At 59.2% G+C, this 112,623-nt stretch carries 112 protein-coding genes, 4 tRNA genes and 3 pseudogenes (2 of these 119 running past the window's edge); 35 read left to right on the top strand and 84 right to left on the bottom strand.

Annotation, left to right across the window (positions count from 1 at the left end):
* The 42 genes from rplN to ACWFUC_RS05515 all read right to left on the bottom strand — a co-directional run.
* Window positions 1-140, bottom strand: partial view of a 50S ribosomal protein L14 gene (gene rplN, locus ACWFUC_RS05720; protein WP_006464924.1) — the 5' end (the start) only. Its footprint begins 229 nt before the window's first position; only the first 140 of its 369 coding nucleotides appear in the window; its start codon is at window positions 138-140; the stop codon falls past the left edge of the window.
* Window positions 141-336: 196 nt separating this feature from the next.
* On the bottom strand, window positions 337-609 hold the full coding sequence (rpsQ, locus tag ACWFUC_RS05715) for a 30S ribosomal protein S17 (protein ID WP_034333526.1): 273 nt from the start codon (window positions 607-609) through the stop codon (window positions 337-339).
* Window positions 606-800 (bottom strand): 50S ribosomal protein L29, encoded by a 195-nt coding sequence (rpmC, locus tag ACWFUC_RS05710; RefSeq protein ID WP_006464926.1) that lies wholly within the window; start codon window positions 798-800, stop codon window positions 606-608. The genes rpsQ and rpmC overlap by 4 nt, the downstream gene beginning before the upstream one ends.
* Window positions 801-813: 13 nt before the next feature.
* Window positions 814-1,233 (bottom strand): 50S ribosomal protein L16, encoded by a 420-nt coding sequence (rplP, locus tag ACWFUC_RS05705; RefSeq protein ID WP_008334136.1) that lies wholly within the window; start codon window positions 1,231-1,233, stop codon window positions 814-816.
* A 2-nt stretch (window positions 1,234-1,235) separates the two neighbouring features.
* Entirely contained in the window at window positions 1,236-2,054 is an 819-nt protein-coding gene (rpsC, locus tag ACWFUC_RS05700; protein WP_008334135.1) for a 30S ribosomal protein S3, read from the bottom strand.
* A 9-nt stretch (window positions 2,055-2,063) separates the two neighbouring features.
* Window positions 2,064-2,396: a 50S ribosomal protein L22 gene (gene rplV, locus ACWFUC_RS05695; protein WP_008334132.1), complete on the bottom strand. Its 333-nt coding sequence runs from the start codon at window positions 2,394-2,396 to the stop codon at window positions 2,064-2,066.
* A 6-nt stretch (window positions 2,397-2,402) separates the two neighbouring features.
* A complete protein-coding gene (gene rpsS / locus ACWFUC_RS05690; protein WP_006464930.1) occupies window positions 2,403-2,678 on the bottom strand; it encodes a 30S ribosomal protein S19 in 276 nt (91 codons plus the stop codon).
* A gap of 10 nt (window positions 2,679-2,688) precedes the next feature.
* Complete coding sequence (gene rplB, locus ACWFUC_RS05685) at window positions 2,689-3,516, bottom strand: 50S ribosomal protein L2 (protein ID WP_006464931.1); 828 nt, start codon at window positions 3,514-3,516, stop codon at window positions 2,689-2,691.
* Window positions 3,516-3,833: a 50S ribosomal protein L23 gene (gene rplW, locus ACWFUC_RS05680; RefSeq protein WP_006464932.1), complete on the bottom strand. Its 318-nt coding sequence runs from the start codon at window positions 3,831-3,833 to the stop codon at window positions 3,516-3,518. Before rplW ends, rplB begins: the two co-directional genes overlap by 1 nt.
* The gene (gene rplD / locus ACWFUC_RS05675; protein WP_006464933.1) at window positions 3,830-4,450 is read right to left on the bottom strand and encodes a 50S ribosomal protein L4; all 621 of its coding nucleotides are present in this window, start codon (window positions 4,448-4,450) and stop codon (window positions 3,830-3,832) included. The genes rplW and rplD overlap by 4 nt, the downstream gene beginning before the upstream one ends.
* 2 nt (window positions 4,451-4,452) lie before the next feature.
* Window positions 4,453-5,121, bottom strand: coding sequence for a 50S ribosomal protein L3 (gene rplC / locus ACWFUC_RS05670; protein ID WP_013232185.1), 669 nt, complete (start codon window positions 5,119-5,121; stop codon window positions 4,453-4,455).
* Between the two features lie 151 nt (window positions 5,122-5,272).
* On the bottom strand, window positions 5,273-5,590 hold the full coding sequence (gene rpsJ / locus ACWFUC_RS05665) for a 30S ribosomal protein S10 (RefSeq protein ID WP_006464935.1): 318 nt from the start codon (window positions 5,588-5,590) through the stop codon (window positions 5,273-5,275).
* Window positions 5,591-5,689: 99 nt separating this feature from the next.
* Window positions 5,690-6,880: an elongation factor Tu gene (gene tuf, locus ACWFUC_RS05660; protein WP_008334097.1), complete on the bottom strand. Its 1,191-nt coding sequence runs from the start codon at window positions 6,878-6,880 to the stop codon at window positions 5,690-5,692.
* A 109-nt stretch (window positions 6,881-6,989) separates the two neighbouring features.
* A complete protein-coding gene (gene fusA, locus ACWFUC_RS05655) occupies window positions 6,990-9,095 on the bottom strand; it encodes an elongation factor G (protein WP_013232184.1) in 2,106 nt (701 codons plus the stop codon).
* Between the two features lie 126 nt (window positions 9,096-9,221).
* Window positions 9,222-9,692 (bottom strand): 30S ribosomal protein S7, encoded by a 471-nt coding sequence (rpsG, locus tag ACWFUC_RS05650; RefSeq protein WP_006465489.1) that lies wholly within the window; start codon window positions 9,690-9,692, stop codon window positions 9,222-9,224.
* A gap of 158 nt (window positions 9,693-9,850) precedes the next feature.
* Window positions 9,851-10,234 carry a 30S ribosomal protein S12 gene (gene rpsL / locus ACWFUC_RS05645; protein WP_006465490.1) on the bottom strand — a complete coding sequence of 128 codons (384 nt, stop codon included), beginning with the start codon at window positions 10,232-10,234 and terminating at the stop codon, window positions 9,851-9,853.
* 353 nt (window positions 10,235-10,587) lie between these two features.
* Window positions 10,588-11,745: a hemin-degrading factor gene (locus ACWFUC_RS05640; protein WP_489624355.1), complete on the bottom strand. Its 1,158-nt coding sequence runs from the start codon at window positions 11,743-11,745 to the stop codon at window positions 10,588-10,590.
* A gap of 43 nt (window positions 11,746-11,788) precedes the next feature.
* Window positions 11,789-14,086 (bottom strand): TonB-dependent hemoglobin/transferrin/lactoferrin family receptor, encoded by a 2,298-nt coding sequence (locus ACWFUC_RS05635; protein WP_489624354.1) that lies wholly within the window; start codon window positions 14,084-14,086, stop codon window positions 11,789-11,791.
* A gap of 365 nt (window positions 14,087-14,451) precedes the next feature.
* Window positions 14,452-18,693 carry a DNA-directed RNA polymerase subunit beta' gene (gene rpoC, locus ACWFUC_RS05630; protein WP_039790487.1) on the bottom strand — a complete coding sequence of 1,414 codons (4,242 nt, stop codon included), beginning with the start codon at window positions 18,691-18,693 and terminating at the stop codon, window positions 14,452-14,454.
* 284 nt (window positions 18,694-18,977) lie between these two features.
* A complete protein-coding gene (gene rpoB / locus ACWFUC_RS05625) occupies window positions 18,978-23,084 on the bottom strand; it encodes a DNA-directed RNA polymerase subunit beta (protein ID WP_034333534.1) in 4,107 nt (1,368 codons plus the stop codon).
* A gap of 279 nt (window positions 23,085-23,363) precedes the next feature.
* Window positions 23,364-23,741, bottom strand: coding sequence for a 50S ribosomal protein L7/L12 (gene rplL, locus ACWFUC_RS05620; protein ID WP_034333536.1), 378 nt, complete (start codon window positions 23,739-23,741; stop codon window positions 23,364-23,366).
* A gap of 96 nt (window positions 23,742-23,837) precedes the next feature.
* Window positions 23,838-24,335 (bottom strand): 50S ribosomal protein L10, encoded by a 498-nt coding sequence (rplJ, locus tag ACWFUC_RS05615; RefSeq protein WP_006465496.1) that lies wholly within the window; start codon window positions 24,333-24,335, stop codon window positions 23,838-23,840.
* Between the two features lie 335 nt (window positions 24,336-24,670).
* Complete coding sequence (gene rplA, locus ACWFUC_RS05610) at window positions 24,671-25,366, bottom strand: 50S ribosomal protein L1 (protein WP_008334113.1); 696 nt, start codon at window positions 25,364-25,366, stop codon at window positions 24,671-24,673.
* Window positions 25,366-25,797 (bottom strand): 50S ribosomal protein L11, encoded by a 432-nt coding sequence (gene rplK / locus ACWFUC_RS05605; RefSeq protein WP_007875265.1) that lies wholly within the window; start codon window positions 25,795-25,797, stop codon window positions 25,366-25,368. The genes rplA and rplK overlap by 1 nt, the downstream gene beginning before the upstream one ends.
* 160 nt (window positions 25,798-25,957) lie before the next feature.
* Window positions 25,958-26,548: a transcription termination/antitermination protein NusG gene (gene nusG, locus ACWFUC_RS05600; protein ID WP_034333546.1), complete on the bottom strand. Its 591-nt coding sequence runs from the start codon at window positions 26,546-26,548 to the stop codon at window positions 25,958-25,960.
* 1 nt (window position 26,549) lies between these two features.
* Window positions 26,550-26,930, bottom strand: coding sequence for a preprotein translocase subunit SecE (gene secE, locus ACWFUC_RS05595; protein WP_489637499.1), 381 nt, complete (start codon window positions 26,928-26,930; stop codon window positions 26,550-26,552).
* Between the two features lie 31 nt (window positions 26,931-26,961).
* Window positions 26,962-27,037 (bottom strand) — tRNA-Trp (locus ACWFUC_RS05590).
* A 73-nt stretch (window positions 27,038-27,110) separates the two neighbouring features.
* Complete coding sequence (gene tuf / locus ACWFUC_RS05585) at window positions 27,111-28,301, bottom strand: elongation factor Tu (RefSeq protein WP_008334097.1); 1,191 nt, start codon at window positions 28,299-28,301, stop codon at window positions 27,111-27,113.
* Between the two features lie 80 nt (window positions 28,302-28,381).
* A tRNA-Thr gene (locus tag ACWFUC_RS05580) sits at window positions 28,382-28,456 on the bottom strand.
* Between the two features lie 46 nt (window positions 28,457-28,502).
* Window positions 28,503-28,576 (bottom strand) — tRNA-Gly (locus ACWFUC_RS05575).
* A gap of 79 nt (window positions 28,577-28,655) precedes the next feature.
* Window positions 28,656-28,741 (bottom strand) — tRNA-Tyr (locus tag ACWFUC_RS05570).
* A 128-nt stretch (window positions 28,742-28,869) separates the two neighbouring features.
* Complete coding sequence (locus ACWFUC_RS05565; RefSeq protein WP_039790490.1) at window positions 28,870-30,132, bottom strand: AmpG family muropeptide MFS transporter; 1,263 nt, start codon at window positions 30,130-30,132, stop codon at window positions 28,870-28,872.
* Window positions 30,133-30,261: 129 nt separating this feature from the next.
* Window positions 30,262-30,864, bottom strand: coding sequence for a methionine biosynthesis protein MetW (metW, locus tag ACWFUC_RS05560; protein WP_034337480.1), 603 nt, complete (start codon window positions 30,862-30,864; stop codon window positions 30,262-30,264).
* Entirely contained in the window at window positions 30,861-32,000 is a 1,140-nt protein-coding gene (gene metX, locus ACWFUC_RS05555; protein WP_034337477.1) for a homoserine O-succinyltransferase MetX, read from the bottom strand. Before metX ends, metW begins: the two co-directional genes overlap by 4 nt.
* Window positions 32,001-32,318: 318 nt before the next feature.
* Window positions 32,319-34,109: a phosphoenolpyruvate--protein phosphotransferase gene (ptsP, locus tag ACWFUC_RS05550; RefSeq protein ID WP_489624353.1), complete on the bottom strand. Its 1,791-nt coding sequence runs from the start codon at window positions 34,107-34,109 to the stop codon at window positions 32,319-32,321.
* Window positions 34,110-34,358: 249 nt separating this feature from the next.
* Window positions 34,359-34,628 carry an HPr family phosphocarrier protein gene (locus ACWFUC_RS05545; protein WP_489624352.1) on the bottom strand — a complete coding sequence of 90 codons (270 nt, stop codon included), beginning with the start codon at window positions 34,626-34,628 and terminating at the stop codon, window positions 34,359-34,361.
* A gap of 57 nt (window positions 34,629-34,685) precedes the next feature.
* On the bottom strand, window positions 34,686-35,096 hold the full coding sequence (locus ACWFUC_RS05540) for a PTS sugar transporter subunit IIA (protein WP_489637498.1): 411 nt from the start codon (window positions 35,094-35,096) through the stop codon (window positions 34,686-34,688).
* A 65-nt stretch (window positions 35,097-35,161) separates the two neighbouring features.
* On the bottom strand, window positions 35,162-36,130 hold the full coding sequence (gene gshB / locus ACWFUC_RS05535; RefSeq protein WP_489624351.1) for a glutathione synthase: 969 nt from the start codon (window positions 36,128-36,130) through the stop codon (window positions 35,162-35,164).
* Window positions 36,131-36,168: 38 nt separating this feature from the next.
* Window positions 36,169-37,467: a glutamate--cysteine ligase gene (gene gshA, locus ACWFUC_RS05530; RefSeq protein ID WP_034335012.1), complete on the bottom strand. Its 1,299-nt coding sequence runs from the start codon at window positions 37,465-37,467 to the stop codon at window positions 36,169-36,171.
* Window positions 37,468-37,872: 405 nt separating this feature from the next.
* On the bottom strand, window positions 37,873-39,408 hold the full coding sequence (locus tag ACWFUC_RS05525; protein ID WP_134134532.1) for an ammonium transporter: 1,536 nt from the start codon (window positions 39,406-39,408) through the stop codon (window positions 37,873-37,875).
* 15 nt (window positions 39,409-39,423) lie between these two features.
* Window positions 39,424-39,762, bottom strand: coding sequence for a P-II family nitrogen regulator (locus ACWFUC_RS05520; RefSeq protein WP_006713297.1), 339 nt, complete (start codon window positions 39,760-39,762; stop codon window positions 39,424-39,426).
* Between the two features lie 12 nt (window positions 39,763-39,774).
* Entirely contained in the window at window positions 39,775-40,557 is a 783-nt protein-coding gene (locus ACWFUC_RS05515) for a TorF family putative porin (protein ID WP_034334997.1), read from the bottom strand.
* A gap of 165 nt (window positions 40,558-40,722) precedes the next feature.
* Here ACWFUC_RS05515 and ACWFUC_RS05510 point away from each other — a divergent pair, with 165 nt between their 5' ends.
* From ACWFUC_RS05510 to ACWFUC_RS05500, 3 genes are all read left to right on the top strand, one after another.
* Window positions 40,723-40,953 carry a hypothetical protein gene (locus ACWFUC_RS05510; protein ID WP_134134533.1) on the top strand — a complete coding sequence of 77 codons (231 nt, stop codon included), beginning with the start codon at window positions 40,723-40,725 and terminating at the stop codon, window positions 40,951-40,953.
* Window positions 40,954-41,011: 58 nt separating this feature from the next.
* On the top strand, window positions 41,012-41,257 hold the full coding sequence (locus tag ACWFUC_RS05505; RefSeq protein WP_121037228.1) for an accessory factor UbiK family protein: 246 nt from the start codon (window positions 41,012-41,014) through the stop codon (window positions 41,255-41,257).
* Between the two features lie 73 nt (window positions 41,258-41,330).
* The gene (locus ACWFUC_RS05500) at window positions 41,331-41,558 is read left to right on the top strand and encodes a magnesium chelatase domain-containing protein (RefSeq protein WP_489637497.1); all 228 of its coding nucleotides are present in this window, start codon (window positions 41,331-41,333) and stop codon (window positions 41,556-41,558) included.
* Window positions 41,559-41,748: 190 nt separating this feature from the next.
* Here ACWFUC_RS05500 and ACWFUC_RS05495 read toward each other — a convergent pair whose 3' ends face one another.
* Complete coding sequence (locus tag ACWFUC_RS05495; protein ID WP_134221041.1) at window positions 41,749-42,129, bottom strand: helix-turn-helix domain-containing protein; 381 nt, start codon at window positions 42,127-42,129, stop codon at window positions 41,749-41,751.
* Window positions 42,130-42,750: 621 nt separating this feature from the next.
* On the opposite strand from ACWFUC_RS05495, the gene ACWFUC_RS05490 reads away from it, so the two are divergent.
* Window positions 42,751-42,933: a hypothetical protein gene (locus ACWFUC_RS05490; protein WP_486728601.1), complete on the top strand. Its 183-nt coding sequence runs from the start codon at window positions 42,751-42,753 to the stop codon at window positions 42,931-42,933.
* 314 nt (window positions 42,934-43,247) lie between these two features.
* Here the strand turns inward: ACWFUC_RS05490 and ACWFUC_RS05485 are convergent.
* The 4 genes and pseudogenes from ACWFUC_RS05485 to ACWFUC_RS05470 all read right to left on the bottom strand — a co-directional run.
* Window positions 43,248-43,385 (bottom strand): annotated as a pseudogene (locus ACWFUC_RS05485) (integrase core domain-containing protein); the annotation flags it as partial.
* 48 nt (window positions 43,386-43,433) lie between these two features.
* Window positions 43,434-44,029: pseudogene (locus ACWFUC_RS05480) on the bottom strand (DDE-type integrase/transposase/recombinase); the annotation flags it as partial.
* A 513-nt stretch (window positions 44,030-44,542) separates the two neighbouring features.
* Window positions 44,543-44,731 (bottom strand): 2-oxoadipate dioxygenase/decarboxylase family protein, encoded by a 189-nt coding sequence (locus ACWFUC_RS05475; protein WP_489637496.1) that lies wholly within the window; start codon window positions 44,729-44,731, stop codon window positions 44,543-44,545.
* Complete coding sequence (locus ACWFUC_RS05470; protein WP_486728599.1) at window positions 44,700-44,819, bottom strand: SDR family NAD(P)-dependent oxidoreductase; 120 nt, start codon at window positions 44,817-44,819, stop codon at window positions 44,700-44,702. Before ACWFUC_RS05470 ends, ACWFUC_RS05475 begins: the two co-directional genes overlap by 32 nt.
* A gap of 303 nt (window positions 44,820-45,122) precedes the next feature.
* Between ACWFUC_RS05470 and ACWFUC_RS05465 the strand changes: the two genes are divergently transcribed.
* The 4 genes from ACWFUC_RS05465 to ACWFUC_RS05450 all read left to right on the top strand — a co-directional run bounded on the left by ACWFUC_RS05465 (window position 45,123) and on the right by ACWFUC_RS05450 (window position 51,214).
* Entirely contained in the window at window positions 45,123-46,397 is a 1,275-nt protein-coding gene (locus tag ACWFUC_RS05465) for an abortive infection family protein (RefSeq protein WP_486728598.1), read from the top strand.
* A gap of 73 nt (window positions 46,398-46,470) precedes the next feature.
* Window positions 46,471-47,307: a Hachiman antiphage defense system protein HamA gene (locus ACWFUC_RS05460; protein WP_486728597.1), complete on the top strand. Its 837-nt coding sequence runs from the start codon at window positions 46,471-46,473 to the stop codon at window positions 47,305-47,307.
* 16 nt (window positions 47,308-47,323) lie between these two features.
* A complete protein-coding gene (locus ACWFUC_RS05455) occupies window positions 47,324-50,320 on the top strand; it encodes a DEAD/DEAH box helicase (RefSeq protein ID WP_489637495.1) in 2,997 nt (998 codons plus the stop codon).
* 60 nt (window positions 50,321-50,380) lie between these two features.
* On the top strand, window positions 50,381-51,214 hold the full coding sequence (locus ACWFUC_RS05450; protein ID WP_489637494.1) for a DUF5677 domain-containing protein: 834 nt from the start codon (window positions 50,381-50,383) through the stop codon (window positions 51,212-51,214).
* Window positions 51,215-52,131: 917 nt separating this feature from the next.
* On the opposite strand, the pseudogene ACWFUC_RS05445 reads toward ACWFUC_RS05450, so the two are convergent.
* The 17 genes and pseudogenes from ACWFUC_RS05445 to ACWFUC_RS05365 form a co-directional block, all read right to left on the bottom strand.
* Window positions 52,132-52,748: pseudogene (locus tag ACWFUC_RS05445) on the bottom strand (tyrosine-type recombinase/integrase).
* Window positions 52,749-52,840: 92 nt separating this feature from the next.
* On the bottom strand, window positions 52,841-53,221 hold the full coding sequence (locus tag ACWFUC_RS05440; RefSeq protein ID WP_489637493.1) for a hypothetical protein: 381 nt from the start codon (window positions 53,219-53,221) through the stop codon (window positions 52,841-52,843).
* A 93-nt stretch (window positions 53,222-53,314) separates the two neighbouring features.
* Window positions 53,315-53,749 carry a hypothetical protein gene (locus tag ACWFUC_RS05435; protein WP_489637492.1) on the bottom strand — a complete coding sequence of 145 codons (435 nt, stop codon included), beginning with the start codon at window positions 53,747-53,749 and terminating at the stop codon, window positions 53,315-53,317.
* A gap of 112 nt (window positions 53,750-53,861) precedes the next feature.
* On the bottom strand, window positions 53,862-54,230 hold the full coding sequence (locus tag ACWFUC_RS05430; protein WP_489637491.1) for a hypothetical protein: 369 nt from the start codon (window positions 54,228-54,230) through the stop codon (window positions 53,862-53,864).
* A 95-nt stretch (window positions 54,231-54,325) separates the two neighbouring features.
* Window positions 54,326-54,937: a hypothetical protein gene (locus ACWFUC_RS05425; RefSeq protein ID WP_489637490.1), complete on the bottom strand. Its 612-nt coding sequence runs from the start codon at window positions 54,935-54,937 to the stop codon at window positions 54,326-54,328.
* A gap of 185 nt (window positions 54,938-55,122) precedes the next feature.
* Window positions 55,123-55,743 carry a hypothetical protein gene (locus ACWFUC_RS05420; protein WP_489637489.1) on the bottom strand — a complete coding sequence of 207 codons (621 nt, stop codon included), beginning with the start codon at window positions 55,741-55,743 and terminating at the stop codon, window positions 55,123-55,125.
* Between the two features lie 104 nt (window positions 55,744-55,847).
* Window positions 55,848-56,348: a hypothetical protein gene (locus ACWFUC_RS05415; RefSeq protein ID WP_489637488.1), complete on the bottom strand. Its 501-nt coding sequence runs from the start codon at window positions 56,346-56,348 to the stop codon at window positions 55,848-55,850.
* A gap of 95 nt (window positions 56,349-56,443) precedes the next feature.
* Window positions 56,444-56,872 carry a hypothetical protein gene (locus ACWFUC_RS05410; protein WP_489637487.1) on the bottom strand — a complete coding sequence of 143 codons (429 nt, stop codon included), beginning with the start codon at window positions 56,870-56,872 and terminating at the stop codon, window positions 56,444-56,446.
* Window positions 56,873-56,969: 97 nt separating this feature from the next.
* Window positions 56,970-57,833, bottom strand: coding sequence for a hypothetical protein (locus ACWFUC_RS05405; RefSeq protein ID WP_489637486.1), 864 nt, complete (start codon window positions 57,831-57,833; stop codon window positions 56,970-56,972).
* Between the two features lie 473 nt (window positions 57,834-58,306).
* Window positions 58,307-59,182 (bottom strand): lysozyme inhibitor LprI family protein, encoded by an 876-nt coding sequence (locus ACWFUC_RS05400; protein ID WP_489637485.1) that lies wholly within the window; start codon window positions 59,180-59,182, stop codon window positions 58,307-58,309.
* Between the two features lie 102 nt (window positions 59,183-59,284).
* The gene (locus ACWFUC_RS05395) at window positions 59,285-59,893 is read right to left on the bottom strand and encodes a histidine phosphatase family protein (RefSeq protein ID WP_489637484.1); all 609 of its coding nucleotides are present in this window, start codon (window positions 59,891-59,893) and stop codon (window positions 59,285-59,287) included.
* 129 nt (window positions 59,894-60,022) lie between these two features.
* Entirely contained in the window at window positions 60,023-60,511 is a 489-nt protein-coding gene (locus tag ACWFUC_RS05390) for a P-loop NTPase family protein (protein ID WP_489637483.1), read from the bottom strand.
* A 265-nt stretch (window positions 60,512-60,776) separates the two neighbouring features.
* A complete protein-coding gene (locus tag ACWFUC_RS05385; protein WP_489637482.1) occupies window positions 60,777-61,277 on the bottom strand; it encodes a GNAT family N-acetyltransferase in 501 nt (166 codons plus the stop codon).
* Window positions 61,278-61,683: 406 nt separating this feature from the next.
* On the bottom strand, window positions 61,684-62,934 hold the full coding sequence (locus tag ACWFUC_RS05380) for a site-specific integrase (RefSeq protein WP_489637481.1): 1,251 nt from the start codon (window positions 62,932-62,934) through the stop codon (window positions 61,684-61,686).
* A 12-nt stretch (window positions 62,935-62,946) separates the two neighbouring features.
* Entirely contained in the window at window positions 62,947-63,597 is a 651-nt protein-coding gene (locus ACWFUC_RS05375) for a hypothetical protein (protein ID WP_489637480.1), read from the bottom strand.
* Window positions 63,594-65,183, bottom strand: a complete 1,590-nt coding sequence (locus ACWFUC_RS05370) for a hypothetical protein (protein ID WP_489637479.1) — start codon at window positions 65,181-65,183, stop codon at window positions 63,594-63,596. Before ACWFUC_RS05370 ends, ACWFUC_RS05375 begins: the two co-directional genes overlap by 4 nt.
* A gap of 644 nt (window positions 65,184-65,827) precedes the next feature.
* Window positions 65,828-67,747, bottom strand: a complete 1,920-nt coding sequence (locus ACWFUC_RS05365) for a hypothetical protein (protein ID WP_489637478.1) — start codon at window positions 67,745-67,747, stop codon at window positions 65,828-65,830.
* A gap of 84 nt (window positions 67,748-67,831) precedes the next feature.
* On the opposite strand from ACWFUC_RS05365, the gene ACWFUC_RS05360 reads away from it, so the two are divergent.
* From ACWFUC_RS05360 to ACWFUC_RS05330, 7 genes are all read left to right on the top strand, one after another.
* Window positions 67,832-69,190 (top strand): YifB family Mg chelatase-like AAA ATPase, encoded by a 1,359-nt coding sequence (locus ACWFUC_RS05360; RefSeq protein ID WP_489637477.1) that lies wholly within the window; start codon window positions 67,832-67,834, stop codon window positions 69,188-69,190.
* A gap of 158 nt (window positions 69,191-69,348) precedes the next feature.
* The gene (locus ACWFUC_RS05355) at window positions 69,349-69,978 is read left to right on the top strand and encodes a LysE family translocator (protein ID WP_489624300.1); all 630 of its coding nucleotides are present in this window, start codon (window positions 69,349-69,351) and stop codon (window positions 69,976-69,978) included.
* Window positions 69,979-70,295: 317 nt separating this feature from the next.
* Window positions 70,296-70,910, top strand: a complete 615-nt coding sequence (locus ACWFUC_RS05350) for a CDP-alcohol phosphatidyltransferase family protein (RefSeq protein WP_489624299.1) — start codon at window positions 70,296-70,298, stop codon at window positions 70,908-70,910.
* Window positions 70,907-72,658, top strand: a complete 1,752-nt coding sequence (locus ACWFUC_RS05345; protein ID WP_489624298.1) for a bifunctional alpha/beta hydrolase/class I SAM-dependent methyltransferase — start codon at window positions 70,907-70,909, stop codon at window positions 72,656-72,658. Before ACWFUC_RS05350 ends, ACWFUC_RS05345 begins: the two co-directional genes overlap by 4 nt.
* Window positions 72,655-74,532, top strand: a complete 1,878-nt coding sequence (locus ACWFUC_RS05340) for a phosphatase PAP2/dual specificity phosphatase family protein (RefSeq protein ID WP_489624297.1) — start codon at window positions 72,655-72,657, stop codon at window positions 74,530-74,532. The genes ACWFUC_RS05345 and ACWFUC_RS05340 overlap by 4 nt, the downstream gene beginning before the upstream one ends.
* Window positions 74,533-74,552: 20 nt before the next feature.
* A complete protein-coding gene (locus ACWFUC_RS05335) occupies window positions 74,553-75,173 on the top strand; it encodes a lysophospholipid acyltransferase family protein (protein WP_084320412.1) in 621 nt (206 codons plus the stop codon).
* A gap of 16 nt (window positions 75,174-75,189) precedes the next feature.
* Complete coding sequence (locus ACWFUC_RS05330; RefSeq protein ID WP_489637476.1) at window positions 75,190-76,131, top strand: phosphatidate cytidylyltransferase; 942 nt, start codon at window positions 75,190-75,192, stop codon at window positions 76,129-76,131.
* Window positions 76,132-76,161: 30 nt separating this feature from the next.
* On the opposite strand, the gene ACWFUC_RS05325 is transcribed toward ACWFUC_RS05330, so the two are convergent.
* The gene (locus ACWFUC_RS05325) at window positions 76,162-78,168 is read right to left on the bottom strand and encodes an OPT family oligopeptide transporter (RefSeq protein ID WP_034334977.1); all 2,007 of its coding nucleotides are present in this window, start codon (window positions 78,166-78,168) and stop codon (window positions 76,162-76,164) included.
* Between the two features lie 140 nt (window positions 78,169-78,308).
* On the opposite strand from ACWFUC_RS05325, the gene ACWFUC_RS05320 reads away from it, so the two are divergent.
* From ACWFUC_RS05320 to ACWFUC_RS05295, 6 genes are all read left to right on the top strand, one after another.
* On the top strand, window positions 78,309-78,836 hold the full coding sequence (locus ACWFUC_RS05320; RefSeq protein WP_034334974.1) for a hypothetical protein: 528 nt from the start codon (window positions 78,309-78,311) through the stop codon (window positions 78,834-78,836).
* 172 nt (window positions 78,837-79,008) lie between these two features.
* Window positions 79,009-79,353: a DUF1840 domain-containing protein gene (locus ACWFUC_RS05315; protein ID WP_039790503.1), complete on the top strand. Its 345-nt coding sequence runs from the start codon at window positions 79,009-79,011 to the stop codon at window positions 79,351-79,353.
* A 292-nt stretch (window positions 79,354-79,645) separates the two neighbouring features.
* Complete coding sequence (rsmB, locus tag ACWFUC_RS05310) at window positions 79,646-80,965, top strand: 16S rRNA (cytosine(967)-C(5))-methyltransferase RsmB (RefSeq protein WP_489624296.1); 1,320 nt, start codon at window positions 79,646-79,648, stop codon at window positions 80,963-80,965.
* Window positions 80,962-81,591, top strand: coding sequence for a DUF4390 domain-containing protein (locus tag ACWFUC_RS05305; RefSeq protein ID WP_489624295.1), 630 nt, complete (start codon window positions 80,962-80,964; stop codon window positions 81,589-81,591). Before rsmB ends, ACWFUC_RS05305 begins: the two co-directional genes overlap by 4 nt.
* Window positions 81,588-83,864, top strand: coding sequence for a sensor histidine kinase (locus tag ACWFUC_RS05300; protein ID WP_134221006.1), 2,277 nt, complete (start codon window positions 81,588-81,590; stop codon window positions 83,862-83,864). Before ACWFUC_RS05305 ends, ACWFUC_RS05300 begins: the two co-directional genes overlap by 4 nt.
* 167 nt (window positions 83,865-84,031) lie before the next feature.
* On the top strand, window positions 84,032-84,781 hold the full coding sequence (locus ACWFUC_RS05295) for a response regulator (RefSeq protein WP_489624294.1): 750 nt from the start codon (window positions 84,032-84,034) through the stop codon (window positions 84,779-84,781).
* On the opposite strand, the gene ACWFUC_RS05290 is transcribed toward ACWFUC_RS05295, so the two are convergent.
* Complete coding sequence (locus tag ACWFUC_RS05290) at window positions 84,775-85,032, bottom strand: hypothetical protein (RefSeq protein ID WP_489624293.1); 258 nt, start codon at window positions 85,030-85,032, stop codon at window positions 84,775-84,777. The two genes, ACWFUC_RS05295 and ACWFUC_RS05290, sit on opposite strands and share 7 nt — an antisense overlap.
* A gap of 233 nt (window positions 85,033-85,265) precedes the next feature.
* Here ACWFUC_RS05290 and ACWFUC_RS05285 point away from each other — a divergent pair, with 233 nt between their 5' ends.
* The 3 genes from ACWFUC_RS05285 (at window position 85,266) to ACWFUC_RS05275 (ending at window position 87,196) form a co-directional block, all read left to right on the top strand.
* Window positions 85,266-85,523: a BTH_I0359 family protein gene (locus ACWFUC_RS05285; protein WP_034332163.1), complete on the top strand. Its 258-nt coding sequence runs from the start codon at window positions 85,266-85,268 to the stop codon at window positions 85,521-85,523.
* Window positions 85,524-85,658: 135 nt separating this feature from the next.
* Window positions 85,659-86,354: a tRNA (guanine(46)-N(7))-methyltransferase TrmB gene (gene trmB, locus ACWFUC_RS05280; RefSeq protein ID WP_489624292.1), complete on the top strand. Its 696-nt coding sequence runs from the start codon at window positions 85,659-85,661 to the stop codon at window positions 86,352-86,354.
* Window positions 86,351-87,196, top strand: coding sequence for a DMT family transporter (locus tag ACWFUC_RS05275; RefSeq protein WP_343725829.1), 846 nt, complete (start codon window positions 86,351-86,353; stop codon window positions 87,194-87,196). Before trmB ends, ACWFUC_RS05275 begins: the two co-directional genes overlap by 4 nt.
* A 64-nt stretch (window positions 87,197-87,260) precedes the next feature.
* Here ACWFUC_RS05275 and ACWFUC_RS05270 read toward each other — a convergent pair whose 3' ends face one another.
* From ACWFUC_RS05270 to ocd, 5 genes are all read right to left on the bottom strand, one after another.
* A complete protein-coding gene (locus tag ACWFUC_RS05270; protein ID WP_034332173.1) occupies window positions 87,261-87,983 on the bottom strand; it encodes an amino acid ABC transporter ATP-binding protein in 723 nt (240 codons plus the stop codon).
* Window positions 87,984-87,988: 5 nt separating this feature from the next.
* Window positions 87,989-88,741, bottom strand: coding sequence for an amino acid ABC transporter permease (locus ACWFUC_RS05265; RefSeq protein ID WP_034332175.1), 753 nt, complete (start codon window positions 88,739-88,741; stop codon window positions 87,989-87,991).
* Between the two features lie 164 nt (window positions 88,742-88,905).
* Window positions 88,906-89,685, bottom strand: coding sequence for a basic amino acid ABC transporter substrate-binding protein (locus ACWFUC_RS05260; RefSeq protein WP_121037266.1), 780 nt, complete (start codon window positions 89,683-89,685; stop codon window positions 88,906-88,908).
* A gap of 212 nt (window positions 89,686-89,897) precedes the next feature.
* Window positions 89,898-90,806 (bottom strand): arginase, encoded by a 909-nt coding sequence (gene rocF, locus ACWFUC_RS05255; protein ID WP_489624291.1) that lies wholly within the window; start codon window positions 90,804-90,806, stop codon window positions 89,898-89,900.
* A complete protein-coding gene (gene ocd / locus ACWFUC_RS05250) occupies window positions 90,803-91,846 on the bottom strand; it encodes an ornithine cyclodeaminase (protein WP_489624290.1) in 1,044 nt (347 codons plus the stop codon). The genes rocF and ocd overlap by 4 nt, the downstream gene beginning before the upstream one ends.
* A gap of 139 nt (window positions 91,847-91,985) precedes the next feature.
* Between ocd and ACWFUC_RS05245 the strand changes: the two genes are divergently transcribed.
* Window positions 91,986-92,453: an Lrp/AsnC family transcriptional regulator gene (locus ACWFUC_RS05245; protein ID WP_083859554.1), complete on the top strand. Its 468-nt coding sequence runs from the start codon at window positions 91,986-91,988 to the stop codon at window positions 92,451-92,453.
* A 79-nt stretch (window positions 92,454-92,532) separates the two neighbouring features.
* Here ACWFUC_RS05245 and ACWFUC_RS05240 read toward each other — a convergent pair whose 3' ends face one another.
* Entirely contained in the window at window positions 92,533-94,434 is a 1,902-nt protein-coding gene (locus tag ACWFUC_RS05240; protein WP_134221000.1) for a potassium transporter Kup, read from the bottom strand.
* 460 nt (window positions 94,435-94,894) lie between these two features.
* Here ACWFUC_RS05240 and ACWFUC_RS05235 point away from each other — a divergent pair, with 460 nt between their 5' ends.
* From ACWFUC_RS05235 to ACWFUC_RS05225, 3 genes are read left to right on the top strand one after another with little or no spacing between them, the layout of a single operon-like run.
* On the top strand, window positions 94,895-95,920 hold the full coding sequence (locus ACWFUC_RS05235; protein WP_402707507.1) for an ABC transporter substrate-binding protein: 1,026 nt from the start codon (window positions 94,895-94,897) through the stop codon (window positions 95,918-95,920).
* Window positions 95,901-96,773, top strand: a complete 873-nt coding sequence (locus ACWFUC_RS05230) for an ABC transporter ATP-binding protein (RefSeq protein WP_489624289.1) — start codon at window positions 95,901-95,903, stop codon at window positions 96,771-96,773. The genes ACWFUC_RS05235 and ACWFUC_RS05230 overlap by 20 nt, the downstream gene beginning before the upstream one ends.
* Window positions 96,774-96,788: 15 nt before the next feature.
* Entirely contained in the window at window positions 96,789-97,655 is an 867-nt protein-coding gene (locus ACWFUC_RS05225) for an ABC transporter permease (RefSeq protein WP_489624288.1), read from the top strand.
* Window positions 97,656-97,709: 54 nt separating this feature from the next.
* On the opposite strand, the gene ACWFUC_RS05220 is transcribed toward ACWFUC_RS05225, so the two are convergent.
* Together ACWFUC_RS05220 and ACWFUC_RS05215 are read right to left on the bottom strand one after the other, a co-directional pair.
* Window positions 97,710-98,282 carry a methylated-DNA--[protein]-cysteine S-methyltransferase gene (locus ACWFUC_RS05220; protein WP_489624287.1) on the bottom strand — a complete coding sequence of 191 codons (573 nt, stop codon included), beginning with the start codon at window positions 98,280-98,282 and terminating at the stop codon, window positions 97,710-97,712.
* A 126-nt stretch (window positions 98,283-98,408) separates the two neighbouring features.
* Entirely contained in the window at window positions 98,409-98,765 is a 357-nt protein-coding gene (locus ACWFUC_RS05215) for a hypothetical protein (RefSeq protein ID WP_489624286.1), read from the bottom strand.
* 360 nt (window positions 98,766-99,125) lie between these two features.
* Between ACWFUC_RS05215 and ACWFUC_RS05210 the strand changes: the two genes are divergently transcribed.
* Window positions 99,126-100,331, top strand: coding sequence for a threonine ammonia-lyase (locus ACWFUC_RS05210; RefSeq protein ID WP_489624285.1), 1,206 nt, complete (start codon window positions 99,126-99,128; stop codon window positions 100,329-100,331).
* A 33-nt stretch (window positions 100,332-100,364) separates the two neighbouring features.
* On the opposite strand, the gene ACWFUC_RS05205 is transcribed toward ACWFUC_RS05210, so the two are convergent.
* Genes ACWFUC_RS05205 through ACWFUC_RS05190 form a run of 4 tightly spaced genes read right to left on the bottom strand, consistent with a single transcriptional unit; the run spans window position 100,365 to window position 102,950 of the window.
* Window positions 100,365-100,652 carry a DUF6587 family protein gene (locus tag ACWFUC_RS05205; protein WP_121037291.1) on the bottom strand — a complete coding sequence of 96 codons (288 nt, stop codon included), beginning with the start codon at window positions 100,650-100,652 and terminating at the stop codon, window positions 100,365-100,367.
* Window positions 100,649-102,475 (bottom strand): ferrous iron transporter B, encoded by a 1,827-nt coding sequence (gene feoB, locus ACWFUC_RS05200; protein WP_489637475.1) that lies wholly within the window; start codon window positions 102,473-102,475, stop codon window positions 100,649-100,651. Before feoB ends, ACWFUC_RS05205 begins: the two co-directional genes overlap by 4 nt.
* Window positions 102,472-102,717 (bottom strand): FeoA family protein, encoded by a 246-nt coding sequence (locus ACWFUC_RS05195; protein WP_034332290.1) that lies wholly within the window; start codon window positions 102,715-102,717, stop codon window positions 102,472-102,474. The genes feoB and ACWFUC_RS05195 overlap by 4 nt, the downstream gene beginning before the upstream one ends.
* A 47-nt stretch (window positions 102,718-102,764) precedes the next feature.
* On the bottom strand, window positions 102,765-102,950 hold the full coding sequence (locus ACWFUC_RS05190; RefSeq protein ID WP_134220994.1) for a hypothetical protein: 186 nt from the start codon (window positions 102,948-102,950) through the stop codon (window positions 102,765-102,767).
* Between the two features lie 248 nt (window positions 102,951-103,198).
* Here ACWFUC_RS05190 and ACWFUC_RS05185 point away from each other — a divergent pair, with 248 nt between their 5' ends.
* A complete protein-coding gene (locus tag ACWFUC_RS05185) occupies window positions 103,199-103,675 on the top strand; it encodes a hypothetical protein (protein ID WP_252697518.1) in 477 nt (158 codons plus the stop codon).
* Window positions 103,676-103,689: 14 nt separating this feature from the next.
* Here ACWFUC_RS05185 and ACWFUC_RS05180 read toward each other — a convergent pair whose 3' ends face one another.
* On the bottom strand, window positions 103,690-104,589 hold the full coding sequence (locus ACWFUC_RS05180) for a LysR family transcriptional regulator (RefSeq protein WP_209534901.1): 900 nt from the start codon (window positions 104,587-104,589) through the stop codon (window positions 103,690-103,692).
* Window positions 104,590-104,738: 149 nt separating this feature from the next.
* Here ACWFUC_RS05180 and ACWFUC_RS05175 point away from each other — a divergent pair, with 149 nt between their 5' ends.
* Window positions 104,739-106,007, top strand: a complete 1,269-nt coding sequence (locus ACWFUC_RS05175) for an MFS transporter (protein WP_489625518.1) — start codon at window positions 104,739-104,741, stop codon at window positions 106,005-106,007.
* An 84-nt stretch (window positions 106,008-106,091) separates the two neighbouring features.
* On the opposite strand, the gene ACWFUC_RS05170 is transcribed toward ACWFUC_RS05175, so the two are convergent.
* Both ACWFUC_RS05170 and ACWFUC_RS05165 read right to left on the bottom strand, forming a co-directional pair.
* Window positions 106,092-106,448 carry a flagellar biosynthesis protein FlhF gene (locus tag ACWFUC_RS05170; protein ID WP_034332285.1) on the bottom strand — a complete coding sequence of 119 codons (357 nt, stop codon included), beginning with the start codon at window positions 106,446-106,448 and terminating at the stop codon, window positions 106,092-106,094.
* Between the two features lie 344 nt (window positions 106,449-106,792).
* On the bottom strand, window positions 106,793-107,812 hold the full coding sequence (locus ACWFUC_RS05165; protein ID WP_489624283.1) for a zinc-dependent alcohol dehydrogenase family protein: 1,020 nt from the start codon (window positions 107,810-107,812) through the stop codon (window positions 106,793-106,795).
* Between the two features lie 150 nt (window positions 107,813-107,962).
* Between ACWFUC_RS05165 and ACWFUC_RS05160 the strand changes: the two genes are divergently transcribed.
* On the top strand, window positions 107,963-108,889 hold the full coding sequence (locus ACWFUC_RS05160; protein WP_489624282.1) for a LysR family transcriptional regulator: 927 nt from the start codon (window positions 107,963-107,965) through the stop codon (window positions 108,887-108,889).
* Between the two features lie 4 nt (window positions 108,890-108,893).
* On the opposite strand, the gene ACWFUC_RS05155 is transcribed toward ACWFUC_RS05160, so the two are convergent.
* Window positions 108,894-109,637: a glutamine amidotransferase gene (locus ACWFUC_RS05155; RefSeq protein ID WP_134137633.1), complete on the bottom strand. Its 744-nt coding sequence runs from the start codon at window positions 109,635-109,637 to the stop codon at window positions 108,894-108,896.
* Between the two features lie 481 nt (window positions 109,638-110,118).
* On the opposite strand from ACWFUC_RS05155, the gene ACWFUC_RS05150 reads away from it, so the two are divergent.
* Complete coding sequence (locus ACWFUC_RS05150; protein WP_489624281.1) at window positions 110,119-110,523, top strand: DUF4148 domain-containing protein; 405 nt, start codon at window positions 110,119-110,121, stop codon at window positions 110,521-110,523.
* A gap of 563 nt (window positions 110,524-111,086) precedes the next feature.
* Window positions 111,087-111,377 (top strand): DUF4148 domain-containing protein, encoded by a 291-nt coding sequence (locus tag ACWFUC_RS05145; protein ID WP_034332278.1) that lies wholly within the window; start codon window positions 111,087-111,089, stop codon window positions 111,375-111,377.
* Window positions 111,378-111,406: 29 nt separating this feature from the next.
* Here the strand turns inward: ACWFUC_RS05145 and ACWFUC_RS05140 are convergent, their stop codons facing one another.
* A complete protein-coding gene (locus ACWFUC_RS05140) occupies window positions 111,407-111,655 on the bottom strand; it encodes a hypothetical protein (RefSeq protein ID WP_489624280.1) in 249 nt (82 codons plus the stop codon).
* A gap of 218 nt (window positions 111,656-111,873) precedes the next feature.
* On the opposite strand from ACWFUC_RS05140, the gene ACWFUC_RS05135 reads away from it, so the two are divergent.
* A complete protein-coding gene (locus ACWFUC_RS05135; protein WP_489624279.1) occupies window positions 111,874-112,164 on the top strand; it encodes a DUF4148 domain-containing protein in 291 nt (96 codons plus the stop codon).
* Between the two features lie 92 nt (window positions 112,165-112,256).
* Here the strand turns inward: ACWFUC_RS05135 and ACWFUC_RS05130 are convergent, their stop codons facing one another.
* Window positions 112,257-112,623: the 3' end of a mechanosensitive ion channel family protein gene (locus ACWFUC_RS05130; RefSeq protein ID WP_121037321.1), read on the bottom strand. It continues 761 nt past the right edge of the window; the window shows 367 of its 1,128 coding nt (coding positions 762-1,128); its start codon lies beyond the right edge, outside the window; the stop codon is at window positions 112,257-112,259.

Here is a 112,623-nt window from a genome sequence, read left to right as displayed (position 1 = left end):
GCTGCGCTCTTGACAGTAACCTTGATCACATCGCCAATGCCCGCATAGCGGCGCTTGGAACCACCCAAGACCTTGATGCACAGAACTTCGCGCGCACCAGTGTTGTCGGCCACTTCGAGCCGGCTTTCAGTTTGAATCATGATATTTTCTTTCCCAACTTAATCCGCTTCGCAGGATGCGCTGGCGGTCAGTCTTGGTCCTGTTAGCAAGCGAACTCGCTAGTTAGGGGACGAATAGAGCTACTCTTGAGCCTCTCTTTGCAAACTTTACTTTGCAAAGAAAGAGCTCGATATTATGGCACCATAATATCGAGCACGCAAGTACTACCTTTGCTACTTAAACGATTTGTGCTTCCTGTACCACACGGGTCACAGTCCACGCCTTCGTCTTGGAGATCGGACGGCTTTCGGTGATTTCCACCACATCGCCGGCCTTCGCCGTGTTTTGCTCATCATGCGCGTGGTACTTCTTGGTGCGCTTGATGATCTTGCCGTACAGCGGGTGCTTCATTTGACGCTCGATTTCGACAGTGACGGTCTTATCCATCTTGTCCGACACAACTTTGCCAATCAGCGTGCGCTTGAGCGCTTGTTTCACTTGATCGTTCATTGTTGGCCATCCTTCGAGTTGATCACAGTTTTCACACGTGCGATGTCGCGACGTACCTTCTTCAGCTGTGCGGTATTGTTCAGTTGCTGGGTCGCAATTTGCATGCGCAGGCTGAACTGAGCTTTCAACAGCTCGCCCAGTTCCTTTTCCAGTCCTGCCTTGTCCTTACCGCGGAGTTCAGATGCTTTCATGTTCCGCTCCTAATTATTGACCGACTTGGCGAACAACGAAAGTCGTCGACAGCGGCAATTTGGCAGCAGCCAAACGGAACGCCTCGCGCGCCAGGGCTTCGTCCACACCGTCCATCTCGTACAGTACCTTACCCGGCTGGATTTCAGCCACGTAGTACTCCGGATTACCCTTGCCGTTACCCATACGCACTTCTGCGGGCTTCTGGGAAATTGGCTTGTCCGGGAAAACGCGGATCCAGATACGACCACCGCGCTTGATGTGACGGGTCATCGCACGACGAGCAGCTTCGATCTGACGGGCAGTGATACGGCCGCGGCCGGTTGCCTTCAGACCAAAATCGCCGAACGAGACGGCGGTTCCGCGGGTGTGCGAAATGCCGGTGTTACGACCTTTTTGTTCTTTACGATATTTTCTACGTGCTGGTTGCAGCATGATTATTCTCCTGCTTTCTCAGCCGATACACCGGCATCGGCAGCTTGAGGACGACCACCGCCACGCTTTGCACCGGCGCCAGGAGCACCAGTCTTGGAGCGGGGACGTGCACCCGGCTTGCCGTCGTCACGACGGGGACCACGACGCTTCTTGTCGTCTTCCAGTTCGCCGACCAGCACCGGCGATTCGCCGTTTGCCAGGCGATCGCCCTTGTAGACCCACACCTTCACACCGATGATGCCGTAGGTGGTTTCAGCTTCGCCGAAGCCATAGTCGATATCGGCACGCAGGGTGTGCAGAGGCACACGGCCTTCGCGGTACCATTCGGTACGTGCGATTTCGATGCCGTTCAGACGGCCCGACGACATGATCTTGATGCCTTGGGCGCCCAGACGCATGGCGTTCTGCATCGCACGCTTCATGGCGCGACGGAACATGATGCGCTTTTCCAGCTGCTGGCAGATCGAGTCAGCGATCAGCTGAGCATCGGCTTCCGGCTTGCGGATTTCTTCGATATTGACGTGCACGGGCACGCCCATCAGCTTGGCCAGTGCCGACTTCAGCACTTCGATGTCTTCGCCCTTCTTGCCAATCACAACGCCCGGACGGGAGCTGTAAATGGTGATGCGGGCGTTCTTGGCCGGACGCTCGATGACCACGCGGCCAACCGAAGCGTTCTTCAGCTTCTTCTTCAGGTAAGCGCGGACCTTCAGGTCCTCGTTGAGCATGTCGGCAAAGTTGTTGTTGCCTGCATACCAACGCGAGCCCCAGTTACGCGTAACCGCCAGACGGAAACCGGTTGGATGAATCTTCTGTCCCATCGTGACTCCTTAGTTTCCGACGGTCACGTAAATGTGACACGACTGCTTGGAAATACGATCACCACGGCCCTTAGCACGCGCCGTGAAGCGCTTGAGGACCGCACCCTTTTCCACATAAATGGTCTTGACTTTCAGCTCGTCAATGTCGGCACCATCGTTGTGTTCGGCGTTCGCGATAGCGGACTCCAGAACCTTCTTGATGATGACCGCGCCCTTCTTGGGGCTGAAGGCCAAGATATTCAGTGCCTGATCAACTTTTTTACCGCGGATCAGGTCTGCAACCAGGCGGCCTTTCTGGGCCGACAGGTGCACACCGCGCAGAGTAGCTTTAGTTTCCATCATAGGACCTTATTTCTTAGCCTTCTTATCGGCAGCGTGACCCTTGAAAGTACGGGTCAGCGCGAATTCGCCGAGCTTGTGACCAACCATGTTTTCCGACACATAGACCGGCACGTGTGCCTTGCCATTGTGCACGGCAATCGTCAGGCCGATGAAGTCCGGCATGATGGTCGAACGACGCGACCAGGTCTTGATCGGCTTCTTGTCCTTGGTAGCCTGGGCAGCCTCAACCTTTTTCACCAGGTGGGCGTCGCAGAAAGGACCTTTTTTCAATGAACGTGTCATGTTTTATCCTTTATTTCTTGCCGCGACGCGAGACAATCATCGAAGTCGTACGCTTGTTGCTACGAGTCTTCTTGCCCTTGGTCTGCTGGCCCCACGGGGAAACCGGGTGACGGCCAGCGGCGGTCTTGCCTTCACCACCACCGTGCGGGTGATCCACCGGGTTCATGACAACGCCACGAACGGTCGGACGCACACCGCGCCAACGGGTTGCACCGGCCTTACCGATCTTGCGCAGGTTGTGCTCGCCGTTACCGACTTCACCGATGGTGGCGCGGCATTCGATGTGAACGCGACGCACTTCACCGGAACGCAGACGAACCTGAGCGTAGGTGCCTTCGCGTGCCATCAGCACGACAGCGGCGCCAGCGGTACGGGCGATTTGCGCGCCCTTGCCCGGCAGCATTTCCACGCAGTGGATGGTGGTACCGACGGGGATGTTGCGGATCGGCAGAGTGTTGCCCGACTTGATCGGAGCTTCAGAACCGCTGATCAGCTGATCGCCAACCGACACGCCCTTGGGAGCGATGATGTACTTGCGCTCGCCGTCCGCGTAGCACAGCAGTGCGATGTGCGCGGTACGGTTCGGGTCGTATTCGATACGCTCAACCTTGGCAGGAATACCATCCTTGTTGCGACGGAAGTCGACAACACGGTAGTGCTGCTTGTGACCACCGCCGATGTGGCGGGTGGTGATGTGGCCGTTGTTGTTACGGCCGGCGGTCTTGGACTTCTTTTCGACCAGCGATGCCAGCGGACGGCCCTTGTACAGGTCGGGATTGACGACCTTGACCATGCCGCGCCGACCGGGCGAGGTCGGCTTCACTTTTACGAGTGCCATTATTTAGCCTCCTCGGTGAAGTTGATTTCTTGACCCGGCTTCAGGCTGACGAAAGCACGGCGGGTGTGGTTGCGGCGGCCCATACCGTTGCGCGAGCGCTTCTGCTTGCCCTGACGGTTGGCGACTTGCACCGATTCCACTTCCACCTTGAACAGCAGTTCGACGGCGGCCTTGACTTCCAGCTTGGTAGCGTCCTTGGCGACCAGGAAGACGACTTGCTCGTTCTTCTCGGCGACAAAGGTTGCCTTTTCGGAGATCACCGGTGCCAGCAGCACCTTCATCAGGCGCTCTTCGCTATGTTTCACGATTGCGTTCATGCCAGCAACTCCTCAATCTTTGCCAGAGCCGGCTTGGTGATCAAGACATTCTTGAAGTACACCAGCGACACGGGATCAGCTTGACGCGGCTCGACCACCAGCACGCCCGGCAGGTTGCGCGAGGCCAGCAGCAGCTTTTCGTCCAGGCTGTCGGTAATAACCAGCACCGATTCCATGCCCATGCCCTTCAACTTCTGGGCCAGCAGCTTGGTCTTCGGGGCTTCGACGGCGAACTCTTCGACGACCGACAGGCGGCCTTCACGAGCCAACTGGGACAGGATCGAGCAGACACCTGCGCGATACATCTTCTTGTTGACCTTGTGGGTGAAGTTTTCGTCAGGCGAGTTCGGGAAGATACGGCCACCACCGCGCCACAGAGGCGACGAGGACATACCGGCACGTGCACGGCCAGTACCCTTTTGACGCCAGGGCTTCTTGGTGGTGTGGCTGACTTCTTCACGATCCTTTTGCTTGCGATTGCCGCTACGCGCGTTGGCTTGGTAGGCAACCACGACCTGGTGGATCAGGGCTTCGTTGTAGTCACGACCGAAAATGGTATCCGGTGCGGCGACGTTCGAAGCAGCTTGACCTTGGTCATTCAGGAGCTTCAGTTCCATTATTAAGCCCCCTTCTTCGCTTTGACTTTGACTGCCGGCGAAACGATCACTTGACCGTTCTTGGCGCCAGGAACGGCACCCTTCACCAGCAGCAACTGACGCTCTGCGTCCACACGGGCGATTTCCAGGTTCTGGACGGTGGTCTTGACATCACCCAGATGACCGGTCATGCGCTTGCCGGGGAACACGCGGCCCGGATCCTGCGCCATACCGATGGAGCCAGGAACGTTGTGCGAGCGGGAGTTACCGTGGGTCGCGCGACCCGACGAGAAGTTGTAACGCTTGATGGTACCGGCGTAGCCCTTACCGATCGACACGCCTTGCACGTCGACTTTCTGGCCAGCTTCAAACATGCCGATGCCAACGACGTCGCCAGCCTTCAGTTCGGCAGCCTTGGAAGCGTCAACACGGAATTCTTTGAGGACAGTACCTGCCTCGACGCCAGCTTTGGCGAAGTGGCCGGCGGCGGCTTTCACCACGCGCGAAGCGCGGCGTTGACCGAAGGTCACCTGAACAGCGGAATAACCATCCACTTCAGGCGTTTTGATTTGAGTCACGCGGTTGTTGGACACGTCCAGCACGGTCACAGGGATCGAATCCCCATCTTCCGTGAAGATGCGCATCATACCAACCTTGCGACCAACAAGGCCCAGGCTCATTGTTTTCTCCATTCCCGCCTGCGATTGGGCGGGGCTGATGTTCGTACTACCATAAATTATGGGCTTTGCAAACGCAAAATCCACATCGAAGCCGAGCATTATAGCCCGTAAAACAAAAGCGCACAACCGAGGTTGTGCGCTTTTCCAACACTATGCCAGCTGATTACTGCAGCTTGATTTCAACATCAACGCCAGCGGGCAGGTCCAGCTTCATCAATGCGTCAACCGTCTTGTCGGTCGGATCGACGATATCCATCAGGCGCTGATGGGTACGGATTTCGAACTGATCGCGGGAGGTCTTGTTGACGTGCGGCGAACGCAGAACGTCGAAGCGCTGGATGCGGGTCGGCAGGGGAACCGGGCCCTTGACGACAGCGCCGGTACGCTTGGCGGTGTCAACGATTTCCAGTGCGGACTGGTCGATCAGACGATAGTCGAAAGCTTTCAGACGGATACGGATTTTTTGGCTAGGAACCGACATGATTTTCCTTTAAAGAACGAACCGGGGATGGGGATCATCCCCGGCGATGTTAAAAATGCGACTAGTGTTACTGGGGTACTGCTACTGCTGATCCGACGATCAGTCGAAGATCTTGGCAACCACGCCGGCGCCGACGGTACGGCCGCCTTCACGGATAGCGAAGCGCAGACCTTCTTCCATGGCGATCGGGTTGATCAGTTGCACGGTGATCGACACGTTGTCGCCCGGCATGACCATTTCCTTGTCCTTCGGCAGTTCGATCGCACCGGTCACGTCAGTGGTACGGAAGTAGAACTGCGGACGGTAGTTGTTGAAGAACGGGGTGTGACGGCCGCCTTCATCCTTCGACAGAACATAGATCTCGCCGGTGAAGTGCTTGTGCGGCTTGATCGAACCCGGCTTGGCCAGAACCTGGCCACGCTGCACGTCTTCACGCTTGGTGCCGCGCAGCAGCACGCCAACGTTGTCGCCAGCTTGACCCTGGTCCAGCAGCTTGCGGAACATTTCCACGCCGGTGCAGGTGGTCTTCTGGGTGTCAGCGATACCGACGATTTCGATTTCTTCGCCGACCTTGATGATGCCGCGCTCAACGCGACCGGTCACCACGGTGCCACGGCCGGAGATCGAGAACACGTCTTCCACCGGCATCAGGAAGGTACCGTCAACGGCACGTTCCGGGGTCGGGATGTAGGTGTCCAGGGCTTCGGCCAGGGCCATGATGGCTTGCTCGCCCAGGGGACCGGTGTCGCCTTCCAGCGCCAGCTTGGCCGAACCCTTCACGATGGGCAGGTCGTCGCCAGGGAACTCGTACTTCGACAGCAGTTCGCGGACTTCCATTTCCACCAGTTCCAGCAGTTCAGCGTCGTCCACCATGTCAGCCTTGTTCAGGAAGACGATGATGTAAGGCACGCCAACCTGACGCGACAGCAGGATGTGTTCGCGTGTCTGGGGCATCGGGCCGTCAGCGGCCGAGCACACCAGGATCGCGCCGTCCATCTGGGCTGCGCCGGTGATCATGTTCTTCACATAGTCGGCGTGGCCTGGGCAGTCAACGTGCGCGTAGTGGCGGTTTGCGGTTTCGTATTCGACGTGCGCGGTGTTGATGGTGATGCCGCGTGCCTTTTCTTCCGGCGCTGCGTCGATCTGGTCGTAGGCCTTCGCTTCGCCGCCGAACTTCTTCGACAGAACGGTTGCGATTGCAGCGGTCAGGGTGGTCTTGCCGTGGTCAACGTGACCGATGGTGCCGACGTTCACGTGCGGCTTGGTCCGTTCAAACTTGCCTTTTGCCATTTTAAATTTCCTTCAAAAGAACGATATGTTCGATGTTCAATATTCAATGTAAGGCTGGTGATCCAGCCAGCGATCCCCTCCACTCGGAAGGGATCGCCATTCCTGCAACTTACTTGGCCTTGGAAGTGACGATTGCGTCGATCACGTTCTTGGGCGCTTCGGAGTAGTGCTTGAATTCCATCGAGTAGGTTGCACGGCCTTGGGTAGCCGAACGCAGCGTGGTCGAGTAACCAAACATTTCCGACAGGGGCACTTCCGCCTTGATGATCTTGCCACCACCGCCGGCGATTTCATCCATGCCCTGGACCATGCCACGGCGGGAGGACAGGTCGCCCATCACGGTACCGGCGTAATCTTCCGGGGTTTCCACTTCGACAGCCATCATCGGTTCCAGGATGACGGGGCTGGCGCGGCGGCAACCTTCCTTGAAGGCCATCGAACCGGCCATGCGGAAGGCGTTTTCGTTCGAGTCCACATCGTGGTACGAACCGAAGAACAGGGTGACCTTGACGTCAACGACAGGGTAACCCGCCAGCACGCCGGTGTTCAGGGTTTCACGCACGCCCTTTTCAACGGCCGGGATGAATTCGCGAGGAACGGTACCGCCCTTGATCGCGTCGACGAACTCGAAGCCCTTGCCGGCTTCTTGCGGCTCGATCTTCAGGACGACGTGACCGTACTGACCACGGCCACCCGACTGCTTGACGAACTTGCCTTCGGATTCTTCGCAGGTCTTGCGGATGGTTTCGCGGTAAGCCACTTGCGGCTTGCCAACGGTGGCTTCCACGTTGAATTCACGCTTCATGCGGTCAACGATGATGTCCAGGTGCAGCTCGCCCATACCGGCGATGATGGTCTGGCCCGATTCTTCGTCGGTACGCACGCGGAACGACGGATCTTCAGCAGCCAGGCGGTTCAGGGCCAGGCCCATCTTTTCCTGGTCGGCCTTGGTCTTGGGTTCCACAGCCTGCGAGATCACCGGCTCGGGGAAGACCATGCGCTCCAGCACGACCATTGCCTTGTCGTCACACAGGGTGTCACCGGTGGTGGTGTCCTTCAGGCCCACGACGGCGGCGATGTCACCGGCCATCATTTCCTTGATTTCTTCACGCTGGTTGGCGTGCATCTGAACGATACGGCCGATACGCTCCTTCTTCGACTTCACCGAGTTCAGCACGGTGTCGCCCGAGTTCAGGGTACCGGAGTAGCAGCGGATGAAGCACAGCTGGCCAACGAACGGGTCGGTAGCGATCTTGAAGGCCAGGGCGGAGAACTTCTCGTCGTCCTTGGCTTCGCGCACGACCGGCTCGTCGTCTTCGTTCAGGCCCGGAACCGGGGGAATGTCCACCGGCGACGGCAGGTATTCAACGACGCCGTCCAGCATCGCTTGCACGCCCTTGTTCTTGAAGGCGGTGCCGCACATCATCGGGACGATTTCGCCGGAGATGGTGCGTTGACGGATCGCGCCCTTGATTTCGGCTTCGGTCAGGTCGCCTTCTTCCAGGTACTTGTTCATCAGGTCTTCCGATGCTTCAGCAGCGGTTTCGACCAGGTTTTCACGCCACTTCTGCGCGTCAGCCTTCAGGTGCTCGGGGATGTCGCGGTAGTCGAACTTCATGCCCTGGGAAGCGTCGTCCCAGTAGATCGCACGCATCTTGACCAGGTCGATCACGCCTTCGAAGTTTTCTTCGGCGCCGATAGGCACTTGCATCGGGATCGGGTTGGCCTTCAGGCGAGCACGCATCTGCTCGTAGACCTTGAAGAAGTTGGCACCGGTACGGTCCATCTTGTTGACGAAGGCCAGACGCGGGACCTTGTACTTGTTGGCCTGACGCCACACGGTTTCCGACTGCGGCTGCACGCCGCCCACTGCACAGTAGACCATGCAGGCGCCGTCGAGCACGCGCATCGAACGTTCCACTTCGATGGTGAAGTCAACGTGACCCGGGGTATCGATGATGTTGATGTGGTGGGCCGGGAAGTTGTTCGCCATGCCCTTCCAGTAACAGGTGGTCGCTGCGGACGTGATGGTGATGCCGCGCTCTTGTTCCTGTTCCATCCAGTCCATGGTGGCGGCGCCGTCGTGCACTTCACCGATCTTGTGGTTCACACCGGTGTAGAACAGCACGCGCTCGGTCGTGGTGGTCTTGCCAGCATCGATGTGCGCGGAGATACCGATGTTGCGGTAGCGCTCAATGGGGGTCTTGCGAGCCATGATTTATTCCTAAGTCTTTAATGCACGAAACCGAGCGTCATTTTTTTCAAATAAACGCTCGGCTCGAACCAATTTAGATGCAGGCCTGGAAACACCCGGATAGGGTACGTCCCGGCCCAGTCTTGATTAGAAGCGGAAGTGCGAGAACGCCTTGTTCGCTTCTGCCATACGGTGCACTTCATCACGACGCTTCATGGCGCCGCCACGGCCTTCGGCGGCTTCCATCAGTTCACCACCCAGGCGCTGCGGCATCGACTTTTCGCTGCGCTTGTTGGCGGCTTCACGCAGCCAGCGCATCGACAGGGCCATACGGCGCACCGGACGCACTTCAACGGGCACCTGGTAGTTGGCGCCACCGACGCGGCGGGACTTCACTTCCACCATCGGCTTGCAGTTGTTCAGGGCTGCAGAGAACACTTCCAGCGGGTCCTTGCCCGACTTGGTCTGGATGTAGTCGAAGGCACCGTAGATGATGTTTTCAGCGACGGACTTCTTGCCCGACAGCATCAGCACGTTCACAAACTTGGCGACTTCAACGTTGCCGAACTTCGGATCCGGCAGAATTTCCCGCTTGGGGACTTCACGACGACGTGGCATTTCGATTCCTTTCAATCTTCAGTTGAGTGGGCGAACCCTGCTTCAACTTCGCCTGCACTCGCGGAGAGCCATCATGGCTTCCACTTACTCGGCCCAACCTGGACCGACTCTGAGTCTGTTCACACGACGCGCGAAAGCGTCATGATAAACACCAATTATTACTTCTTCGCTGCCTTGGCGCGCTTGGCACCGTACTTCGAGCGAGCTTGCTTACGATCCTTGACGCCCTGGGTATCCAGTGCACCGCGAACCATGTGGTAACGCACACCCGGCAAGTCCTTCACACGGCCGCCGCGGATCAGCACGACGCTGTGTTCTTGCAGGTTGTGGCCTTCACCGCCGATGTACGAAATGACTTCGAAACCGTTGGTCAGACGCACCTTGGCCACCTTACGCAGCGCCGAGTTCGGCTTCTTCGGGGTGGTGGTGTACACGCGGGTGCAGACACCGCGCTTTTGCGGGCTGTTTTCCAGCGCCGGCGACTTGCTCTTCACGATCGCGCGGACACGTGGTTTGCTAATCAGTTGATTGATGGTTGGCATCGTTTTAATCCAACAAAGTACAACATTGAAAACAGGTTCCGGAATCGGTTGCCCGGAACCACACAGGAAACTCTTGTGCGCAAGACAATGCGCAAATCGGATTTAAGACCGGAAGGGAAGGTAGCGTCGCAGAAGCGATGTTTCAGACCAAAGAACGCATAAGCCCGGGAGAGCCTAAATTCGAGAACTCGCGAGTGTACGCCGGAATGTCTAGCGGGTCAACCCGAAGCGGGCTCCGGTGCCGATTTGACGCGGTTTATGGCCATTTCGCCACGGTTTACGGGTGGCGAAATGGCAATGTTTCCCGTTATGCAAGAGTTGTGTGCGGCTCTTCCATTGCCCGCGTGGCAAAATCAGCCGCGCGGCAGCGCCTCGACCATGTTGCGCCACTGCATCGTCTCGGGCTGGCCGCGGTCGCGGCGCGAGAAGAAGTTGACGATCTGCTTGCCCTGGGCGTCATAGAACTCCACCGAGGTGATCATGCCGTGATCGGTCGGACGACGCACCACCCAGCCGTGATCCACCGCCTTGGCGCGCAGATGCAGGTTGAAATCCGGATCGAGGACGTTGTACCAGTCCCCCGCCACGGCTGTCTTGCCGATCAGGCCGCTATAGATCTGCGTCATGCCGCCATTGCTGACGAACACCATGATGGGCTGCTGGCGTTGCCTGGCGTCTTCCAGCAGCGCCTGGGCCGCCTGCGGAGCGATGCGCCAGGCGGAGTCGGGACCAATGAGCTGCAGTGCCTGTTCGCGGGTCAGCTTGAGCTCGCGCAGCAGGCGCGGGAATTGGTGCACGTCGGTCAACTCATGCCAGGACTGGCGCAGTTCGCGGATCGCCTCGGCACTGGGTGGCGCAGCCGGCTGGGTAGTCGCCGTCACCGGGCCGGGCTCGATGTTCAAGGCCGCCTGTTGATCGGGCAGCCTGAAGTCCGCTATCAGGCGATCGAATTGGGCCACGTGCTGCTCATTGTCCAGATAGACCTTGTGCACGGCATCACCCTGGCGGTCGAAGAACTGCAGGCTGCGGCTGGTCTTGCCATCCCGGCCCGCTTGCACCACCGCAAAGGCGCTGCCCCATTTGGCCGTGGCAAAACGCAGATCAATGGGGCCGCCCGCGAAGCCGGTCCCGGGGATCACCCTGCCCTGCTCATCCCGTTTGACGGGCGTGACTTCGCCGCTGCGCTCGAGCACGGCATCTTCATTGCGCGTAATGGCCTTGATGCGGCCCAGCTCCGGCAGACGCTCGAACAGGGCCTCGATATCGGCCGGGTCCCCCTTGAGGCGCACGGCATTGCGGCCGACCTGGGTGGCCAGCAAGGCCGATTCTTTGACACCGAGTTCACGTGCGGCATCTCGGGTATGAAGTTTTGGCTGCGAACGCTGCAGCTCTGCCCAGCGTTCGGACAAGGAGGGCTGAGTTGCGCAGCCGGCAGCGGCCAAGGTCGCGGCCAGCAACACGGCCAGGGAGGTACGGCGCAATGCGGGGCGGGCGATGATGTGCTTGCTCATGGAATTCCTTCAGGATGAATGAGAGATGGATGGGTCCGGCGACTCAGTAGGCGATCTTCAGGCTGACGTTGAAGCTGCGCCCCGGCTCGGTATAGGCATCCTTGTTGACCGCGCTGTCGGCCAGCGACAAGCCGCGGATGTCGGTCCAGCTCCAGTACTTGCGGTCGAACAGGTTGCGGATGCCGGCGGTGACGGTCATGTTGCGGGTGAGGTGATAGCCACCCGAGAGATCCATCACGAAGAAGGAGGGCGAGACGAAGTTGGTGGCGGTCGGAATGTCTTCCTTCTTCTTGGCCGCGTTGTAGACCAGGTCGCTCTGCACGAACCACTGCTGGGCACGCTCATAGCGCAGGCCCGCCACCACCGACAGCGGGGCCACGGATTCCAGTCCCTGCTCGACGCCATTGGTGGTCGTGGTTCCCTTGGTCCAGGCGAACCCGCCCTTGACGGTGAAGCCATTGTCGAGCGCGTAATCGATCCGCCCTTCCAGCCCGTGGATCTCGGCCTTGGCCGCATTGCGGTACTGGAAGATGGTCGGGTTGGCCGCCGTGAGGTTGCCGCCCACCGTCACGAGGTCGATGAAGTTGCGGTAATTGCCCTTGTATGCCGCCGCACTGTAGCGCAACGCTCCGGGCCCGGCCGCCAGCTTGCCGCGCAGGCCGACTTCGACCGTGTTGCTGGTTTCGGGCTTGAGGTCAGGATTGGAGATCTGGCGATAGACGGTATTGTTGAAGAAGGAATTGATCTCCTGCGGCGAGGGCGAACGGAAGCCGCGCGCATATTGGATGTAGGGGATGAAAGCCGGCGTGACTTCATAGAGGAACGCCAGGCGCGGCGAGAAGGCGCTGTCGCGGCTGCTCACTGCCGGCTGCCCGTTGGCGATGGCCTGGGCGTCGTATTTTGCGCTGGCCTTGGGCTTGAGTTCATAGCTGTCCAGGCGCAGGCCGGCGATGGTGGTCAGCGCGCCGGTGCGCATCTCATCTTGCACATAGGCACCGAGCTGGGTGCTCTCGGTCTTGGGGAAGTACTGGCAATACTGCGTGCCGGTGCAACTGGTCCAGCCGGTGCCGTCGGCGCTGGTCTGCAAGGTGGACAGGCTCAGGTCCAGCCCATAGACCAGCTTGTGCCGCCAGCGATCGGAGCCGAAGTTGCTCTCGGCCAGCAGGCTGCCGCTGATCATCTGGTCGCTATAGGAAACCGCACGGAAACGCGGCCGCACGATCGTCGCCGTGCTGGTGCCGGCTTCATTGGTGAGCTGGTCGGTGTCGGCACTGCGATAAGTGAGGCTGGCCTTGAATTTCTGTATCCACGGCTGATCCGCATCGTTGCGTTCGTAGGCCAGCGTGACGCGCTGGCCGGTGGACTTGCTGCTGGTGCTGTAGGCGGTCACACCATTGCCGATCGCAGAGAGGCTGTCCCCGCTCTCTCGCTCTTCGGTAGCCTGCAGGGTGAGCTTGAAGGTGTCGATGCCATTGGGCTTGAAGACCAGTTTTCCCAGGGCCGAGCGATTGGTAGTGCTCATCGGGTCGGGCGTGGTGCGGGCGCTGCCGCGCACGTCGTTGGTCCCCTTGTTGTCGCTTTCGTTGCCGTGGCGCGCATTGAGGATCAGCATTCCCTGCCATTGCTGGCCGCCCCAGGCCGCGCTGGCGGTCGCGCCAAAGCTCTTGTCGACCGAGTCGTAGGAAGGCTTGAAGGAGAAATAGCTGGACTTGCCATAAACGTCCAGCAAGTCGGAAGGGTCCTTGGTGATGAAGTTGACCGCGCCGGTGAGCCCATCGCTGCCGTAGAGCGAAGACGCAGGCCCGCGCAGCACTTCGATGCGGCGATACAGTTCGGTGTCCGTAGTCGCACCCCGCCCCACGCTGGCCACGCCTTGGCTGAAAGCGCGCGGCATGACGATGCCATCCTCCAGCATCAGCACGCGATTGCCATCGAGGCCACGAATGGTGATGCCCTCATTGCCGCCACGCCCGGTGGTGGCCGTCGCCCCCGTGATGCCGGACATGCGATACACCGAGCGCCGCACCTCCACCCCCGGCTCGTAGCGCAAGGCATCCTTGATGTCCTTGGCGTTGTGCTCCTCGATCTCGTCGGAGGTGATGACGGAGACAGTGGCGGCCGCGTGATCGAGGTCACTGCTGCCGGAACGATTGGCCGTGACCACCACGTCCTGCAGCTTCTTGCCGCTGGCTTGCGCCAAGGTGATGGATTCACTCGCCGACGCGCGAGCGGGATCGTTTTGGGTATTGGCATCGGCCGATTGCGCAAAGGCACTCGCACACAGCCACTGCTGCAGCGCCAGGAACACGGCCGCTGCACACTTCGATTTGCTTGGAAACACTGGTAACCACCCCTTGGTCTGGTTCGGTTACTAGCGCTGGCTGGCTACCTCTTGGATAAAAACGGCCTGTGGAAACAGGTCGTCATCGATATGAAGATTGATTCCACGCGACGGGAATAAGATGAGAATCATTATTATTTGGAGATGATAAAAGATTCACTCATCCTTGGCAATGCCGCAAGCAGCAAGGCCTACCGCCAGTAGGGACAAACAGGGATATGAAGGCCGTGATGCCCCGGCAAACACCCCCCATGAACGAAAAAACGGCACCGGAATTGCTTCCGGTGCCGTTCTTTCTTGCAGCTTGTTGTTTTGCCGGGGTGGCCGGTCCAGCTGGCCACCCCTTGATGCCTTGCCGGCGATGCTTACGCTTCGCCTTCGCCGCCACCGATGGATTCGGTTGAGGAGACTTCCTCGTCGGCGAAGTCGGAACGGGAGGCACGTTCGGCTTCGAGCAGTGCTGCGCGCTCTTCGGCTTCCCATGCATCCTTTTCCTTGCGGGCGCGGTGGAAGGCCAGGCCAGTACCGGCCGGGATCAGGCGGCCGACGATGACGTTTTCCTTCAGACCGCGCAGGCCGTCCTTCTTGCCCATGATCGCCGCTTCGGTCAGCACGCGGGTGGTTTCCTGGAACGATGCGGCCGAGATGAAGGAGTCGGTCGACAGCGATGCCTTGGTAATACCCAGCAGCACGTTTTCGTAGGTCGCCGGGATCTTGCCTTCGGCGGTCACGCGGTCGTTCTCGTCCAGCAGTTCGGAGCGCTCGACCTGCTCACCGGTGATGTAGTTGGTGTCGCCCGGCTCCACCACTTGCACGCGGCGCAGCATCTGGCGCACGATCACTTCGATGTGCTTGTCGTTGATCTTCACGCCCTGCAGACGGTAGACGTCCTGCACTTCGTCCACGATGTAGCGGGCCAGCGCTTCGATACCCAGCAGGCGCAGGATGTCCTGCGGATCGGCCGGACCGTCGACGATCATTTCGCCCTTGTTCACCACCTGGCCGTCGTGCACCAGCACTTGCTTGTCCTTGGTGATCAGGAACTCGTGCTTGGTGCCTTCCATGTCGGTGATTTCCAGACGCTGCTTGCCCTTGGTTTCCTTGCCGAAGGCAACGGTACCAGTGACTTCGGCCAGCATGCCGGCATCCTTCGGCGAACGGGCTTCGAACAGCTCGGCCACGCGCGGCAGACCACCGGTAATGTCACGGGTCTTCTGCGATTCGGTCGGGATACGGGCCAGCACTTCACCCACATGCACTTGCTGGCCGTCCTTGACGGTGATCAGCGCGCCGACCTGGAAGCCGATGGTCACCGAGTGTTCGGTGCCGGCGATCTTCACTTCTTCGCCTTGTTCGTTCAGCAGTTTCACCTGCGGACGCATGACCTTCGAGGAAGGACCACGGCGCTTCGCATCGATGACCACCAGGGTCGACAGACCGGTGACTTCGTCGATCTGCTTGGCCACGGTGGAGCCCTCTTCCACGTTTTCGAACTTCACGGTACCGGAGTACTCGGTGATGATCGGACGGGTCAGCGGATCCCAGGTTGCCAGGGCGGTACCGGCCTTGATGGTCAGGCCATCCTTGACGATCAGGGTGGCGCCGTACGGCACTTTGTGACGCTCGCGCTCACGGCCCAGGTCGTCGGTGATCAGCACTTCGCCGGAACGGGAAATGACGATCTGTTCGCCCTTGCCATTGGTCACGTAACGCATCGTTGCGGTGAAGCGCACGGTGCCGTTGGACTTGGCTTCCACCGAGGAGGCCACCGCTGCACGCGATGCCGCACCACCGATGTGGAAGGTACGCATGGTCAGCTGGGTACCCGGCTCACCGATGGACTGCGCAGCCACCACACCGACGGCTTCGCCGGAGTTCACCAGCAGGCCACGGCCCAGGTCGCGGCCATAGCACTTTGCGCACAGGCCATAGCGGGTGTCGCAGGTCAGCGGAGTACGCACCTTCACTTCGTCGATACCCATGCGTTCGATCTCTTCGACCTTGTCTTCGTCCAACAGGGTGCCAGCTTCGAACAGGGTGGCTTGATCTTCCGGGTTGACGATGTCGGTCGCAGCCACACGGCCGAGGATACGGTCGCGCAGGGCTTCGATGACTTCACCGCCTTCAACCAGCGCCTTCATGGCCGAACCGTTGGAGGTGCCGCAATCGTCTTCGATCACGACCAGATCCTGGGTCACGTCCACCAGACGACGGGTCAGGTAACCGGAGTTTGCGGTCTTCAGCGCGGTGTCGGCCAGACCCTTACGGGCGCCGTGCGTCGAGATGAAGTACTGCAACACGTTCAGGCCTTCGCGGAAGTTCGCGGTAATCGGCGTCTCGATGATGGAGCCGTCAGGCTTGGCCATCAGGCCGCGCATACCGGCCAGCTGGCGAATCTGGGCCGCCGAACCACGGGCGCCGGAGTCGGCCATCATGTAAATCGCGTTGAACGATTCCTGAGTGGTCTTCTTGCCTTCGCGGGTGATGACGTCTTCCACCTTCAGCTGGTCCATCATGGCCTTGCCGACTTCGTCACCGGCCTTGCCCCAGATGTCCACGACCTTGTTGTAACGCTCGCCTGCGGTCACCAGACCGGAGGAGTATTGCTGTTCGATCTGCTTGACTTCCGATTCGGCAGCCGCGATCAGGGTGGCCTTTTGCGGCGGCACCAGCATGTCGTCCACGCAGATGGAGATACCGGCGCGGGTCGCCAGGCGGAAGCCCGACTGCATCAGCTGGTCGGCAAACACGACGGTGGCACGCAGACCGCACTTGCGGAAGGACGTGTTGATCAGCTTGGAGATTTCCTTCTTCTTCAGCGCGCGGTTCAGCACCGAGAACGGCAGGCCCTTGGGCAGGATCTCGGAGAGGATGGCGCGGCCGATGGTGGTCTCGTAGCGCTTGACGGTACGCACGAATTCGCCGGTGACCGGATCCTTCGGGTGTTCCACGATACGCACCGTGATACGGGTAGCCAGCTCGACTTCCTTGTTGTCGTAAGCGCGGATGACTTCGGACACGTCCTGGAACATCATGCCTTCGTTCTTGCCGTTGATGGCTTCACGGGTGGCATAGTACAGACCCAGCACGATATCCTGGGACGGCACGATCGACGGTTCGCCGTTGGACGGGAACAGGATGTTGTTGGAGGCCAGCATCAGGGTGCGGGCTTCCATCTGTGCTTCGATCGACAGCGGCACGTGGACAGCCATCTGGTCGCCGTCGAAGTCGGCGTTGAACGCCGCGCAAACCAGCGGGTGCAGCTGGATCGCCTTGCCTTCGATCAGGACCGGCTCGAACGCCTGGATGCCCAGACGGTGCAGGGTCGGCGCACGGTTCAGCATGACCGGGTGTTCGCGGATGACTTCTTCCAGGATGTCCCAGACCACCGGCTCTTGCGCTTCCACCAGCTTCTTGGCGGCCTTGATGGTGGTCGACAGACCCATCAGTTCCAGCTTGTTGAAGATGAAGGGCTTGAACAGTTCCAGGGCCATCAGCTTGGGCAGGCCGCACTGGTGCAGCTTCAGCTGCGGGCCCACCACGATGACCGAACGGCCGGAGTAGTCCACGCGCTTGCCCAGCAAGTTCTGACGGAAACGGCCGCCCTTGCCCTTGATCATTTCGGCCAGCGACTTCAGCGGGCGCTTGTTGGCACCGGTCATGGCCTTGCCGCGACGGCCGTTGTCCAGCAGCGAGTCCACTGCTTCCTGCAGCATGCGCTTTTCGTTGCGCGTGATGATTTCTGGAGCACGCAGCTCCATCAGGCGCTTCAGGCGGTTGTTACGGTTGATGACGCGGCGGTACAGGTCGTTCAGGTCGGAGGTCGCGAAGCGGCCGCCATCCAGCGGCACCAGCGGACGCAGTTCCGGCGGCAGCACGGGCAGCACTTCCATGATCATCCAGTCGGGCTTGATGCCCGAGCGCTGGAACGCCTCCAGCACCTTCAGGCGCTTGGCGTACTTCTTGATCTTGGCTTCGGACTTGGAGTCCTTCAGTTCCTGGCGCAGGGTTTCCGCTTCGCGGTCGATGTCGATCGAGCGCAGCAGTTCGCGGATACCTTCGGCGCCCATGAAGGCGATGAAGTCGTCGCCGTACTCTTCGTACTTGGCGGCGTAGTCGTCTTCGGACATGATCTGGCACTTCTTCAGCGGGGTCATGCCAGGATCGGTCACGACGTAGGCTTCGAAGTACAGCACGCGCTCGATGTCGCGCAGGGTCATGTCCAGCACCATGCCCAGACGGGACGGCAGCGACTTCAGGAACCAGATGTGGGCAGTCGGGGAAGCCAGCTCGATGTGGCCCATGCGCTCACGGCGCACCTTGGCCAGAGTCACTTCCACGCCGCACTTCTCGCAGATCACGCCACGGTGCTTCAGGCGCTTGTACTTGCCGCACAGGCACTCGTAGTCCTTGATGGGGCCAAAGATCTTGGCGCAGAACAGGCCGTCGCGCTCAGGCTTGAAGGTACGGTAGTTGATGGTTTCCGGCTTCTTGACTTCGCCGAAGGACCACGAGCGGATCTTGTCAGGCGAAGCCAGACCGATCTTGATCGCGTCGAATTGTTCGTTTTGCTGGACTTGCTTGAATAGATCGAGCAGTGCTTTCATGTATCACTCCAGGTTGGCGTGAGAAACTAAATTTACGTGTGGCCGGTTCACCCTGCTTAACCCTGTTCGCATCGGCGGGAGAGCCAGCGAAGCCTCTGCTTCGTGGTGCCGCTCGATACCGGGACAGACCTCCCCAGCTTACTGCCGTACTTCGCTTGAATCTCTTGATTCTCTTGATTCGTTCACATCGCCCGTGGAGCGATGCGTCACTACTGAATTCTTGAATTCTTGTTTTGCCGGAAAAACCGGCGGGGTGCGCAGCCTGCGCCGCGCACCCCTTTACATCATTCGCGTTCCAGGTCGATGTCGATACCCAGGGAGCGGATTTCCTTGACCAGCACGTTGAAGGATTCCGGCATGCCGGCATCGATCACGTGATCGCCCTTGACCAGGTTCTCGTACACCTTGGTACGGCCGTTCACGTCGTCGGACTTCACCGTCAGCATTTCCTGCAGGACGTAGGAGGCACCGTAAGCTTCCAGTGCCCACACTTCCATTTCGCCGAAACGCTGGCCGCCGAACTGCGCCTTGCCGCCCAGCGGCTGCTGGGTCACCAGCGAGTACGGGCCGGTGGAACGAGCGTGCATCTTGTCGTCGACCAGGTGGTGCAGCTTCAGGTAGTGCATGTAGCCAACGGTCACGGTGCGCTCGAAAGCTTCGCCGGTACGGCCGTCATACATGGTGACCTGGTTCTTGGACGGGGTCATGCCCAGCTGCTTGGCGATCGGGTCCGGATAGGCCAGATCGAGCATGCGGCGGGTTTCTTCTTCATGCGCACCGTCGAACACCGGGGTCGCGAAGGGCACGCCCTTCTTCAGGTTGGTCACCAGCTCGATGATTTCCTCATCGCTGAAGGTATCCAGTTCTTCCTTCTTGCCCGATTCGTTGTAGATGGTGGTCAGGAACTTGCGCAGTTCCGCGACCTTGGCTTGCGCCTGCACCATCTCGCCCAGACGCAGGCCGAGACCCTTGGCCGCCCAGCCCAGGTGAACTTCCAGCACCTGGCCGACGTTCATACGGGACGGAACACCCAGCGGGTTCAGCACGATGTCGGCGGGGGTACCGTCGGCCATGTGCGGCATGTCTTCGATCGGCAGGATACGCGAGACCACACCCTTGTTACCGTGACGGCCGGCCATCTTGTCGCCAGGCTGCAGACGACGCTTCACGGCCAGGTAGACCTTGACCATTTTCTGCACGCCAGGAGGCAGTTCGTCGCCCTGCGTCAGCTTCTTGCGCTTCTCTTCGAAGGCCAGGTCGAACTGGTGACGCTTCTCGGCGATGGATTCCTTGATGGCTTCCAGCGCGTTGGCGATGTCGTCATCGGCCGGGCGGATGTCGAACCAGTGGAACTTGTCCAGGTCGTCCAGGTAAGCCTTGTCCAGCTTGGTGCCCTTGACCAGCTTCTTGGGGCCGCCGTTGGCGACCTTGCCGATCAGCAGACGCTCCAGACGCTGGAAGGCATCGCCTTCCACGATACGCAGCTGGTCGTTCAGGTCCAGGCGATAGCGCTTGAGTTCATCATCGATGATCTGCTGGGCGCGCTTGTCACGCTGGATGCCTTCGCGGGTGAACACTTGCACGTCGATGACGGTGCCGACCATGCCCGAGGGCACGCGCAGCGAGGTGTCCTTCACATCAGAAGCCTTCTCGCCGAAGATCGCGCGCAGCAGCTTCTCTTCCGGAGTCAGCTGGGTCTCGCCCTTCGGGGTGACCTTGCCGACCAGGGTGTCGCCGGCTTCGACTTCGGCGCCGATGTAGACGATACCCGACTCATCCAGGCGGGCCAGTTGGTTCTCGGCCAGGTTGGAGATGTCGCGGGTGATTTCTTCTGCACCCAGCTTGGTGTCACGTGCAACGACCGACAGTTCCTCGATGTGGATCGAGGTGTAGCGGTCATCAGCCACGACCTTCTCGGAGATCAGGATCGAGTCTTCGAAGTTGTAGCCGTTCCAGGGCATGAACGCCACCAGCATGTTCTGGCCCAGGGCCAGCTCGCCCATGTCGGTGGAGGCACCGTCGGCGATCACGTCATGCTTGGCCACGCGGTCACCGATCTTGACGATCGGGCGCTGGTTGATGTTGGTGTTCTGGTTGGAACGGGTGTACTTGATCAGGTTGTAGATGTCCACACCGACTTCGCCAGCTTGCGCTTCTTCGTCGTTGACGCGGATCACCACACGGCCTGCATCGACGTAGTCCACCACGCCGCCACGCAGGGCTTGCACGGTGGTACCCGAGTCGACTGCCACGGTACGCTCGATGCCGGTGCCGACCAGCGGCTTTTCCGGACGCAGGCAAGGCACGGCCTGGCGCTGCATGTTGGCGCCCATCAGTGCACGGTTCGCGTCATCGTGTTCCAGGAACGGAATCAGCGAGGCTGCCACCGACACCACCTGGCCCGGGGCCACGTCCATGTACTGCACGCGTTCCGGCGAGACCAGGATGGTTTCGCCAGCTTCACGGGCCGACACCAGTTCGTCGGACAGCTTGCCTTCGCCGTCGATGGTCGCGTTCGCCTGGGCGATCACGTAACGACCTTCTTCGATGGCCGACAGGTAGTCGATCTGGTTGGTGACCTTGCTGCCCTCGACCTTGCGGTACGGGGTTTCCAGGAAACCGTATTCGTTCAGGCGGGCATACAGCGCCAGCGAGTTGATCAGGCCGATGTTCGGGCCTTCAGGCGTTTCGATCGGGCAGACGCGGCCGTAGTGGGTCGGGTGCACGTCGCGCACTTCGAAGCCGGCACGTTCGCGGGTCAGACCGCCAGGGCCCAGGGCGGAAACGCGGCGCTTGTGCGTGATTTCCGACAGCGGGTTGGTCTGGTCCATGAACTGCGACAGCTGGGACGAACCGAAGAACTCACGGATGGCAGCCGAGATCGGCTTGGAGTTGATCAGGTCGTGCGGCATCAGGTTGTCCGCCTCGGCTTGGCCCAGGCGTTCCTTGACAGCGCGCTCCACGCGCACCAGGCCGGCGCGGAACTGGTTTTCGGCCAGTTCGCCCACGCAACGCACGCGACGGTTGCCCAGGTGGTCGATGTCATCGACTTCGCCACGGCCGTTACGCAGTTCGACCAGGATCTTGATGACGGCCAGGATGTCGTCATTGGACAGGGTCATCGGACCGGTCAGCTCGTCGCGGCTGACGCGACGGTTGAACTTCATGCGGCCCACGGCCGACAGGTCGTAACGGTCTTCGCTGTAGAACAGGCCGTTGAACAAGGCTTCCACGGACTCTTCGGTCGGCGGTTCGCCAGGACGCATCATGCGGTAGATCGCCACGCGTGCAGCGGTCTGGTCAGCGGTGTCGTCGGTACGCAGGGTCTGCGAGATGTAGCCGCCCTGGTCCAGGTCGTTGGTGTACAGGGTCTGGATGGCCGAGATGTTGGCTTCGCGCAGCTTGGCCAGCAGTTCTTCGGTCAGCTCGTCGTTGGCGCTGGCCACGACTTCACCGGTCTCCGGATCGACGATGTTCTTGGCCAGCACGCGGCCCAGCAGGTAGTCCTCAGGCACGGAGATGTGCTTGATGCCGGCGGCTTCGATGTCACGCACGTGCTTGGCGTTGATGCGCTTGTCCTTGGCGACCATCACCTTGCCCGACTTGTCGGTGATGTCGAAACGTGCGACTTCACCGCGCAGGCGCTCGGAGACGAACTCCATGTCCGCGCCTTCGGCGTGCAGGTTGAAGTTGTCGAAGACGAAGAAGTTCGCCAGGATCTGCTCGGAGGTCATCCCGATGGCCTTGAGCAGGATCGTCACCGGCATCTTGCGGCGGCGGTCGACGCGGAAGAACAGGATGTCCTTCGGGTCGAATTCGAAGTCCAGCCAGGAGCCACGGTAAGGAATGATGCGGGCCGAGAACAGCAGCTTGCCCGACGAGTGCGTCTTGCCGCGGTCGTGTTCGAAGAACACGCCCGGGGAGCGGTGCAGCTGGGACACGATCACGCGCTCGGTGCCGTTGATGACGAAGGAACCGGTGGTGGTCATCAGGGGCAGTTCGCCCATGTAGACTTCCTGTTCCTTCATTTCCTTGACGACCGGCTTGGTCGGCGATTCCTTGTCCAGGATCACCAGGCGCACCTTGGCACGCAGCGGGGACGCGAAGGTCAGGCCACGTTGTTGGCACTCTTTGACGTCAAACGGCGGAGCGCCCAGCACATACGACAGGAATTCGAGGCGCGCAAAGCCATTGTGCGACACGATGGGGAAAATCGAGGTGAAAGCCGATTGCAGGCCTTCATTCTTGCGTTCCGATGCGGCACGTTCGGGTTGCAGGAAATTCTGATACGACTCGATCTGAGTCGCGAGCAGGAACGGAACGTTGTGGACGTTTGCGCGTTTCGCGAAGGATTTGCGAATGCGCTTCTTCTCAGTAAATGAGTAGTGCATGGACACTCCGTGAGTGACAGGAAGGATAGAGAATTCAAGATTCGATCAGACCGCGCGACTTGCCGGCAAAGCAGTCCGGGCCATCGGCACTCAAATCTTCAAATGTCTACCCTAGTTTTTTGCTGAGATCGCGCTTAATATTCCCGACAACGAATACTGCGGCGCATCAACATCACCAGCAAAAATAAGAAACGACAAAGGAGCCAAAGCCGAATCCCTTTTTCAAGGGATTCTGCACTTTGACTCCGGAGTAATGACTCGCCTTGGTAGGCAAGAGAATTACTTCAGTTCGGCCTTGGCGCCAGCTTCTTCCAGCTTCTTCTTGGCAGCTTCAGCGTCAGCCTTGGCGATGCCTTCCTTGACCGGCTTCGGTGCACCGTCAACCAGATCCTTGGCTTCCTTCAGGCCCAGACCGGTGATTTCACGCACGGCCTTGATGACGCCGACCTTGTTGGCGCCGACTTCAGCCAGCACAACGGTGAACTCGGTCTGCTCTTCAGCAGCAGCAGCGGCACCAGCGCCACCGCCAGCAGCGGGAGCGGCCATTGCGGCAGCGGAAACACCAAACTTCTCTTCGAATGCCTTGACCAGATCATTCAGTTCCATCACGGACAGCGCGCCAACGGCTTCCAGGATGTCTTCTTTGCTAATTGCCATTTGAAACTCCTAAATTTATTTCGGTAATAACATCAGATTGGTAGTGACGCGAAAGCATCGAAACTGCAGAGCGGGGCCGCCTCAGGCGGCCGTGCATCATGCGGCTTCGGCTTCCTTCTTGGCTGCCAGGGCAGCCAGAGCGCGCGCAAAGCCCGACACCGGAGCCTGCATCATGCCCAGGACCTGGGCCAGCAGAACTTCGCGAGACGGGATGTTTGCCAGCGAAGCCACAGCAGCCTTGTCCAGCTGCTTGCCTTCGTAGTTACCTGCCTTCACAACCAGCTTGTCGTTGGTCTTGGCAAAGTCCGACAGGACTTTGGCAGCGGCCACGGCATCTTCCGAGATCGAGTAGATCAGCGGACCGGTCAGTTGCGGGGCGAGGTCGGCAAACTTCGTGCCTTCAACAGCGCGACGAGCCAGCGTGTTTTTCAACACGCGCAGGTACACGCCTTGGGCACGCGCTTGTGCGCGCAGTTGCGTCAAGGAACCAACCTGGATGCCACGGTATTCGGCCACGACGATCGTTTGCGCAGTTGCTACCTTTGCGGAAACTTCGGCGACGACGGCCTTCTTGTCATTCAGATTGAGACTCAAGATCAACCTCCAAAAATAGTACTCGGCCACTACACAGGCCACTGCCTGCTTGCCTTGCACCGGTTCGAACACGGCGTCCGACGTTTAGGAGTTCACTGCAGCATAGGGCAAAACTGAATATGCTGCCTGAGACTACGAAACTTGCTCGGGTTCACCATCTGCGTTGGGTTCACTGGACTTGCGGCCAGCATTTTTAACTTCGTCCGGCTTGTTGCTGCCGGCTTCCGCCCAACGGTCTTTGAAGGCCTGCCGCAATCGATTGCTGATTGCGCTCAACTGCGACAGCCCAAAGAGATGCCCCGTTTCCTTACGGAAACGGGGACTGTATTGCTTGCTTAGGCAGCCAGGGAAGCCTGGTCCACGCGAACGCCAGCGCCCATGGTGGACGACAGAGCGATCTTGCGCAGGTACACACCCTTGCTGCTGGCCGGCTTGGCCTTGTTCAGGGCATCGATCAGGGCCAGCAGGTTGGCCTTCAGATCGGCGTCGGAGAACGACTTGCGGCCGATGGTGGCGTGGATGATACCGGACTTGTCGGTACGGTATTGCACTTGACCAGCCTTGGCGTTCTTGACGGCAGTTGCCACGTCCGGGGTCACGGTGCCAACCTTCGGGTTAGGCATCAGGCCGCGGGGACCCAGGATCTGACCCAGGGTACCGACGATACGCATGGTGTCGGGCGAAGCGATGACGATGTCGAACGGCATGTCGCCGGCCTTCACGCGCTCTGCCAGGTCTTCCATGCCGACCACGTCAGCGCCGGCTGCCTTGGCAGCTTCAGCCTTGTCGCCGGAGGCGAACACGGCCACGCGAACGGTCTTGCCGGTACCGGCAGGCAGCACCACCGAACCACGGACCACTTGGTCCGACTTCTTCGCGTCCACGCCCAGCTGGACGGCGACGTCGATCGATTCGTTGAACTTGGCGGTTGCAAATTCCTTGATCAGGGAAACGGCGTTGTCGAACGGATAGGCCTTGGTACGATCGACCTTTTCCTTCATTGCCTTGACGCGCTTGGATACCTTAGCCATTACAGACCCTCCACCGTGATGCCCATCGAACGTGCGGAACCAGCGATGGTACGCACGGCAGCTTCCAGATCAGCAGCGGTCAGGTCCGGCTTCTTCTGGGTTGCGATCTCTTCCGCTTGCTTGCGGGTGATCTTGCCGACCTTGTCGGTATGCGGCTTGGCGGAACCCTTCTGGATACCAGCAGCCTTCTTGATCAGGATGGTCGCCGGCGGGGTCTTCATCACGAAGGTGAAGGACTTGTCCGCGAAGGCGGTGATCACGACCGGAATCGGCAGACCGGGTTCGACACCTTGAGTCTGGGCGTTGAAGGCCTTGCAGAACTCCATGATGTTCAGACCGCGCTGACCCAGGGCAGGGCCGATCGGGGGGGACGGGTTTGCTTTACCAGCTGGCACTTGCAGCTTGATAAAACCAATAATCTTCTTTGCCATGACGGCTCCTTATTGATTGAGTTGTAGCGCCGTGTCATTCGCCTTGCGGCTCCTTACTGCGGCTCCTCGGATGACTGGATGATCGGACGATGACTTGTCCGGTACGCTCCAGCGGGCGTTGAAAACTTGACAGGGAAAGGCGGGATTCCGGAGGGCGGGATCAGACTTTTTCCAGTTGGCCGAATTCGAGTTCGACCGGGGTGGCGCGACCGAAGATGGTGACCGAGACGCGCACGCGCGATTTCTCGTAGTTCACTTCCTCGACGTTGCCGTTGAAGTCGGTGAACGGGCCTTCCTTGATACGGACCATTTCGCCAACTTCGTAGAGCACCTTCGGACGGGGCTTCTCGACGCCTTCTTGCATCTGGCGGAGCAGCGAGTCCACTTCGCGCTGCGGCAGCGGAGTCGGACGATTCGACTTGCCACCGATGAAACCGGTCACTTTGGCGGTATTCTTCACCAGGTGCCAGGTCTCGTCCGTCATTTCCATCTCGACCAGGACGTAGCCCGGGAAGAAACGACGCTCGGTCACGGACTTGTGACCATTCTTCATGTCAACGACTTCTTCAGTCGGCACCAGGATCTGGCCGAACTGTTCTTGCATGCCGGCGCGGTTGATACGCTCGGTCAGCGCGCGCTGCACGCTCTTTTCCATGCCGGAATATGCATGCACCACGTACCAGCGCTTGTTTCCTGCGCTTGAAACGCTTTGCGCACCAATCGGTGCGCTGTCTTGCGTGCTATCGCTCATGTTATTTCCAGCCCAAAATTACGTCGTACAACAGGAACTCGAGCAACTTGTCCGTACCCCAGAGGAAGATGGCCATGATCAGCACGAAGGCGAAGACCACCGCCGTGATCTGCATGGCTTCCTTGCGGGTGGGCCAGACGACTTTCTTGGTTTCGCGCACGGATTCCTTGGCGAAACCGACGAAGCCGCGGCCTTGTGCAGACGTCCAGGCAAACGCCACAGCCACCAGCAGACCGGCGACCAGGACGACAGCGCGCACCGGAGTCGACTGATCAGACAACACAAAAAAACCGACTACGCCTGCAACCACAGCCACGATCGCCAATGCGATCTTGATCTTGTCGTTGGAGGTGTTGACGGTTTGAACTGGCTGGCTAGACATATTTACTTTCAGTACCCTGCACCAGATTCGGTGGCAGGGGCGGAGGGCATCGAACCCCCAACCTTCGGTTTTGGAGACCGACGCTCTGCCAATTGAGCTACGCCCCTACAAAAACTCGCGATTGAGACACGAATGCCGCGATACGTTACGCACCGCGGCAAAGTGTTTTACAGCTTGATCTTAGTCGAAGATCTTGGCAACCACGCCGGCGCCGACGGTACGGCCGCCTTCACGGATAGCGAAGCGCAGACCTTCTTCCATGGCGATCGGGTTGATCAGTTGCACGGTGATCGACACGTTGTCGCCCGGCATGACCATTTCCTTGTCCTTCGGCAGTTCGATCGCACCGGTCACGTCAGTGGTACGGAAGTAGAACTGCGGACGGTAGTTGTTGAAGAACGGGGTGTGACGGCCGCCTTCATCCTTCGACAGAACATAGATCTCGCCGGTGAAGTGCTTGTGCGGCTTGATCGAACCCGGCTTGGCCAGAACCTGGCCACGCTGCACGTCTTCACGCTTGGTGCCGCGCAGCAGCACGCCAACGTTGTCGCCAGCTTGACCCTGGTCCAGCAGCTTGCGGAACATTTCCACGCCGGTGCAGGTGGTCTTCTGGGTGTCAGCGATACCGACGATTTCGATTTCTTCGCCGACCTTGATGATGCCGCGCTCAACGCGACCGGTCACCACGGTGCCACGGCCGGAGATCGAGAACACGTCTTCCACCGGCATCAGGAAGGTACCGTCAACGGCACGTTCCGGGGTCGGGATGTAGGTGTCCAGGGCTTCGGCCAGGGCCATGATGGCTTGCTCGCCCAGGGGACCAGTGTCGCCTTCCAGCGCCAGCTTGGCCGAACCCTTCACGATGGGCAGGTCGTCGCCAGGGAACTCGTACTTCGACAGCAGTTCGCGGACTTCCATTTCCACCAGTTCCAGCAGTTCAGCGTCGTCCACCATGTCAGCCTTGTTCAGGAAGACGATGATGTAAGGAACGCCAACCTGACGCGACAGCAGGATGTGTTCGCGAGTCTGGGGCATCGGGCCGTCAGCGGCCGAGCACACCAAGATCGCGCCGTCCATCTGGGCTGCGCCGGTGATCATGTTCTTCACATAGTCGGCGTGGCCTGGGCAGTCAACGTGTGCGTAGTGACGGTTTGCGGTTTCGTATTCGACGTGTGCGGTGTTGATGGTGATGCCGCGTGCCTTTTCTTCAGGCGCTGCGTCGATCTGGTCGTAGGCCTTCGCTTCGCCGCCGAACTTCTTCGACAGAACGGTTGCGATTGCAGCGGTCAGGGTGGTCTTGCCGTGGTCAACGTGACCGATGGTGCCGACGTTCACGTGCGGCTTGGTCCGTTCAAACTTGCCTTTTGCCATCTTAGACTCCTAAATTTGATGAGAATGTCCAGGCAACACGCCCGACTGATTACTGACTTGTCAGCGATACGACGAGAAACTGGTGCCCTTGACGTGGATTGAACACGTGGCCTCTCCCTTACCAAGGGAGTGCTCTACCACTGAGCTACAAGGGCATTTTTCCGACTGCACAACAACCAAACATGCAACCGGACCAAAACTTGGAGCGGGTGAAGGGAATCGAACCCTCGTCTTAAGCTTGGAAGGCTTCAGCTCTACCATTGAGCTACACCCGCGAGGAAACTACGTTCACTTCACAACCGCCGCGTCTTTCGATCGCGTATGTACTGCAGACTGCTTTGACTCCCGGCCTATTGGTGGAGAGGGCTGGATTCGAACCAGCGTACTCGTAAGAGGGCAGATTTACAGTCTGCTGCCATTAACCACTCGGCCACCTCTCCGTGCAGGGAACTCAAAACTATAGAGGAACATCTCTAGACTGTCAACTAAATTTTCGCTTCAGGGCAAAATATTTTATCAACTGCCGGATATTGCTCAGAGGAACGACCCGCGACGTTTTTTCGAATCTTCAGGCTTTTTGTGTCTGCGACTCAACCGGCTTTTCATTCCAGGGCGCAATTCTAGGCAACATCAGCATTCCAGGCAAGGCCAGAACGAAACAAATTAGAAAAAAATTTAACCAGCCGGTGTCGGCAACGATATAACCCACCGAAGAATTCACAAAAGTTCGAGGCACGGCCATCAAACTGGTGAACAGGGCAAACTGGGTGGCGGTGTAGCGTGGATCGGTCTCGCGCATGATGTAGGCGACGAAGGCCGTGGTCCCCAGGCCCACACCAAAGGCTTCCAGCCCGATCACCACCGCCAGCACCGGCAGGCTGGCACCGACGTGGGCCAGCCAGGCAAACCCGAGGATGGGTACCGCCTGCAGTACCCCGAACACCCACAGCCCGCGATTGATGCCCAGCCGTACCATCCAGATGCCGCCGATGATGCCGCCGGCCACGCTGGCCCACAGGCTGGTCGTCTTGGAGACCACGCCGATCTCCGTCATCGAGAAGCCCAGGTCGATGTAGAACTTGGTGGCCAGCGCAGTGGCCATGCTGTCGCCCAGCTTGTAGAGGAAGATGAAGCCCAGCACCCACAGCGCATTGCCCCAGCCACCCCGGGCGATGAATTCGCGGAAAGGCAGCACCACGGCTTCAGTCAGGCTCTTGGGTGGCGTCCCGTAGACCTTGGGCTCCTTCACCACCAGCGAGCACAGCAGCCCCGGCAGCATGAAGGCTGCAGTGATCCAGAACACGGTCGGCCATGGCATCTGGTCGGCCAGCACCAGCGACAGCGCGCCCGGCACCATGCCGGAGAGCTTGTAGGCATTGACGTGGATGGCGCTGCCCAGGCCCAGTTCGGCTTCGGGCAGGATCTCGCGCCGGTAGGCATCGATGGCGATGTCCTGGCTGGCCGAGAGAAAGGCCACCACCGAGGCCATGAAGGCAATCGTGCTCACGTCAGTGAGCGGATCGAGCATGCCCATGCCGCCGATAGCCAAGAACAGCAGCAGCTGGGTAAACACCATCCAGCCGCGCCGGCGACCGATGCGGCCGAAGTGGAAGCGGTCCATGAGCGGCGACCAGACGAACTTCCAGGTGTAGGGGAACATCACCAGCGCAAACAGCCCGAGTGTCTTGACGTTCAAGCCGGACTTGGCCAGCCAGGCCTGCAACAGGCTCAGCAGGATGAACAGCGGAAGGCCGGAAGTGAATCCGAGGAAGACGCAGATCAGCATGCGCCGGTTCAGGTATTGCTGCCAGGAAGCGGCGGGTGCGGTCATGGGCGGATCAGCTCGAAAAACGCGAAACATGAAACAAAAACCGCCGGTCGCCAGCGATAGGCACTGCCGGACCGGCGTCTGCGGGGCATGGTGAAGCTCTTTGCAAAAACTTGGCGATGCGATTTCAGCTTATTTCTTGCGCAGCCGGAAGACCGCCAGGCTGCCGCGCCAGTTCGGGAAGTAGCGCACGGGCTTGCCATCCTTGAGGGCCACGCATTCCAGCACTTCCAGGCCCAGCTCGTTGGCCAGCGCCTCAAAGTCCCTGATCGTGGCGCAGCGCAGGTTCGGCGTATCGTACCACTGGTAGGGCAGGCTTCTGGACACCGGCATGCGTCCGCGCAGCAGCGCCACGCGGTGCGGCCAGTAGGCGAAGTTGGGGAAGGACACCGTCACCTCGCGCCCGACCCGGGCGATCTCGCGCAAGGTCCCCTCCACATCCTTGACCATCTGCAGCGCCGACAGGCACAGCACGGTATCGAAGGCATTGTCCTCGAACATGGCCAGGCCACCGTTCAGGTCCTGCTGAATCACCGAGACATTGCGCGCCACGCACTTGGGGATCTGCTCATCGTCGATCTCCACACCATAACCCGAGCAGCCCTTGTCGGATTGCAGATAGTCCAGCATCACGCCATCGCCGCAGCCCAGATCCAGCACCTGCGACTTCTCGCGCACCCAGTGGGCGATGAAGGCCAGGTCGGGGCGCAGCGCGCTCAATTGTTCGAAAGTCATGCGCGGCCCTCCTGCTGCAGTTCAGTCCAGATGCTTCCGTAGTACTCGCGCACCACCTTCATGTAGCGCGCATCGTCCAGCAGGAAAGCGTCATGCCCGTGCGGGGCGTCGATTTCGGCATAGCTCACGCGGCGCTTGTTGGCCACCAGCGCCTGCACCATCTCGCGGCTGCGTTCGGGCGAGAAGCGCCAGTCGGTCGTGAAGGACACCAGCAGGAACTTGGCCTTCGTGCGGGCGAAAGCGCGCGCCAGGTCGCCACCGAATTCGCGCGCCGGATCGAAGTAGTCCAGTGCCTTGGTGATGAGCAGATAGGTGTTGGCGTCGAAGTAGGTCGAGAACTTGTCGCCCTGGTAGCGCAGGTAGGATTCGATCTCGAAATCCACACCATAACCGAACTGGTACTCGCCCGAGCGCAGGTCACGGCCGAATTTCTCGGCCATGTCGTCGTCCGACAGGTAGGTGATGTGGCCCACCATGCGTGCCACCCGCAGGCCATTTTTGGGCACCACGCCGTGCGCATAGAAATCGCCACCGTGGTACTGGGGATCGGTCAGGATGGCCTGGCGCGCCACGTCGTTGAAGGCGATGTTCTGCGCCGACAGCTTGGGCGTGGAGGCGATCACCAGACAGTGGCGCAGGCGGTCCGGATACATCATGCTCCAGGCCAGCGCCTGCATGCCGCCCAGCGAGCCGCCCATGACGGCGGCAAAGCAGTCAATGCCGAGCCGGTCGGCCAGGCGCGCCTGGGCGTTGACCCAGTCTTCCACCGTCACCACCGGGAAGTCTGCGCCATAGGGCTGGCCGGTAGCCGGGTTCGGATGCATCGGCCCGGTCGAGCCAAAACAGGAACCCAAGTTGTTCACGCCAATGACGAAGAAGCGGTCGGTGTCCAGCGACTTGCCGGGACCGACCATGTTGTCCCACCAGCCCACGTTGTCCGGGGCATCGGCGTAGACGCCAGCCACGTGATGTGAAGCATTGAGCGCATGGCAGACCAGCACGGCATTGGATTTGTCGGCATTCAAGGTGCCGTAGGTTTCATAGGTCAGCGAGTAGTCCGCCAGCGCGGCACCGCTTTGCAGCGGCAGCGGCTCGGCGAAATGCATGACCTGGGGCGATACGATTCCGATCGACATGATTGTTCTGCGTAAGTGACTCGGCGCCAGCCGGCTCCGGGGAGCGGCATTGGCGGTCGCTTCGCCGGGCGGCGTGGCCAGTCTCGTGCGCGGGCAACAAAAAAGCCCGGAAGCAGTGCTTGCGGGCTCACTCATCGATGGGGCGGGGCAGTCTTGGGAGGAACAGCTGATCCAAGCTCGCTTTAGCCGCATTTAGATGGGATCAGGATCCCGGCGCCCGCAAGCTGAAGTTGGTCAAACCGTTCAAATCGGCGCAGTGGCGTAAGAATACCCAAGTCGGGCAGGCCCGTCAAACGGCCCTGCCCGGCTCCCTTGCGGCTAGCGGCGGCGCGCCGCCACCTTGGCTTCGGCCACGGCCGGCTCGGCGTGCAAGGCTTGCAACTGCGCCATGGCCGCACTGATGGCAGCGGGCTCGGTGGCACGCAGGACCTTCTTGACCTGCGGCTCCAGCAGGCGCAAGTCGCTGTTGAGGATCTCGTTCTTCACCGACAGGATCTGCGAGGGATGCATGGAGAACTCCAGCAGCCCCATGCCCAGCAGCAGGCGTGTCCATTTCAGGTCACCGGCCATTTCGCCGCACACCGACACCGGAATGCCCGCCTTGCGGCCTTGTGAAATCACGGTCGAGAGCAGGAACAGCACCGCCGGATGCAGCGGATCGTAGAGATGCGCCACCTCATGGTCCACGCGGTCAATGGCCAGGGTGTACTGAATCAGGTCGTTGGTGCCGATGGAAAGGAAGTCCAGCCGCTTGATGAACAAGGGCAGCGCCAAAGCGGCCGCCGGAATCTCGATCATGGCACCGACCGGGATCTCTTCATCGAACTTCTGCTTGCGGTCGCGCAGCTGCTGCTTGGCCTGTTCGATCATGGCCAGGGTCTGGTCGATCTCGAAGGCATGCGCCATCATCGGCACCAGCAGCTTGATCGGACCATAGGCCGACGCCCGCAGGATGGCCCGCAGCTGCGTCAGGAACATCTGCGGCTCGGACAGGCAGTAGCGGATGGCGCGCAAACCCAGCGCCGGGTTCAGGGCGGTTTCCTCATCCTCGTCCAGCGGCTTGTCGGCCCCCACGTCCAGGGTACGGATGGTGACCACCCTGCCCTTCATGGCGATGACGGCCTGCTTGTAGGATTCGAACTGCTCATCCTCGCTGGGGAATTTCTCCAGATGCCCGGCCCGCCCCATGAACAGGAATTCCGACCGGAACAGCCCGATACCCATCGCGCCCGCCTCGAAGGCGTTGGCGGCATCGTTGGGCAGCTCGATGTTGGCCAGGAGCGTGATCGGTTCGCCATCCTGGGTGATGGCCGGGGTTTTCTTGAGACGTGAAAGTTTCTTCCGCTCGCGCAGCAGCCGTTCCTGCCGTGCGCGGTACTGCGCCAATACCAGCGGGGAAGGATCGACGATGACCACACCGGCGTCGCCATCGATGATGAGCACATCATCGTGCTTCACCAGCACCGACGCATTGTGCATGCCGACGGCTGCCGGAATGGCCAGGCTGCGCGCCACGATGGCGGTGTGCGAGTTGGGACCGCCCAGGTCGGTGACGAAGCCGGCGAAGGCGCTCTCGCGGAACTGCAGCATGTCGGCCGGCGAGATGTCGTGGGCCACCACGATGATGTTGGCGGCGGCCTCGCCGGTGGGCGGCAGGTGGGTGGCGCTGCCGGTCAGGATCTTGAGGATGCGCTCGCCGACCTGCTGGATGTCGGCCTTGCGCTCGCGCAGGTAAGGGTCTTCGATCTCGTCGAACTGGGCCGACAATTCCTCGATCTGGGTCACCAGCGCCCATTCGGCGTTGTAGTAGCGGTGCCGGATGATGTCCTGCGGCACCTCGGCCAGCATCGGATCCGACAAAATGAGCGAATGCACATCAATGAACGCGCCCAGCTCGGGCGGCGCATCCTTGGGCAATTCCGAGCGGATGATATGAAGTTCCTGGTGCACCGCCTTGACCGCGCTGCGCAAGCGGTCGATCTCGGCCTCGACCTGGTCGGGCGCGATCAGGTAGTGTTTGACGTCCAGTGCGGCCGGCGCCATCAAGTGCGCGCGTCCGATGGCGATGCCTTGCGACACCGCGATTCCATGTAAGCTGAATGAAGCCATCGCGTATCTCCTGCCTGTTTTCTTATAGTCCGCCGTGTTGCCTGCGCGCGGTAGCTGGAGCAAGTTACCGAACAATGTACGGTTTGGCAATCAGGACCGGGCGCGACACACTGAAGACAGATGGACAGGCAGCGTATATGAACATTGTTTCAGCCCGCACAGGAAATGCGCGGGCCTTGACATATCGCAAGAAGCATTCCAGCCGCGCCGCAGTGTTGCGGCGCAATACCGCCAGCGCGGTGAAGGGGCTTACTGGCCTTCGCCGAACTTGTCGGCGATCAGCGCTTCCAGGGCGGTGAAGCATTCCTGCTCATCGGCGCCGTTGGTTTCCAGGGTGACGATGCTGCCCTTGCCAGCGGCCAGCATCATCACGCCCATGATGGACTTGGCATTGACGCGGCGCTTGTTGAAGGTCAGCCAGACTTCGCTCTTGAACTTGCCGGCCAGTTGGGTCAGCTTGGCCGAGGCGCGTGCATGCAGGCCCAGCTTGTTGACGATTTCGAGTTCTCTTTGAATCATGTTCTGCTTTCGTTTTTATCGTATTGGCGCGGTTCGATGCAGCCGGGCAAGCAAGGTTCAGGCCGAGGCCGCCACCCGGATGCGGTTGTCGATCCGCACCGCACCATTCTGGCCCCCTGCCAGCGCCATTTCCACCACTACATCCAGCGTATCGTTACGGTAGGTCAGCGCCCGCAGCAGCATGGGCAGACTGATGCCGGCGATCACCTGGACGTTGCCCAAGCCGCACAGGAAGCCCGTACAGTTGGAGGGCGTGCCGCCCATCACATCGGTGATGACCAGTACGCCGTTGCCATCATCGAGGCGTCCGACCGCCTCGATGGCCAGTTTTTGCACTTCCGCCGGGTTCTGGTCGGCGATCACGTCGATCGCCTCCATCCGTTCGGGGCGGCCGCGGAAAACGTGCGTGGCGGCGGCCAGGAAAGCTTGCCCCAGCGGGGCGTGCGTCAAGAGAAGAATACCAACCATGGAATTGTTGCCATCTGTTGCGACGCGCTTTTCCCCGAGCAGCCCGTCATGCTCTGTCGATCCCATTATCCGACCGACCCTCTAACCTCTGCTGCCCCTGCGGCTGCCTCCAGCGCGTCCACGAACATCGCCGCCACATCAAAGCCGGTCTGCTGGGTAATTTCCTGGAAGCAGGTCGGGCTGGTGACGTTGATTTCGGTGAGATAGTCGCCGATAGCGTCCAATCCTACCAGTAACAGGCCACGTTGATACAAGATCGGCCCCAAAGCCTCGCCGATCTCGATGTCGCGAGCCGATGCCGGCTGCGCTTTGCCCAGACCGCCTGCGGCCAGGTTGCCGCGCACCTCGTTGCCCTGCGGAATGCGTGCCAGCACATTGGGCACCACCTTGCCGCCGATCAGGAGAATGCGCTTGTCGCCTGCGCTGATCTGGGGAATGAAACGCTGCGCCATGATCGTGCGTTGACCGTTGTCGGTCAGGGTTTCGATGATGGAGCCCAGATTCATGCCATCGGCCTTGACGCGGAAGATCCCCATGCCGCCCATGCCGTCGAGCGGCTTCAGGATCACGTCCTGGTGCTCGTCGTGGAAGGCGCGCAGGCGCTTGGCGTCGCGCGTGACCAGGGTCGGCGCGGTGTACTGCGGGAACTGGGCAATGGCCAGTTTCTCGTTGTGGCTGCGGATGGCGGCCGGCTTGTTGAATACGCGCGCCCCCTGCTTCTCGGCCAGCTCCAGCAAGTACGTCGTGTAGATGTACTCCATGTCGAAGGGCGGATCCTTGCGCACGATCACCGCATCGAATTCGGAGAGGAAGGACGACGCCGGCTTGTCGGCACGGTACCAGTCATCGGCCTCGCCGGTCAGCGTGATCTTGAAGGCATTGGCAGTCACCAGGCCGTTTTCCAGCACCAGGTCGCCCTGTTCGAAGGCGTAGATGCTGTGTCCGCGGCGTGCGGCCTCGCGCATCATGGCGAAGGTGGAATCCTTGTACGTCTTGAACGTATCCAGAGGATCGGCGAGGAAAGCGATTTTCATGAGGCTGGGGTCCTGTTGAGCCTGGCAAAGGCGCGATATTAATAAACTTCCGGGTTGGGGTCGGTCTTTTCCATCTCCACCGAGGCGGCCAGCAGCGCCAGTCGCGCCACCACGCCATACATGTAGAAACGGTTGGGCGCGGCCGTGCCCGGCTTGGCATGCATGTCAGGCAGGGCATGCTGCTGGGCGAACGCCAGCGGCACGAAATGCGCACCGGGGGCGTTCAGGTTTTCGTTCACGCCACGTTCGGCGTGCACGCGGTAGAAACCGCCCACCACATAGCGGTCGATCATGTAGACCACCGGCTCGGCCACGGCCTGGTTGATGCGCTCGAAGGAGTGCACACCTTCCTGCACGATCACTTCCGAGACTTCCAGGCCTTCCTTGCCGGCCAGCATGCCGGTGCGCTGCTTGCGGTTGAGGTCCTTGATCTCGCTGGCATCCTTGACCGCCATGATGCCCATGCCATAGGTGCCGGCATTGGCCTTGATGAAGACGAAGGGCTGTTCCTTGATGCCGTATTCCTTGTACTTCTTGCGGATTTTCGACAGCAGCGAGGACACGCTGTCGGCCAGCGCGTCGGTGCCGGTGTTCTCCTGGAAGTCGATGTCGCTGACCTTGGCGAAGAGCGGGTTGAGCATCCAGGGGTCGACCTCGACCATTTTGGAAAACTTCTTCACCACTTCATCGTAGGCGGCAAAGTGGTTGCTCTTGCGGCGCAGCGCCCAGCCCGCGTGCAGCGGCGGCAGGACGCTTTGTTCATGCAGCCCTTCCAGCACCGAGGGAATGCCGCTGGAGAGGTCATTGTTGAGCAGCACCGTACAGGGGTCGAAGTTCTTCAGGCCCAAGCGGCGGCCGTTGGCCGAGCGCTCCAGCGGTTCCAGCGTAATGTGGGTGCCGTCGGGCAGTTCGATCTGCTGCGGCTTCGTTGCGCCTTGGGCCAGCGTACCCAGGCGCACGTTCAGCCCGGTCTGGCGGAAGATCTGCATCAGGCGGCCGATGTTCTGCAGGTAGAAGGTATTGCCGGGCTGGGTTTCCGGAATCAGCAGCAGGTTGCGCGCATCCGGGCAGTATTTCTCGATGGCTGCCATGGCCGCTTGCACCGCCAGCGGCAGCATTTCCGGCGAGAGGTTGTTGAAGCCGCCCGGGAACAGGTTGGTATCGACCGGTGCCAGCTTGAACCCGGCATTGCGCAGGTCCACCGAGCAATAGAAGGGCGGCGTGTGCTCCTGCCACTCCATGCGGAACCAGCGTTCGATGGCCGGCGTGGCACCCAGGATTTTCTTCTCCAGCTCCAGCAGGGGACCATTCAGAGCGGTGACGAGATGCGGGACCATAAAAGACCTTAACAATATGTAAATGCCGGCAGCGAGCTTCGATTTTAGCGGATTCCTGAAACCGTGTTGCGACGCAGTAGACGCCGCTGTTGCCATTTCAGCAAAGCCGGGATCCGGCCACGGTCGCTGCAAAGGCGTGGCCGGGAGTGTTCACATGGCGATGATGGCGGCATTTTAAAGAGTCCGACTCAAATACTCGGGAATTATCCCCCTGCGACGCGGCAATGCATCAGGAAACCGCTTTACCTGAAGGAAATGGCAAAAAAACGACAGCTTGACTCCCTGGCAAGCTTGCATCCTCTTCATGTCGTGAAGCCTGCAAATGAAAAAAGGCACCCGAAGGTGCCTTGTAAAGAGGCCGTTTCCAGCCCCGAAGGAATACTGCAGACTCAGTACGACAGATGCTTAGTGGTAGGCCGATTCGCCGTGGCTGGAGATGTCCAGGCCTTCGCGTTCTTCTTCCTCGGTCACACGCAGGCCGATGACGACGTCGACGATCTTGTAGGCGATGAAGGAAACCACACCCGACAGGATCACGGTGGTCAGCACGCCTTGGAACTGGATCCAGACCTGGCCGCCGATGGAGTAATCCGGAGCAACGGCGTTGGCCACGTAGTCGTAGATGCCGGTGCCGCCCAGGCTGGGCGCTGCGAACACGCCGGTCAGGATGGCGCCCAGGATGCCGCCCACGCCGTGCACGCCGAAGACGTCCAGTGCATCGTCCGAACCCAGGATCTTCTTCAGGCCGCTCACGCCCCACAGGCACAGCAGGCCGGCCAGCAGGCCCATGACTACGGCACCGATGACGCCCACGAAGCCGGCCGCCGGGGTGATCGCCACCAGACCGGCGACGGCGCCCGAAGCAGCACCCAGCATGGAAGGCTTGCCCTTGCCGATCCATTCGCCGAAGCTCCAGGACAAGACCGCGGCAGCAGTGGCCAGGATGGTGTTGACGAAGGCCAGGGCAGCAGTGCCGTTGGCTTCCAGACCGGAGCCAGCGTTGAAGCCGAACCAGCCGAACCACAGCAGCGAGGCACCGACCATGGTCAGGGTCAGGCTATGCGGCTTGAAGGCTTCCTTGCCGAAACCGATACGCTTGCCGATCACGTAGGAACCCACCAGGCCGGCGATGGCGGCATTGATGTGCACCACGGTGCCACCAGCGTAATCCAGCGCGCCCTTCTGGAACAGCCAGCCCGAGATGGCGGTCGCCTTTTCAGCGGCGGCGGTATCGGTGAAGGCGTCCGGACCCGGCCAGAACCAGACCATGTGGGCCATCGGCAGGTAGGAGAAGGTGAACCACAGGATCGAGAACAGGATCACGGCGGAGAACTTCACGCGCTCGGCGAAGGCACCGATGATCAGCGCCACGGTGATGGCGGCAAACGCACCCTGGAAGGCGACGAAGACCAGTTCCGGAATGACCACGCCCTTGCTGAAGGTAGCGGTGTTGGAGTCACCGGTCAGGCCGTGCAGGAACAGGCGATCAAAGCCGCCGAAGAAGGCGCTGCCCTCGGTGAACGCGATGCTGTAGCCGTAGACGAACCACAGGATGTAGATCAGCGAGAAGATCATGAAGCACTGCATCAGCACCGACAGCATGTTCTTGCTGCGCACCAGGCCGCCGTAGAACAGGCCCAGGCCTGGCAGGGTCATCAGGATGACGAAAGCGGTACACACCAGCATCCAGGCAGTGTCGCCCTTGTTGGGGACCGGAGCCGGAGCAGCAGCGGCTGCGGCCGGCGCTGCAGGGGCAGCGGCAGCCGGGGCAGCTGCTTCAGCCTTGGGCGCAGCCGGAGCGGCAGCGGCCGGGGCAGCGGCGGTGGCCGCTGCGGCTTCAGGCTTGGGCGCGTCCTGCGCCTGGGCCGGAGCGGTAAAACCTACCGCCAACAACAGCGCGCCAATGGCGAGCGCGCCGGAAAACATTTTCTTCATGCTCATTAGAATTCCCCTTTTTTACAGAGCGTCTTTACCGGTCTCGCCGGTACGGATACGGATCACGTCCAGCAAGTCCTGGACGAAGATCTTGCCGTCGCCGATCTTGCCGGTGCGGGCGGCGGTCTCGATGGCTTCCAGGGCGCGTTCGACGATGGCGTCGTCCACGGCGGCCTCGATCTTGGTCTTGGGCAGGAAATCCACCACATACTCGGCACCGCGATACAGCTCGGTATGGCCTTTCTGACGACCGAAGCCCTTGACTTCAGTCACGGTGATGCCTTGCACACCGATGGCCGAGAGGGCTTCACGCACCTCATCCAGCTTGAACGGTTTGATGATCGCAGTGATCAGTTTCATACGAACCTCTTGTTAGAAAGTTTTGCTGATGGAGAAGACGAAGCCGTTCTTGCCGACGTTCTTGGCGCCATCCGATGCCGGGGTGGTGGTCACGCCGTCCTTCAGGTCGGTACCGACGTAGGCCAGGCCCAGGGTGATGCCGGCTGCCTCGTCGAAGGTCTTGGACAGGCCGATCTTCCAGTCGGTGTAGCTGAAGTCGTTGGGGTTGCCGCGCACGCTCTGGTGACCGACGTGCAGACCCAGCATCACGCCGTAGTAGGTCTCGATGTTGGCACCCAGGTCGAAGTACTGGCTGTACTTGCTGTTGACGGCGCCGAACAGGTTGGTCAGCGATTGCGAATACTTGAAGTAAGCCGGACCGTAGCCGACCTGGCCATACAGTTCGAAGGTGTTGGCGTTCTTGGCACCGCTGTTGGCCAGGGTGTTGCCCGGGTAGTAGTAGTACAGGCCGCCGACGTCATAGGTGAAGCCGCCGCCGATGTCGCCGCGCTTGCCGCCGTAGATGTCCCACTCGACGTCACCCTTGGTGTCGGTACCGGTCAGGGTGCCCGCGTCCTTGATCCACTTGATGTTGGTCAGCCAGGTCCCGGCGTAGAGGCCGGTCGGGTTGTGCGTGTAGTCAGCGCCAACCTGCAGGGCCGGATCAAAGCGGGTCTGGGTCAGGCCACGATAGCGGTAGTCGCTCACCACGGCAGCGTTGAAGCTCAGTTCATTGTCCGGCTTGGCGTCTTCTGCGCGGGCCACGGTAGAAACGAAGGATGCGGCGATGGCTGTTGCAAGAATCAGTTTCTTCATGACTTTCCCTCTGGTTTATGTTTTAACAATAAAGTCGGTTTTTTGTCTTTGCCCAGACTCATTAGCAGGAGCCGTGCCATGTCCGTTCGGCAAGGCAGACTTGTCTTTTTGCGTGAAACCAGAGATTTGCAACGATTTTTTTCGAGATCAGCTTCAAAATAGTGCATGCGCCACCCAAATGCACGCTGCTGGTGCGATATTGATGGTTTTTTATCAATCCTGCATCAAACGCGGCGAACACATTTTGGTGCGCGGGTGGCGGGCGAAGCAAAGATCACCAAGTCGGAGCATTTCCTGCAGGAAAATTCACTGCATTTCAGCGCGTTTTCTGCCCGTTTTGAAGCGCTGGCCGGCACCTGTTGGCAAAAATGCGGTCTCAGCGGGACATCCCGGTAGGAGGATGGGCGGGAAACCGCTAAACTTGCAGTACAGCTATCTGCCAAGGAGATCCGACATGGACAAGCCCCCATTTTTTGAAGACCTGCAATCCAAGATCAACAAGGCGATCGAGAACTCTCCGGCCAAGGACATCGAGAAGAACGTCAAGGCCATGCTGAGTCAGGGTTTTGCCAAGCTGGACCTGGTCACGCGCGAGGAATTCGACGTCCAGGCCCAGGTACTGGCCAAGACCCGTGCCCGCCTGGAGGCGCTGGAAGCGCGTGTTGCCGAGCTTGAGGCTCAGCAAAAACAGAATCCATGACCCTGGCCCGGACACTTTTCTCTTTCCCTCCCCCTTCCCTTCTTTCTGCTGACCAGCTGCCGGGTTCATCGCGATGAGCCTGGCAGTCTTGCGCAGCCGCGCCTTGGCCGGCATGAGCGCCCCGCCGGTGACGGTCGAGGTGCATCTGGCCAATGGCTTGCCGGCCTTCACCATCGTCGGACTCCCCGAGGCCGAGGTGAAGGAAGCCAAGGACCGCGTCCGGGCGGCGCTGCAAAACGCCCGGTTTGAATTCCCCGCCCGCCGCATTTCATGTTGTCAACCGCGAACTCAAGAAAAATGAACTTGATAGACGCCTTGAAGGAAGGACTTAACGTCTTCGCTTCCAAGAGCGCTATGGGAGGCGTACGCCCATACAAAGGTGAACTGCTGCGTTTACCGGCCCATCTGTAAGCGAGTGATTTCAGCGGTGCCCGGCTTGCTTGTTGAACTTATCTACCCGGGGCCCCGTATCTTGGAAGATGGGTGGTGACCTACCTAGAAGAGCCTGCTTTCAAAGCAGAGTGATGCGCGTTGCAATAGACCTGAATAAGGTCATGGAGCGTCGCTCGATGCTTAGGGGAAAGAGAGCGCATCTTTGTTAGCAAAATCGGATCAGGGAAGGCGGATTGCAGATCCGTCGGCGCAAAAAGCGTCCATACGGGAACATTAAAAAATGCCGCGAAATTATCAATTTGATCGAGCGAGGTATTCAGCCGCCCATTCTCGTATCGCGAAATGGTTTCGATTTCAACACATAGCGCGGCAGCTAGTTGGTGCTGCGTGAGAGAACGTGCCTTTCGAAGTGCGGCGATGTTCCGACCAAGGGATTTGGCCGCAGAAACAGGCAGTTTTTGATCTTCGGTCTTTTTCATGTGCAAGCTCAGTGGCTTTCACATGGTCTCCTCATTCCCCCCCGCAGAACAGGGCTCATTAAATCAATATTATTGACTTGCTGAATCAACTTCATCTAGTATCCGTGCGTTTCTTATGCAACAGAAGGCCGCCCAGGCGACGATGCTAGGGCGGTTTCTCGCCATCTATGTTCATTACATTTCCCTCTTGGCAGGTCCAAGGTGTGCCACGCACGTTGATCGCGCCTGCGATACCTTGGAATTCCGCTTTGCTGGATGTCAGCCAACCATGTTTCTTAGTGTCGCCAAAAATTGATTCTCCTATTCCGCAAACGCATCTGCGATTGTTCTCGGACATTGATGAACTACTCACACACGTACGGGACGAGCGCGATGACACCTGCAATGTATATGTCTTGTCCTATGTAAAAGATCGTTTATCCATCTCAGTAGTGACCGGTATTGGTTCTTATCCATGTCCAAGAACTGGCATTAAACTAAGAGTCTTCTTTGACGACAGTAATCAGCCGCAACCAGCTCATAGCGCCCAGCCACAATTTTCAAAGCACCTTACTTTTGCAATTGACGCGAAATTTGCAAGACCCCAATGATTATGTATTCAGAGCTTAAATGGGTATTTAGATGAAAATTGATCGATTCACGGACGTTGATTTGTCCACCGCGTTGCGTACGCTGCACAAACTTGCCTCTCAAGAAGGAGACCTTGGGCGTGACTACTGGATGCAAATTTCGGAGTTACTCAAGGATGCTGCAAGCTATAAGCAAAGGGCGTTGATTGCAGAAGAAAAACTGAGAAAAAAATGACTCCATACTACTTCGCATCTATGTGACAGCAGAGGTGCCGGCCCACAAGTAACGCTTAAAGAACGTCTGCGATTTTTGAGGGAACATGCCGGGATATCTCGAGAATGCAGAAGATTTTAATATGGGCCCAAAAGGACTATCAGGTGGACGAGATAGTTTCGGCGTGGTACTCACATTCCAGAAACGAGGGAGCTTTTTGGCAGGAACTTCCCAGAGACGACAAGGAAATGTTACTTGCCGCAATTGAACTCTACCGAATTTAAGTTTGGCGACATACGATACCCCCCATTTTTGAAGCCGCCTGGGAGTAGAAACTATGCGGGCAAGGCCAGTCTCTGTTTTGGCCTGATGCCGCCGATAGTCATGTTGGGGCGTTCGTGGTTATAGGTCCATAGCCAACGGGTTACGAATTCCAAGACCTCCACGATGCTGTCCAGCAGGGAGTTCGCCAGCTAGGCGTAACTGTAGTTGCCCCCGCAATTCAGGACACTCAGACATCGTTAAGTTACTGATGCTGCAGCCCGTCTGAACTCGCGAGGCGAGCGGTATTTCAGGGCCTTGTGCGGATGGCGCTCATTGTATTGATCGAAGGCAGAGGCCAGATGCGTGAGCGCCGTAGGCACATCGGGCTTGTCCATGAAGGCGATGTAATCATGCTTCATCGTTTTTACGAACCGCTCCGCCATGCCATTACTCTGTGGCGAGCGCACGGACGTGGTCAAGGGCTCCAATCCCAGCTCGCGAGCGAAGCTGCGTGTGCGATGGTCGATGTAGGCCGAGCCGTTGTCGCTGAGCCATTCAATCACCTGTGGAGTCTGCGTGCTCCCAAACCGCTGCTCCACGGCAGCCAGCATCACGTCGCGCACGACATCCCCGCTATGCCCACCGGTAGTGGCCGCCCAGCTGATGGCCTCACGGTCACAACAATCCAGTGCAAACGTCACTCGCAATGCAGCCCCGTCATCACATCACAACGGAATTCGAAGCCGTCCGAACACCAGCGCGCATTACTTTGCTTGACCGCTACGCGACCATCGTGGCGTCGATTGTCGCGTCTCACACCAGGTCGGCGCAGCAGCAACGCGTGCTCTCGCATGGGAGAACGAGTTTTTAGACGAAAAATCGCTCAAGGAAGCAATGCAAACATACTTGAAAGAAGCCAATCCTTTAAAGGCTGAAAAACTCAGGAAGATTGTAAGTAGGCATCTATTTCTGATATAAAAAAAGCCCGCTTTAGGCGGGCTTTAAAATGGCACTTCACGTAAATCCGATCTATGGGGTTCAACCAGTAATTACTGGAATAGATGCAAATGCTTTCATCGCCTCCTCCAGGGAGATCTCTTGTTGCCCTTGACTCCTATTTCGTCATGAACGTTTTCACCGAGAGCTGCTTCCAATACGCCTTGGGTCCCGCCACTGGAATAACTTGATCCTCCAGCGGTGCCTAGGTTAGATCGGAAAATTCCAGCTGCACGAACTGGCAAGAAGCCTTTGTATATGATGGGCTAGAGCTTCTAGCCAGCCACCCACAACCAGGTCATCGATGGCGGCGCCGGCTGCTGGCTTACCAACTCTTGTTGCCTCTTCGCTGACTTCATAGCTGAAAAGACTAGCTGTTGGTGCCGTATTTCATCCCAGTTGTTGGGGACGTTTGAAAATGGATCTTCACTGCGACTGCGTCACCGGCAGCACGCTGAGCTCGAGCTTGAGTGAGCAATGTGTCGTAGAGCTCGCGACCTTTACGGGTCAATGCACAGCTCCGATGCTCAATTTCGCCAAATCGGACGTGTGGCCACATTCACTTTCATTACGGCGTCAAAGTCATCTGCAGAGACATCCAAGAAAGATGAGACCCGAGCAATGCCGGCGTTGTTGACAAGAATCAATGCGGCTTATTGTTCCCTAAAGGAACGAGCAGAGCGAGCGAATGACGCTGGAGAAGATTTTTAAGCGCGTTCAATAAGCTATGACCTTCCGGCCCGGAGCTGCCAATTAGCATAAATTTCCCTTTCACCGAAATAATTCCACATGATGCTTGGCATTTAGCGCCGAATTTCGGAATATACTTGATTTTCTGTCAAATTGCTGACATTCAAAAAATGGGGCGATTGGGAATCGTATCCGTTTTGGGGAGAAGGAGCGAAGAAAGGCTCTGCTCCGCTCGTGTATCAAATGGGGAGCACTAAACGATGGGTCATGTCGAGCTAGATGCGGTGCTGGCAACAGTATATGAGCTACTGCGTGCGGAGGGCATGTCTGATGCTGCCAACTTGGTCCGAAAATATTCTGCGCGCATTGAGCAAACGGGATATGACAATTGGAATGGCGGCACCAATATATGGGAAGTTTATCTTGAGGTTCCAGCTGCCGACTATGCAAGGCTCGGCCCAAAACGGCAAAGTCTAGAGGAGCAAATCACTGCTCGACTGAAAACTGTATTGGAAACTCAGAGCCAAGATTGGTATTCGGTCAAGCTCATTCCCTTAAGAACAACAAAAAAAGAGTGGCGTGAGCAAGATGCCTCACCAACAGAATCTCGCTTGCCACGCCAAACGCGGCAGAACATTTTAGATGGGCTTCGTATAGACAGTATCGCCTGGAGCGGTGTTTTGGACGATGTTGAGTTTTTAGGCCGAATTTTCGATCTGAGTTCGATGCCGTCATTCGATTCGCGATATACAGATGCTGCAGGGGACATTTGGCAACATCGGATAAATAACAATGATTGGGACGATGACTGGGTGTTCAGCGATTCTCGGTTCAATTTACTTGATGGTCCCTACGAAACATTCCTCAAGTTCCTGTGCGAAATCGTCAACCCCCTTGTTCGTCCAGATCGGGATGAAGCACTTAAGCTTTCAATTCATTTCAATGATCAGTTACGCGCTGCTGGCTGGGAAATCTACGAAGAGGAACGGATAGCTGGGCGACCGAGGTACGCGTATCGCCAGCTTACTAATAACGGCAGGTATGCAGTACTTCGTGCGAGAACCGTCGCAGATGCACTTGATGCCAGTTGGATGGCAAAAGCCATCCAACGTCTCGAAAACTCGATTGACAAGGATCCCGATCTGGCAATTGGAACTGCCAAGGAATTGGTTGAGTCCTGCTGCAAAACGATTCTGACCAAAAGAGGAATCTCGGTTGCAAAATCCAGCGACCTAGGAGACCTCACAAAAGCGCTCACAAAAGAACTTCAATTGGTCCCCGAGGGCATTTCAGAAGAAGCCAAAGGCGCTGACAACATTCGTCTTATTTTACGTAATCTCACCCAGCTCACAAACAATCTCGCTCAGCTAAGAGGCTTGTATGGCACAGGTCATGGTCGTGATGGGAGATATAGAGGATTACAGCCTCGACATGCTCGTTTAGCGGCCGCGTCAGCGGTGGCTTTCATTGACTTTGTCTCTGAGACATATCGCCACAGAGAAGATATAGAAAGCACGGAGAAGGCAAAGGAATAGCTTAAATATCTGCCCGGGGAAATTGATTAACGACACAGTTAGTTACTCTAACGAGAAAGCGGGAAATTACAACATGAGCAAGGATCTTGGGCTTTCCTTTCAAGCCACAGCGGGTTGGTTTTCCTCCGTTAAGAAACCGTCCTATGTTTTTGTGACAGTGACACAGCCGCATTCCGCCACACTTCCTGCAGCTCTTGGGATGGCGATACGCCGATGTTATATCTCTGATGAGAAGGTAAATAATCAAGCCATCCAATACCCTCCTGCTACCACGGTGATTGCAGCCGCCTTACCTGACCCTGGGTCAGTAATGGCTGGTGAGTTCGGCGAAATATTGACCTACTTCTACCAAGGTGCAACGGCTCTTCCGACAGCAGCTGTTGGCCTCAGAAGGTGGCACCTCAAGCAGGACCGGAAAAAGGCGGCACCATATTCCGATGTTGTCCACCTAGTCTTACCCCATTGGCCTGCTTCCTCCTCGAAGGACACGGTGCTCTGTTCTGAGGTGAAAGCAAAATCAACGAAGAGCGCATTCGAGCCCATCCAGAAAGCGATTGAAGGTTGTGAGACCGACCGAACAAGTCGGCTAGCAGGAACACTTGTCTGGCTTCGAGAGCGCCTCATCACTGGAGCTAGTGAGGGCGAAGGGGCATCCTTCGCAGAGTTGACTCGGTTTATCGAGCCGACGGGGCACCCACCAGCAGTGAAGAAGTTTCAAGCTGTCGCTGTTGTATGCGATACGCTTGTAACAGAGGAATCTGCGAAGGTCCCGGCCATCCCGTCTCCCGACTACGAGGTAGTGATCATCTCCGTCCCTAAGCTGAAAGACACATACGAGGCCGCATACGCAAATGCCATGAACGCAGTGCCACCGATCGCAGACAACGTTAAATCAAATATCAGCAGATAGTCTGAGCTCACAAACGATGGATCCAAAACTTCTACGATGGATTGCCGACGCAGACGCAATCAGGCACATCGAGCGCTTTAGAGTCCCCCAAGTCACTTTCGAGCAAGCAGAAGTACTATCTCGAGCTGATGACTACTACATAGCTCTGGTTGGGGAGCTGTTTGCCAAGATGCGCAGCGGGACAGCAGACGATGATGGCTGGTCCAAACTGGGCAATGCATTTGCACAGATTGTAGCACCAGGCCAAGAGAGCGAGCTCAAACGTGTTGGAATCTCTCAGACGGAAGCAACCTTATTCGCTGCTGCAGCGTTCTACTGCGGTGGATTCCCGGCTTCGGCGTACATAACCATCAAAAATCGACCTGTCGACCTGACTGGGCCAGAAAGCTATCTAGCTTGTACTGACTTACTCGGGCGCCCAAGCGTAATGAGATCAGAGTTGGGACAATCTCTACTTGATGCTCTTGAACGAGGAGAGCTTTCTCAGATCGATGATGCTCGCCTTAAAGCAGAAAAGGAATCTGAAGAAAAGCTTGAGCACAGTGCTAGTGAATGGATCCCAGCGAGATTGCTCGAAAATCTGGTAAAGCGTTTCGCCAGCACAAACGTCCGCGCGGTCTTGCCGAATGGGGACAATCCACTCTGGACACCGTTCGTGGAATCCCTTCTCAATCGACGTCCAGCGATATGGGACTTCTTCCCATCTCAAATCGACGCCATACAGCGTGGTCTGATTGAATCCAATCAGACATTCTCACTACAGATGCCAACCAGCGCAGGAAAGACAGCGTTGATGGAGACTCTTCTTTATTGGCACGCAAAAACCACTCCTACGGACATTGCAATTTTGCTTGTTCCCTTCCGCTCTCTAGCCGCCGAACTTAAAGGTAGCCTAGTCAGGAATCTCAATGAACTCAAGATCCCCGCGAAATGTATCTATGGCGGAACAATTCCGACTGGCGATGAGGTTCATGATCTTGCCAGTACGCGCATCATCGTTGCCACACCCGAATCCCTAGCTGGCCTTCTCGGCGCAGGGGAGCTCGTTCCTAGAATTTCCCTGGTCATCTGCGACGAGGGGCATCTCCTCGATGGCGAGGGACGTGGAGTAGGCCTAGAGATGCTTCTCGCCAGACTGAAAGCGAGATCGAGCGCCCCCCCCCGTTTTGTTTTCATCTCAGCCATTGTTCCCAATGTCGAAGAGATCAACTCTTGGTTGGGAGGAGATATCAGTGGCGTCGTTAGGAGCTCATACCGCCCAGCGATTGCCGAGTTCTCGGTCCTTCGTCCGAAGGGTGGCGGGACGAACAGGTTAATTCACCTTGAGATGCATCCACATCTCAAGGACGGTGGCAGCTATTTTGTGGAGAAATTTCTCAGCAAAGATGAATTTCAATTCAGGAACGCTGAAACGGGACGGCTCAATACATACGGCTTTGGATCAAATAAGGTTCTAGCAATTTCCGCAGCGCGAAAGGCGCTTGCAATTGGGACAGTTGCTGTTTTCGCCGCAAACAAGCGTGGCGACAGGGGCGCCATTGGAATGGCCGAAGAGCTGAGCAAGCAGCTCCTTCTGCCACTCGATCTACCATCGCCCCAAACCTACGCTGATCAATCTAAGCTGTCGCCAGCAGTAGACTACCTAGCCGCAGAATATGGACAAAATTGGATAGGCACAAAAATAGCCTTTGCTGGAGCAGTTCTGCATCACGGCGATATCCCACAAGAGGCTCGCGAGGTGCTTGAAAAGCTTCTGCGTCAAGAGGCGGTGAGGTTCGTCATTTGCACAAGTACCTTAGCTGAGGGAGTAAACCTCCCAATCCGGACGCTGGTTCTCTATTCCGTTCAGCGCAACACCAAAAAGCTGCCTGTAGACTTGAAAGCACGTGAAATCAAGAATCTAGTTGGTCGAGCTGGCCGAGCCGGTGCAACGACCAAAGGTTTGGTAATTTGTGCCGATGAGAATCAGTGGCATCTTGTAGAGAAAGTGGCTCTGGAGGCGGCTGGTGAGCCGGTGCATGGTGCATTGCTAACGCTTGCCACTGAGCTCCAGAAGCGGTTGGCTCTTGAGCAACGCGCACTGACAAACGATGCTCTTGAGAAAACGCCAGATCTCTTCGAGTTGGTCGACAGCATAGACTCAACCATTATCGACCTAGCGGCAGAGGAAATTGGTGAAGAAGCACTAATTGCTGCGGCGATGAAGGTTGTGGATCAGACGTTTGCCGCACAGCGTGCAGACCTATATACGAAGGCTTTGTTGCGTAACGTATTCGAACTACGTGCTCGCCGGATTTCCGGCTTAGGAGACTCCAATCGCCTTGGATGGATCCGTTCCTCAGGAACACGTCCGCGTCTCTTAGACACGGTGGAGTCCAGCCTGCTTGCCACCGATGTGAGCTGGGCGACCATCGTGGATCCAGTCGACCCAGTCGTTGCAGCAGCGCTATTCAATTGGGCTTGGAGCCAGCCTGGATTTCAGGCAGATGTACGAGACGCATTCAGACTTGATCCAGACGCCCCGGCCCTGCCAGCCGGACAACAGCTCTATGCAATTGTTAAGGCCTGGCTGAACGGGCACCGCTTCGTTGAAATCGCTGCGTCTGTCGGTATCGAAGTCGACACGCTGCTCGGAATCTATACCTCCGCGATTGCCTACTCTCTACAGACGCTTGTAGAACAGGCTGTTGCCCTGCTGCAGAATCTGCTCGCGGAGCGAGGAATTGAACTCTCGCAGGCGGTTCTTGCATTCCCTGAGCATCTACGTTTCGGCGTGCCTGACGCTGCAGCCAGAATTTTGAGCGCAAGCGGTGTACGTCATCGTCGGGCCGCAGTCGATCTCGGGCTAGCCGCGATCAATAATCAGGTCGACAGCAGCAATAGACTGGCAATTATTGACTTTGCTAGAGCATCGCTGCGTAACTTCCCGGATCAATGGCGTTCTAACCTCGGAGAACTGATTTTTGATAACACGGTCATGGATTTAGGCAGCGTGATGCCGCTAAATTCATAGATATACCTCTGCTCTTCACTGCGCTGAAGGCAGCAAATAAACGTGGGGCGATAAATCAAAATGACCACCGATCCGAACTGGTCGTTGCATGAACTTCGCGGCATCATCCCGAAGCAACAAGAATTGCTTCGCTTAGTGTTGTATGTGCTGTCTCAAGGACCAACCGAATTTCTTGGCGAGCACTTCGCTAGTACTTTGGAATGGGACAAAGCGCGGGCAGTAGCTGCCGTTTCAATGTGCGCGGGTCATTCTATGAACACGGTACTCAGGCTTTCTGATGAACAATGCATTGGTGTCCGAGATATGTATCCGATTGCCCGTTCAGTAGTTGAAGGATTTGTTAACGCTGCTTACTTTGTAACGCAGCCCATTGAAGTGTCGCGGCGGGCTTTGCGGCACAAGGAATACGCGGCGTGGAAACATACAAACCGCGTTATTGGTAGCGGTGACTTCATGATTAAGGTCGGCTCAGACGAAAGCATCAAGGCATTTTTGGATAAAGAATTCCCCGAGTTCGCTGGTAAGGCACAAGGAACCTGGACTACCCTAGACGTACCAAGCCGCATCAGATGCGTGGGTGAAGTAGTAAAGGCTGCAGGCGGTGCCTTACTCGGTGCGTACGGCGGCATTTATGCGGTATCTTCCGAAATCATTCATGGCTCCGTATACGGTGCCTCGTATTTCTTTAGCTCCCATGCGGGCGACCCAAAAACAGAAGATGGATTCAGGCAGTCTATGCTGCAGCAACGTATCGACATACTCTCCGCCGTAACACACGCTGCTTCTGGGTTCTTGGCTGCTTACGCAAACACACAGAAGTTTGGGGCATTGGTGCATGCGGAACACGAATTGTACAAGCGTCTCTATCGGGCTGCGACCGGCGATGATTGGTAAGTTGTCTTAGTGCATATTGGCACACTAGTAGCCAGGAAATAGTTCAGAAGTCATTAAAATCAGGATCGATTTCGATTGAGCCAAAAATGTCTGTTATCGGCGGCGGTTTCAACCGGTGAATGCAACGTACTAAGGCTATGCGAATAGCGGGAGTGTGGCAATGGGACGCCGAATTAGGACCATCTACATCGATAGCCCGAAGGTCCTGACGTGGCATCGTTGGAGGACGGGAGACTCGGTGCAGCAGATTGCGTAGCATTTGATCGCAATCATTCCTCTTTTTCCGATATCCTATCGATCACAGGCGGAATCAGGAGCCCAATTAGCACCTCAGTACCGTAAAAAATTTACCATCTATTTTTCAATATCAAGTTGGTGAAAAAAAAGAACTACCAGGTACAGAAAGCGGCGCCAGGCTTTAACCTTTAGCCGATTGCTACAAACAAAGATGCAGCGTCGCCTGTATGCGATGGATTAAACATGGGATGTATAGTTACAAAGGCCCCGACTCATCGTCGATCCGATGCAATAAGAATTGGATTTCAAGCTTTCCGCGTCGCCGGTTTAGCATGCGGTGACGACTTCTTACGTAAGTGAGTATTGGCTGTTAAAGAACCACCTATTTTCATTTTAACGAGCCAGCAAGTGGCAAATTAGGAGAGCCAGTCAATGGCCGCGTGATATTGCCACCGAATTGCAAAATAAGGTGGTCAGCTAATGGCGTAGCTGGAGCCACTTAGTGGCCAGTTAGAGCTCTACCAAATGGCAGCCATCTGCACCAGTTAATAGCGTCATACGGTACCAGTCGATTGCAATCAACCGTCCCATTTGCACGGGCGCGCCACTATCGCTTAGCCCGAGAACAGCAGAAATCGACCAGAACCGGCCATCTAAACGATGACCGGTCTATTTTGGCGTTAGATGTCTGTCTGCTCCGCGATCTCTAACGCATCTTCTAGTTCGATGCCTAGATAACGGACTGTACTCTCAAGTTTCGTGTGTCCCAAAAGCAATTGGATGGCGCGAAGATTCTTCGTCCGACGATAGATGAGAGTTGGTTTGGTGCGACGCATGCTATGCGTCCCATACGCAGAAGGATCTAGGCCTATTTCGGTTACCCAGCGTTTGACGATACGGGCATATTGCCGTGTCGACATGTGGTGAGAGTCCCGCCGGCAGCTTGGAAATAGAAAATCTCCAGTTCTCAATCCTGCCATGGCGATCCAATTTCTAATGCTTTCACGCGTAGCAGTCGTTATCTCAAACTGCACCGGTCGCTTCGTCTTTTTCTGTAGAACTGCAGCCCGACTAGCGACTTGGCCGCCGTGACATACGTCCTGAATCCGGATTCGGACTAGGTCGCATGCCCGTAACTTGCTATCGATCGCCAGGTTAAAAAGTGCAAGTTCGCGGCTCTCTCGAAAAGCTGAAGCCGGATACGAATTGACCAGATCTCACTTAGTTTCAAAGGGGATTTCTGCCCTACAAGTTTCCCTTTGTTCCATGGAGTCACGGGTGTGTATAGCGCCGTCATCTACATCTCCTGAAGTTAGAAGGAGATTTAGTGTGCGGCGATAAAGAAAAATAGCATTCAAAGGCTGCTTCTGGCCGATAAAAGACCTCAGGTCATTGCTCGTCATCACTCCTATGCCAAGCACATACATAAAAGGCAAGCACCATCGCTGGGCCAGCCAGAAGGACTAGCGCCAAACTATCACGTCCGAACATAATGCCGAACGGGGCGAGACCGATCAATGCAATAATGAAGCCAAAGTTTGGCCAATACGATTTGAGTTTGCGCCCCCATATCCAATTTAATGACAGCCAAATTAGGATCACCCACGATAAGGCACTGCATAGGGAAAATGGCACCAGCAGCAACTTCCACCAATGCGAATATTCGATAACGGCCATAATTTCACCTGCTAGGGGGGCGCTACTCCATAAGGCCGCAGGAATGCTATACGTGGCTACTAAAAGGAAAATCAGCAGGCGTGAGTAGTACATAAATAAATTTTCACTGGCCAAACGCCCATCACAAAGGTGAAGGAGCACCTGGTGATCGCCAACAAAGGGAAAGTCTAAGGCCGCTTCTGACCCTTAGCGGTCAGGCAAGCGAACAGAATGCTCCACGAACGATAGCCAATGCCAGCGGCAGAAATAGCAAGCTAAAGAAATTGCAGGCGCAAAAACGGTAGCGCTTATACCTGCGCCCCATACCGATAGGCAACCCAATATCGAGCCTATCAGGACCATTATTCGTTTAAGCGGATGCTGGTACACCCAAGATATTGCCAGCAGAAACCAGAACGCCCACGCCAAAGGGCCAAAACTAATCGAAAAGATTTCCCTGAGCTTCCAACTGAGTTGAAAAGGAAAACCTAGCTGTGCCCATCCTGCAAAAGCCACAATGCAATAGAACAAATGGAAAGCCATTGGAACGGCGCTAAGCAAGAGTACGCCTAGAAACAGCATCAGCCGGTCATGATTAGCTTTCTTATTTTCTATCTCTAAAAGACCAGATCCGTTTGACACGATACTTCCCCCCTCAACATCTTCTTGTTGGATCCACCATACATGCTGCCCGCGCTCCTATACGCTACCGCCCCTCATCTGTGCGCTGTCCGCTTCTGGCCGATTGCGGACCTCAAGCCTCATATAAATCGAGTGCATCCTTGTACAGATGCCCCCATCCGTCTCGATGTCTTTGTTCAATTAAAGACTTTGCCGACGCTGAACGCATGCGCCCGAGTGAAATTGCGATCCAACCGGAGTATCCGTCAGCGGTCAAAAGTAGAGAGCACAGTATGGCTTCGTGGGGAATGACTAGATTTGGACTAGCCTTGGATAAAAAGTAAGCTGCTTGCATCGGAGCGTCGCCCTGGTAGTCCTCAGCATCCACAGCAATAGAAACTAGATCTGCAACAAATTCCGCTGAACCCAGTTCAGCTAAGACTCTTATCTCAGCGGCGGGTTTCGAATGGCACGAATCGATAAGCAGTTGACGCAGTTCCATCAGGGAAATTACGCTTACTCCTTCATTCGCTGAAAAAAATTGAGAAATGGTCGCTACTGGCCGAGAGCGGACTGAGATGGCAGATCTCAAGCCACCTAGCAAAACACGATGGCAGCTCCGGAATTTATTGAGGCCTCTGCTGCCTTGATAAGACGAATGCAACTAAAAGATTCAACGCCGTACTGTTTCCACTTGGGACCGCAAGATTGAGGCGAATCTGCAGCATCCCAAACCTCATCACTCTCGGGATCAAGATCGAGCGGAAGCTCCAGCCATTCAGCGAGACGCTTGCACTCTTGTAATAGACGGACAGATGAACCAATCATGTCACCAGGAACACCAATCTCCTCACTCGGAAAAATTACATCTTTGAAATCGAGCGGAGAATAAAACCCCTCCGCATCACTGTGCATTAAGAGATGTTCGAAGCCAGGAGCAAGCAAATCGTAGAATTCGACCAATACAGGATCAAGTGCTGAGTCATCGTTGCCAGGTCCTGGCACTGCTTTACCGCTACCCAGATAGGCAGCCAATCGTCTCAGATAGTGCAGCCCTGAATACCCCCACATCTGACACGAAAAGATCTCTGAATTGTTTGCGATGTCTGGTTCAATATGTGGCGGCAAGCCCGCCTGCACAAGCGCCGCCGACAATGGACCATAAATCTCTTGCTCGTCAAAACCGCCAACTTGAATGCTAAGTCCCAAAAAAATCTCCCTCTGAGTTCATGTAGTCACATTACACCTTATGTCGCTTGCGACATGACTAGATTTTCATATCTCTTGCAGTTTCACTGTCATTGACGGTTAAAGGCGCGAGTTTTTTCCTAAATTTATCTGACCGCCGCCGATTGCAGACGTGCGGCACCCGAATGCAACTTCGAAGCAATAGTTCATGCCCATCGTTTGAAATTTAAACCGAAAACTGTTCGCAGATTCGCTAACCAATGTGTGCCAATCGCCCCCGAGTTATCCCGGTCGATCGTCCGGGCCTCTTGTACGATGGCTGCCACTGGACAGATTTGCAGGCTTGTCACGTCATGTTCTGCAGCGAAAATTGCTGCCAGAGGGACGAGAGACTTGAAATAAGTTGAGTCATCAGCTAACAGATCAAGTGCCTTCACCGAAAAGCTTGAATCCACATATGCGGCAGTAGCAACCAACTGGGGGGACGTCCAACTTCCATCGTGGATGCATTTCCACAGTGCATCAAGGGAGCTATCAGTAACGAAACCGGCGGCTATAACAGCGCAGGCGATGTTGTGGTTGCGCCAGTTCCGCGAAGTCAGCAGGCAGATAACGTCTCGCTCAAGCACCTCGGGCAGGTGCTCGGCAAACATCGCCCGAAGCTTCTTGACTTCGCCTTCCACCTCCGTCCCGTGCATCGATAAGAATGCGAGATAGTTCGCGCGACTCGTTCGTACTGGCCGTCCTTCAAATTCTGCATCGGTGAAGAAGACTGTCTGAGATGGGGCCATCTCAGACAGTCGATCAATCGGGGGAAATTCACGCATGTTGGGTTCGGTTTGATTAGGCAGCTAGGTTCTTCACGGACCCAGTACAAGTGGGTGGCAAAAATCAGCCAGTGACAGCGTCCGCTACTGGCCGATTGCGGTCGTTATCTTTTCAATTTATGAAACACTGCGTAGGGCGACTCTCTATCATTGAATGCACACCCCCTGAAATAAAAAATATAGTTTTCTGTTTCAATTGTTCTGTGAACAAATTTCCCATCTACTGCTATGCGATAGGCGGCTGTCTCTTGAATCACCTTCGACTGTATCCGATTTAGCTCGGAGAGAATTGATCCATATTCAGGGCTGACAGCTCCGGGTAATATGCCAGGAAAAATTGACAACGGCGCTCCGGTATCATCCTCTATGGACATAACAGACACTCTTTTCGCTGCACCGTCGTCTGGAACGAACAAGACCCCCGTAACGAATGGCGAATCGCCACTGTCTATGAATTCGTTGTTCTTGTATTTGCTTGTTTGAAGGTAAACACCATCCGCCAGCCTGTAAAGTGACCCTACCAAAAAAGCCATGGGATCAATGGGACCGACGACGTCCAATAAGCGAATCCCGTTTCTAAGGGAAATAAGACTATCGATTTGCATCAATTCTTTCCTAGAGCAGTAGATTGAAGGTCTGCACTTGGCCGCTACCGGCTGGCCGGTTCGCAATGCTATACGACTGGCAACGAAGACGCTGATTATCTTTCGGCTTGACGTTGAAGAAACTGAGTAGCGGTTTCACGCAATATTTTCGACGCCAGCGGATGCTTTGTCACTTCACTCAAGACAGTTAACCAACCTGCCCGGATATCTTGCGGTAGCTCTGAATTCAGAATCCGATTGACCATCCATGTGCTGAGATCGGCCGGTTGTCTCAAAACCGATTCTCGAAGAAATGGCTGGTAGCCCGGTATCGACTCAAGTTCATGGACGAGTGGACCGGGAGAACCGAGCTCTGCTTCAGGGTAACGCTCAATTAAGGAAAGTATTGCAGGTATTACGGGCTTACGGAGTTCTGGAGCCAGCGGCTGCAGGCCAGCAAATATCTCGTAGAGCTTGCAAGTATCGTCATCCTCTTGCGTCGGGACAAAGGCCTCTAGTCCGGCGATTACATTTTCTATACTCATACACTTAGGTAAGCTTGAAATCTTGTGGGTGCTTGACCGGCCTGTATTGGCCGATTGCAGCCTTAAATGATGTCATGGCGTTCAAGGGGGCAGAAGATTAGAAGATTGCGTAGGCAAGATATCTCAGATCGAACACTACGATGTTCTCTAAGAACGGTTTGTTGCCAATTATGGGTTTCCAGGAAAAAGCCGGCCATGAAAAACATTCGCTGATATGAAATTCTTTCCCTGCAAGCAATGCTTTGGAGTGACAAGATTGTCCGTAAATGTTGATCATTTTTCCCCACGCTGGAATCGCTACTTGCCGTTCCGCTTGTAGAAATGTCGTCTGTGTATGACTCTCCCATACTTTTGGAGGGAGTATCAGTTCAAACATGCTACTTGCAGTATCAAAGATAGCGGTCATCTCTTGATCATCGAGTTGCAAACGAAAATTGATTTGCTTCATGCTTTCCTCATCACCATATGAGAACGGATGAAACACACCTGGATGATCTGCTTTAAGCAGGTTTAGCTCGTTCTCCGACAAGAAAAAGATGCGTTGTCCTGGGTAGTCTAAGACGAATCCTATCTGACCAAGGAAGTCGAGTCCTAGAGAGCCAAGGATGGGGAAAGGATAATCGCCTTCTAAGTTTGGGTCGAAGCCATGCTGCAATGTGAAAGTGAGTCCCCTCTTTTCGTTGGGAGAATGTCCTAATTCAATTTCCCAAATACAAGTGTTTTCGCCCACACTTCTAGGTACTGTACCGAAAGAGTGTTGATTTTCAGTAATCGCATCTGCATACAGTAGATTTTCAGAAAGGGCCGTATCTAGCTGGAAATGAAAGGTGCGTCCACTTATATGGTCGCGCATTGGAATCATTAACGCAGCGCGCTCATGCGTCACATGGCCATCTTTATACGGTGCCCAGTCAAAAGCTATCGAGCGATCAAATTCAAAAGTGCTTAGAAGGGCGTTCATCGACTATTCGAATCATTTGTTTTAGTGGATAGATGGGCGTGTGGGCAGTATTTGGCCGTTATCTCCCGTTCAGAAGAAGATGAAAAATAGCTGGAAAGATTCGCTGCGGGGCGCGAACCGAAGAATCTTATTAGTGAAAGAATGCTGACCAATTTATCCCTGTAGCTAAAGGCGCCAAGACGAAAAAGAGAATGAGAGAGCCGATTACGCTCCACCATCTTTTGCCAGTGGTTCCTTTTTGAATAACTGCGATTAGAGCAATTATCAGAAGAAAAATGATGCCTACGATGAGAAGATGAATCGTCCCCATTATCTATACCCTAATTAAATTCTGCGTGGCAGTGTAACTTTGGCGGAGCCATTGCCGTCAATCGGTCCTAGTTCCGCTTCTGGCCGATTGCAGACATCATGATGGATACATCGCTACAAATCGGTCTTCGGATGGAAGATGAAATCGAATTTCCGGTATGAGTTCAACGCGTTGGCAACCAGTGCATGAGTTTATCGCGTTGTTGTGCGTATTGTTCTGCCAGGCATGCGGACAGCTCTGATAAATCCTGGCAGACGGCGTCACGCTCCTTGAGCCATCCTCGTTGCATGGCACGCAACTGATCTTGTGCTCCGACCGTATCCAGCCCATGGTGGATTTCTTTCACCAGTTTTGCCAGCTCCAGGTCTTGCCTGGCCAACCCGACATCGTTGCATATCTTCTTTTCGACTTCAGAGCGCGCTTTCGCACAGTCGAAGGATGGTCCTTGCGCGTTTGCCTCGTATTTTCCGGGAGAAGAGAAATGCGCTGCCGCCAGGGCTGTAGTGCGGTCGTCGCCGGCAATGTAACGGACAGTCTCGGGTTGAACATCGTTATCGTCCAACCAAGCAATGATCGCTTGGCGCGCAACTGCTGGTAAGTCCCGCGGCAACAGGCGTTTCGATCCAAGGGTCAACGTCTTCCCTGAAAAATAGGCGCCGACGGTGATCCCGTTTTGCGTGTCGACCCAGATAAACCCCTTGTCCGGACAATAATGGGAGACGCATGCCGAGGCACTGAAGTAGCGCTGGTCACGCACATGTACCGGCTCTGGCGGGCCGCCCAGTCCACTAAGCAGATCGTCGGACATACGCTGAGGCACGCCGTCCCTGATCAGCGCCCGGGTACGCTTGTCCCAAATAAAACGATTGCTTGACTGTCCTTCATAGGAAAGCAGCCATTGGGACGACGCTGTCTGTGCGTGAGTGGTAGCCATGAAAGCAACTGCACAGCAGGCCGAAAGGAGCAGCAAGTTCAGGACGCGCTTTTGCACACTCAACGCAAAATTCAATACTGACATGGAAGCGTTCTTGGAAATCATGGGCGGGCAATCGTGTTCTATCATGTGCCGATAATTCTATGTCGGATGGCTGCTCCTGGCCGGCGGTTATCATGACTCAATATCTGTCGGCTTTTGGCAATTTTATTGCGCAGATTGCACCGGCAAGGTCTGCATCAGATGCTCAAAATCTGGGGAAAATTGTTCAGGTAGGTGTACATGTAATAGACAGCCGTTACTGAGGTGCCAATCGAAAAAGTCGGAAAAATCTTGATGCGCAAGGGCCCGAATTGTTTTTGCAACGAAGCCATGAGCAATCAAAACTACAGATTCTCCGGGGTAGGCAGCAATTAGTTGATTCAATTCGTGGCCGACCCGCGTTACGACATCCTTAATTGATTCGCCATTTGTAGGAGCGTCATTCCAAGCTCGAGTGATATTCTTCCTCCAAAGATCGGGATACTGGGTTCTTGCTTGTGTTTGCGTCAGGCCTTCGAACACACCGACATTTCTTTCGCGAAAGCCGTAAACCGTTAATACAGGGAGATCGCAGTCTTTGAAAATGATCTCGGCAGTCTGTTGAGCACGCAATAAGGGCGAAACAATCGCGATTTTCACGTCTGAAGGAATAGATAGGCGAAGCTCTTGAGCCTGAGCCTTCCCGTTTGCGTTTAGTGCAACATCAAGCGCACCAAGATAGCGCTGTTCGGCATTAGCGTCGGTTTCCCCATGGCGAACAACATATAAATTCAACTTCTGCTCCCCATAAATATTCGCGCTTCGATAATGATCGGTAACTTCAGTAAATCCATCATGCTGTCAAACAAGATCTGGCTACGTCATTGAACCCAGCTGGCCGGAAGCGGAGATCGCCATAGCCCCCTACCGATCCAAAAATCTGGTTACCTGAGTTCGATCTGCAAACAGATATCTAGCCCCTGCAAATTCTTCGTAAATCCGCTGGTGTGCACTGAAGGAGCTTGATCCGGTACGCAGCCGGTAGGTTTTAGCCCAGTCAAGCAATTCTGCGAATGATTGTTCACTGGCATTGCCACGACGGCCTCTCTGTTGGATGTTTTTTATACATTCTTTTTCATCGGGACATAGCCATATTAACGCGGTGGCATTCGCTGCAATCTCGCCTACAAGCCAGCCATAAATTCCCTCAATAATCCACTGGTTTTGCGACGCTGATGATTTAACCAAGGCAATCGCCTCGGTTCTCTCTCGAGCTTCGTTATACCCGGTTCCCAGCCAATGAAGTGAATCAAGATCAATGTGAGGACTACCGTATTTCTCGGCTAGCCGATCAGCCAGCCAGCTTTTCCCAGCGCCCGAGTTTCCAATTATCAAGGTGCGGAGAAAATCCATGCAGTTGCCTTTTGGGGTAGGTATAGGTCTGGAATGTATAGATGCGTGCTTTGGGCCTACTGCGGACATCTTAGCCCGAGAGGAATCTCGCGGGAATGGACAAGCTCGAAATCTGGATAAGCAGCCTGCAAATTATGCTGAGTAGTTGATGGACGAGGGGGCGGGATTTGTCCGTTATCTACCCTTCAGAATAAGCTGAAAACCAGGCTCAATTACTCAAAAGCAAGTCAAGTGATGAGGGGCCGTTTCTGGCCGATTGCGGCCATCACTTGGTCAGAAATTTTGCCATTGAGATGTCGTCAAGGTAGGAGCCATCGGGAAGCCTTATCCTCTTCGAAAATCTTCCTTCTTCAACGAAGCCGAAGCTATCGTATAGTCGTTTCGCTACCAGATTACTCTCTCTTACGCGCAGTTCGATCTTTTCAACCTCGTGACGCTCAGCAGCCCAAGCAAGCAGAAACCTCATAAGTTCGGTGCCAATGCCGCGCCCCGTATAGCCAGGGTGAACGACAATGGTCAGTGAAAATACGTGTGCGGTGGCGCGCAAAGCACCAGGCTCAAGCAAAGCGTGTCCGGCAGGAGCACCATCAATTTCGGCGACGACATACATTCCGGCTTCGCTCAGCCAAAGGATCTTTTCGTAGAAGGAGCTTTCGGAAAGCTCCCCGGGGTCAGAGACCAGCAAGCCAGGCGTCCGGCTCGTCGTGCATTCGGCGCGGTACAACGTCGTCGCGTCTTCTGGTCGGGCACGTCTTATCTTGATCATTTTCTTGCCTTTTCGGCAGCGTAGTCAGAATGTCCGCAAACGGTCAATGCGCGCGGGAAGCGTCCGCCTCTGGCCGATTGTAGGCTTTAACTCTGCCTTCTTTCATGACTGAAAGAAGCCAGGCGGCCAATTCCTTGGGCCAGACGATATCGTTTGTCGTTCGCAGCTCCTCCAACTTGAAAATGCTTTTAACTGCCTTTGAGTAGGGCCGGATCATAATCGCAAAAAAGCCGCCCGAAGGCGGCTCAATTGAGTTCTGACGAGACTATCAAAGCAGTCCAAAACTGCCTACGGGCATTCCCTCGATTGATGGGGAACACCAAAACGGCGGGTAAGACAACCGATGATGTAACTACTTAATGCGTCTAGCCGCACACATGAACTAGCTCCGCTCAACATCAGTCATTTAGTTTTTAGTAGAACCACCTGAATCTATTTTTAGCGCTTTCTTTCGTTGTGCTATTTTAGATTGACTTTGGCTGACATACGACCACAGCGATTCCGGGTTGGAGTGTCCGACCTCCATAGACACGGAAGCGGCGATAGACTGTGTGCTAGTGTCCAGGCCCAGAGCCACCCGTGACTCAATTTCCCCGGCAATTCTGTCATCCACATTCTTGAAACGAAGCATGTGGATAGCATGGCCTGGGCCTAGACCAATAGCTCTACTTGCGTCGCCAAAGATTTGAGATAGAGAGTTATCGTTAAGCGGCTTCCCGTCTCTAGCAGAAATAAATATCCGATCATGGGTATGCGCTTCAGACCAACCCATCTCCTTCAAAAAATTGTTTCTGGGCCCGGCAATGAACTCAGCGATTTGGAGAGCCAAGTCAATCGGAATTTCGAAAAATTTCTCATATCCAAATTTCTGACTATCTGGCCTTAGTGGGAACTTTTCCTTACATTTGGCTATTTTTTCTAACGAAAATTGCGCGCAACGTAGAGAGTTAATTGAACCTCTGCGTAGGCCAGTCAAATCCCCAATGGTCATTATGAGGATGTTTCTAATCGCCACAAAGGACGTGTGATTATTCTTAAAATAGCTCCTCAAATTCTTCAGATCACTTTCAGTAGCAGCTCTACCATGAGGACTCTTTCCATTCTCGCTGACCCTACGAAATAGTAAGGGGGCCTTACTAATAGCACTCGCTTTTACTTTATTGCCGGGGGATACAAAAAGCGACAGGCTTTCCCTCGCACAGGGCACATAAACCTGGCAATTATTATTTCCGATTAGACACAAAGTAGTCGGTTTCGAGTGTTGGTACCAAATTAGGAATGCATAAACACACCTAAGTTTTGCATTGACTGTTCGCTGAGCAGTTTTTTTATGTGCCCTTGAGTTATTTGAGCACATTACTCGCTCAACTTCCGAATCTCTAAACTGTGTCAACCACTCGTCAGTAATATCGTCAACGCATACGCCAGTTGTCAATATCTGTTCAAAGAACGATTTCAGCAGATATATTTCATTCCTAACCGTCTTTCTATCCAAGTTTCCTCGCACGGCCAAGTGGAGACCATACAGATTTAAATGCGGAACCAGCTCCGCACCTTGATGAGAATATGCAATTGGAAATATTTGATCATTTCTTGAAATCCAAGAGACAGAAATTTTGTAGTCTTCATCGATAGCACTCGAGCTTGTGCGTTGCATACCATTACTCCCTCATCTATTAAACTGGAGCACTGAATCAGGCTTCGATTGCTCAGTTCTACGCAAAGCGGAGATCTCTTCTTGAAGCTTATTAATTTCCAATTTCAAATCGGCTTTTGTACTTTCAAATTTTTCCTTGAGGATAGATAGCTCAGATCTAGTTCTGTGCAGTTCCAAATCTCGATCAATTTTTTCCATCTCCAAAGCTTTCAACTTTGCAGTCGCAACCTTAAGTTCCCTAGTTAGTTTATTTGGGCTCTTGGAGGAACTGATACCTTCGTCGTGTTTCAGTTTTTTCAGTAGATCAAGTGCCGATTCCAGACGCAGCCTTAACTCTGGGTATCGGCAGAGAGTGTCATGAGAATTCGTCAAAAACATTTTCTCCCAAGAAAATGTGTCTCCGAGCGCCAAATTCCATGACCATTTGTTAAACTGACGAACAGATTTTGGAAGAAGCTCCCAAATTTTTCCAGGCTTTATGGGGACCACATTATTTCCGCGATCCGACTCTCGCCTAACTATACTGCCGCTAGCCACCTGCTCCAGATAGTGGATCTTGGTCAGGATATTTTCCTTAGCAATTTTCTCGACGACGTGCGCTATAGAAGGTTTTTTATGGCCGGACACTGTTTTATTTTTATTCTTCTTGGTCAGTTTATTCATGGTTTTCTCCTTTCTTTCATGAGAGCAACCGCCCGCACCAACCCGTGAATATCATCCTCAGCTCTGCTTCGTAATAGGGAGCCGCTCGGAAGAGCTTTTAAAGCATCTTCCATACTTGCAATATTGCCTTCCAAATTCCTGATGTAGTCATCTGAGCTCAAATTAAAAATGCATCCAGTGCATCGCTCAGGCGACGCGAGCTCCCGGTGTAATTTTTTGTCCTGCTTGGAATGGCACTTAGCGCTCTTCACGGATAAAGCGCCGCCGGCCATGCACTGACCATGGGGATAAGGAGTGGGAAAATGTCCTCGCTTCTTTACCACTTCGAAAATCATCTTCTCCTTATCCAGTAGATTTGTGCCGGAGAAGTCAATCATGTTTGTGAGCTTCGTTCCTATGCGACGAAGGTATTTTTCGTAACCGCCGAAAAATCTTCCATTCGAAAAAACGGCGCATATATCATCGAACATCTTTTTGTAACCAACTTCACTATATTCATCATTCAACTCCTTTGCCTGGGCTAGGTATGCCCCCTTTAGCTCATTCATCGACTTTCGGATTTTGAACGGAATGGTTTCAAAATCGGGCCTCATGGAGCTGTCGGTGAGATAAATCAAAGGAGTGAGAAGATTGGTTCCCAACTGCAACGCAAGGGACTGTAGGTCGGCATTCTCGTATCGATAGAACATAATTAGGCAGTATGCTCGTCGAAACATATGAGAAGCAACACTGTCATAACTATCACCCACCGCATATTTAAGGAAGAACCCTGCGTCGTTCGTACGCTCTCTATAAGCAAAGACATAGGTACTTCTCTTGGGGCTAAAACCATGTCTATTACTTAATCGCGGGTATACAAACAGGCTCTGTCTCTCAATTTTAGTAAAGTCATTTCCAAGGTATTGCTCCAAAAAATGGTCATGCTGCAGGCCTAGTTCTTGCAGGAGCAAAATCGCATCCTTTGTCGCGGTATTAACGTAATAAGGAAGACGATCTCGAAATGACTTCTCGATGTAGAAGTTCACCACATAGAGTTCTAGGTCTTCATCGACCACTGTCAGATCCCCTTGGCGCAATCCGATCTTTCGATGAATTACCTCATCCTTCCGACGGGCATTCATTATTGCTATGGCGCAAAAACAAGCAGTGATTAGTGCCGTAATCATTGCGCGAACACTTACAGATTTATCCTCATCTTGGCAAATATCTAGGTTCGCGACGTTGATTCCCGCCAAGCTACGTATCTCTGCTACAGCGGGATGCAAATCAATTAGCGTTTTAAATTTGAACCCGACTAGTTTCGCTTCCTGAGCGATCTTTTGCTTTCCATCGTCACATAAGGACCTAATTATTTGAATAATTCTGGGCCCTATTACGTAGATCCATTCCATCGACGCGACCAAAATACGCACCGCAATACTCAAGTCCAAGTTTCTAGTGCGGCCGCTGGTATTGGTTCCTTTTAGCATCCCAATTTTAGAATATGGGAAAAATGGAAGAGCGAATTGAGGTTCAATTTTCGCAAGTCTGTTCAAAATGCCGAGCGACTCAGAATGAGTGCCCGATTTGAGATCTGCCTTGGCCACGATTACATCGTCGCCATTTGCTAACTGCCTACGGATAGAGTTCTTATTTACAACGATCCATCGATCACAATTTGTATGGATAAGACCTCTAAGGGCGTACCTCCCGGGACCACCTTCTTTTTGTGTCTTAAGCGCTACGAGGACTTGATCACGTGGCGCAGCCAGAAGCCGCTCGCCGAGCCTCAGTGCGTTTGGCCAACCCCCGAGCAGCAAGTTCTTCAGCTCGTTCGTCAACGACGGTGTTACAGACGTCAAATGTAACGTATCGTGCAGCCACATGAACTCAAAAAAGAATACTGACGCCTGGACTATTTTTCTTACTGAGCTTGTCCGAGTCTTGACGTCGGAGGTCAAAAGATACTCATCAACCACTAGCGCGAGGGCCGCGACAAGATCAGATCTTGTTACTAGTGGAGTAGAAAACGAATAAACTCCATTCGGAGGTAAAACATAGTGATTTAAATCGATTTCACAAATAGGCCTTTGATCCTCTGCAGCCTCTAAACGAACGATTCTGAAGACAAAGTCGTCGGTGATTTCAAGGTCACGAGATCGAACGAGGCTTCGGAGCTCGGCAATGAAAGGAGGGCTTCTTACCTCGTTTTTTTTCTCTTTCGAAATAGACGCTGGTCTAGACATTTTCGTCACCCCAGAACTCGATTTTTTATTTTCTCTATTTCTGGCCAGTAAATGCTGGCCTTGAAATAGTGAATTAGCGCGATATTGAACAGCATTACGGGCGCGTGGAATTTTTCAAAGGCATCATTGTTTTTTTCTAGGAGGCATAACCAATGTGCTTGATAGAATTTTTGCAGTCGAAAAACCTCTTCAACTCGATCCTCAGTGACTACGATACGATTATTTTTGCAACCATCTCTTACATGGCATTGAGTGCCGTCGCAGAAACCTGATTTTCTTCTCCAATCCCCATTCGGGGGGTTTTCAGGGTCGATACAAGATGTACCATCCCCGACGTCCACGAGAAGTTTTACGTCAACAAATTCTTGCCTTGGCTGGCGCGGGAAGCTTTTTATAGTCTCCAACTGAAAAATTACCGTATTTTCAATGCGGCGTTGGAACTCGAGATTCACAGCTTTTCCAAACTTTTCGCGCACAACCTGTTCTAGATATCCGCCCGTGGTATGAAGGTTCCTATGGCCAGCAATTTCGTTAGGGACTGCCATAAAGGAGCCCGCATAAGATGCGATCGTTAGCATATGCGTTCGGACCTGATCCATGCTGAAATGAGGAATGTCGTAGAACTCATTTAAGACGCTCAAGACGACATGAATTTGAGAATACTGCTTAGTTTGCGGATAGTGATTTTTACGAGGCCATGAAAACCAGACTCCGGTTTCATTTTTTGATATCAGACCTAATTCCTTTTGTCGGGCATGATTCCAAATAAGAAGCTCTAGCGCAGCGCGTCCGCCCTGATTTTCACTATCAATAAATACATCAGGAGTGACTGCACCAGTTTTTGGTTTGGACGAGACAATTTGATATCCATCGCCGCACAGCTGTATCCATTCACGTTCAATCATCCGAAGAGAATCAGAATTCCAAGCTGAGTGGAAGAGCAAAATTCCGAACGCAGCTGCTAGCTCTCGGGGGGTCATCCGCTGCGTGATCAATAAAACGTTCATCACAGTTTGATTTTGCCAACGGCCCGGGCTGATATCGAAGTATTTTCCTATTTGGTCCTTAGCCGATTCACCGTTGAAGCCCAAACGTTGAAATACAGGAGCAGTTGCAGGTTCGCCACCGAGGTAGGCGATAGCTCCAATGAATCTTTCCAACGGTATGGGGGATTGAAACTGTTCTCGCTTTCGCCCCAAGACGAAATTTTTTACGATATTTATTTCGTCAGGAGAAAATTGACTTTTCGAAAGGACTTCGATCTTACTTCTAACGCCAGCCCAGAATTCGAGCTCTTCTGTATAGCTTGAAATTGGCTTAGCGGCGTCGGCGCGCAAACGCTCTAACTGAGCTTCTCTCAGAGCCTTTACATCTTTGTGAGGGTACGCATCTACGGGCGGAACGGATTCTCCTCTAGAGTTCACCGCAACATGGTCGCTAAGTGTGACTCGTCCACTCCTCTTAATTTTCCACCTGCTTTTAAATGGAATCGCCGTAACTGAAAGTTCTTCGCGAAAACCTAAGTCTTTGCCCCGCGCGCACATGTAGCGACGGAAAGCGCCGGAAGACGCCAGGAGCGTCAGGTCAGACTTGCTTCGTGCGAATAAATTTTGGGTTTCGAGCAACACATCTTCCATCATTGTGAAAAGCTCAGCTGCTTCGCGTCTACCGACCAGGGCAACATCCATTTGCAAATATTTAACACATGGAAAGTGGAGTACTAATTGGTCCAACAAATTTTTGAAACTGCGTATCCCTCTGCCTTCTCTGGGCACGACTGCAGACTCTCTACTTATCGCCAGCAATACCTGACGGAGCCAAGAATTTCTTTTTAGAAAATATTTCTTGCAGTCAAACTCGACAACCTGAGTGTAGTTGCGCCCATGGGCGCGATCGTGGCACATAACTTTGAGGCAATTTTCCATCTCAGCTATCTAGTTTGAACTGGATAATTTTGATATGACAAAGAGCACATAATTAAGAATAGCGAGCTTACCTAATTTGTCCAGTTGGTTTTTATTGAGACTACATTAACGTCCACCGTCAACCTGGCCCCCGCCGACCTGCCCAAGGACTCCGGGCGCTTCGACCTGCCCATCGCCCTGGGCATCCTGGCCGCCTCCGAACAGATGCCTGCGGATCGTCTGGACGACCACGAATATGTCGGCGAACTGTCGCTGTCGGGCCAGCTGCTGCCCATTCGCGGCGCGCTGGCCATGACCTGCGCCATGCAGCGCGAGCAGCAGCAGGATGGCCACCGGCGCAGCTTCATCCTGCCGGCCGCCAATGCCGACGAAGCCGCACTGCTGCCCGAGGCGCAAATCCTCCCGGCGACCTCCTTGCTGGACGTCTGCACCCACTTCAGCACGCGCGATCCCGCGGCCCGGCTGCAGCGGCACCAGCCGCAGCCGGGCGGCAAGCGGGCGGCCTATCCGGATTTCAGCGATATCAAGGGGCAATTGCAGGCCCGGCGCGCCATGGAAGTGGCCGCGGCGGGCCAGCACAGCCTGCTGCTGGTCGGCCCGCCCGGTGCCGGCAAGTCGATGCTGGCGACCCGCTTTCCCGGGATCCTGCCGCCGATGACGCAGGACGAAGCGCTGGAATCCGCCGCAGTGCAATCCTTGAGCGGCAGTTTCGACATCGCGCGCTGGCGGCAGCGGCCTTATCGGGCGCCGCACCACACCGCCTCCGCCGTGGCACTGGTCGGCGGCGGCAGTTCGCCCAGGCCGGGTGAAATCTCGCTGGCACATCATGGGGTCCTGTTCATGGACGAGATCGCCGAATATCCCCGCAGCGTGCTGGATGTGCTGCGCCAGCCGATGGAGTCCGGCCACATCGTGATCTCGCGGGCGGCGCGGCAGGCGCAATTCCCGGCACGATTCCAGTTGATCGCGGCCATGAATCCCTGTCCGTGCGGACAGTATGGCGACAGCCAGGGCCGCTGCCGCTGCACGCCGGAACTGGTCAAGCGCTACCAGGCGCGCTTGTCCGGCCCGCTGCTGGACCGCATCGACATGCAACTGCACGTCAACGCCCTGAGCCCCGCCGAACTGGCCGTCCAGCAGCCGGGTGAAACCAGCGCCGCCATCGCGGAACGGGTCGCGCGCGCCTTTGAACGACAGCGCCAGCGCCAGGGCAAACCCAACAGCCAGCTGGGGGGTAGCGAAATCGACCGGCACTGCCAGCTCGATGTGGCGGCGGCCCAACTGCTGCAAGCCGCCATGCTGCGGCTGAACTGGTCGGCGCGGGCCTATCACCGGGTGCTGAAACTGGCGTGCACCATCGCCGATCTGGCGGAGTCCGATGTAATCACACAGGCGCATGTGGCCGAGGCAGTGCAATACCGGCGGACGCTGGCCGGCAATTGAGCGGCAACGGATCTGTCCCGGCAGACAAGAGCATTCCCCTGTTGTGCCATGCAAGAGCACCGTCTGTATCTTCTCCCTCGGCCGGCCGGGCTTTAGCCTTGCAATTCACACGGCATCGACTGCCGCCCCCACCTGCCGACCGAAAGAGGATCATCGCCATGCCCACTGTCTCCACCCTGCTGGCCTTCGCCGCCCTCTGCCTGGGCATGGTGCTCACCCCCGGCCCCAACATGCTTTATCTGGTCTCGCGTTCGGTCTGCCAGGGCCGCAAGGCCGGGTTGATCTCGCTGGCCGGAATCGCGCTGGGACTGGTGTTCTACATGCTCTGTACCGCGCTGGGCATCAGCGCCCTGCTGATGACCCTGCCCCTGGCCTACGACGCGCTGCGCCTGGCGGGAGCGCTCTACCTGCTCTACCTGGCCTGGCAAGCCCTCAAGCCAGGCGGCCGATCGCCGTTTGCCCTGCGCCCCCTGCCCCCGGACAGCCCCCGCAAACTCTTCAGCATGGGTCTGCTGACCAGCCTGCTCAATCCCAAGATCGCCGTGATGTATCTGTCGCTGCTACCGCAATTCATCCAGCCCGAGCACGGCAGCGTACTGCTCCAGTCCTTCGCCCTGGGCCTGACGCAGATCGTGGTCGGCGTCAGCATGAACGCCGTGATCACCTTCTCTGCGGCTTCCATCTCGGCCCTGCTGGCTGGCCGTCCACACTGGCAACGCCTGCAGCGCTGGCTGATGGGCAGCGTGCTGGCCGGACTGGCCGTCCATGTGCTGATCCAGCGCCGCTGACCCTCCCCCGCCTCACTTCTCGACGTAACGATGCGCTCACCGGGAGCGCATCGCTGCGTCGCCTTCTCCCTCGCCTGCCTGCGCAAAGGCGCCAAAGCCGATGACATTCAGTCAACGCAAGCCTCGAACGGCGACGAGAACTCCCCCTTTTCATTCCCTCAGATTCAACTTCTGCTCGCATCAGCCGGGAACAGAAATCGTCATTGCGTTGCCCAAGGTGAGCTTCGCCCGATACAACAAATAACAAATCAGAATCGACAACAAGGACGATCCCCCATGCCCTCTTCCCTCCCCGACGACCGTGCGGCAGGTGCCGCATGATCAGCATCTATCAACTCAAACCCCGCTTTCAGGCGCTCTTGCGGCCAATGGTGCGCGCCCTGGCCGAGGCCGGCGTGACGGCCAATGCGGTCACCGTGCTGGCCATGCTGGTCTCGCTGGCACTGGGCGCGCTGCTGTTCGTGGCCGGGCCACAGCGGCCGGCGCTGTTCCTGCTGCTGCCGCTGTGGATGTTCCTGCGCATGGCCTTCAATGCCGTCGATGGCATGCTGGCGCGTGAATTCGGGCAGCAGTCGGCGCTGGGGGCCTATCTCAACGAGCTGACCGACGTCGTCTCCGACGCCGCCCTGTACCTGCCCTTTGCGCTGGTGGCCCCGTTTGGCTGGGCCAGCGTGGGCGGAGTGATCTTCCTGTCGGCGGTGTCGGAGATGACCGGGGCGCTCGGCCCCATGGTCGGTGCGCCGCGCCAGTACGACGGCCCCATGGGCAAGAGCGACCGCGCCTTCCTGTTCGGCGCGCTGGGCCTGTGGCTGGGCCTGGCCGGCAGCCTCCCGGGCTGGATCTTCTGGGCGCTGCCGCTGGCTGTCGCCGCCATCCTCCTCAATATCGTCAACCGCATCCGCAGCGGCCTGCGCGCCGCCCCCCACCCATGACACGATCCTGCCAGGAACACCAGTTCACCACCCACGACGGCCAATCCCTGTTCTATCGCCGCTGGCCGGCCACCGGCCCGCAGCGGCGGGGCGCTGTCGTCATGTTCCATCGCGGCCACGAGCACGGCGGGCGCATGGAGCATCTGGTCGATGAACTCGGCCTCTCCGATTTCGATTTCTATGCCTGGGATGCGCGCGGCCATGGCCGTTCGCCCGGCCCGCGCGGCTATTCCCCGAGCTTTGCGCACTCGGTGCGGGACGTGCAAACCTTCATCCACCATCTGCGCGACCAGTGGCAGGTGGCCGAGGAAGACATGGCCGTGCTGGCCCAGAGCGTGGGCGCGGTGCTGGTCTCGACCTGGGCGCATGACTACGCGCCCCGCGTACGCTGCCTGGTGCTGGCCTCGCCCGCCTTCAAGGTGAAGCTTTATGTTCCCTTCGCCCGTCCGGGACTGGCCCTGCAGCAGAAGCTGCGTGGCAATTTCTTCGTCAACAGCTATGTCAAGGCGAAGTATCTGACCCACGACCGGCAGCGCCAGGCCTCCTACGACAGCGATCCGCTGATCAGCCGTCCGATCTCCGTGAATATCCTGCTGGCGCTGTATGAAGCGGCCGAACGCGTGGTCGCCGATGCCCAGGCCATCACCATTCCCACGCAATTGCTCATATCCGGCGCGGACTGGGTGGTGCACCATGGTCCCCAGCACGATTTCTTCGCACGCCTGGGCACACCAGTGAAGGAAAAGCACGTCCTCCCCGGCTTCTATCACGACACCTTCGGCGAGAAGGACCGCAAGATCGCCACTGACCTGGCGCGTGAATTCATCCTGCGTCAATTCTCCCAAGCCTGGGCCCGTCAGGACCTGCGCCAGTCGCACCGCCAGGGCCCGACCTTCGAGGAGTCGCGCCAGCTGTCCGCGCCGCTGCCCGCTCTCAGCCCCAAGGGGCTGTACTGGGCCGGTTACCGCGCCAACATGAAGCTGGGCGGCCTGCTCTCCAAGGGCGTGGCGCTGGGGCATCGCACCGGTTTTGATTCGGGCAGCACGCTCGACTACGTCTACCGCAACACCCCCGAAGGCGTCGGTCCGCTGGGCCGCGCCATCGATCGCCAGTATCTGGACGCGATCGGCTGGAAAGGCATCCGCCAGCGCAAGCTGCATGTAGAGGAATTGCTGCGTACGGCCCTGGCCCGCCTGCAGGCGGAAGGACAGCCGCTGCACGTGCTCGACATCGCCGCCGGCCATGGCCGCTACGTGCTGGAAGCACTGGGCCAGGGACCGCGTCCCCACTCCATCCTGCTGCGCGACTACAGCGAACTGAACGTGCAGCAAGGCACGGCGCTGATAGCTGACAAGGGCCTGGCCGACATCGCCCGCTTCGAGCAAGGCGACGCCTTTGACCGCGCCAGCCTGGCCGCCGTCACGCCGCGCCCGACGGTGGGCATCGTCTCCGGCCTCTACGAACTGTTCCCGGACAATGATGCCGTGGCCACCTCCCTGGCCGGGCTGGCCGATGCCATCGCGCCGGGCGGCTATCTGGTCTACACCGGCCAGCCCTGGCATCCGCAACTGGAACTGATCGCCCGCGCCCTGACCAGCCATCGCGGCGGCCAGGCCTGGGTCATGCGCCGCCGCACGCAAGCCGAGATGGACCAGCTGGTGGCCGAGGCCGGGTTCGAGAAGATCGAACAGCGCATCGACCAGTGGGGCATCTTTACCGTCTCGCTGGCCCGGCGCAAGGCCGCATGAGCCAGGCCGACCGCCTGCTGCCCGCGGCAGCACCGGCCACGCCGCTGCCGTGGAAGCGCGGCGTGGCCTGGCTGCTGTTGCTGGGGCCGCTGTTCTTCCTCAGCTATGGCTTCGCCAACCATGCAGCCGCCGCGCGCGCCAGCGTGCCCAGCTTCTTCTATGGCTGGGAGCGCCATATTCCCTTCCTGCCCTGGACCATCCTGCCCTATTGGTCCATCGACCTGCTCTACGGATTTTCCTTCCTGTGCTGCCGCACCCCGCGCGAGACCGATCGCCACGCGCTGCGGCTGCTGACGACGCAGCTGATCGCGGTGGCCTGCTTCCTGGCCTTTCCGCTGCGCTTTGCCTTCGTGCGGCCGGCCACCGACGGACTGTTTGGCGCGCTCTTCGCCTCACTGGCGGCCTTCGACCTGCCCTTCAACCAGGCCCCCTCGCTGCATATCGCACTGCTGGTGCTGATCTGGGTCCAGTTCGCCCGGCTGCGCACCCACTGGTTCTGGCAGTTGGTGATCCATGGCTGGGCGCTGTTGATCGGCCTGTCCGTGCTGACGACCTGGCAGCATCACTTCATTGATATCCCGACCGGTGCCATGCTGGGCCTGTTCTGCCTGTGGCTGTGGCCGGATGAGGGGGGTACACCGCTGCGCCGCGTAGGCCAGCGCAGTGCGCGCCGCATGCGTCTGGCGCTGGCCTACGCGCTGGGAGCCTTGCTGGCACTGGCGCTGGCGATTCTCGTGCGCGCCCTGGCCGCCCCGCTAGGCTGGCTGGCCTTGTCCTTGGCCATCGTGGCGTGGAATTACGCCCATGCCGGTGCCGCCGGTTTCCAGAAGCACGACGGCCGCCGCTCGCTGGCCGCTGCCTGGTTGCTGGCACCCCACGCACTGGGTGCCTGGATCAATGCCCGCCTGTGGACCCGCCGCCGTCCGCAGCCTGACGCCATCACCGGAGATGTCTGGCTGGGCCGGCTTCCGAATACCGTCGACATGCACGCCGGTCCGTTCGCCGCCCTGTGCGACCTCTGCGCCGAACTGCCCGCCCCGCGCGGTCCATGGGCTTATGCCGGCCATGCCTGGCTGGACCTGGTCGCCCCCGACGCCGATCAATTGCTGGCAGCCGCCCGCAGCATCGAATCGCTGCGCAGCCATGGCCCCGTGCTGGTGGCCTGTGCGCTGGGCTATTCGCGCAGCGCTGCTGCAGTGGCAACCTGGCTGTGCTTGAGCGGACGCTGCCCCGACATGGACTCTGCTCTTGCGCTATTGGCCGAACGCCGCCCCACGGTGGTCATCAACGCGGCGCTGCGGGAACGCCTGCGGGAGGTCGAGCAACGCCTGCTCAAGGAGAATGTCATGCCTGACCTGCGCCAGGGTTCCGGGGGCGATGCCGCCAATGACCCCGCCCATCAAGATCTCCCGCCCGACACCCGGCAAGCGGCTCTGAAGGCGGCGCATCAGGCCGAGATCGCCGTAGCGCTGTTGGGCCTGAGCCGTCCGGTGGATGCCTTCAGCCGAATGCTCACCATCGCGGCCCTGATCCTGCTGGTCTTGCAGGTGGACACCTCCGGCCTCTGGATACCCCTGACGATGTCCATCGCCTTTGGCATCGCCGAATGCGGTTTCGCGCTGCGCTGCGCCTTCGATGCGCCACTCTTCGCCTCGTGGGCGCGCCGCTGGCAGCAAGGTATTGCGCCTCAGGACGATCTGGCCGCCTTCGATCTGGCCCTCAAGGAAAGCGGCTTGGGTCGCCAACCAGAGCCTGCACGCGGAATTGCCGAGCGCACGGCCGGTGCGCGCCGGCTGTTGCGCAACCAGTGCCGATGCCTGGCCTTGCAGGTCGGCGCATGGGTGGGCGGTTTCGTGTTCATGTTCCTTTCCTGATCCTTGAAAACTGAATTTGTATGCTGATCGACCGCCTCTTCGCCTCCGCCATCTGCACCTTCGCCCGCGTCCTCACGGGCGTGCGTGCCCGCTGGTTTGCCGCGCCCGATCCCGGCAAGCTGCGTGTCTACTATCCCAACCACCGCAGCCACGGTGATTTCGTGCTGGTCTGGAGCATGCTGCCGCGCGCCATGCGCAAGCGCACCCGGCCGGTGGCCGGCTCGGACTACTGGCTCAGCAGTGCCGTGCGGCGCTATGTGATCAATCGGGTGTTCCGGGGCGTGCTGGTGGACCGCCAGGCCGGCCGCAGCGCCGATCCCATCGGCGTGATGGGCCAGGTGCTGGCGGGTGGCGAATCGCTGATCCTGTTCCCGGAAGGCACACGCAACCTGGACGAGGGCCTGCTGCCCTTCAAGAGCGGGCTGTATCACCTGGCCTGCGCGCATCCCGAAGTGGAACTGGTGCCGGTATGGATCGAAAACCTCGGCCGGGCCATGCCCAAAGGCCATCTGGTGCCGCTGCCGCTGCTCTGCACCCTCAGCTTCGGCGAGCCCTTGATGCTGCGCCCCGACGAAAGCAAGGAACAGTTCCTGGCCCGCACCCGCCAGGCCCTGCTCGCCCTGGCCCCCGTGGCCGAATGATCCGCGACGAACGACCATGACTCCTCAAGATACCCTCATCGCCCTGTTTGGCGGCGTGTTCGCCGTCCTCGCCCTGGCCAGCTCGGTCGGTGGCCTGCTGCGCTGGCGGCTGGCCGGACGCAGCAGCAGCGTCATCGACAATCTCAATGCCCGCATCAAGGCCTGGTGGTGGATGATCGGCGCGCTGGCCATCGCGTTCTGGATCGGCAAGACCGGCGTGGTGGTACTGTTTGCCTTCATCTCACTGCAGGCGCTGCGTGAATTCATTTCCGTCACCTACACCCGCGTGGGCGACCATCGGGCGCTGCTGTGGTGCTTCTTCGTGTTCCTGCCGCTGCAGTACGTGCTCATCGGGATGGACTGGTATGGCCTGTTCTCCATCCTGATCCCGGTCTACGCCTTCCTGCTGCTGCCGATCTCGGCCTCGCTCTCCACCGATACCAAGCACTTCCTGGAACGTGCGGCCAAGGTGCAGTGGGGGCTGATGATCGGCGTCTACTGCATCTCGCACGTGCCGGCCCTGCTGACGCTGCCCATCGAGGGCTTCGAAGGCCGCAACCTGCAGCTCATCGTGTTCCTGGTGCTGACGGTGCAGTCCAGCGATGTGTTCCAGTACGTGTGGGGCAAGCTGTTCGGCAAGCGCAAGCTGGCCCCGCAGATTTCACCTTCCAAGACGCTGGAAGGCCTGGTCGGGGGCGTGCTGACGTCCACCGCCGTCGGTGCTGCGCTGTACTGGATCACGCCCTTCAATGTCTGGCAGGCGGCGCTGGTGGCGCTGACCATCAACATCCTGGGCTTCTTCGGCGGATTCGTGCTGTCGGCGATCAAGCGTGACCGCGGACTCAAGGACTGGGGTGCCATGATCGAAGGCCATGGCGGCATGCTGGACCGGGTCGATTCGATCAGTTTCTCGGCACCGATTTTCTTTCATATCCTGCGCTACTGGTGGGTGCACTGAAGTACCACCAGCAGCGCATTCTCGCTAACGTCAACGTGACGGCAGGATGCGGCGCGCAAACGCGATCAGCACCAGCACCAGCGCAACCAGGCCCAGCCACTGCCCGGTCGATTCAAACGCCCCCGACACCACGGCCAGCGGCGCATCCTTGCCGGTAAAGCCGATGATGGCGGCCAGCAGCACACCCACCAGGCTTTCCCCCACGATCAGGCCTGAGGCCACCAGGATGCCGCGCTGGCGCGGCTTGTCGGCATAGGCTTCCAGATCCGCACCGGCGGCCAGTGCCCGGCGGCGCAGTGCACGTTCGATCAGCCAGCCCAGAACCGCCCCCAGGAACAGGGCGCTGCTGACCATCGGCGGCAGGTAGATGCCGATACCCACCGCCAGGACCGGCAAGCGCGCCACGCCGCCACGGCGGGCCAGCAGCCAGTCGATCACGATGAGCACGATGCCCAGTGCCACGCCGACGCCCAGCATGGTCCAGTTCAGCTCGCGGGTGAAGATGCCGGTAGCAATGGCCGTCATCAGCGTGGCCTGCGGGGCCGCCAGAGCCTGGGCCGCATCCATGCCCGCGCGCGGCAGGGCACCGGTGAAGCCATAGGCGTTGTAGAGCAGGTTCAGCACCGGCGGGATGATGAGCGCGCCCACCACGCAACCGACCAGCAGCGCCACCTGCTGGCGCCAGGGGGTGGCGCCGACCAGCTGGCCGGTCTTGAGGTCTTGCAGGTTGTCATTGGCGATGGCCGCCACCGCAATGATGGCCGCCGTGACGAACAGCGCCACCGCGATGGCCAGCTTGCTGCCTTCGGGCGTCGCCAGCAGCGGATCGACCGCGCCCGAGACCAGCAGCAGGACCGACACCAGGATCACGGCCACGATGCCGATACCCGAGATCGGGCTGGAGGAGGAGCCGATCAGCCCGGCCATGTAGCCGCAAGCCGCCGCCACCAGGAAGCCGAAGATGAAGGCAAACACCACCGCATAGACGATCAGCCCGATGAACAGCGCAGGCGACACCGGTGCTTCGGACAGGAAGGACGCGAACACCACCGCCAGCAGCGCAATCATGGCCAGGCTGATGACGATGATCCAGCGCGGCGACATGTCCTGGTCGGTGCGCTCGGTGCTGCCCTGCTGACGGCGCGAGAGCGTCGACAGCGAGGCCTTCACGCCTTCCAGCATGGGCTTGAAAAGGGTGGCCAGGGTCCACACTGCGGCCACGCCGATCATGCCGGCACCGATGAAGCGCACCTGGCTCTTCCACAATCCGTTGGCAAAGTCCGACAGGGCGACATCGGCCGCATGGGGGGTGACGGCGGTGAGATAAGGCACGGCCACACCCCAGGCGATCACCAGGCCGATCAGGATGGCGATGCCGGAGACGATGCCGATCATGTAGCCCGCGCCCACCAGGGCCAGCGAGAAGCCCATGGTCAGGCGGACCACCGAAGCACCGGCGGTGAACCAGAGGCTGATGCTTTCGGCAAACAGCTTCAATCCGCTGGCGATCACGCTGAAGGCTGCTGCAATTGTGCCGCCGAAGAGGATGTCACGCAGACCGCGCCGGGTTTCCTCGCCGCCCTCGGCGTCGGCGCTGCCCACGCGCAGGATCTCCGCGGCCGCCACGCCTTCCGGATAGGGCAGCGCGCTCTGCACCACCATCACCCGGCGCAGCGGGATCGAGAACATCACCCCCAGCATGCCGCCGGCGGCGCAGATGCCCAGCGTCTGCAGGAAGGGAAAGCCCTGCCAGTGGCCCATCATCACCAGGCCGGGCAGGATGAAGATGATGGAGGAGAGCGTGCCGGCCGCCGAGGCCTGGGTCTGCACCATGTTGTTTTCCAGGATGTTGGCATTGGAAAACAGGCGCAAGACCGCCATCGAGATCACCGCTGCGGGGATCGCCGAGGAAAAGGTCAGGCCGACCTTCAGCCCGAGATACACGTTGGAAGCGGTGAAGACCACCGTGATGAGCGCGCCCAGCAGCATCCCGCGCAGGGTCAGTTCCGGCAGGCCGGTTTGGTTATCTTGGTTCATATCGGGAAAGGGTTCCGTTTCGATGCGTTCTTATACCGCAAGAATTGCCGTACGGCCATCGGACAATCGCGCTATTTGCTTCATATGTGCCTCAAACCGGCTTTGATATGATGCCCCTCTCCCCGTTCCGGACCCTTCCCATGCGCCGCCTTCGTCCTGCCCTGCTGTTGCTGTCCTTGGCCTGCCTGTGCCTGGCGGCCTGCTCTCCGCGCTACAACTGGCGTGAAGCCAGCGACAACGGCGCGCATTTCGTGGTGCTCCTGCCCGCCAAGCCGGCCAGCGTGACGCGCCCGGTCGACCTGGACGGCCCCAAGGTCGACATGAGCATGACCGCCGCCGAAGTCGACGGCCTCACCTTCGCCGTGGGAACGGCCGAACTGCCCGATGCGGCCGCGGCCAACCGGGCGCTGGAAGCAATGCGCACCGCCCTGCTCAACAACATCGGCGGCCAGCCGCAGGGCACGCCGGTGTGGCCGGGCAAGACCACGGGCCTGGCGCGCACGCTGGACCTGGACGCGCGGGGCGTGTCCCGCGGCCGCCCTCTGCGGCTGGTCGCCCGGCTGGCGGTGCGTGAGCGGCGGGTGTACCAGATTCTCATCGTGGGGGAGCAAAAGGCCTTCACCGAGGAAAATATTGAAACCTTTTTCAGCTCTTTCAAACCAACCTGAGCGGGGCCGAGCCGGATGACAATATTCCGGCTACCGGGGTATTCTTGTCCTGCCTGACTCTCCAAACAGGCATTCCCGCAGAAATGCGGATGCAGTCTGCAGCGCATTTCCAGCGCGCCCGCCTTGGCGGGCCTGCCCAAAAAACGTTATCAATCAAAGACCCTGAGGAAATATGCTGATTACCTTCAAATCAAAAGCGGCTGCCGATGTGGTGATGTATGAGTCGCACGCCAAACCCATTCTGGACCTGTTGCACAAGGATCCTGCCCGTGGCGTGATCACCGCCGCCGAGGCCGGTGACGCCATCACTCTGCTGGAACAGCAGATCAACGCCAGCAAGTCGCATGAAGCGGCCGAAGCGCTGGCGCGTGACGTCAACGCCCACCACAACGCCGACGTCGACGACCACAACCACGAAAAGATCGAGCCGGTCAGCTTCTCGGCACGCGCCTATCCGCTGCTGGACATGCTGCGCGAAGCCAAGAAGGGCAATTACGACATCCTGTGGGGCGTCTGATGCCTGCAGGAAGCCCGGGCGCGTTGCGCTCCTGACACTTCCTGACGCTTGATTGCCTGCATCACCCTGACATACCCGCGCCGAACGGCTGCCGCGAACATCCACCGCGGCGGCCGTTTGTCCTTGTCGGGCGGCATTCTGCCGTGCCGGACCGACACTTGCACCACCCAAAATGCATCGCGCAGGTGTGAGCACCATTGGCCGCTGGTACACTGGCGGCCCGCGCCCCTTGCTCCGACCATTGCCGGGTTGCAATACGGGGTGCCGCCTTATCTTCCGAGCCAGCAAAGACGTGATCCAGATTTCTCTCCTCCCTCCCGGTGCCAAGGCCGATTCCCTGGCCTATCAGCTGGCCTATGCCGCCCAGGCAGTGGCCGCCGTACGCGCCGGCCACGCCCTGCCGCAGGCACTGGCGCAGATCTTCTCCCGCAGCGACGCCCCGCCGCCGGCACGCGGTGCCATCCAGGACCTGAGCTATCGCGCCATGCGCAGCCTGGGGCTGAGCGACAGCCTGCTGGGCCTGCTGGCCAACAAGCCACCGCAACCGGAGGTCCTGCACGGCCTGCTGGTGACGGCCCTGGCACTGCTGGTCAATGAAGAAGACGCGGGCTACGACAGCTTCACCGTGGTGGACCAGGCCGTCGAGGCCGCCGCCATCAGCCAGGAGATGAGTTTCGCCAAGGGCGTGGTCAATGCCATCCTGCGCCGCTTCCTGCGCGAACGCGCGACGCTCATGCCGCAGGCCACCAAGACCCCGCCTGGCACCTGGAATTATCCGACCTGGTGGATCGACCGCCTCAAGGGCACCTATCCCGAGCAGTGGCAAGCCATCCTGCACGCCGGCAACCAGCCGCCGCCGCTGACCCTGCGCGTGAACCGCCGCCGCGCCAGCGTGGAACAGTACCTTTCCACCCTGCAGCAGGCCGGCATCGGCGCACGCGCCGTCGGGCCCTACGCGGTGCGGCTGGACAAGCCGGTCCCGGTGCAACAGATCCCCGGCTTTGCCGAGGGCGTGGTCTCGGTGCAGGATGCGGCGGCCCAACTGGCCGCGCCGCTGCTGGAGGTAGCTGATGGCATGCGCGTGCTCGATGCCTGCGCCGCGCCGGGCGGCAAGACCGGCCACCTGCTGGAACTGGCCGACATCGAACTGCAGGCGCTGGACCACGATCCGCGCCGCCTGCAGCGCATCGCCGAAAACCTGGACCGTCTGCAGCTCAAGGCGCAACTGATCACCGGCGATGCCCGGGAAGATGGCTGGTGGGATGGCCAGGGCTTCGACCGCATCCTGGCTGACGTGCCCTGTACCGCCTCCGGCATCGTGCGGCGCCACCCGGATATCCGCTGGCTGCGCCGCAAGACCGACACCGCACAGCTTGCAACACTTTCCGCGCAAATTTTGGACAAGCTTTGGCAGATGCTGCGACCGGATGGTAAATTGCTGCTCGTAACCTGCTCGCTGTGGCCCCAGGAATCGGAGCAGCAAGCGATCGCCTTCGCGCAGAAAAACCATGCCATCCGGCTGCCCGCTCCAGGTCAACTGCTGCCGACCGCCGGTGCCGATGCCGATCACGATGGCCTGTTCTATGCGCTGTTCCAAAAACCTGGTGCATGAATTTGACGCAATCGGCCCCCTTCCCCACTTCCACGTCCGCACGCCCGCGCGATGCCGGCTTCCCGCGGCGGCTGCGCGCGGCGCTGCAATGGCTGCTGGCGCTGCTGCTGGCCTGTTCCGCTCTGGCCGTCCAGGCCGCTGAAATCACCGTCAACCAGGCCGCCATCGAAGCCAGCGACGAAGGCTACCGGCTCTCGGTGTCCTATGACTTCGAATTGAATCGCGGCCTGGAAGATGCGCTCTCGCGCGGCGTGCCCCTGTATTTCACCACCGAGGTCCAGCTGACCCGGCGGCGCTGGTACTGGTTCGACGAGACCAGCGTCGCGGCCACCCGCACCCTGCGCCTGTCCTACAACGTGCTGACGCGGCAATATCACACCGCCATCAGCGGCCAGCTGCAGCAGAGCTTCACCAACCTGGACGACGCGCTGACCCTGATCCGCCGTCCGCCACGCTGGATCATCGCCGACAACAACACGCTCAAGGCCGGCGAGACTTACCATGTCGGCCTGCGCATGCGGCTGGACGTGGCGCAGCTGCCCAAGCCCTTCCAGGTCAACGCGCTCAACAACAATGACTGGCGGCTGTCCTCCGACTGGATCGAATTCAACTACAAACCCGAATGAGCCGCACCTTACGCTATCTGCTGGTGGTCGGCGGGGGCGTCATCAGTGTCCTGCTGTTCCTGCTGGCGTCGGCCTCCGAGAATTCCGCCCTCTTCGAGCAGCACTATCCGTGGCTGCTGTTCCTCAACGGCCTGGCGGCCATTTCGCTGCTGGGCCTGGTGCTGCTGCTGCTGGGCCGGCTCTACAAACGCTATCGGCGCGGCAAGTTCGGCTCCAAGCTGCTGGCGCGGCTGGTGCTGATGTTTGCCCTGGTGGGCATCGTGCCGGGGGCGGTGATCTATCTGATGTCGGTGCAGTTCGTGTCGCGCTCCATCGAATCCTGGTTCGACGTGCGCATGGAAGCGGCGCTGGAATCGGGCCTGAACCTGGGCCGCAATGCACTGGACTCCTCGCTGTCGGACCTGGTCTCGCGCGCGCGCGGCATGGCTCAGGAGCTCTCCGACATGAGCGACTCCGAACAGGTGACCTACCTTTCGCGCCAGCGCGACCAGAACATGGAGATCACCATCGTCAACGCCAATGGCCAGGTGATGAGTACGGTCGGCGGCTCCATCGGCTCGCTCACGCCCATCCTGCCCAGCAGCCAGGCGATGCGCCAGGCGCGGGTCTCGCGGGCCTTCTCGGCGGTGGAAAGCGATGACACCCGCCCCCCCAGCGGCTCCGATACCGACGGCAACCTGCGGCTGCACGTGGTGGTACTGGTTCCGGCTCCCAGCCGCGGATTGTCGCTGCAGAATGAAACGCGCTACCTGCAGATCCTGCAGCCGGTCCCGGATTATCTGGCCACCAATGCCGAGACGCTGCGCCTGGCCTACAACGAGTACCAGCAACGTTCCGTGTCGCGCTCGGGCCTGCGCAAGATCTACCTGGTGACGCTGACACTGACCCTGCTGCTGGCCATTTTCGCCGCCATCGCCAGCGCCTTCCTGATCGCCAGCGACCTCGCCAAGCCACTGCTGCTGCTGGCCGAAGGTACCAAGGCGGTGGCCGAAGGCAACCTCTCGCCGCGCCCCATCGTCAGTACCTCGGATGAGCTGGGCACGCTGACCCAATCCTTCAACACCATGACGCGCCAGCTGCTGGAAGCGCGCACCTCGGTCGAAAAGAACCGGGCCGAACTGGAAAACGCCAAGGCCTATCTGGAATCGGTGCTGGCCAACATGTCGGCCGGGGTGATGGTGCTGGACGGGCAATTCAACATCGTCAGCGCCAACGATTCGGTGCGCCGCATCCTGGGCTACGACTTCTCGGCCAACATCGGCACGCCGCTGCAAACCATCGACAGCCAGGCACCGTTTGCCCAAGCCGTCATCCGCGCCTTCTCCGAACAGCTGGCCCAGCACAGCAGCGAAGGGGCCGACGGCCTGCACTGGCAGCGGCAGTTCGAACTGTCGCGCCAGCCTGGCGCGGTGCTGGATGCCGGTGACGAGCAAGGCGGCAAGCCCGACCATGACAAGCTGACCTTGCTGGCGCGTGGCTCGCACCTGCCGGTGGAAAACGGCGTCGGCTACGTGGTGGTGTTCGATGACATCAGCAACGTCATCTCGGCCCAGCGCTCGATTGCGTGGGGTGAGGTGGCGCGCCGCCTGGCGCACGAGATCAAGAATCCGCTGACACCCATCCAGCTCTCCGCCGAACGCCTGCAGCATCGCCTGGCCGACAAGCTCATGCCGGCCGATGCCGCCATCCTCGACAAGGGCACCACCACCATCGTCAACCAGGTCACGGCCATGAAGCGCATGGTCGACGACTTCCGCGACTACGCCAAGACCCCGCCGGCCAAGCCGGTGGCGCTTGATCTGAATGCCCTGATCGAGGAAATCCTCAACCTCTACCTCGCCGGCGATGGCCGCGACGTGATTCACGCGCGCCTGGCCCCGGAAATGAGCAAGGTCATGGGCGACGCTACCCAGATGCGCCAGGTCATCCACAACCTGCTGCAGAATGCCCAGGATGCCGTGACTGATGACGGCCAAAGCGCGCCGCGCATCGACGTGCTGACCGAACAGATCGACATCGCCGGCACCGACGGCCAGCGCCGGCCGGCCGTGCGTTTGTCGATCATGGATAACGGTCCCGGTTTCTCGCCGACCATCCTGGCGCGTGCCTTCGAACCCTACGTCACTTCCAAGGCCAGAGGGACCGGCCTGGGACTGGCGATGGTCAAGAAAATCGTCGAGGAACATGGCGGTCGCATCGATATCCAGAATCGGACCGATGGCCGAGGCGCAAAAATTGTAATTTTGCTGGTAAAGTTAGCACCTATTGATTAAGAGACAGTTTTCTCAGGAAACCGTCCCCAGGGTCAAGATTCGACAGCAAGTCGCCGGGAGGGACCCGGCAGTTCATCAAGGCACGCTCGCTAACGCCGCGTCGAGCGCGCCGGCCCGGAACAAGATCGAAAACTTGGACAATGAACTAGCAGCGAGGAAAGCAGCACATGGCTAACATCCTGGTCGTCGATGACGAAATGGGTATCCGCGAATTGCTCTCAGAAATTCTGGGCGATGAGGGGCATGTCGTGACCACTGCGGAAAACGCGCAGCAGGCACGCGAGCTTCGCCAGGCCGGAGTCCCCGACCTCGTGCTGCTCGACATCTGGATGCCCGACACCGACGGCGTCACGCTCCTGAAGGAATGGCAACGCGATGGCCTGTTGACCATGCCGGTCATCATGATGTCCGGCCACGCCACCATCGACACTGCCGTCGAGGCCACTCGCATCGGCGCACTGAACTTCCTGGAAAAGCCGATCGCGCTGCAAAAGCTGCTCAAGGCCGTGCAGCAAGGGCTGTCACACAGCCGCGAAGCGGTGCGTCCGGCCAGCTATCGCCCGGCCCCGGTGGCCGCCGTGGCCAATGGTGCAGCCGACGGCCTGCACACCCCCGAACACGTCGCCCCTGTGGCCGCCTACGCCCCGGCCATGGGCAGCGAACCGCTGCATCACGGCACGCCAGCCGCCACACCCTTCGGACAGGTGGCCGACAATGCCGCCAACATCTCCTTCGACCTGCCGCTGCGCGAAGCCCGCGATGCCTTCGAGCGCGCCTACTTCGAATACCACCTGGTGCGCGAAAACGGCAGCATGACGCGCGTGGCCGAACGTACCGGCCTGGAACGTACCCACCTCTACCGCAAGCTCAAGCAGCTCGGGGTAGAACCGGGCAAGCTGGCGCGCAAGAATCACTGAACCGCCACGGCATGAACAACAAGACAACGGGATCGCAGCGCGGTCCCGTTTCTTTTGGTAGTCTGATCACGTTTTGGGGGCAGTCCGCCACAGGGTGTGGCGGCGTCAGAAATTTCCTGATGTTCTTTTACGTCCGACAGCGGCATGCTGAAGGCGTGATGAGGCTTGCCAGGCCGCAACCCGGCCTGCTGCAGCGCGATGAACTTCCAGGCGAGCTTGTCATCTATCTTCAGCAGGTGACGGTGCATCATGAAGAAACATGCAAGATTTCGTGCATGCGGAAAGGCAACACGGCAGGCATCAAAGTTTTTCGGACAAACTGCCGTCAACAGACTCAGGAACGCAAGCGACGCGGCGTTCCGCGAGGGAGCTGTATCGAAGTAGCAGAGATGCACACGAGGCGCGGCCCAGGTGAAGGGTCTTGAAATTTACGGTGAAGGCGCCACTTCCTTTTCGAAGCAGTATTCCAGCATAAGGAGTCACTATGAACCTGATCTACAACAGTGAGCAGTATAGCGTCGTCGAATTCGGTGCCGATTCCGACCACGAAGCCCTGCGCTTCGGCGGCTACGAGATCATGGACAAGTCCGGCCAGCGTGAAATCTACATCGATGGCCCGGCGGCCGAACTGTTCCGCAAGGATGTCCAGGAACTGATCGCGTCCGAACCCACCATGGACGATATCGACAACTTCCTGAGCCGTTACGACGTGATGATGCGTCATCCCATGACCTTGCACTGATCGGGTCAAGCACTCCCGCTTTACAGGCAATGACGCCGCGCCCCCCGCGCGGCGTTTTCTTTTGGTCAGCTTGCCATCAGCGGCGCGCACGCGACGTCCATTAAAATGGCGTTTTGCCGCCTTGACCACCTTGTCGTGAATTCATCCCCCATCAGCAGCGCCCAGACCGGCGTGCATGAGCAACTGGCCACCCTGGTGGCGCGCCACGCCGATCCCGCCCATCCGTTCCGCAAACCCGTCACCGATTACAACCAGCGCGCCTTCGATGCCAGCATGGCGGCCTGGCGCGCCGCGGGCGAGCCGCCGCTGATCCTCGACACCGGCTGTGGCGTGGGCTTGTCGACGCTGCACCTGGCGGCGCGCTACCCGGATCATTTCGTCATCGGCATCGACCAGTCGGCCGACCGCCTGGCCCGCAACACGCATTGGGATGGTCCGGAACCGGCGAATCTCTGCTTCGTGCGCGCCGACCTGGTCGATTACTGGCGGCTGGCGCATGAAACCGGGCTGCGGCCGGCGCGGCACTACCTGCTCTACCCCAATCCCTGGCCCAAGATCGGCCACCTGGCCCGGCGCTGGCAGGGCCATCCGGTGTTTCCCTTCATCGTGGCGCTGGGTGGACAACTGGAATGCCGCAGCAATTGGCAGATTTATGTCGAAGAATTCACTTCGGCCCTGAACCAGCTATCTGGCGGCACTTTCCGTACCGAAGCCTGGCAACCCGATCAGCCCATCACGCCCTTCGAGCGCAAATATCTCGCCTCAGGCCACACGCTGTGGCGCGTCGCAGCCGATCTGGATGCGCAGGCACTGACGGGCCGCAGCGCATGACGCTCCCCGTCATCGCCCTGGTCCTGGCCGCTGCGCTGCTGCACGCTTCCTGGAACGCCCTGCTCAAGAGCAGCCACGACCGCCTGGCGTCACTCTCGCTCATGACCCTGGGCGCGGGGCTGGGCGCGATCCCGCTGGTGCTGTGGCGACCGTGGCCGCAAGCGGAGAGCTGGTTCTACATCCTGCTCTCGGGCCTGCTGCACACCGGCTACAACCTGTTCCTGATCCGCGCCTACCGCATTGGCGACTTCGGCCAGTCCTATCCGATTGCGCGCGGCTCTTCACCCTTGCTGGTGGCGCTGGGGGCGGCGGTCTTTGCTGGCGAGCAGCTGGGCATCTATACGGTGATCGGCATCGCCCTGGTCTCGCTGGGCATCGTCAGCCTGGCCAACCTGCGCGCCATGCGCCAGCGCGAGCACCTGTCCGGCCCGCTGGCAGCCCTGGCGACCGGAGCCTTCATCGCGGCCTATACCATCACCGACGGCATCGGCGCGCGGCTGGCGGGCGACGCCATCGCCTATGCGGGCTGGCTGTTCGTCGCCGACAGCATCCCGCTGGCCCTGCTCTACCAGTACAAGCATGGACGCTCGCCGGTGGTGCTCTCGCACAAGGACACCTGGATCGGATTGGCGGGCGGCGTCATGTCGCTGCTGGCCTATGGCATCGTGATCTGGGCCGTGACGCTCGCCCCCATGGGCATGGTCTCGGCGCTGCGTGAGACCTCGGTGCTGTTTGCGCTCCTGATCGGCACGCTGTTCCTGGGCGAGAAGCTGACGCTGCGGCGGGTGCTGTCCTGTGCGGTCATTGCGGCAGGAGCCATCGTGCTTGGGGCGCATCACTGAGCCTGCAACGAAAATCGCCGGGATTGCTCCCGGCGTTCTCGTTTGCGGCGTACTGCGTGATGGCTTACAGCACCTTGCGCAGGAAATCGCGCGTGCGCTCATGGACCGGTTCACCCAGCACCTGCTGCGGCGGTCCTTCTTCCATGATGACGCCCTGGTCGATGAAGAAGACCCGGTCCGCCACTTCACGCGCAAAACCCATCTCGTGCGTGACCACCACCATGGTCATGCCTTCTTCGGCCAGCTGCTTCATGACGGTCAGCACTTCGCCCACCAGTTCCGGGTCCAGCGCGGAAGTGGGTTCATCGAACAGCATCACCTTCGGTTCCATCGCCAGTGCGCGGGCAATCGCCACGCGCTGCTGCTGGCCGCCGGAAAGCTGGTTGGGGAAGGCATCGATCTTGTCCAGCAGGCCGACCTTCTGCAGCAGCTTCTCGGCCACCAGGACCGCGTCGCGGCGCGACAGCTTCCTCACCTGCATGGGCGCCATGATCAGGTTTTCCAGCACCGTCATGTGCGGGAACAGGTTGAAGCGCTGGAACACCATGCCCAACTCCGCGCGCAAGGCATTCAGGTTGACCTTGGGGTCATTGAGCTTGACGCCTTCGATGAAGATGTCGCCATCGCTGACTTCTTCCAGTCCGTTGAGGCAGCGCAGGAAAGTGCTCTTGCCCGAGCCCGAGGGCCCGATCACGCACACCACTTCACGCGCGCGGATCTCGCAATCGATGCCGCGCAGGATGTGCGCCTGGCCGAAGCGCTTCTGCAGTTGGTTGACCTTGATCATCGTGCTCATCGTGCATCTCCCTTGCCGTAACGTGCTTCCAGATGACGTACCAGCGCCGCCAGCGCCAGCGTGATGACCCAGTAGATCACCGAGATGGTCAGGTACGGCTCCCAGTAACGCGCGTAGGCACCGGAGACGGTACGCGCCGCGTAGGCCAGTTCAGCCAGGCCGATGGCCGAGGCCAGCGAGGAATCCTTGACGATGGCAATGGCATTGTTGCCCAGCGGCGGCAGCATGCGGCGGAAGGCCTGCGGCAGCACCACGCGGCGCAGCGTGCCCAGGTAGCTCATGCCCAGCGAGCGCGAGGCTTCGCTCTGGCCACGGTCGATGGACTGGATGCCGGCGCGGAAAATTTCCGACACATACGCGCCCGAGTTGAGCGTGATGGCCAGCACCGCCGAAGCGAAGGCACCGTAGTGCGAGCGGATCTCGCGCGCCAGGTCACCCGAGAGGATCAGGCCGCCGCTGGGGTTGATCAGCATCGGCATGAGCGCGAAGTGGATCAGCAGGATCTGCACGAACAGCGGCGTGCCGCGCAGGAAGCTGACGTAGAAGCGAATCGGCCACTGCACGCAGTAGCACAGAAAATATTTCCAGAAACCATGGCGTGCTTCGGCCAGGCGGCCCACGCCCAGCACCAGGCCCCAGCAGGTGCCGGCGATCACGCAGATGATCGCGGCCTTGAGGGTCATCCAGGTGCCTTCGACGAACAGCGGCGCGTACTCGCCGATGATTTCCCATTGGAAGAAGGAATGCATGATGAATCCGTTCAAACGGAGGTGTTGAGAAAAGCGGAGAAGCGGAAAAAAGCGGAACAGGCGATACCGACGAATCCGGCAACACCAGCAGCCCACCCCGCAAGACGGCACGGGGCGGCGCTTTCAGGCTAGTGCCCGGCCTCTGGGCCGGTGCACCGGAAGGCTTACTTCAGCGGCAGGGTCGGCACTTCGCCGTCGAACCAGGTCTTGTAGATCTTGGCGTAGGTGCCATCGGCGACGATCTGCTTCAGGCCGGCGTTGATCTTGTCCAGCAGTTCCTTGTTGCCCTTCTTGACGGCGATGCCGAAGTACTGGCGCACGAACTTTGTGTCGCCGACCACCTTGAATTTCTTCTCGGGATGGCTCTTGATGTAGAACTTGATCACGCCCACATCGCCCACGGCCGCATCAACGCCACCGCGATACAGTTCTTCCAGCATCAGCACGGTGTTGTCGAAGCGGTGGATGGCGGTGCTGGCCTTGCCCAGTTCTTCGGAGACCACGATGTCACCGGCGGTGGAATTGACCACGGCCACTTGCGTCTTCTTCAGGTCGGCCAGCGAGGCGATCTTGGCATCGGCGTTGGTGATGATGACTTGTTCGGCCGGGAAGTACGGCAGCGAGAAGTCGACCATCTGGGCGCGCTTGTCGGTGATGGTGATGCCGGAGATGATGATGTCGCGGTCACCCTGGCCGAGGGTGGCGAAGATGCCTTCCCAGGGCGTGCTCACCAGCTGGATCTTGAAGTTGGAAGCTTGCGAGATGGCCTTGATCAGGTCGATGTCGAAGCCGACCAGTTCCTTCTTCGGGGTTTCGAATTCGAAGGGGCGATAGGTACCGCCGGCGCCGACCACGTAGGTCTGGTCAGCGGCGAAGGTGCTGCCGGCAGCACAGGACAGGGCCAGCGCGCTGGCGGCCACGGTGAAGAATTTCTTGAGAGACATGATGACTTCTTTCTGACGGAGGAGTAATCCGGGAGAGCAAGATGCGTGCGCACCCCGCTGTCGCCCCCGGCGTGCGAGCGCTTCCCGGCACGCGGGAATGCGGGGTGATTACCCTGCTCCCGCCCACCGGACGCGACAAAACCCTGAATGATCGGGCATTGCCCGCAATCCTTCAACCTCCAATTGCAGACGATGAGAGCCGTCAGCCAAACTCAGCGCATCAGTGTGGATTTTCCGAACAGACTTTCGACCAGGTCCACCACCACCTCCGCCGTCTGGTTGCGCACATCGCAGGCCGGATTGAGTTCCATCACGTCCAGTGAAGCGAGGCGGCCGGTATCGGCAATCATCTCCATGCACAGCTGGGCCTCGCGATAGGTCGGCCCGCCCAGCACCGCCGTGCCCACCCCTGGTGCCAGTGCGGCATCGAGGAAATCCACATCGAAACTCACGTGCAGATGGGTCTCCGGGCCCATGCCGGCCAGCGCCTCCTGCATGGTGGCGCGCATGCCGTATTCATCGATGTGGCGCATGTCGAAGACGCGCACGCCCAGTTCGCGCAGGTGGCGCTTTTCTTCACGGTCCACGCTGCGGATGCCGATCTGGCAGATCTGCTGCGGCTGCATGGCCGGCGTCTGGCCCCCCAGCCGGACCAGCGCTTCGGGCCCCACGCCCAGCAGACAGGCCACCGGCATGCCGTGGATATTGCCGGTCGGGGTGGACTGGCTGGTGTTGGCATCGGCATGGGCATCCAGCCACAGCACGCGCAAGTCCTTGCCATGCGTGCGACAGTGACGCGCCACGGCAGCGATCGACCCGACCGCCAGCGCGTGGTCGCCGCCCATGAGCAGCGGGACTTCACCCTCGGCCAGGCTGCCCGATACGGCATCGAAGACGGCCTGGTTCCACTGCACCACCTGTTCCAGATGGCGCAAGCCCTGTACCGGCGGCTGCTGCGGATTGGCCGGACCGCCCAGGTCGCCGCCATCGATGACTTCCAGTCCATGCTGCTGCAGGCTGCGCTGCAGCTCGGCCACGCGCAGGGCGGCCGGTCCCATGGAGGCACCACGGCGGCTGGCGCCTACGTCGGTGGGGGCGCCCATCAACCTGATCTTGTTCATGCGTTTGCCTGCTCCTTGTAGGGAAGAACGGGGATGGCCAAGCCATACAAGTCCTTGGGGTTGTCCAGTACGGGGACCAGATCGATCTGCTGCGCGTGATGCGCATCGATATGGTCATCCAGGTAGCGCAGCGCCGAGAAATCCTCCAGCGCGAAACCGACCGAATCGAAGACCGTCACCTCATGGGCATCGCGGCGGCCCAGCGAGATGTCGGCCAGCACTTCCCACAGTTCGGTCACCGCAAAGTCCGGCGGCATCTGCTGCACTTCCCCTTCGATACGCGATTGCGGTGCGAATTCCACCACCACGCGCGCTTTCTCCAGCACGCCGCGATGCAGTTCGGTCTTGCCGGGGCAATCGCCGCCGACCGCATTGAGGTGCATGCCCGCTTCGATCATGTCCGGATGCACGACCACTGCCCGGCGCTTGTCGGCGGTCACGGTGGTGACGATGTCGGCCCCCGCCACCGCCTCGGCCGTGCTGCGCGCACGGATCAGCCGCAATGCAGACCAATCGCGCAGATTACGCATCAGCTTGTCCGTGGCGGCCGGGTCGACATCGAAGAGCCGCATTTCCGTGATGCCCAGCTGAGTATGGAAAGCGATGGCCTGGAACTCCGCCTGCGCACCATTGCCGATGAGCGCCATGCTGCGGCTGTCCGGGCGCGCCAGATGATGTGCTGCAAGTACCGAGGTCGCCGCCGTGCGCAAGGCCGTGGTCAGCGTCAGTTCCGACAGCAGGCGCGGATAGCCGCTGGCCACCTCGGCCAGCACGCCAAAGGCGGTAACCGTCAACAAACCCTGGGCCGTATTGGCGGGATGGCCGTTGACGTACTTGAAGGCATACCAGCGTCCATCCGAAATGGGCATCAGCTCGATCACCCCGCGCGCCGAGTGGCTGGCCACGCGCGCGCTCTTGTCGAATTGCGGCCAGCGCAGGAAGTCCTCGCGCAGATACTGCACCATGCCGCCGATCACCTCCGGCAAGGGATGCGTGGCCAGATGGGCTTGCAGGTCCGACGTTCCGATGTACTTGACCATGATGCATCAGCCTCTTGTGCAAAGGCTGCCTCGGCAGTGGCGATGGATGAAATCTTATCCACAACGGAGCGAAACAGGCTTTCGTTTTTCGTCATGATTTGCCATGATGACGAAATATTATTTCGTGGCGATGAATCTCATGGACAAGATCGACATCAAGATCCTGGAACTGCTGCAAGCCGACGGCCAGATCAGCAACGTCGACCTGGCCGAGCGCATCCACCTCTCGCCGCCGCAGTGCATGCGGCGCGTGCGTGCGCTGGAGGAGCAAGGCGTGATCCGCCGCTATGCCGCCCTGGTGGCACCGGCCGAGGTCGGGCTCAATGTCACGGCCTTCGTCTCGCTGTCGCTGGACCGGGCGCAATTCAAGCAGGTGCGCGCAGTGGAAAAGGTGATCAAGGCCTTTCCTGAAATCGTCGAGTGCTACACCATCTCGGGCGACTTCGATTACCTGCTCAAGGTGGTCTCGCAGGATCTCAAGAGCCTGTCGCACTTCCTCACCGACCGCCTGATGCAGGTCCCCGGCGTGGCCGGGCTGCGCTCCATGATCTGCCTGGAAGAGGTCAAGCCGACCTCGCCACTGCCCATCACCCTGCCCCCGCGATAGGTCCGGGCACTCCACAAAAAAACAGGGCCGCCCCGAAGGACGGCCCTGTTTCTGCATCACGCGGCGTGTGCCATGCCGCTCAGATCTCCACCTTGGTGCCCAGCTCCACCACCCGGTTGGCCGGGATGTGGAAGAAGTCCGACGGCTTGGCACCGTTCTGGTACATCCAGGCAAACAGGCGCTCGCGCCACAGCGACATGCCCAGGAGCTTGCTCGGCACCACCGTGTCGCGCGCCAGGAAGAAGGAGGTATCCATCAGGTCGAAGTGATGGCCGAACTGCTGCTCGGTCAGCGTCATGACCTTCTGCACTTCCGGTGCTTCCTTGAAGCCGAAGGCGGCGCGCAGCAGGTAGACGTCGCCGCCCAGGTCCTTCATGGTCAGGCGCTCGCTGTCGGCCACGTAAGGCACGTCCCAGATGCTGATCTTCAGGAAGAACACGCGCTCATGCAGGATGCGGTTGTGCTTCAGGTTGTGCAGCAGCGCGACCGGGACGGTGGCGATATTGCCGGTCATGAAGACGGCGGTACCGCCCACGCGATGCGGCGGATGCGCCAGCAGGCCTTCGATGAAGGGCTCGATGGGAATGCCGTCATCCTTGATGCGCATGCGCAGCAGCATGCGGCCCGAGTACCAGGTCATCAACAGGAAGAAGGCCGCGCCGCCGATGACCAGCGGGAACCAGCCACCCTCGGTAAGTTTGAGCAGGTTGGCCGCAAAGAAGGCCACGTCGACCACCATGAAGCAGCCGATGGCCACCACAACGGCCGGCATGCGCCACTTCCAGATGTGGCGCATCACCACGCCCAGCAACATGGTGGTGATCACCATGGTGGTGGTCACGGCCACGCCATAGGCGGCGGCCAGGTTGTCGGATTTCTTGAAGGCCAGCACCACAGCGACCACCAGCACCAGCAGCATCCAGTTGATCAGGGGAATGTAGATCTGGCCCTGTTCATCCTCGGAGGTATGCAGGATGCGCATGCGCGGCACGAAGCCCAGCAGGATGGCCTGGCTGGTCAGCGAGAAGGCCCCCGAGATCACCGCCTGCGACGCAATCACGGTGGCGCAGGTGGCCAGCACCACCATGGGCAGCACCAGCGGATCGGGGATCATCAGGTAGAAGGGATTCTTGATCGCATCCGGATTGGCGATCAGGTTGGCGCCCTGGCCGAAGTAATTGATCAGCAGCGACGGCATGACCGTAAACAGCCACGCGTAGCGGATCGGCTTGATGCCGAAGTGGCCCATGTCGGCATACAGCGCCTCGGCCCCGGTCAGCACCAGCACCACCGAGCCCAGTACGATGAAGGCCTGCAGCGAATGCTCGGCCATGAAATGCACGGCGTAATACGGATTGATCGCCACCAGCACCTCGGGCGCCTTGACGATGTTGTAGAGGCCCAGCAGCGCCAGCGAGAAGAACCACAGGAACATCACCGGCCCGAAGAAGCGGCCCACCACGCTGGTGCCATGCCGCTGGATCAGGAACAGGATCACCACGATCACCAGCGTGAGCGGAATGACCGCATGCGCCGTACTCGGCGCGGCGATCTCCAGCCCTTCCACCGCCGAGAGCACGGAGATGGCCGGCGTGATGACGACGTCGCCATAAAACATGCAGGCACCGAAGACGCCCAGCATCATCAGCAGCTTGGCGCGCGGCGAACCTGAGATGGCTGAGCGCAGCGACAGCGCCATCAGCGCCAGCACGCCGCCTTCGCCGTTGTTGTCGGCGCGCAGCACGAACATCACGTACTTGATGGTGACCACGATGGAGATCGACCAGAACAGCATCGAGATGATGCCCAGCACTGCGCCCGGAGAAAACGCGATGCCGTGGTCGGGGCTGAAACATTCCTTCAATGCGTACAGCGGGCTGGTACCGATATCGCCGAACACCACACCCAGCGCAGCCAGGGTAATCAGGTGGAATTTGGTCGACCGGAGGGAAAGGCCTGAATTGGTATGAGATGAACCCATCTTGCTCCCTTTGCTTCTTCAAATAGAGTGCCGGCGGACAGGTTCTGGGGGCAGACGCCACCCTCGGCGGGGAGGGCTGGCCACTGTCCGGGCAGGACGCGTACTTTAGCGCACTCTACCCGTGGTGCGCTCAAAATGCCGCTGACGACATCCTGACGTTGCGCGCGCGCCTCTCGCCTGGCTTGCGGAACTTGACAGCCGCGCACGGACGCGGTTCCGGAATTGCACTGCCGCAAAAACCTTCATATTGCCTGGAACCAGCGTGGGGCAAGGCTTTGCGGCCCATACAGCGGCCGCATATCGATATGCGGTAATCGAGTTTTTCTTTCTCCCTTGCCCTTTATATACTCCGAACGAATAAAGAACCGCGTTTTACCACCACGACGGTTCTAAGCCGACACCGCACATCCACTGCCGGATTCTCCACCGAACCCGGCCGACCCCCACCGCACAGGACACCATGACTACACGACTCTCTTCCAAAGGGCGCCTGCGGCGTCTCTTTACCACCACCCTGGCGCTGTCGCTGCTGGGCGCGCCGCTGGTGGCGCGCGCCGAAGGCACGATCCGCATCGCCCAGCAATTCGGCATCGGCTACCTGATCCTCGACGTGGTGCAGGACCAGAAGCTGATCGAAAAATATGGCAAGCAGGAAGGTGTGGACATCAAGGTCGAGTGGACCAGCCTGTCGGGCGCCACCGGCATGAACGAAGCCCTGCTGGCCGGGGCGCTGGACGTGGTCTCGGCCGGTGCGCCGCCGGCCCTGGTGCTGTGGGACCGCACGCGCGGCCGCCAGAACGTCAAGGCGATTGCCTCGCTGGGCTCCATGCCCAACTACCTGCTGAGCAACAATCCCAAGGTCAGGACCATCAAGGACTTCAGCGACAAGGACCGCATCGCCGTCCCGGCCGCAGGCGTCGGCTTCCAGTCGCGCACGCTGCAGATCGAGACCGCCAAGGTGTTCGGCAAGGAAGACTTCAAGCGCTTCGACAGCATCAGCGTGAGCCTCTCGCATCCGGATGCCACGGCGGCCCTGATCGCGGGCGGCTCGGAAATCAATGCGCACTTCTCCAGCCCGCCCTTCCAGTACCAGGCGCTGGAAAACAAGAACGTGCACAAGGTCATCAGCTCCTACGACATCATGGGCGGCCCGGCGACCTTCAACGTGCTCTACACGACGCAGAAATTCCACGACGAGAACCCCAAGACCTACCGCGCCTTCTACAAGGCGCTGGTGGAAGCGGCCGAGTTCGTGCGCAACAACAAGGCCAAGGCGGCCGATACCTTCATCCGCGTGCAGAAGTCCAAGCTCTCGCCGGCGTTCGTGCGCAAGATCGTGGAAGACCCGGAAATCAACTTCACCGTCTCGCCCGAGCGCACCTTCGTCTATGCCGAGCAGCTGCATGCGCTGGGCGTGCTGAAGAATCGCGCCAGCAGCTGGAAGGATTACTTCTTCGAGGAAGCGTATGCACAACCCGGCAGCTGAAACCGCCAGCGTGAGCGCCGCAGCCAGCCTGCAGCCGCTGCTGCAGGTGGACCGCGTGAGCCTGCAATACCGTACCGCCACGGCCGTGGTGCAGGCCACGCATGAAGTCAGTTTCGACGTGCATCCGGCGGATCGCTTCGTGCTGCTGGGGCCGTCGGGCTGTGGCAAGTCCAGCCTGCTCAAGTCGGTCGCGGGCTTCCTGCCACCGGCCGGTGGCGAGATCCGTCTCGATGGCCAGGTAGTGCATCAGCCGGGGCCGGACCGCATCGTGGTGTTCCAGGAATTCGACCAGCTGCCGCCGTGGAAGACGGTGCTGCAGAACGTGATGTTTCCGCTGCTGGCCTCACGCACGCTGGGCAAGCGCGAAGCCGCCGAGCGCGCGCGCCATTACCTGGAGAAGGTGGGCCTGGCGCGCTTTGCCGATGCCTATCCGCACACGCTCTCGGGCGGCATGAAGGCACGCGTGGCGATTGCCCGCGCGCTGGCGATGCAACCCAAGATGCTGCTGATGGATGAGCCCTTCGCCGCCCTCGATGCGCTGACCCGCCGCAAGATGCAGGAAGAATTGCTGGCCCTGTGGGATGAGGTGCGCTTCACCCTGCTGTTCGTGACGCACTCCATCGAAGAGGCACTGGTGGTGGGCAACCGCATCCTGCTGCTCTCGCCCCATCCGGGCCGCGTGCGCGCCGAGATCAACAGCCATCAATACGACTTGTCCAGCCTCGGCGGCGTGGGCTTCCAGCAGACCGCGCAGCGCATTCACCGCCTGCTCTTCGATGAAGGCGGCGAGACCAGCGCGGCCAGCACAGCGGCACCGGTCATCAATTTCAGCGATGTCTGTTTTTCTTACTAAAGACCGAAATACGCCATGCCCCAGACTCCCCCGATCCGCGACGAATACGAACTGCCGCTGACTCCCCTGCCCGGCCTGGTACTGCAGCGCCAGTTCTCGCTGCCGCAACGCATCTGGCAACAGGGCTGGGTGCGAAAGGGGGCCATCCTGCTGCTGCTGGCGTTGATATGGGAAGTCGTCGCGCGCTGGCAGAACAATGTCCTGCTGCTGCCGACCTTCCTGCAGACCGCGCAGGCCTTCATCGATGGCCTCAAGACGGGCGAACTGTTCGGCAAGACCTGGCTGTCGCTGCAGGTGCTGCTGAAGGCCTATCTGCTGGGCATCGTGGCAGCCTTCGTGCTGACCACGCTGGCGGTGTCGACGCAATTCGGGCGCGACCTGCTGGGTACGCTCACCTCGATGTTCAACCCGCTGCCGGCCATTGCGCTGCTGCCCATCGCCCTGCTGTGGTTCGGCCTGGGCCAAGGCAGCCTGATCTTCGTGCTGGTGCATTCGGTGCTGTGGGCGCTGGCGGTCAATACCTATGCGGGCTTCTTGGGGGTCTCGGACACCCTGCGCATGGCCGGCCGCAACTATGGCCTGCGCGGCCTGGGCTTCGTGCTGCAGGTACTGGTGCCGGCCGCCCTGCCCTCCATCCTGGCGGGATTGCGCATCGGCTGGGCGTTTGCATGGCGCACGCTCATTGCTGCAGAACTGGTCTTCGGTGCCACCAGCGGCAAAGGCGGACTGGGCTGGTACATCTTTCAGAATCGCAACGAACTCTATACCGACAAGGTCTTCGCCGGGCTGGCCATGGTGATCCTCATTGGCCTGCTGGTAGAGAACCTGGTCTTCAATACGCTGGAACGCGTGACCGTGAAGAAGTGGGGCATGCAGCGCTGAGCATGCTGCACGGCCATGCTGGCTGTTGCAGGAAAGTTAGTTGCGTTTTCGGACTTACAGCAGCGACAGCTGGTTCGGATCCTCGCGCCGCCGCGATTGCGCCTTGCGGCGCGGGTCGATGACCTGGCCGATATCGCGGCCCTCGGTGGAAATGCCCTCGATGGCCAGCAGCAGTTTCTTGACGTGCAGCCCGCCAGCAAAGCCGGTCAGTTCGCCGCCGGTGCCGATGACACGATGGCAGGGCGCGATGATGGAAATGGGATTGCGGCCATTGGCAGCCCCCACGGCGCGCACCGCCTTGTCGTTGCCGAGCTGGCGTGCGATATCGAGATAGGTGCGGGTCTGGCCATAAGGGATGTCGAGCAGGGCCGACCACACCTGGCGCTGGAACTCGGTGCCTTCGAAATGCAGCGGGATGTCGAAGCTCTCGCGTTCGCCGGCAAAATATTCGCGCAGCTGATGTTCGGTTTCGATCAGGACCGGACGGTCTTCATCTTCCACCATTTCACCCAGGCGCACGCGCAGGGAATCATCGTCCTCCCACAGGATGGCCGCCAGGTGATCCCCCTTGGCCACCAGCTTGAGCAAACCGGCCGGGGAGGCCATCAGCTTGTACGCGTATTCCATTGGCATCTCTTTTGTTGCGTTGAGGGGGCTGATTCTACTGTGTCGGCAGCGAGATGGGGAGGCATTCTCCCAATGAAAACAGGGCGCTGCCTTCCAGCAGCGCCCTGCACATGAGGATGCTTCGCTTCACACCGTCAACACCGACTGCCCGCTCTCGTTCAACGCGTCATACACCCGCGTGCACACGCGGCAAAACAGATGGCTGCGCTTGACATGGTGATGCCGCAGCACCAGCTGCAGCGCCACGCCTTCGCAATGCGGGCAAGCCTCGCGCATCGGGCCCACCGGCGTGACCTCGGCGGCCAGGTAGCCATTGGGGGTCATGATGCCGTCCACGACTTCGCGCGGATCCAGTTCCACCAGTTTCAACAGCAGGGGTGTGGTGCGCTGGTGGTAGCGCGCGCGTTCGCGCGGGGGAACGAGGGGACTGAAGGGCAGGGGCGGGGACGATCGGACATCCGGTTGCCGGGTGGCCATGCTCATGGGTATCTCCTGGGTGAGAACTGCTGAGACTGTTCGGATCTGCGTGAGAAGGAAGGGCGCGCGCCACTTCCGGGTGCCGCATCCGCGCTGGCTGTTGTCTCCTGGTGGAAGCAGCTGGCGGCGCGACGAGTCTTTACTCTAGTCGGCGCAGCGACGGACTTCAATGGCCACTCGCAAAGAAATTTTGTGTTGTCTGGACTGCAATTGCTCAGGTACTGGTTATCATCGGCCAGGCAAAAAATTACGCGACGGATTTTCGAATTTGCAAGCAGAACGGCCCATGACTTTGCTTTCGCGGCATCCTGAGCGGCTGCATGCCCGAACTGCTACAAATCATCCCATTGGCTCTACAATCTCAGCATGACAACGCTCAACGACATCGAAGCCGCCGCCCTGCGGCTGCAAGGCCAGATCCTGGAGACGCCCTGTGTGGAATCGCGCACGCTGTCCCAGATCGTCGGCGCCCAGGTCTTCCTGAAATTCGAAAACCTGCAATTCACCGCCTCCTTCAAGGAACGCGGTGCCTGCAACAAGATGGTCGACGTCGCCACCAGCGAAGGCGGTGCGCGCGGCGTGGTCGCCATGTCGGCGGGCAACCATGCACAAGGCGTGGCCTATCACGCACAGCGGCTGGGCTTGCCAGCCACCATCGTGATGCCGCGCTTCACGCCCGGCGTGAAGATCGAACGTACACGCGGCTTCGGTGCCAATGTCGTGCTGCATGGCGACACCCTGGAAGCGGCCCGCACCCATGCCTACGAGCTGGCCGAAAAAGAGGGCCTGACCTTCGTCCACCCCTACGACGACGAAGCCATCATCGCCGGGCAAGGCACGGTCGCGCTGGAGATGATGAAGGCCGTACCGGACCTGGATTGCCTGGTGGTCTCCATCGGCGGCGGTGGCCTCTTGGCCGGCATGGCCGTGGCCGCGCGCGCCATCAAGCCGGAGATCGAGATCGTGGGCGTGCAGACGCGCCGCTTCCCGACCATGGTCAATGCCGTCAAGGGGACCGAGCACCCGGTGGGCGCCAGCACCATCGCCGAAGGCATCGCGGTCGGCACACCCGGCACACTCACCCGCGCCATCATCGCGCGCGAAGCCGACGAGCTGCTGCTGGTCGATGAAGGCGATATCGAACAGGCCGTGCTGATGCTGCTGGAAATCGAAAAGACCCTGGTGGAAGGGGCGGGTGCCGCCGGACTGGCCGCGCTGGTGCGCTATCCGGACCGCTTCCGTGGCAAGCGCGTGGGGCTGGTGCTGTCGGGCGGCAACATCGATCCGCTGTTGCTGACGGCCATCATCGAACGCGGCATGGTGCGCGCCGGACGGCTGGCCCGCGTCAAGGTCAGTTCACGCGACGTGCCCGGCACGCTGGCGCGCATCACCGGCATCGTCGCCGAGGCTGGTGCCAACATCGACGAAGTGCACCATCAACGCGCCTTTACGCTGTTGGCCGCGCAAAACGTGGATATCGAACTGGTGCTGCAAACCCGTGGCCGTCCGCATCTGGCCCAGGTGCTGCAAGCCTTGCGCGCGGCCGGCTTCGAGGCCGAAGAGCTGCACTGACCGCAGGCCTCGCCGCCGCGCCGGATCTCGGGTTCAGCGGCGGCGATGGAACCGGATCTTCTGTTCCAGCGGCGGCAGGGCATCACCGCTATCGCCACAGCCATCACACGCACCGCCGCCACAGCCCCCGCTTTTGGCGGGCGGCAACCAGCGCCGGCCCAGTGCCTGCCACATCCCCGCACGACGACGCATCAGCCAGCTCGCCAGCCGCGCCTGCCAGCGCCAGCTTGCCGAGGGTGCCAGCTTGCGCAGCATGTAGAGCGCACTGGCCGTGACCAGCGCGGCAATGACCGCGTATTGCCACCACAGCGTGTGATTCATGCCAGCCACCTCGCGATGTTGTAGGTCAGGAAGGACGCGGCATAGGCCAGTACGAACATGTAGCCGAAGGACAGCGCCACCATGCGCCAGGACTGCGTCTCGCGGCGGATGATGGCCAGCGTGGACATGCACTGCGGCGCAAAGGCGAACCACACCATCAGCGACAGCGCACTGGCCAGCGAGATGTGCGCAGCCAGCGCGCTTTGCAGCGCCGCGCCTTCTTCACCGCCCACCGCATAGACGGTGGCCAGCGTGGCCACGGCGGTCTCCCGCGCGGCGAAGGCGGGGATCAGCGACAGGCTGATCTGCCAGTTGAAGCCCAGCGGAGCGAACAGCATTTGCAGGCTGTGGCCGATATAACCGGCGATGGAATAATCGATGGCGGCGCGGGTCGCGCCCTCCGGTGCCGAGGGGAAGGTGCAGATGGCCCACATCAGCACCGTCAGCGCCAGCATCACGCCGGTCAGGCGCTTGAGGAAGATGGCACCGCGTTCCCACAGGCCCAGCGCGATATCGCGCCCATTCGGCAGGCGATAGGAAGGCAGCTCCATCAACAGCGCGCGCTCCTGGCGCGCATTGCCGATGCGCTTGGCCACCCAGGCCACCAACATGGCGGCGGCAATCCCCGCCACATAGAGACAGAACAGCGCCAGCCCTTGCAGATTGAAGATCCCCAGCACCGGACGATGCGGAATGAAGGCACCGATCAGCAGGGCATACACCGGCAGGCGCGCCGAACAGGTCATCAGCGGCGCGACCAGAATGGTCGCCAGCCGGTCACGCGGATCGGTGATGCTGCGCGTGCCCATGATGCCGGGAATGGCACAGGCGAAGCTGGAAAGCAGGGGAATGAAGGAACGTCCCGACAAGCCCACCGAGACCATCAGCTTGTCCAGCACGAAGGCCGCGCGCGGCAGGTACCCGGACTCCTCCAGCAGCAGGATGAAGAAAAACAGCACCAGGATCTGCGGCAGGAAACCCAGCACCGTGCCCAGCCCGGCCAGCAGGCCATCGGTGACCAGCCCGCGCAAGGGCCCCTCCGGCAGCCACTCGCCGACCACGCCGCCGAGCGTGCCGAAACCATCGGCAATGGCGTCCGTCATGGGCTTGCCGATGGCATATACCGCCTGGAACACCAGGAACATGGTCAGCGCCAGCAACAGCACCCCGAACACAGGATGCAGGGCCACGCGGTCGATCGCATCATCGCGGCGGTCGGTCGGGGCCGGCATCACCACGGTATCGGCCAGCAGGGCGCGCACTTCCACGTGCAAGTCATCCGGTTCTCCGGCGGCCGGGGAGGGCACGGGGGCCTGCGTATCGATGGCCGCCACCAGCGCGCGCGTGCCGCCGCGCCTGACCGCGATGGTCTCGACGACCGGCATGCCCAGGCGCTGCGACAGCGCCGCCACGTCGATGCGGATACCGCGCCGGGCGGCTGCATCCATCATGTTCAGCGCCAGCACCATGGGCCGGCCCAGGCGGCGCACCTCCAGCACGAAGCGCAGGTGCAGGCGCAGGTTGGTGGCATCGGCCACGCAGACGATCAGGTCCGGCACCGTCTCGCCGGGATAGCGGCCGGCCAGCACCGCCTGCGTCACGCGTTCATCAGGGCTCACCGATTGCAGGCTGTAAGCGCCCGGCAGGTCCATCACACGTACATGGCGTCCGGAAGGGGCGGTGAAGGCACCCGACTTGCGCTCCACGGTCACGCCCGCGTAGTTGGCGACCTTCTGGCGCGCGCCAGTCAGCTGGTTGAAGAGGGCGGTCTTGCCGCAATTGGGATTGCCCACCAGGGCGATGTTGAGGGCGGCGCTGCTCATGCCGCCGCTCCCGCAGCCAGCGTCACGCGCTCGGCTTCGGCACGGCGCAGGGCAAATCGCGTCGAGCCGATCTGGACCACGATGGGATCGCCGCCAAAGGGCGCGCTGGCCACCACCCGCACCGGTTCACCGCGCACGAAACCGAGGTCGCGCAGGCGCGCGGCCACGGCATCGGCGGGTTGAAGGTCAGTCACCTGGTCGACGATGGCACCGACCCCCTTGGCTAGTTCAGTAAGACGCATGGTTTTTCTTCTGATCAGGATTCAGGAACGATTCTCATTATATTCCTTCACCCTGATGAACGCCTGACGGCTGCTGACCGGCAGCGCCCCGCCCGGCCTTGTCCGACGCGGCTGCGGCGATATGCCGCAGCGACCGCCGCGCAATCCTCTCCAAAGTGTTGGATTAAAGATAATGAAAGAAACGCAACTTCATCATTTTCTTTTATCATCTGAACAATAATTTCGGCAATCATGTCGCTTCTTCGCCGAAGCCCGTTGAAATTTCCATGCGTAAATTTTTGCAGCGCACTATACTTATTTTTGTTTCCGCAGGGAAACGCATGACCGGCTGCGCAGGCCGGATGACTGGGAGCCGGAAGGGCCGCGTGGGGGTGGCCAGGCCGGTGCGATCGATTCAAGCAGCTTGCACGGGACCAGGCCTGGCGGCCTGAGTGACAACAACAAGATGATTCCACATCCAGCAGGGCCCGCCGGATCCGACATGCCGCAGCCGATGCCGCTGCGCACGTTGCTGGCTGAAATCAGCGCATTGACGCTGCACGTACAGCAACTGAGCCGCATGGCCGGCGAGGCCAGCGCACTGATCGACAACAGCCAGAGGCCCGCACCCATTGCCCCGTCACCCTCAGGAGTCAGCAGCCAGGATGACGAGGCCGATGCCAGCCCCGCCCATCCATCCCCCTCGGTAGACCTGGAAGATGCCATCCTGCGCATCTTCGACGAGACCTTCGGGCCGCGCACCGACACCCTGGAACGCCAGATGAGCATGAGCCTGATCGCCGAGATCGGCCCGGCCGCCTTCGTGCAGAAGGTGCTGTGGGGCGAGGAGATCAGCGACATCGCGCTGACCATCGCGCTGGAGCGCATGCTGCCCGCGCTGGAACTGCTGGTGGAGGCGCATCCGCGCGCCTTCCTGCGCCAGGCCAACTCGGTGCTGGGGCGCTTCAAGTCCAACTAGGACGTTTATTCAACTCACTTGTCCGGCGCGCTGCGCTTGAGCGAACGCTGCAAGTGCGCCGCAAAGCGCGAGGCCGCAATCGACTGCCGGTGATAGGCCAGCGACAGCTGCGCGCGCGGTGCCGGCTCGCGGATGTCGATATAGCGCACCTGGGCCAGCTGCACCTGTTCGATCGCCTCGGGCACGATGGAGATGCCCAGCCCCGCGGCCACCAGATTGATGGCCGAGGTCAGTTGCGGGGCCAGCTGGATCACCTGCGGATCGAAGCCGGCCGCCTGGCAGGCGCTGAAGATGTTGTCATAGAGTGCCGAGCCCTTGCCGCGCGGGACCATGATGAAATTCTCCCCGGCCAGATCCTGCAAGTGCAGCGACTTGCGCCGCGCCAGCGGATGCGAACGCGGCAGCGCCACCTTCAGTTTTTCCGCCGGCAGCTCGACCACGCCCAGCTCCGCCGAGGGCGTGGTGACGATGCGCACGAAGGCCGCATCCAGCTGTGAGGCAGCAATATCGGCCAGCAGCTGTTCGGTGATGCCTTCACTCAGGGAAATTTCCAGCTTGCGATGGCGTTCGCGGAATTGCTGCAAGGCGTGCGACACCAGTGGATGAAATACCGCCGACGAAGTAAATCCCATGCGCAACAAACCCACTTCGCCGCTGGCCGCCTGCTGCGCGGCACGCAAGGCCTGCTCGGCATCGTCCACCGCTTTCTGTGCGTGCGGCAGGAACACGCGGCCGACCTCGGACAGCTCCACGCCGTGCGAGGTGCGCAGGAAGAGGGCACCGCCGATCTCGGCTTCCAGATCCTTGATCTGCATCGACAGCGGCGGTTGGCCGATGCCGACCTTCTCGGCGGCGCGCGTGAAACTGCGCTGTTCGGCCACGGCCAGGAAATAGCGGAGGTGTCGGAGTTCCATGTCGGGCGCCCTGTGAAGAGTGGCTGATATCTGTTTTATAGATGGCAAGCGTGGGTGCCATATATTGGACAAGATAGCCGAATTATTCCAGACTGCCTCCCTCCACAACACACCCCGTGCGCCGGCCCATCCCTGGCGCGCGCATCGCCATGCAGTCCGTCTCCGATACCTCCACCACCGGCAGCAGCGCCCTCCACGGCAAGCCGGTCAAGCAACCCGCCACCGTTCTGCCGCGCGGGGCCGTGCGCGGATCAGCCGCCTATCGCAACATCGTACTGGCCTTGTTCTGTTCCGGTTTCGCCACGTTCTCGCTGCTGTATTGCGTGCAGCCGCTGCTGCCCGCCTTCGCGCAGGAATTCGGCATCGGTGCCGCGAGCGCATCGCTGGCACTCTCGCTGTCGACCGGTTTTCTGGCGGTGTCGATTCTGCTGGCGGGCATGGTGTCGGAACGCTATGGCCGCAAGGAACTGATGTTCGCCTCGCTGGCCACCGCGGCCTGCTGCAACCTGCTGGCCGGGGTGGCACCAAACTGGGAGCTGATCCTGGTGGTGCGTGCGGTGGAGGGCATCGCACTGGGTGGCGTACCGGCGGTGGCGATGGCCTACCTCGCGGAAGAAATCGATGCCAGCGGGCTGGGCTATGCGATGGGGCTGTATGTGGGCGGCAATGCCTTTGGCGGGATGGTGGGGCGGGTAGCAATGAGCACCATGTCCGAGCACATCGGCTGGCGTCATGCCATGCTGGCCATCGGCGCGCTGGATCTGGCGCTGGCGGTGGCCTTCGTGCTGATGCTGCCGGCCTCGCGCAACTTCGTGCGCAACGGCACGATGCAGTTGCGCGATCACGTCGCGCTGTGGAAGCGCCATCTGGGCCATGCGCGCCTGCCGCTGACCTTCGGCATCGCGGCGCTCAACATGGGCATCTTCGCCACGTCTTACAACTATGCGGGTTTCCGTCTGATGAGCCCGCCGTTCTCGCTCTCGGCCACACTGACCGGGCTGATCTTCAGCGCCTACATCTTCGGCATCGTGTCCTCTTCCTGGGCCGGCGCGCTGGCCGACCGCTATGGCCGCGCACCGCTGGTGGCGGCCGGCATCGCCACCTCGTGCGCCGGACTGTTCCTGACCTGCACCTCCTCACTGGCGCTGGTGATCACGGGCATCGTGCTGCTGACCATCGGTTTCTTCACCACGCATTCGGCCGCCAGCAGCTGGGTCGGGCGCATGGCCAGCAGCGGCCGCGGCCATGCGGCCTCGCTCTATCTGCTGTCCTACTACCTGGGCGGCAGTGTCCTCGGTTCGGCCGGTGGCTGGTTCTGGGAACACTCGGGCTGGAATGCGGTGGCCGCCTTCATGCTGTTGCAGGTGATGACGGCGGCCTGGCTGGCGCGGCGTCTGTGGCGGCAGGGACGCAATTGAAAAGGCCACCAGGCAAGAAGACCCGGACAAAAAAAAATCCCCGGCCGCAGCCGGGGATAATCCTCAAGACCTCAGTCTGTCAAATTACGGAGTCTTGTCAGTCGGGGTGGCCGGCGAAGTGGCCAGGGCTTCATTGCGCTGGGCAGTGGAGTCCTTCTTTTCCTGCTTCAACTGGGCCTTGGCGGCCTTCTTGTCGGCCTTGTACTCCTGCTTGGCAGCCTTCTTCTGCGCCTTGTACTCGGCCTTGGCGTCGGCATCAGCCTGACGCTTTTGAACGAACGGGTCGTTCGACGGCACAGCCGACGGCGTGGTCGCGGTGGCGCTCATCGGCGCAGTCGGTGCAGCACCCACGGCGTTGCCGTTGGTCGGTGCATTCTGGGCCATGGCGCTACCGGCCAGGGCCATGAACAGGGACGAAATCAGGATGTGACGAGTCTTCATGCTTACCTCCTTGCGTTGTGTTTATCAAAAAGCCCGAGGCTTTCAGTAAGGTCGGGGCGCTGGATCGTTGATCCATGTCCATCACTATAGGCAGGCTTGCTGTTGCGCTATGTCGGACAAGGTCTGATTCTCAGCTTCCCCGATGCCGCAAATTGATGAGCGGTTTCGTGACCTGCCGCTCAGCTCCATTTGCGTCATGCGTGAAGCTCTGAACGCATCCCGCACAACAAGGTTCGGAGGAAAGTGCAAGCGTCAGTGAGCGTTGCAAGCAATCGTAACAAGCGGGAACTGCCCGCCCGGCAAGGCTTGTACTCACTTTCCGGCGGGCATCACGGCAGCTTCGTTCAGCAATCCGCGCGCACCACCACCTTGCCGAAGGGCCCACGCTCCAGATGCGCCAGTGCCTCGGGCAACTGCGCGAATCCATATTCCTGTTCCACCACCGGCACCAGGCGCAGGTGATCCACGGCACGCACCAGGTCTTCCAGCGCACGGCGGTGTCCCACGCCGATGCCCTGAATGGTGTGGCGGCCCAGTAGCAACGGAAAGATCGAAGTCTGCAACTGCGCATCGCCCAGCAAGCCGATGACCGACAAGCGGCCGCCTTGCCTGAGGGCCTGCAGCGAGCGCCCGATGTTCTCGCCGCCCACCAGTTCCAGCACATGATCGGCACCCCGTCCTTCCGTCAGGGCCCGCACCTCGTGCTGCCATTCCGGATGCTGGCTGCGCAGCAGGCCGTGCGTGGCACCCAGCGCCCGTGCGCGTTCCAGCTTGCCGGCATCGCCCGAGAGGAGGATGGTGCGCGCGCCATGCGCCGCCGCCAGTTGCACACCGAACAGCGCCACGCCGCCCGTGCCTTGCAGCACCACCGTCTGCCCGGCGTGCAAGTGACCTTGCTCCACCAGCGCCATCCACGCCGTGAGGCCGGCGCAGGGCAGGGTGCTGGCCTGCGCATCCGTCAAGTGCAATGGCGCGGCGACGGCCCAGTCTTCCTGCAGCAGCACGTACTCGGCCAGCATGCCGGGACCGGGCGCGCCCAGTGCCAGCGTGCCCTGCGGCCAGGGACCATCGAGCCAGCCGCCCCAGAACGTGGAGATCACGCGCTGGCCCGCAATGAAACACTGCACACCGTCTCCCACCGCCACCACCTCGCCGGCCATGTCGGAAGCGGGCGTAAAGGGCGGCTGCACCTGCGCGCCGCCGGTACCGTTGTCGATGTTCATCTTGTCACGATAGTTGAGGGCGACGGCGGCCACGCGAACCAGGATCTGGCCGGGGCCAGGCCGGGGAATGGCGACGGTCTGCAATTGCAGGTGTTGCTTGCCGAACTGGCCGAGATGCCAGCGGCGCATGGTGTGGTCCATGGTGGCTCCTGATGATCGAGAGAAAAAGAAGAGCGCCAGTGTAGAAAAATTGCGCCCCGGCTTGTGGCGGACTTTTTTCTCTTGCTTGTAGAATCAGATTCACCAATCACCTGGCACTGCGGACAAGTTCGCAGGCCTCAGAGGAAACAAATGGACAGCTTCAGCGGCATCTCGGTCTTCATTCAGGCGGTGGAGGCGGGCAGTTTCATTCGCGCGGCAGAACGCCTGCACCTGACGCGCTCGGCGGTCGGCAAGAGCATTGCGCGGCTGGAAGAACGGGTGGGCGTGCGCCTGTTCCAGCGCAATACGCGCAGCCAGAGCCTGACCGCCGAGGGACGCGCCTACTATGAACGCTGCCTGCGCGCACTGGAAGAACTGGAAAGCGCCCAGGCACTGGTCGGCGATGGCCAGCGCGAGCCCGCTGGCCAGGTGCGCATCAGCACACCAGTCCTGTTCGGCCGACTGTGCGTGGCCCCGGTGCTGGTGGAACTGGCGCGGCGCTGGCCGCAGCTGGACATCGTGGCCTCCTTCACGGACCGCCGTGTGGATCTGATCGCAGAGGGGGTGGACCTGGTCCTGCGCAGCGGTCCCATGCCCGACACCAGTGACCTGGTCGCCCGCAGGATGGGCGCGCAGACCATGATGCTGTATGCCTCGCCGGACTATCTCGCGCAGCATGGCCGGCCGCGCCACTTCAAGGATCTGGCGCGGCATCACGGCATCCTCTACGGCAAGACCAGCGGCTGGCCCATCCGCGATGAAACGGGCGAAGTGCGCATCGCCACCGTCAGCAGCCGGCTGCGTTTCGACGATCTGGAAGCCATTGCCGATGCCACCGTCGCCGGGGCCGGGCTGGCCCACCTGCCGTGCTGGCTCATCCGCGACCACCTGAAGGCCGGCCGGCTGGTGAAGCTGATGCCCGAAGCTTCCTTCGCCACCATCGACATGCACCTGGCCTGGCCGCCCACGCGCCACTTGCCGCTGCGCGTGCGCACCGTGATCGATGCGCTGGCCGCAGCGCTGCCGCCGCTGCTGCGGGTCGACCGTCGCAAGATCACCGCGGCCGCCGCGCGCTGAGGCCTCAGGCGCGGCGTTGTTCCGCTGCCGGGGACTGAGCGGGCAGGCTCTCCAGCCAGCCTTGCCAAAAGCGCCGTACCGCCCGCTCGAACTGGCGGCCATGGCGCTGGGCATCGGCGCGCAGGGTGGCCAGGCTGAGGTTGCGGGTGTGGGCGATCTCGTGGGCGTGGCTCACCAGCCAGTGTTCGACCGTGCGCATGTCCACCTCGGGATGGAACTGCAGCGCCAGCCCATGTCGCCCCCAGGCGAAAGCCTGGTTGGGATACAGCGCCGACGACGCCAGATGACGCGCCCCCGGCGGCAGGTCGAAGGTGTCGCCGTGCCAGTGCAGCACGGGGGTCTGCTGTTCCACCAGTTCCTGCAGCCAGGGGGTCTCGGCCAGATGCTGGCCCGCCTGCAGGCTGGCCCAGCCAATCTCCTTGCCGCAGCTGCCCGGGTACACCCGCGCATGCAAGGCCGCCGCCATCAGCTGCGCGCCGAGACAGATGCCCAGCGTCGGCAGATCTTCCAGCAAGCGTGCCCGCAGCCACGCCACTTCCGCGCGCAGCCAGGGATAGGACTCGCTGTCATACACCGCTACCGGGCCGCCCAGCACGATGACCAGCTCGGCATCCAGCGGCGAAACGTCGATGAAGGACTCCACCCCGACATCGAAATAGCGGATCTGGTAACCGCCGGCAGTGAGCAGCGGGGCCAGCTGGCCCAGGTCTTCGGTGGCAACGTGACGCAGGGCGAGGGCGGTTTTCATCGGGCTGGTCCTGTGAGTGATATGAAGGGAAAAGCTGGCGAACCCGGCTTCGCTATATCGTAACGTATACAGCGTCTGCCTGAAAAACTTGCTCAAAATAGTTGAACAAGTCATTGGTATTCTCTATTGATGAAATAGAAAAAGCTTTGCGGCGGCGCAAAAGATGGAGGGCCAGCTAAAAGGCAGATATGAAAGAAATTTCGTCTTAACCCTTTTAAATCAACAACTTGATCCCAATATCCAAGAAGAAGAAATGCAAATTCTTGTCAAAATCCCGTGTGCAGTTGCGACGTAAAATCGACGGTACAGCCTCGAAAAAACTGATTGTTCGCGTTTCTGGAATGATGTATTCCGCTTTATCCGGTTTTTCCCGGCGGCGGAAATCCCTAAACTGGGTTCCACGATGACAGCACACAACGACTGAACCACAAGGGTAGTCACAGGTTGCAGTGCTCATCTTCTTACTCACAAAGGAACGATCATGAACACCAAGAATATTGCCAAGAACCTGTTTGCCGGTCTGCTGCTCACCTCCGCCGTTGGCGCCGCCATGGCCGAGGCACCGTATCCTGCCGAGACCCGGATCGTCTCGACCAAGAGCCGCGCTGAAGTGATCGCCGACCTGCAACAGGCCCGCGCCAACGGCGAGCTGCTGGTCACCGACCAATATCCGGTCGACAAGCCCTTCGTCTCCACCAAGACCCGCGCCGACGTGGTCGCCGAGCTCAAGCAAGCCCGCGCCAATGGTGAACTGCTGGTGAGCGATCAATATCCGGTGGAAAAGCCTTTCCACTCGACCCTGACCCGCGCGCAGGTGCAGCAAGAGCTGCAACAAGCCCGCCAGGACGGCACCGCCGTCAGCAACACCCAGGCACCTTCGCTGTAACCCGCACCATCCCGTCCTGACCCGGCCTACGCGCCAGGCCAGGGCCGCAGCAAACGCACCGGCGATCCCGGTGCGACAGTCTCTCCCCAGGCGGGCCTCATGAAAGCGACGTTCTCTCCCCTCGGTCGCCGGTAGTGCGGCCCGCCTGCCTTTCCTGCCTGCGGCCCCCCGTCTTCAACAGGCCTCTGCAGATCTGCATGGATGCGATTTCGCCACCACGAATCTGCCTGCTCCATTCATTCCATTTTCTAAGTTTTCTGCAAGACGATTTGCCTCGTCTCGAAGGGCATTTCTCCTATGAAGAAGCACTTCAAACGACAATTTCAAGACTGTCATAAAACTTAAATTTTGACTTTTGCATTTATAAGTTTTGCGAATATCAAGTTATAAGTTTTTCTGCATCCGCTTGTTCTGGATTTCGGAATGATGAATTCCGTTTTGGCCTCTTTATCGATTTGCTGCAGATGCCTACACTGGATTCCAAGATGACAGCACACAACGACTGAACCACCAACGTCGGCCCAGGTTGACGTGCTCATCTCCTCACTCACCAAGGAACGATCATGAACACCAAGAACATTGCAAAGAATCTCTTCGCCGGCCTGCTGTTGACCACCGCCGTCGGTACCGCCATGGCTGAAGCCTCGCGCGTCCCCGACACCAAGTTCGTCTCCACCAAGACCCGCGCCGAAGTCATCGCCGAACTCCAGCAAGCCCGCGCCACCGGCCAGCTGCTGGTGACCGACCGTGACCAGGACGTCAAGGCCGTGGCCTCCGCCAAGACTCGCGACGAAGTGCGCGCCGAACTGGTCCAGGCTCGCAACAATGGTGAACTGGCCATCTCCAACCAGTAAGCCCTGACGCATCAGTCTCCGTATCGGCATCACTTCGCACCGGCCTCGCCGGTGCCAGCGTTTCTCCCCAGGCGGGCCTCATGAAAGCGACGTTCTCTCCCCTCGGTCGCCGGTAATCTTGCCCGCCTGCCTTTGCGCTTCCGCATTCCTCTCTTCATCGTTTGCTGGCCATTTTTGTGGAACAGCATGCAGTCCCATTTACTTAGTTTCTGGTGCAACAAAGTCTTAGAAACGTCCATTCCTGTTTCTAAGTTTTCTTGCGCGACTGCCTCGACCATTTGGCTCTCATTTATCAGTCATGCATGTGACCACGAGGGGATCGCTGAAGAAATCGAATTGTTAGTATTTTTCGGAACAATGAATTCCGGTTTTTCACCTTTTTCCCGGTGCCGTGTTTCCCTAAACTGGGTACCAAGATGACAGCACGCGATGACTGATCCACCACCACCGGAACGGGTTGACGTGCGCATCCTCTCTCACGAAAAAGGAACCCATCATGAACACCAGGAACATTGCCCAGAACCTGTTTGCCGGCCTGCTGCTGACCACCGCCGTCGGTGCTGCCATGGCTGAAGCCCAATACCCCGCTGAAACCCGTTTCGTCTCCACCAAGACCCGCGCCGATGTCGTAGCCGAGCTGCAACAGGCCCGTGCCAATGGCCAGCTGCTGGTGAGTGATCGTGACCAGGACGTGAAGGCCGTGGCTTCCGGCAAGAGCCGTGATGAAGTCCGCGCCGAACTGGTCCAGGCCCGCGCCAATGGCGAGCTGGCCATCTCGAATCAGTAAGTTGCGGTCGCAAAAAAGGCGCCCCGGACCAGCCGGCGCGCCAGATTCCCCTCCAGGCGGGCCCCACGCAAGTGCGGCCCGCTTCGTTTTGTTCAGCCGGTTTTCTCTCCCGGCGCGCCATCGATGATGGTGTCCAGTGCCTCAGGCTGGTTGCGCGACGATACCTCGGCGCGCAGGCGGGGCAGGGCTTCCGGATAATTGCTGGCGATGAAGCCGATCATGTGCTCGCGGATCTGGCAGCGCAGGTCGAAGGCCGAGCCCGAATCCCGGGCCGAGACCAGCAGGCGGATCTGCATGTTGCGTTCGCTGGTATCGGTCACGTGCATCACGCAGACGCGCTTGTCCCACAGCGGCAGGGTCTGGCAGACGCGCTCGAATTCGGCGCGGATGGCGTTCGTCGGCACGGCGAAATCCAGCCACAGGAAGACCGTGCCGAGGATGGTGGAGGAGGTGTGGGTC

It is taken from the genome of Herbaspirillum sp. Her4, assembly GCF_057961335.1.
Note: the sequence above shows the minus strand (reverse complement) of the source record. Positions and strands in the feature narration are given on the sequence as shown.

Bases quoted from the DNA above. Each gene is read 5' to 3' on its own strand.
- rpsQ (WP_034333526.1), bottom strand. From the start codon at position 609: ATGAACGATCAAGTGAAACAAGCGCTCAAGCGCACGCTGATTGGCAAA.
- rpmC (WP_006464926.1), bottom strand. From the start codon at position 800: ATGAAAGCATCTGAACTCCGCGGTAAGGACAAGGCAGGACTGGAAAAG.
- rplP (WP_008334136.1), bottom strand. From the start codon at position 1,233: ATGCTGCAACCAGCACGTAGAAAATATCGTAAAGAACAAAAAGGTCGT.
- rpsC (WP_008334135.1), bottom strand. From the start codon at position 2,054: ATGGGACAGAAGATTCATCCAACCGGTTTCCGTCTGGCGGTTACGCGT.
- rplV (WP_008334132.1), bottom strand. From the start codon at position 2,396: ATGATGGAAACTAAAGCTACTCTGCGCGGTGTGCACCTGTCGGCCCAG.
- rpsS (WP_006464930.1), bottom strand. From the start codon at position 2,678: ATGACACGTTCATTGAAAAAAGGTCCTTTCTGCGACGCCCACCTGGTG.
- rplB (WP_006464931.1), bottom strand. From the start codon at position 3,516: ATGGCACTCGTAAAAGTGAAGCCGACCTCGCCCGGTCGGCGCGGCATG.
- rplW (WP_006464932.1), bottom strand. From the start codon at position 3,833: ATGAACGCAATCGTGAAACATAGCGAAGAGCGCCTGATGAAGGTGCTG.
- rplD (WP_006464933.1), bottom strand. From the start codon at position 4,450: ATGGAACTGAAGCTCCTGAATGACCAAGGTCAAGCTGCTTCGAACGTC.
- rplC (WP_013232185.1), bottom strand. From the start codon at position 5,121: ATGGAGAAAACAATGAGCCTGGGCCTTGTTGGTCGCAAGGTTGGTATG.
- rpsJ (WP_006464935.1), bottom strand. From the start codon at position 5,590: ATGTCGGTTCCTAGCCAAAAAATCCGTATCCGTCTGAAAGCTTTCGAC.
- tuf (WP_008334097.1), bottom strand. From the start codon at position 6,880: ATGGCAAAAGGCAAGTTTGAACGGACCAAGCCGCACGTGAACGTCGGC.
- fusA (WP_013232184.1), bottom strand. From the start codon at position 9,095: ATGGCTCGCAAGACCCCCATTGAGCGCTACCGCAACATCGGTATCTCC.
- rpsG (WP_006465489.1), bottom strand. From the start codon at position 9,692: ATGCCACGTCGTCGTGAAGTCCCCAAGCGGGAAATTCTGCCGGATCCG.
- rpsL (WP_006465490.1), bottom strand. From the start codon at position 10,234: ATGCCAACCATCAATCAACTGATTAGCAAACCACGTGTCCGCGCGATC.
- ACWFUC_RS05640 (WP_489624355.1), bottom strand. From the start codon at position 11,745: ATGAGCAAGCACATCATCGCCCGCCCCGCATTGCGCCGTACCTCCCTG.
- rpoC (WP_039790487.1), bottom strand. From the start codon at position 18,693: ATGAAAGCACTGCTCGATCTATTCAAGCAAGTCCAGCAAAACGAACAA.
- rpoB (WP_034333534.1), bottom strand. From the start codon at position 23,084: ATGCACTACTCATTTACTGAGAAGAAGCGCATTCGCAAATCCTTCGCG.
- rplL (WP_034333536.1), bottom strand. From the start codon at position 23,741: ATGGCAATTAGCAAAGAAGACATCCTGGAAGCCGTTGGCGCGCTGTCC.
- rplA (WP_008334113.1), bottom strand. From the start codon at position 25,366: ATGGCTAAGGTATCCAAGCGCGTCAAGGCAATGAAGGAAAAGGTCGAT.
- rplK (WP_007875265.1), bottom strand. From the start codon at position 25,797: ATGGCAAAGAAGATTATTGGTTTTATCAAGCTGCAAGTGCCAGCTGGT.
- nusG (WP_034333546.1), bottom strand. From the start codon at position 26,548: ATGAGCGATAGCACGCAAGACAGCGCACCGATTGGTGCGCAAAGCGTT.
- secE (WP_489637499.1), bottom strand. From the start codon at position 26,930: ATGTCTAGCCAGCCAGTTCAAACCGTCAACACCTCCAACGACAAGATC.
- tuf (WP_008334097.1), bottom strand. From the start codon at position 28,301: ATGGCAAAAGGCAAGTTTGAACGGACCAAGCCGCACGTGAACGTCGGC.
- ACWFUC_RS05565 (WP_039790490.1), bottom strand. From the start codon at position 30,132: ATGACCGCACCCGCCGCTTCCTGGCAGCAATACCTGAACCGGCGCATG.
- metW (WP_034337480.1), bottom strand. From the start codon at position 30,864: ATGACTTTCGAACAATTGAGCGCGCTGCGCCCCGACCTGGCCTTCATC.
- metX (WP_034337477.1), bottom strand. From the start codon at position 32,000: ATGTCGATCGGAATCGTATCGCCCCAGGTCATGCATTTCGCCGAGCCG.
- ptsP (WP_489624353.1), bottom strand. From the start codon at position 34,109: ATGGCTTCATTCAGCTTACATGGAATCGCGGTGTCGCAAGGCATCGCC.
- ACWFUC_RS05545 (WP_489624352.1), bottom strand. From the start codon at position 34,628: ATGATTCAAAGAGAACTCGAAATCGTCAACAAGCTGGGCCTGCATGCA.
- ACWFUC_RS05540 (WP_489637498.1), bottom strand. From the start codon at position 35,096: ATGGTTGGTATTCTTCTCTTGACGCACGCCCCGCTGGGGCAAGCTTTC.
- gshB (WP_489624351.1), bottom strand. From the start codon at position 36,130: ATGAAAATCGCTTTCCTCGCCGATCCTCTGGATACGTTCAAGACGTAC.
- gshA (WP_034335012.1), bottom strand. From the start codon at position 37,467: ATGGTCCCGCATCTCGTCACCGCTCTGAATGGTCCCCTGCTGGAGCTG.
- ACWFUC_RS05525 (WP_134134532.1), bottom strand. From the start codon at position 39,408: ATGAGCATGAAGAAAATGTTTTCCGGCGCGCTCGCCATTGGCGCGCTG.
- ACWFUC_RS05520 (WP_006713297.1), bottom strand. From the start codon at position 39,762: ATGAAACTGATCACTGCGATCATCAAACCGTTCAAGCTGGATGAGGTG.
- ACWFUC_RS05515 (WP_034334997.1), bottom strand. From the start codon at position 40,557: ATGAAGAAACTGATTCTTGCAACAGCCATCGCCGCATCCTTCGTTTCT.
- ACWFUC_RS05510 (WP_134134533.1), top strand. From the start codon at position 40,723: ATGCGCCACCCAAATGCACGCTGCTGGTGCGATATTGATGGTTTTTTA.
- ACWFUC_RS05505 (WP_121037228.1), top strand. From the start codon at position 41,012: ATGGACAAGCCCCCATTTTTTGAAGACCTGCAATCCAAGATCAACAAG.
- ACWFUC_RS05500 (WP_489637497.1), top strand. From the start codon at position 41,331: ATGAGCCTGGCAGTCTTGCGCAGCCGCGCCTTGGCCGGCATGAGCGCC.
- ACWFUC_RS05495 (WP_134221041.1), bottom strand. From the start codon at position 42,129: ATGAAAAAGACCGAAGATCAAAAACTGCCTGTTTCTGCGGCCAAATCC.
- ACWFUC_RS05490 (WP_486728601.1), top strand. From the start codon at position 42,751: ATGAAAATTGATCGATTCACGGACGTTGATTTGTCCACCGCGTTGCGT.
- ACWFUC_RS05475 (WP_489637496.1), bottom strand. From the start codon at position 44,731: ATGTGGCCACACGTCCGATTTGGCGAAATTGAGCATCGGAGCTGTGCA.
- ACWFUC_RS05465 (WP_486728598.1), top strand. From the start codon at position 45,123: ATGGGTCATGTCGAGCTAGATGCGGTGCTGGCAACAGTATATGAGCTA.
- ACWFUC_RS05460 (WP_486728597.1), top strand. From the start codon at position 46,471: ATGAGCAAGGATCTTGGGCTTTCCTTTCAAGCCACAGCGGGTTGGTTT.
- ACWFUC_RS05455 (WP_489637495.1), top strand. From the start codon at position 47,324: ATGGATCCAAAACTTCTACGATGGATTGCCGACGCAGACGCAATCAGG.
- ACWFUC_RS05450 (WP_489637494.1), top strand. From the start codon at position 50,381: ATGACCACCGATCCGAACTGGTCGTTGCATGAACTTCGCGGCATCATC.
- ACWFUC_RS05440 (WP_489637493.1), bottom strand. From the start codon at position 53,221: ATGTACTACTCACGCCTGCTGATTTTCCTTTTAGTAGCCACGTATAGC.
- ACWFUC_RS05430 (WP_489637491.1), bottom strand. From the start codon at position 54,230: ATGGAACTGCGTCAACTGCTTATCGATTCGTGCCATTCGAAACCCGCC.
- ACWFUC_RS05420 (WP_489637489.1), bottom strand. From the start codon at position 55,743: ATGCGTGAATTTCCCCCGATTGATCGACTGTCTGAGATGGCCCCATCT.
- ACWFUC_RS05415 (WP_489637488.1), bottom strand. From the start codon at position 56,348: ATGCAAATCGATAGTCTTATTTCCCTTAGAAACGGGATTCGCTTATTG.
- ACWFUC_RS05410 (WP_489637487.1), bottom strand. From the start codon at position 56,872: ATGAGTATAGAAAATGTAATCGCCGGACTAGAGGCCTTTGTCCCGACG.
- ACWFUC_RS05405 (WP_489637486.1), bottom strand. From the start codon at position 57,833: ATGAACGCCCTTCTAAGCACTTTTGAATTTGATCGCTCGATAGCTTTT.
- ACWFUC_RS05400 (WP_489637485.1), bottom strand. From the start codon at position 59,182: ATGATTTCCAAGAACGCTTCCATGTCAGTATTGAATTTTGCGTTGAGT.
- ACWFUC_RS05390 (WP_489637483.1), bottom strand. From the start codon at position 60,511: ATGGATTTTCTCCGCACCTTGATAATTGGAAACTCGGGCGCTGGGAAA.
- ACWFUC_RS05385 (WP_489637482.1), bottom strand. From the start codon at position 61,277: ATGATCAAGATAAGACGTGCCCGACCAGAAGACGCGACGACGTTGTAC.
- ACWFUC_RS05380 (WP_489637481.1), bottom strand. From the start codon at position 62,934: ATGCAACGCACAAGCTCGAGTGCTATCGATGAAGACTACAAAATTTCT.
- ACWFUC_RS05375 (WP_489637480.1), bottom strand. From the start codon at position 63,597: ATGAATAAACTGACCAAGAAGAATAAAAATAAAACAGTGTCCGGCCAT.
- ACWFUC_RS05365 (WP_489637478.1), bottom strand. From the start codon at position 67,747: ATGGAAAATTGCCTCAAAGTTATGTGCCACGATCGCGCCCATGGGCGC.
- ACWFUC_RS05355 (WP_489624300.1), top strand. From the start codon at position 69,349: ATGCCCACTGTCTCCACCCTGCTGGCCTTCGCCGCCCTCTGCCTGGGC.
- ACWFUC_RS05350 (WP_489624299.1), top strand. From the start codon at position 70,296: ATGATCAGCATCTATCAACTCAAACCCCGCTTTCAGGCGCTCTTGCGG.
- ACWFUC_RS05345 (WP_489624298.1), top strand. From the start codon at position 70,907: ATGACACGATCCTGCCAGGAACACCAGTTCACCACCCACGACGGCCAA.
- ACWFUC_RS05340 (WP_489624297.1), top strand. From the start codon at position 72,655: ATGAGCCAGGCCGACCGCCTGCTGCCCGCGGCAGCACCGGCCACGCCG.
- ACWFUC_RS05335 (WP_084320412.1), top strand. From the start codon at position 74,553: ATGCTGATCGACCGCCTCTTCGCCTCCGCCATCTGCACCTTCGCCCGC.
- ACWFUC_RS05330 (WP_489637476.1), top strand. From the start codon at position 75,190: ATGACTCCTCAAGATACCCTCATCGCCCTGTTTGGCGGCGTGTTCGCC.
- ACWFUC_RS05325 (WP_034334977.1), bottom strand. From the start codon at position 78,168: ATGAACCAAGATAACCAAACCGGCCTGCCGGAACTGACCCTGCGCGGG.
- ACWFUC_RS05320 (WP_034334974.1), top strand. From the start codon at position 78,309: ATGCGCCGCCTTCGTCCTGCCCTGCTGTTGCTGTCCTTGGCCTGCCTG.
- ACWFUC_RS05315 (WP_039790503.1), top strand. From the start codon at position 79,009: ATGCTGATTACCTTCAAATCAAAAGCGGCTGCCGATGTGGTGATGTAT.
- ACWFUC_RS05305 (WP_489624295.1), top strand. From the start codon at position 80,962: ATGAATTTGACGCAATCGGCCCCCTTCCCCACTTCCACGTCCGCACGC.
- ACWFUC_RS05300 (WP_134221006.1), top strand. From the start codon at position 81,588: ATGAGCCGCACCTTACGCTATCTGCTGGTGGTCGGCGGGGGCGTCATC.
- ACWFUC_RS05295 (WP_489624294.1), top strand. From the start codon at position 84,032: ATGGCTAACATCCTGGTCGTCGATGACGAAATGGGTATCCGCGAATTG.
- ACWFUC_RS05290 (WP_489624293.1), bottom strand. From the start codon at position 85,032: ATGATGCACCGTCACCTGCTGAAGATAGATGACAAGCTCGCCTGGAAG.
- ACWFUC_RS05285 (WP_034332163.1), top strand. From the start codon at position 85,266: ATGAACCTGATCTACAACAGTGAGCAGTATAGCGTCGTCGAATTCGGT.
- ACWFUC_RS05275 (WP_343725829.1), top strand. From the start codon at position 86,351: ATGACGCTCCCCGTCATCGCCCTGGTCCTGGCCGCTGCGCTGCTGCAC.
- ACWFUC_RS05270 (WP_034332173.1), bottom strand. From the start codon at position 87,983: ATGATCAAGGTCAACCAACTGCAGAAGCGCTTCGGCCAGGCGCACATC.
- ACWFUC_RS05265 (WP_034332175.1), bottom strand. From the start codon at position 88,741: ATGCATTCCTTCTTCCAATGGGAAATCATCGGCGAGTACGCGCCGCTG.
- ACWFUC_RS05260 (WP_121037266.1), bottom strand. From the start codon at position 89,685: ATGTCTCTCAAGAAATTCTTCACCGTGGCCGCCAGCGCGCTGGCCCTG.
- rocF (WP_489624291.1), bottom strand. From the start codon at position 90,806: ATGAACAAGATCAGGTTGATGGGCGCCCCCACCGACGTAGGCGCCAGC.
- ocd (WP_489624290.1), bottom strand. From the start codon at position 91,846: ATGGTCAAGTACATCGGAACGTCGGACCTGCAAGCCCATCTGGCCACG.
- ACWFUC_RS05245 (WP_083859554.1), top strand. From the start codon at position 91,986: ATGGACAAGATCGACATCAAGATCCTGGAACTGCTGCAAGCCGACGGC.
- ACWFUC_RS05240 (WP_134221000.1), bottom strand. From the start codon at position 94,434: ATGGGTTCATCTCATACCAATTCAGGCCTTTCCCTCCGGTCGACCAAA.
- ACWFUC_RS05235 (WP_402707507.1), top strand. From the start codon at position 94,895: ATGACTACACGACTCTCTTCCAAAGGGCGCCTGCGGCGTCTCTTTACC.
- ACWFUC_RS05230 (WP_489624289.1), top strand. From the start codon at position 95,901: ATGCACAACCCGGCAGCTGAAACCGCCAGCGTGAGCGCCGCAGCCAGC.
- ACWFUC_RS05225 (WP_489624288.1), top strand. From the start codon at position 96,789: ATGCCCCAGACTCCCCCGATCCGCGACGAATACGAACTGCCGCTGACT.
- ACWFUC_RS05220 (WP_489624287.1), bottom strand. From the start codon at position 98,282: ATGGAATACGCGTACAAGCTGATGGCCTCCCCGGCCGGTTTGCTCAAG.
- ACWFUC_RS05215 (WP_489624286.1), bottom strand. From the start codon at position 98,765: ATGAGCATGGCCACCCGGCAACCGGATGTCCGATCGTCCCCGCCCCTG.
- ACWFUC_RS05210 (WP_489624285.1), top strand. From the start codon at position 99,126: ATGACAACGCTCAACGACATCGAAGCCGCCGCCCTGCGGCTGCAAGGC.
- ACWFUC_RS05205 (WP_121037291.1), bottom strand. From the start codon at position 100,652: ATGAATCACACGCTGTGGTGGCAATACGCGGTCATTGCCGCGCTGGTC.
- feoB (WP_489637475.1), bottom strand. From the start codon at position 102,475: ATGAGCAGCGCCGCCCTCAACATCGCCCTGGTGGGCAATCCCAATTGC.
- ACWFUC_RS05195 (WP_034332290.1), bottom strand. From the start codon at position 102,717: ATGCGTCTTACTGAACTAGCCAAGGGGGTCGGTGCCATCGTCGACCAG.
- ACWFUC_RS05190 (WP_134220994.1), bottom strand. From the start codon at position 102,950: ATGATTGCCGAAATTATTGTTCAGATGATAAAAGAAAATGATGAAGTT.
- ACWFUC_RS05185 (WP_252697518.1), top strand. From the start codon at position 103,199: ATGCCGCAGCCGATGCCGCTGCGCACGTTGCTGGCTGAAATCAGCGCA.
- ACWFUC_RS05180 (WP_209534901.1), bottom strand. From the start codon at position 104,589: ATGGAACTCCGACACCTCCGCTATTTCCTGGCCGTGGCCGAACAGCGC.
- ACWFUC_RS05175 (WP_489625518.1), top strand. From the start codon at position 104,739: ATGCAGTCCGTCTCCGATACCTCCACCACCGGCAGCAGCGCCCTCCAC.
- ACWFUC_RS05170 (WP_034332285.1), bottom strand. From the start codon at position 106,448: ATGAAGACTCGTCACATCCTGATTTCGTCCCTGTTCATGGCCCTGGCC.
- ACWFUC_RS05165 (WP_489624283.1), bottom strand. From the start codon at position 107,812: ATGGACCACACCATGCGCCGCTGGCATCTCGGCCAGTTCGGCAAGCAA.
- ACWFUC_RS05160 (WP_489624282.1), top strand. From the start codon at position 107,963: ATGGACAGCTTCAGCGGCATCTCGGTCTTCATTCAGGCGGTGGAGGCG.
- ACWFUC_RS05155 (WP_134137633.1), bottom strand. From the start codon at position 109,637: ATGAAAACCGCCCTCGCCCTGCGTCACGTTGCCACCGAAGACCTGGGC.
- ACWFUC_RS05150 (WP_489624281.1), top strand. From the start codon at position 110,119: ATGAACACCAAGAATATTGCCAAGAACCTGTTTGCCGGTCTGCTGCTC.
- ACWFUC_RS05145 (WP_034332278.1), top strand. From the start codon at position 111,087: ATGAACACCAAGAACATTGCAAAGAATCTCTTCGCCGGCCTGCTGTTG.
- ACWFUC_RS05140 (WP_489624280.1), bottom strand. From the start codon at position 111,655: ATGGTCGAGGCAGTCGCGCAAGAAAACTTAGAAACAGGAATGGACGTT.
- ACWFUC_RS05135 (WP_489624279.1), top strand. From the start codon at position 111,874: ATGAACACCAGGAACATTGCCCAGAACCTGTTTGCCGGCCTGCTGCTG.